General features: G+C 67.9%; 113 protein-coding genes and 1 pseudogene (1 of these 114 running past the window's edge). 50 read left to right on the top strand and 64 right to left on the bottom strand.

What is annotated here, in order from left to right; translation table 11 throughout:
- Window positions 1-95: pseudogene (locus tag NDI65_RS15630) on the top strand (IS5/IS1182 family transposase); the annotation flags it as partial.
- A gap of 2 nt (window positions 96-97) precedes the next feature.
- On the opposite strand, the gene NDI65_RS15625 reads toward NDI65_RS15630, so the two are convergent.
- The 3 genes from NDI65_RS15625 to NDI65_RS15615 form a co-directional block, all read right to left on the bottom strand.
- The gene (locus NDI65_RS15625) at window positions 98-844 is read right to left on the bottom strand and encodes a hypothetical protein (RefSeq protein ID WP_310893827.1); all 747 of its coding nucleotides are present in this window, start codon (window positions 842-844) and stop codon (window positions 98-100) included.
- A 133-nt stretch (window positions 845-977) separates the two neighbouring features.
- On the bottom strand, window positions 978-1283 hold the full coding sequence (locus tag NDI65_RS15620; RefSeq protein WP_310893826.1) for a repressor phrH2: 306 nt from the start codon (window positions 1281-1283) through the stop codon (window positions 978-980).
- Window positions 1284-1315: 32 nt separating this feature from the next.
- Complete coding sequence (locus NDI65_RS15615) at window positions 1316-1582, bottom strand: PhiH1 repressor (protein ID WP_310893825.1); 267 nt, start codon at window positions 1580-1582, stop codon at window positions 1316-1318.
- Window positions 1583-2279: 697 nt separating this feature from the next.
- Between NDI65_RS15615 and NDI65_RS15610 the strand changes: the two genes are divergently transcribed.
- The 3 genes from NDI65_RS15610 to NDI65_RS15600 all read left to right on the top strand — a co-directional run bounded on the left by NDI65_RS15610 (window position 2280) and on the right by NDI65_RS15600 (window position 4001).
- Complete coding sequence (locus NDI65_RS15610; protein WP_181950714.1) at window positions 2280-2450, top strand: hypothetical protein; 171 nt, start codon at window positions 2280-2282, stop codon at window positions 2448-2450.
- Window positions 2447-3478, top strand: coding sequence for a tyrosine-type recombinase/integrase (locus tag NDI65_RS15605; RefSeq protein WP_049967980.1), 1032 nt, complete (start codon window positions 2447-2449; stop codon window positions 3476-3478). Before NDI65_RS15610 ends, NDI65_RS15605 begins: the two co-directional genes overlap by 4 nt.
- Before the next feature lie 331 nt (window positions 3479-3809).
- A complete protein-coding gene (locus tag NDI65_RS15600; protein WP_089779721.1) occupies window positions 3810-4001 on the top strand; it encodes a hypothetical protein in 192 nt (63 codons plus the stop codon).
- A gap of 83 nt (window positions 4002-4084) precedes the next feature.
- On the opposite strand, the gene coxB is transcribed toward NDI65_RS15600, so the two are convergent.
- Window positions 4085-4855 (bottom strand): cytochrome c oxidase subunit II, encoded by a 771-nt coding sequence (gene coxB / locus NDI65_RS15595; protein ID WP_089779723.1) that lies wholly within the window; start codon window positions 4853-4855, stop codon window positions 4085-4087.
- Window positions 4856-5042: 187 nt separating this feature from the next.
- Here coxB and NDI65_RS15590 point away from each other — a divergent pair, with 187 nt between their 5' ends.
- Window positions 5043-7319: a DUF6789 family protein gene (locus NDI65_RS15590; protein WP_089779725.1), complete on the top strand. Its 2277-nt coding sequence runs from the start codon at window positions 5043-5045 to the stop codon at window positions 7317-7319.
- Window positions 7316-7828, top strand: a complete 513-nt coding sequence (locus NDI65_RS15585) for a hypothetical protein (RefSeq protein ID WP_089779727.1) — start codon at window positions 7316-7318, stop codon at window positions 7826-7828. The genes NDI65_RS15590 and NDI65_RS15585 overlap by 4 nt, the downstream gene beginning before the upstream one ends.
- A 38-nt stretch (window positions 7829-7866) precedes the next feature.
- Here NDI65_RS15585 and NDI65_RS15580 read toward each other — a convergent pair whose 3' ends face one another.
- Window positions 7867-8676: a heme-copper oxidase subunit III gene (locus NDI65_RS15580; protein ID WP_089779729.1), complete on the bottom strand. Its 810-nt coding sequence runs from the start codon at window positions 8674-8676 to the stop codon at window positions 7867-7869.
- Between the two features lie 66 nt (window positions 8677-8742).
- Window positions 8743-10338, bottom strand: a complete 1596-nt coding sequence (locus NDI65_RS15575) for a fused MFS/spermidine synthase (RefSeq protein ID WP_089779731.1) — start codon at window positions 10336-10338, stop codon at window positions 8743-8745.
- Between the two features lie 104 nt (window positions 10339-10442).
- On the opposite strand from NDI65_RS15575, the gene NDI65_RS15570 reads away from it, so the two are divergent.
- Window positions 10443-11159 (top strand): hypothetical protein, encoded by a 717-nt coding sequence (locus NDI65_RS15570; protein ID WP_089779733.1) that lies wholly within the window; start codon window positions 10443-10445, stop codon window positions 11157-11159.
- A gap of 50 nt (window positions 11160-11209) precedes the next feature.
- Here NDI65_RS15570 and NDI65_RS15565 read toward each other — a convergent pair whose 3' ends face one another.
- From NDI65_RS15565 to NDI65_RS15555, 3 genes are all read right to left on the bottom strand, one after another.
- Window positions 11210-11812: an L-threonylcarbamoyladenylate synthase gene (locus tag NDI65_RS15565; protein WP_089779735.1), complete on the bottom strand. Its 603-nt coding sequence runs from the start codon at window positions 11810-11812 to the stop codon at window positions 11210-11212.
- Between the two features lie 125 nt (window positions 11813-11937).
- Window positions 11938-12444: a redoxin domain-containing protein gene (locus NDI65_RS15560; RefSeq protein ID WP_089779737.1), complete on the bottom strand. Its 507-nt coding sequence runs from the start codon at window positions 12442-12444 to the stop codon at window positions 11938-11940.
- The gene (locus NDI65_RS15555; RefSeq protein WP_089779739.1) at window positions 12444-12707 is read right to left on the bottom strand and encodes a glutathione S-transferase N-terminal domain-containing protein; all 264 of its coding nucleotides are present in this window, start codon (window positions 12705-12707) and stop codon (window positions 12444-12446) included. Before NDI65_RS15555 ends, NDI65_RS15560 begins: the two co-directional genes overlap by 1 nt.
- A 160-nt stretch (window positions 12708-12867) precedes the next feature.
- Between NDI65_RS15555 and NDI65_RS15550 the strand changes: the two genes are divergently transcribed.
- Complete coding sequence (locus NDI65_RS15550) at window positions 12868-14268, top strand: hemolysin family protein (protein ID WP_089779741.1); 1401 nt, start codon at window positions 12868-12870, stop codon at window positions 14266-14268.
- Window positions 14269-14341: 73 nt separating this feature from the next.
- On the opposite strand, the gene NDI65_RS15545 is transcribed toward NDI65_RS15550, so the two are convergent.
- From NDI65_RS15545 to NDI65_RS15535, 3 genes are read right to left on the bottom strand one after another with little or no spacing between them, the layout of a single operon-like run.
- A complete protein-coding gene (locus NDI65_RS15545; protein WP_089779743.1) occupies window positions 14342-14617 on the bottom strand; it encodes a hypothetical protein in 276 nt (91 codons plus the stop codon).
- Window positions 14614-15813, bottom strand: a complete 1200-nt coding sequence (locus NDI65_RS15540; RefSeq protein ID WP_089779745.1) for an inorganic phosphate transporter — start codon at window positions 15811-15813, stop codon at window positions 14614-14616. The genes NDI65_RS15545 and NDI65_RS15540 overlap by 4 nt, the downstream gene beginning before the upstream one ends.
- Before the next feature lie 46 nt (window positions 15814-15859).
- Window positions 15860-16027 (bottom strand): hypothetical protein, encoded by a 168-nt coding sequence (locus NDI65_RS15535; protein WP_167321013.1) that lies wholly within the window; start codon window positions 16025-16027, stop codon window positions 15860-15862.
- A gap of 96 nt (window positions 16028-16123) precedes the next feature.
- Between NDI65_RS15535 and NDI65_RS15530 the strand changes: the two genes are divergently transcribed.
- Window positions 16124-17086, top strand: coding sequence for a winged helix-turn-helix domain-containing protein (locus tag NDI65_RS15530; protein WP_089779750.1), 963 nt, complete (start codon window positions 16124-16126; stop codon window positions 17084-17086).
- A gap of 207 nt (window positions 17087-17293) precedes the next feature.
- Here the strand turns inward: NDI65_RS15530 and NDI65_RS15525 are convergent, their stop codons facing one another.
- The gene (locus NDI65_RS15525) at window positions 17294-17812 is read right to left on the bottom strand and encodes a metallophosphoesterase (protein ID WP_089779752.1); all 519 of its coding nucleotides are present in this window, start codon (window positions 17810-17812) and stop codon (window positions 17294-17296) included.
- Between the two features lie 165 nt (window positions 17813-17977).
- On the opposite strand from NDI65_RS15525, the gene NDI65_RS15520 reads away from it, so the two are divergent.
- The gene (locus tag NDI65_RS15520) at window positions 17978-18922 is read left to right on the top strand and encodes a cation diffusion facilitator family transporter (RefSeq protein ID WP_089779754.1); all 945 of its coding nucleotides are present in this window, start codon (window positions 17978-17980) and stop codon (window positions 18920-18922) included.
- A gap of 60 nt (window positions 18923-18982) precedes the next feature.
- Here the strand turns inward: NDI65_RS15520 and NDI65_RS15515 are convergent, their stop codons facing one another.
- On the bottom strand, window positions 18983-20008 hold the full coding sequence (locus tag NDI65_RS15515) for a GntG family PLP-dependent aldolase (RefSeq protein WP_310893824.1): 1026 nt from the start codon (window positions 20006-20008) through the stop codon (window positions 18983-18985).
- Between the two features lie 116 nt (window positions 20009-20124).
- On the opposite strand from NDI65_RS15515, the gene NDI65_RS15510 reads away from it, so the two are divergent.
- Together NDI65_RS15510 and NDI65_RS15505 are read left to right on the top strand one after the other, a co-directional pair.
- Window positions 20125-21207, top strand: coding sequence for an aminopeptidase (locus tag NDI65_RS15510; RefSeq protein ID WP_089779758.1), 1083 nt, complete (start codon window positions 20125-20127; stop codon window positions 21205-21207).
- 279 nt (window positions 21208-21486) lie between these two features.
- Window positions 21487-21639 (top strand): hypothetical protein, encoded by a 153-nt coding sequence (locus NDI65_RS15505; RefSeq protein ID WP_167321014.1) that lies wholly within the window; start codon window positions 21487-21489, stop codon window positions 21637-21639.
- 5 nt (window positions 21640-21644) lie between these two features.
- On the opposite strand, the gene lrp is transcribed toward NDI65_RS15505, so the two are convergent.
- Window positions 21645-22103, bottom strand: coding sequence for an HTH-type transcriptional regulator Lrp (lrp, locus tag NDI65_RS15500; protein WP_089779760.1), 459 nt, complete (start codon window positions 22101-22103; stop codon window positions 21645-21647).
- Window positions 22104-22229: 126 nt separating this feature from the next.
- Between lrp and glnA the strand changes: the two genes are divergently transcribed.
- A complete protein-coding gene (gene glnA, locus NDI65_RS15495) occupies window positions 22230-23600 on the top strand; it encodes a type I glutamate--ammonia ligase (RefSeq protein ID WP_089779763.1) in 1371 nt (456 codons plus the stop codon).
- 142 nt (window positions 23601-23742) lie between these two features.
- Window positions 23743-24705 carry an alpha/beta hydrolase gene (locus NDI65_RS15490; RefSeq protein ID WP_089779765.1) on the top strand — a complete coding sequence of 321 codons (963 nt, stop codon included), beginning with the start codon at window positions 23743-23745 and terminating at the stop codon, window positions 24703-24705.
- A 28-nt stretch (window positions 24706-24733) separates the two neighbouring features.
- Here the strand turns inward: NDI65_RS15490 and NDI65_RS15485 are convergent, their stop codons facing one another.
- The 3 genes from NDI65_RS15485 to NDI65_RS15475 all read right to left on the bottom strand — a co-directional run bounded on the left by NDI65_RS15485 (window position 24734) and on the right by NDI65_RS15475 (window position 28278).
- Complete coding sequence (locus tag NDI65_RS15485; RefSeq protein ID WP_310893823.1) at window positions 24734-25696, bottom strand: phosphatase PAP2 family protein; 963 nt, start codon at window positions 25694-25696, stop codon at window positions 24734-24736.
- A 1-nt stretch (window position 25697) separates the two neighbouring features.
- The gene (locus NDI65_RS15480) at window positions 25698-27035 is read right to left on the bottom strand and encodes a YihY/virulence factor BrkB family protein (protein ID WP_089779769.1); all 1338 of its coding nucleotides are present in this window, start codon (window positions 27033-27035) and stop codon (window positions 25698-25700) included.
- A 112-nt stretch (window positions 27036-27147) separates the two neighbouring features.
- Complete coding sequence (locus tag NDI65_RS15475; RefSeq protein WP_089779771.1) at window positions 27148-28278, bottom strand: tRNA (guanine(26)-N(2))-dimethyltransferase; 1131 nt, start codon at window positions 28276-28278, stop codon at window positions 27148-27150.
- Between the two features lie 120 nt (window positions 28279-28398).
- On the opposite strand from NDI65_RS15475, the gene NDI65_RS15470 reads away from it, so the two are divergent.
- From NDI65_RS15470 to NDI65_RS15435, 8 genes are all read left to right on the top strand, one after another.
- Window positions 28399-28743: an SWIM zinc finger family protein gene (locus NDI65_RS15470; RefSeq protein ID WP_089779959.1), complete on the top strand. Its 345-nt coding sequence runs from the start codon at window positions 28399-28401 to the stop codon at window positions 28741-28743.
- A 95-nt stretch (window positions 28744-28838) separates the two neighbouring features.
- A complete protein-coding gene (locus NDI65_RS15465; protein WP_089779774.1) occupies window positions 28839-29669 on the top strand; it encodes a hypothetical protein in 831 nt (276 codons plus the stop codon).
- Window positions 29670-29729: 60 nt separating this feature from the next.
- Window positions 29730-30581, top strand: a complete 852-nt coding sequence (prs, locus tag NDI65_RS15460) for a ribose-phosphate diphosphokinase (protein ID WP_089779776.1) — start codon at window positions 29730-29732, stop codon at window positions 30579-30581.
- A gap of 54 nt (window positions 30582-30635) precedes the next feature.
- Window positions 30636-30866, top strand: coding sequence for a hypothetical protein (locus tag NDI65_RS15455; protein WP_089779778.1), 231 nt, complete (start codon window positions 30636-30638; stop codon window positions 30864-30866).
- Window positions 30867-31502 carry a uracil-DNA glycosylase family protein gene (locus NDI65_RS15450; RefSeq protein ID WP_089779780.1) on the top strand — a complete coding sequence of 212 codons (636 nt, stop codon included), beginning with the start codon at window positions 30867-30869 and terminating at the stop codon, window positions 31500-31502.
- Between the two features lie 297 nt (window positions 31503-31799).
- Window positions 31800-32216 (top strand): HIT family protein, encoded by a 417-nt coding sequence (locus NDI65_RS15445; protein WP_089779782.1) that lies wholly within the window; start codon window positions 31800-31802, stop codon window positions 32214-32216.
- Window positions 32217-32303: 87 nt separating this feature from the next.
- Window positions 32304-33119 carry a hypothetical protein gene (locus tag NDI65_RS15440; RefSeq protein WP_089779784.1) on the top strand — a complete coding sequence of 272 codons (816 nt, stop codon included), beginning with the start codon at window positions 32304-32306 and terminating at the stop codon, window positions 33117-33119.
- Between the two features lie 108 nt (window positions 33120-33227).
- Complete coding sequence (locus tag NDI65_RS15435) at window positions 33228-33971, top strand: ParA family protein (RefSeq protein ID WP_310893822.1); 744 nt, start codon at window positions 33228-33230, stop codon at window positions 33969-33971.
- 113 nt (window positions 33972-34084) lie between these two features.
- Here NDI65_RS15435 and NDI65_RS15430 read toward each other — a convergent pair whose 3' ends face one another.
- Window positions 34085-34606, bottom strand: coding sequence for a hypothetical protein (locus NDI65_RS15430; RefSeq protein ID WP_310893821.1), 522 nt, complete (start codon window positions 34604-34606; stop codon window positions 34085-34087).
- 162 nt (window positions 34607-34768) lie between these two features.
- Here NDI65_RS15430 and NDI65_RS15425 point away from each other — a divergent pair, with 162 nt between their 5' ends.
- Window positions 34769-35635: a transcription initiation factor IIB family protein gene (locus NDI65_RS15425; protein WP_310893820.1), complete on the top strand. Its 867-nt coding sequence runs from the start codon at window positions 34769-34771 to the stop codon at window positions 35633-35635.
- 107 nt (window positions 35636-35742) lie between these two features.
- Here the strand turns inward: NDI65_RS15425 and NDI65_RS15420 are convergent, their stop codons facing one another.
- The 7 genes from NDI65_RS15420 to NDI65_RS15390 form a co-directional block, all read right to left on the bottom strand.
- The gene (locus NDI65_RS15420) at window positions 35743-36405 is read right to left on the bottom strand and encodes a P-loop NTPase (protein ID WP_310893819.1); all 663 of its coding nucleotides are present in this window, start codon (window positions 36403-36405) and stop codon (window positions 35743-35745) included.
- Window positions 36402-37301, bottom strand: coding sequence for a hypothetical protein (locus NDI65_RS15415; RefSeq protein WP_310893818.1), 900 nt, complete (start codon window positions 37299-37301; stop codon window positions 36402-36404). Before NDI65_RS15415 ends, NDI65_RS15420 begins: the two co-directional genes overlap by 4 nt.
- Before the next feature lie 71 nt (window positions 37302-37372).
- Window positions 37373-38302, bottom strand: a complete 930-nt coding sequence (locus NDI65_RS15410; RefSeq protein WP_310893817.1) for a hypothetical protein — start codon at window positions 38300-38302, stop codon at window positions 37373-37375.
- Window positions 38299-38637 (bottom strand): hypothetical protein, encoded by a 339-nt coding sequence (locus NDI65_RS15405; protein WP_310893816.1) that lies wholly within the window; start codon window positions 38635-38637, stop codon window positions 38299-38301. Before NDI65_RS15405 ends, NDI65_RS15410 begins: the two co-directional genes overlap by 4 nt.
- Window positions 38638-38763: 126 nt before the next feature.
- Window positions 38764-39066, bottom strand: coding sequence for a hypothetical protein (locus NDI65_RS15400; protein WP_310893815.1), 303 nt, complete (start codon window positions 39064-39066; stop codon window positions 38764-38766).
- 91 nt (window positions 39067-39157) lie between these two features.
- Complete coding sequence (locus NDI65_RS15395) at window positions 39158-42679, bottom strand: LAGLIDADG family homing endonuclease (protein ID WP_089779791.1); 3522 nt, start codon at window positions 42677-42679, stop codon at window positions 39158-39160.
- A gap of 53 nt (window positions 42680-42732) precedes the next feature.
- Complete coding sequence (locus tag NDI65_RS15390; protein ID WP_089779793.1) at window positions 42733-43338, bottom strand: conditioned medium-induced protein 4; 606 nt, start codon at window positions 43336-43338, stop codon at window positions 42733-42735.
- Window positions 43339-43499: 161 nt separating this feature from the next.
- Here NDI65_RS15390 and NDI65_RS15385 point away from each other — a divergent pair, with 161 nt between their 5' ends.
- The 4 genes from NDI65_RS15385 to NDI65_RS15370 all read left to right on the top strand — a co-directional run bounded on the left by NDI65_RS15385 (window position 43500) and on the right by NDI65_RS15370 (window position 47673).
- The gene (locus NDI65_RS15385; RefSeq protein WP_310893814.1) at window positions 43500-44078 is read left to right on the top strand and encodes a biotin transporter BioY; all 579 of its coding nucleotides are present in this window, start codon (window positions 43500-43502) and stop codon (window positions 44076-44078) included.
- Window positions 44079-44780: an ABC transporter ATP-binding protein gene (locus NDI65_RS15380; protein WP_089779797.1), complete on the top strand. Its 702-nt coding sequence runs from the start codon at window positions 44079-44081 to the stop codon at window positions 44778-44780.
- The gene (locus NDI65_RS15375) at window positions 44774-45478 is read left to right on the top strand and encodes an energy-coupling factor transporter transmembrane component T (RefSeq protein WP_089779799.1); all 705 of its coding nucleotides are present in this window, start codon (window positions 44774-44776) and stop codon (window positions 45476-45478) included. Before NDI65_RS15380 ends, NDI65_RS15375 begins: the two co-directional genes overlap by 7 nt.
- Before the next feature lie 77 nt (window positions 45479-45555).
- The gene (locus NDI65_RS15370; RefSeq protein WP_089779801.1) at window positions 45556-47673 is read left to right on the top strand and encodes a (Fe-S)-binding protein; all 2118 of its coding nucleotides are present in this window, start codon (window positions 45556-45558) and stop codon (window positions 47671-47673) included.
- Window positions 47674-47701: 28 nt separating this feature from the next.
- On the opposite strand, the gene NDI65_RS15365 is transcribed toward NDI65_RS15370, so the two are convergent.
- From NDI65_RS15365 to alaS, 9 genes are all read right to left on the bottom strand, one after another.
- The gene (locus NDI65_RS15365) at window positions 47702-48664 is read right to left on the bottom strand and encodes an L-lactate dehydrogenase (protein WP_089779803.1); all 963 of its coding nucleotides are present in this window, start codon (window positions 48662-48664) and stop codon (window positions 47702-47704) included.
- A 202-nt stretch (window positions 48665-48866) separates the two neighbouring features.
- Entirely contained in the window at window positions 48867-49319 is a 453-nt protein-coding gene (locus tag NDI65_RS15360) for a ferritin-like domain-containing protein (protein ID WP_008576810.1), read from the bottom strand.
- Between the two features lie 121 nt (window positions 49320-49440).
- On the bottom strand, window positions 49441-49815 hold the full coding sequence (locus NDI65_RS15355) for a VOC family protein (protein WP_089779804.1): 375 nt from the start codon (window positions 49813-49815) through the stop codon (window positions 49441-49443).
- A 44-nt stretch (window positions 49816-49859) separates the two neighbouring features.
- Complete coding sequence (locus NDI65_RS15350; RefSeq protein WP_089779806.1) at window positions 49860-50183, bottom strand: ferredoxin family protein; 324 nt, start codon at window positions 50181-50183, stop codon at window positions 49860-49862.
- Between the two features lie 114 nt (window positions 50184-50297).
- On the bottom strand, window positions 50298-50588 hold the full coding sequence (locus NDI65_RS15345; protein WP_089779808.1) for a hypothetical protein: 291 nt from the start codon (window positions 50586-50588) through the stop codon (window positions 50298-50300).
- A gap of 108 nt (window positions 50589-50696) precedes the next feature.
- A complete protein-coding gene (locus NDI65_RS15340; protein WP_310893813.1) occupies window positions 50697-51860 on the bottom strand; it encodes an acyl-CoA dehydrogenase family protein in 1164 nt (387 codons plus the stop codon).
- 128 nt (window positions 51861-51988) lie between these two features.
- Window positions 51989-52702, bottom strand: coding sequence for a type 1 glutamine amidotransferase (locus NDI65_RS15335; protein WP_089779812.1), 714 nt, complete (start codon window positions 52700-52702; stop codon window positions 51989-51991).
- A 114-nt stretch (window positions 52703-52816) separates the two neighbouring features.
- Entirely contained in the window at window positions 52817-53593 is a 777-nt protein-coding gene (locus NDI65_RS15330; RefSeq protein WP_089779814.1) for an alpha/beta hydrolase, read from the bottom strand.
- Between the two features lie 92 nt (window positions 53594-53685).
- Complete coding sequence (alaS, locus tag NDI65_RS15325) at window positions 53686-56454, bottom strand: alanine--tRNA ligase (RefSeq protein ID WP_310893812.1); 2769 nt, start codon at window positions 56452-56454, stop codon at window positions 53686-53688.
- Between the two features lie 122 nt (window positions 56455-56576).
- On the opposite strand from alaS, the gene NDI65_RS15320 reads away from it, so the two are divergent.
- Together NDI65_RS15320 and NDI65_RS15315 are read left to right on the top strand one after the other, a co-directional pair.
- Window positions 56577-57062, top strand: coding sequence for a TspO/MBR family protein (locus NDI65_RS15320; RefSeq protein WP_089777269.1), 486 nt, complete (start codon window positions 56577-56579; stop codon window positions 57060-57062).
- 147 nt (window positions 57063-57209) lie between these two features.
- The gene (locus NDI65_RS15315; RefSeq protein ID WP_193310922.1) at window positions 57210-59516 is read left to right on the top strand and encodes a GAF domain-containing protein; all 2307 of its coding nucleotides are present in this window, start codon (window positions 57210-57212) and stop codon (window positions 59514-59516) included.
- Window positions 59517-59596: 80 nt separating this feature from the next.
- Here the strand turns inward: NDI65_RS15315 and NDI65_RS15310 are convergent, their stop codons facing one another.
- The gene (locus NDI65_RS15310) at window positions 59597-60580 is read right to left on the bottom strand and encodes a replication factor C small subunit (RefSeq protein ID WP_089777267.1); all 984 of its coding nucleotides are present in this window, start codon (window positions 60578-60580) and stop codon (window positions 59597-59599) included.
- Between the two features lie 105 nt (window positions 60581-60685).
- Here NDI65_RS15310 and samp2 point away from each other — a divergent pair, with 105 nt between their 5' ends.
- The 3 genes from samp2 to NDI65_RS15295 all read left to right on the top strand — a co-directional run bounded on the left by samp2 (window position 60686) and on the right by NDI65_RS15295 (window position 61786).
- A complete protein-coding gene (gene samp2, locus NDI65_RS15305) occupies window positions 60686-60886 on the top strand; it encodes a ubiquitin-like modifier protein SAMP2 (protein WP_004973827.1) in 201 nt (66 codons plus the stop codon).
- Between the two features lie 7 nt (window positions 60887-60893).
- A complete protein-coding gene (locus tag NDI65_RS15300; RefSeq protein WP_089777266.1) occupies window positions 60894-61316 on the top strand; it encodes a GNAT family N-acetyltransferase in 423 nt (140 codons plus the stop codon).
- An 89-nt stretch (window positions 61317-61405) separates the two neighbouring features.
- Window positions 61406-61786, top strand: coding sequence for a helix-turn-helix transcriptional regulator (locus tag NDI65_RS15295; protein ID WP_089777265.1), 381 nt, complete (start codon window positions 61406-61408; stop codon window positions 61784-61786).
- A gap of 11 nt (window positions 61787-61797) precedes the next feature.
- Here the strand turns inward: NDI65_RS15295 and NDI65_RS15290 are convergent, their stop codons facing one another.
- The 3 genes from NDI65_RS15290 to larB form a co-directional block, all read right to left on the bottom strand.
- The gene (locus tag NDI65_RS15290; protein ID WP_089777264.1) at window positions 61798-63171 is read right to left on the bottom strand and encodes a phosphoglucomutase/phosphomannomutase family protein; all 1374 of its coding nucleotides are present in this window, start codon (window positions 63169-63171) and stop codon (window positions 61798-61800) included.
- Window positions 63172-63308: 137 nt separating this feature from the next.
- A complete protein-coding gene (locus tag NDI65_RS15285) occupies window positions 63309-63548 on the bottom strand; it encodes a GIY-YIG nuclease family protein (RefSeq protein ID WP_089777263.1) in 240 nt (79 codons plus the stop codon).
- A gap of 391 nt (window positions 63549-63939) precedes the next feature.
- Window positions 63940-64701, bottom strand: a complete 762-nt coding sequence (gene larB / locus NDI65_RS15280) for a nickel pincer cofactor biosynthesis protein LarB (protein WP_089777262.1) — start codon at window positions 64699-64701, stop codon at window positions 63940-63942.
- A 184-nt stretch (window positions 64702-64885) separates the two neighbouring features.
- Here larB and NDI65_RS15275 point away from each other — a divergent pair, with 184 nt between their 5' ends.
- Window positions 64886-65053, top strand: a complete 168-nt coding sequence (locus NDI65_RS15275) for a DUF1931 family protein (RefSeq protein ID WP_004045310.1) — start codon at window positions 64886-64888, stop codon at window positions 65051-65053.
- Between the two features lie 166 nt (window positions 65054-65219).
- Here the strand turns inward: NDI65_RS15275 and rpiA are convergent, their stop codons facing one another.
- From rpiA to NDI65_RS15255, 4 genes are all read right to left on the bottom strand, one after another.
- The gene (gene rpiA / locus NDI65_RS15270; protein ID WP_089777261.1) at window positions 65220-65912 is read right to left on the bottom strand and encodes a ribose-5-phosphate isomerase RpiA; all 693 of its coding nucleotides are present in this window, start codon (window positions 65910-65912) and stop codon (window positions 65220-65222) included.
- A gap of 49 nt (window positions 65913-65961) precedes the next feature.
- A complete protein-coding gene (locus NDI65_RS15265) occupies window positions 65962-67086 on the bottom strand; it encodes an ORC1-type DNA replication protein (RefSeq protein WP_089777260.1) in 1125 nt (374 codons plus the stop codon).
- Between the two features lie 559 nt (window positions 67087-67645).
- Entirely contained in the window at window positions 67646-67915 is a 270-nt protein-coding gene (locus NDI65_RS15260) for a hypothetical protein (RefSeq protein ID WP_089777258.1), read from the bottom strand.
- Between the two features lie 54 nt (window positions 67916-67969).
- Window positions 67970-69964, bottom strand: coding sequence for an endonuclease MutS2 (locus tag NDI65_RS15255; RefSeq protein ID WP_310893811.1), 1995 nt, complete (start codon window positions 69962-69964; stop codon window positions 67970-67972).
- A 178-nt stretch (window positions 69965-70142) separates the two neighbouring features.
- Here NDI65_RS15255 and larE point away from each other — a divergent pair, with 178 nt between their 5' ends.
- Window positions 70143-71024, top strand: coding sequence for an ATP-dependent sacrificial sulfur transferase LarE (gene larE / locus NDI65_RS15250; RefSeq protein ID WP_089777256.1), 882 nt, complete (start codon window positions 70143-70145; stop codon window positions 71022-71024).
- A 65-nt stretch (window positions 71025-71089) separates the two neighbouring features.
- Here larE and NDI65_RS15245 read toward each other — a convergent pair whose 3' ends face one another.
- Complete coding sequence (locus NDI65_RS15245) at window positions 71090-71728, bottom strand: histidine phosphatase family protein (protein WP_089777255.1); 639 nt, start codon at window positions 71726-71728, stop codon at window positions 71090-71092.
- A gap of 74 nt (window positions 71729-71802) precedes the next feature.
- Between NDI65_RS15245 and NDI65_RS15240 the strand changes: the two genes are divergently transcribed.
- On the top strand, window positions 71803-72285 hold the full coding sequence (locus NDI65_RS15240) for an SRPBCC domain-containing protein (protein ID WP_089777254.1): 483 nt from the start codon (window positions 71803-71805) through the stop codon (window positions 72283-72285).
- A 28-nt stretch (window positions 72286-72313) separates the two neighbouring features.
- Here the strand turns inward: NDI65_RS15240 and NDI65_RS15235 are convergent, their stop codons facing one another.
- Window positions 72314-72637, bottom strand: a complete 324-nt coding sequence (locus NDI65_RS15235) for a hypothetical protein (protein WP_089777253.1) — start codon at window positions 72635-72637, stop codon at window positions 72314-72316.
- 110 nt (window positions 72638-72747) lie between these two features.
- The gene (locus NDI65_RS15230; RefSeq protein ID WP_089777252.1) at window positions 72748-74145 is read right to left on the bottom strand and encodes a twin-arginine translocase subunit TatC; all 1398 of its coding nucleotides are present in this window, start codon (window positions 74143-74145) and stop codon (window positions 72748-72750) included.
- A 130-nt stretch (window positions 74146-74275) separates the two neighbouring features.
- On the opposite strand from NDI65_RS15230, the gene tatCt reads away from it, so the two are divergent.
- The 4 genes from tatCt to NDI65_RS15210 all read left to right on the top strand — a co-directional run bounded on the left by tatCt (window position 74276) and on the right by NDI65_RS15210 (window position 77661).
- Complete coding sequence (gene tatCt / locus NDI65_RS15225; RefSeq protein WP_089777251.1) at window positions 74276-76432, top strand: Sec-independent protein translocase protein TatCt; 2157 nt, start codon at window positions 74276-74278, stop codon at window positions 76430-76432.
- A gap of 110 nt (window positions 76433-76542) precedes the next feature.
- Window positions 76543-76719 carry a ribbon-helix-helix domain-containing protein gene (locus tag NDI65_RS15220; protein ID WP_007275542.1) on the top strand — a complete coding sequence of 59 codons (177 nt, stop codon included), beginning with the start codon at window positions 76543-76545 and terminating at the stop codon, window positions 76717-76719.
- Window positions 76712-77428, top strand: a complete 717-nt coding sequence (locus NDI65_RS15215) for a queuosine precursor transporter (RefSeq protein WP_089777250.1) — start codon at window positions 76712-76714, stop codon at window positions 77426-77428. Before NDI65_RS15220 ends, NDI65_RS15215 begins: the two co-directional genes overlap by 8 nt.
- 56 nt (window positions 77429-77484) lie before the next feature.
- Window positions 77485-77661 carry a hypothetical protein gene (locus NDI65_RS15210; protein ID WP_167344097.1) on the top strand — a complete coding sequence of 59 codons (177 nt, stop codon included), beginning with the start codon at window positions 77485-77487 and terminating at the stop codon, window positions 77659-77661.
- A gap of 72 nt (window positions 77662-77733) precedes the next feature.
- Here NDI65_RS15210 and NDI65_RS15205 read toward each other — a convergent pair whose 3' ends face one another.
- The 3 genes from NDI65_RS15205 to NDI65_RS15195 all read right to left on the bottom strand — a co-directional run bounded on the left by NDI65_RS15205 (window position 77734) and on the right by NDI65_RS15195 (window position 79618).
- Window positions 77734-78135, bottom strand: a complete 402-nt coding sequence (locus NDI65_RS15205) for a hypothetical protein (RefSeq protein ID WP_089777249.1) — start codon at window positions 78133-78135, stop codon at window positions 77734-77736.
- A gap of 128 nt (window positions 78136-78263) precedes the next feature.
- Window positions 78264-79037 (bottom strand): 23S rRNA (uridine(2552)-2'-O)-methyltransferase, encoded by a 774-nt coding sequence (locus NDI65_RS15200; protein ID WP_089777248.1) that lies wholly within the window; start codon window positions 79035-79037, stop codon window positions 78264-78266.
- 107 nt (window positions 79038-79144) lie between these two features.
- Entirely contained in the window at window positions 79145-79618 is a 474-nt protein-coding gene (locus NDI65_RS15195) for a low molecular weight phosphatase family protein (RefSeq protein ID WP_310893810.1), read from the bottom strand.
- A gap of 292 nt (window positions 79619-79910) precedes the next feature.
- Here NDI65_RS15195 and NDI65_RS15190 point away from each other — a divergent pair, with 292 nt between their 5' ends.
- The gene (locus tag NDI65_RS15190; RefSeq protein WP_310893809.1) at window positions 79911-80654 is read left to right on the top strand and encodes a DNA polymerase sliding clamp; all 744 of its coding nucleotides are present in this window, start codon (window positions 79911-79913) and stop codon (window positions 80652-80654) included.
- Window positions 80655-80787: 133 nt separating this feature from the next.
- Here the strand turns inward: NDI65_RS15190 and NDI65_RS15185 are convergent, their stop codons facing one another.
- Together NDI65_RS15185 and NDI65_RS15180 are read right to left on the bottom strand one after the other, a co-directional pair.
- Window positions 80788-82146, bottom strand: a complete 1359-nt coding sequence (locus NDI65_RS15185; RefSeq protein ID WP_310893808.1) for an MFS transporter — start codon at window positions 82144-82146, stop codon at window positions 80788-80790.
- Between the two features lie 75 nt (window positions 82147-82221).
- Window positions 82222-82815, bottom strand: a complete 594-nt coding sequence (locus NDI65_RS15180; protein WP_089777245.1) for a hypothetical protein — start codon at window positions 82813-82815, stop codon at window positions 82222-82224.
- A 159-nt stretch (window positions 82816-82974) separates the two neighbouring features.
- On the opposite strand from NDI65_RS15180, the gene NDI65_RS15175 reads away from it, so the two are divergent.
- Window positions 82975-84081: a DNA primase gene (locus tag NDI65_RS15175; RefSeq protein ID WP_310893832.1), complete on the top strand. Its 1107-nt coding sequence runs from the start codon at window positions 82975-82977 to the stop codon at window positions 84079-84081.
- A 109-nt stretch (window positions 84082-84190) separates the two neighbouring features.
- On the opposite strand, the gene NDI65_RS15170 is transcribed toward NDI65_RS15175, so the two are convergent.
- Entirely contained in the window at window positions 84191-84394 is a 204-nt protein-coding gene (locus tag NDI65_RS15170) for a hypothetical protein (RefSeq protein WP_004065604.1), read from the bottom strand.
- A 219-nt stretch (window positions 84395-84613) separates the two neighbouring features.
- Between NDI65_RS15170 and NDI65_RS15165 the strand changes: the two genes are divergently transcribed.
- Window positions 84614-85261 carry an SWIM zinc finger family protein gene (locus tag NDI65_RS15165; RefSeq protein WP_089777314.1) on the top strand — a complete coding sequence of 216 codons (648 nt, stop codon included), beginning with the start codon at window positions 84614-84616 and terminating at the stop codon, window positions 85259-85261.
- 43 nt (window positions 85262-85304) lie between these two features.
- Here NDI65_RS15165 and hjc read toward each other — a convergent pair whose 3' ends face one another.
- Window positions 85305-85727: a Holliday junction resolvase Hjc gene (gene hjc, locus NDI65_RS15160; protein WP_089777244.1), complete on the bottom strand. Its 423-nt coding sequence runs from the start codon at window positions 85725-85727 to the stop codon at window positions 85305-85307.
- A gap of 83 nt (window positions 85728-85810) precedes the next feature.
- Window positions 85811-86599, bottom strand: a complete 789-nt coding sequence (locus tag NDI65_RS15155) for a helix-turn-helix domain-containing protein (protein WP_089777243.1) — start codon at window positions 86597-86599, stop codon at window positions 85811-85813.
- Window positions 86600-86720: 121 nt separating this feature from the next.
- On the opposite strand from NDI65_RS15155, the gene NDI65_RS15150 reads away from it, so the two are divergent.
- The gene (locus tag NDI65_RS15150; RefSeq protein WP_089777313.1) at window positions 86721-87053 is read left to right on the top strand and encodes an SMR family transporter; all 333 of its coding nucleotides are present in this window, start codon (window positions 86721-86723) and stop codon (window positions 87051-87053) included.
- A gap of 60 nt (window positions 87054-87113) precedes the next feature.
- Window positions 87114-87797 (top strand): hypothetical protein, encoded by a 684-nt coding sequence (locus NDI65_RS15145; RefSeq protein ID WP_089777242.1) that lies wholly within the window; start codon window positions 87114-87116, stop codon window positions 87795-87797.
- Window positions 87798-87831: 34 nt separating this feature from the next.
- On the opposite strand, the gene NDI65_RS15140 is transcribed toward NDI65_RS15145, so the two are convergent.
- Window positions 87832-89118 carry an adenosylhomocysteinase gene (locus NDI65_RS15140; protein ID WP_089777241.1) on the bottom strand — a complete coding sequence of 429 codons (1287 nt, stop codon included), beginning with the start codon at window positions 89116-89118 and terminating at the stop codon, window positions 87832-87834.
- A 97-nt stretch (window positions 89119-89215) separates the two neighbouring features.
- Here NDI65_RS15140 and NDI65_RS15135 point away from each other — a divergent pair, with 97 nt between their 5' ends.
- On the top strand, window positions 89216-89527 hold the full coding sequence (locus NDI65_RS15135; protein WP_007275558.1) for a helix-turn-helix transcriptional regulator: 312 nt from the start codon (window positions 89216-89218) through the stop codon (window positions 89525-89527).
- A 67-nt stretch (window positions 89528-89594) separates the two neighbouring features.
- On the opposite strand, the gene NDI65_RS15130 is transcribed toward NDI65_RS15135, so the two are convergent.
- Window positions 89595-90887: an amidohydrolase gene (locus NDI65_RS15130; RefSeq protein WP_310893807.1), complete on the bottom strand. Its 1293-nt coding sequence runs from the start codon at window positions 90885-90887 to the stop codon at window positions 89595-89597.
- Between the two features lie 163 nt (window positions 90888-91050).
- On the opposite strand from NDI65_RS15130, the gene NDI65_RS15125 reads away from it, so the two are divergent.
- Both NDI65_RS15125 and NDI65_RS15120 read left to right on the top strand, forming a co-directional pair.
- Window positions 91051-91395, top strand: a complete 345-nt coding sequence (locus tag NDI65_RS15125) for a hypothetical protein (RefSeq protein ID WP_089777239.1) — start codon at window positions 91051-91053, stop codon at window positions 91393-91395.
- A complete protein-coding gene (locus NDI65_RS15120; protein ID WP_089777238.1) occupies window positions 91392-91904 on the top strand; it encodes a winged helix-turn-helix transcriptional regulator in 513 nt (170 codons plus the stop codon). The genes NDI65_RS15125 and NDI65_RS15120 overlap by 4 nt, the downstream gene beginning before the upstream one ends.
- A gap of 32 nt (window positions 91905-91936) precedes the next feature.
- Here NDI65_RS15120 and NDI65_RS15115 read toward each other — a convergent pair whose 3' ends face one another.
- Entirely contained in the window at window positions 91937-93031 is a 1095-nt protein-coding gene (locus NDI65_RS15115) for a peptidase (RefSeq protein WP_089777237.1), read from the bottom strand.
- Between the two features lie 78 nt (window positions 93032-93109).
- Here NDI65_RS15115 and hisG point away from each other — a divergent pair, with 78 nt between their 5' ends.
- Entirely contained in the window at window positions 93110-93955 is an 846-nt protein-coding gene (gene hisG / locus NDI65_RS15110; protein ID WP_089777236.1) for an ATP phosphoribosyltransferase, read from the top strand.
- A gap of 15 nt (window positions 93956-93970) precedes the next feature.
- Here the strand turns inward: hisG and NDI65_RS15105 are convergent, their stop codons facing one another.
- The 4 genes from NDI65_RS15105 to NDI65_RS15090 form a co-directional block, all read right to left on the bottom strand.
- Window positions 93971-94939 (bottom strand): CPBP family intramembrane glutamic endopeptidase, encoded by a 969-nt coding sequence (locus tag NDI65_RS15105; RefSeq protein ID WP_089777235.1) that lies wholly within the window; start codon window positions 94937-94939, stop codon window positions 93971-93973.
- A gap of 18 nt (window positions 94940-94957) precedes the next feature.
- Complete coding sequence (locus tag NDI65_RS15100) at window positions 94958-95335, bottom strand: hypothetical protein (protein WP_089777234.1); 378 nt, start codon at window positions 95333-95335, stop codon at window positions 94958-94960.
- 78 nt (window positions 95336-95413) lie between these two features.
- Entirely contained in the window at window positions 95414-95983 is a 570-nt protein-coding gene (locus NDI65_RS15095; RefSeq protein WP_148413751.1) for a TATA-box-binding protein, read from the bottom strand.
- A gap of 58 nt (window positions 95984-96041) precedes the next feature.
- Window positions 96042-96353, bottom strand: a complete 312-nt coding sequence (locus tag NDI65_RS15090; RefSeq protein ID WP_089777233.1) for a DUF5658 family protein — start codon at window positions 96351-96353, stop codon at window positions 96042-96044.
- Between the two features lie 133 nt (window positions 96354-96486).
- Between NDI65_RS15090 and NDI65_RS15085 the strand changes: the two genes are divergently transcribed.
- On the top strand, window positions 96487-97443 hold the full coding sequence (locus NDI65_RS15085) for a methyltransferase domain-containing protein (RefSeq protein WP_310893831.1): 957 nt from the start codon (window positions 96487-96489) through the stop codon (window positions 97441-97443).
- A gap of 96 nt (window positions 97444-97539) precedes the next feature.
- A complete protein-coding gene (locus tag NDI65_RS15080) occupies window positions 97540-97749 on the top strand; it encodes a hypothetical protein (RefSeq protein ID WP_089777232.1) in 210 nt (69 codons plus the stop codon).
- A gap of 703 nt (window positions 97750-98452) precedes the next feature.
- Here NDI65_RS15080 and NDI65_RS15075 read toward each other — a convergent pair.
- From NDI65_RS15075 to NDI65_RS15065, 3 genes are all read right to left on the bottom strand, one after another.
- A complete protein-coding gene (locus NDI65_RS15075) occupies window positions 98453-98635 on the bottom strand; it encodes a hypothetical protein (RefSeq protein ID WP_139043097.1) in 183 nt (60 codons plus the stop codon).
- A gap of 128 nt (window positions 98636-98763) precedes the next feature.
- Window positions 98764-99369, bottom strand: a complete 606-nt coding sequence (locus tag NDI65_RS15070; protein ID WP_089777231.1) for a protein sorting system archaetidylserine decarboxylase — start codon at window positions 99367-99369, stop codon at window positions 98764-98766.
- Window positions 99370-100324 carry the 3' portion of an AAA family ATPase gene (locus NDI65_RS15065; protein WP_089777230.1) on the bottom strand. 71 nt of this gene lie beyond the right edge of the window, so the window shows 955 of its 1026 coding nt (coding positions 72-1026); its start codon lies beyond the right edge, outside the window — the gene reads right to left on this strand; the stop codon is at window positions 99370-99372. It lies immediately after the preceding gene.

The raw sequence follows: 100324 nt of genomic DNA, 5'->3' as shown, positions 1-100324 counted from the left end.
CAGCCGTGCGTGCGCGAAGCTGGCACCTGGAGCTCCGTGAAATGGTGCTCAAATGCACCGTCTACAATCTTCGCCGGAGCGTGAGATATCCATGAAATCAAGCGCCGTATACCGATCCTACAGAGCAAATTAGATGGTTTAGTGCTTCATTCCGTGTGATTCCTAGACCGTATACCTGGCTAACGCCTTCTTGAAGTAGTACTTGAGCTGTGTTCGACATAGTAGAACCCGTGACTACAACATCATCCACTATTATGGCCTGATCGACATCCTCAAAGTTAACTGATGATGTTTGGCGAATCCCAATCTTACCCTGGATATTACTAATTCTCTCATCTAGACTATCCGTACTCTTTTGAGATGGATAATCTTCGGCTTTTTCAGTAACATCTGCTGATGGAATCATTGTCTTAGATGACAGCTCCTCTGCAATCTGCTTCATATGATTATCCCCACCTTCTCCAGAAGGGGGGTACACAATGAGATCTGCATGGCTCAATTCGTCGAACTTGTCAATTCCATATTTAAGAATATTCGACATTTTTGTCACATGTTTCCCACCCTTGGCCTCGTAAATCTGGTCCGAAAACTTCGATATGTCCCCGACGACCCCCGAATTGGTTCGATCTTCGTCTGGGAGGTATATCGTAACTGTGTGAATCTGTTCTAACCCTTCAGTTTGGTTATCTTCCCGAGTACAAGAGGAACATCTTCCAGTTATTCCAGCATAATGTTCCGAGATTGCACTCCCACAGTCATTACATTGGAAGAACGGTATAACTATAGTCGAACCATCTATCGTGGTTGTCAAGGCCGCATCTCGATTTAGAGTATAATTCGACATACTATAAGATGTCACCAGAAGCATATATTTATGGCGGGAGCAGAGTGAAAGTGAACCACATTGTAGCAAACCTCCGGTATTTAATCCATACGTAATTTATTCTGAAACTAGTAGAGAAATTCCGAGATGAATACTATACAAACCCTGTCCAGTAATCTGGGCGTACTTTATCTGGCGGCCTCGGCTTCGGATCCGGTCGAATCAGTCCGGCGTTCACCTTTCCTTCGAGGTACAGTTGCCCCCACCCAGTAATCTCAAACATATCGGCATCCCTCTCGTCGATGAACGGCGACGCCAGCCCAGCGTGACACAGTACGCGACACCGTTCTCGAATTTGGTGAAGCGTCGTCTCGCGGCCGATCTCCCAATGGATCGTCTCCGGGGAACCCCAGCCGTGCTCGAGAAGATACTCGAGAATCCGGTCATCCCAGATGGTCATCCAGTCACCTGACTTCCGCATCTCAGATTGAGTCACGCGGACGCAGAGCCCTCTTCACCATTCTCGCCGTTCAGTTCTTCTGCATCAAGGTCGCCCTCGAGATACTCCTCACCAATTGGCGTGATGACGTAGACGCCATTCCCGAGGTGCTGAAGCATTCCTTTCTCATTGAGCCTCTTGAGACGCCGAGTGATTTGCGACCGGGAGACCTGAAAGTAGCCGCTATCCCTCAGTACTGACGCACTTGCTGAATCGTGCTCGACCGCCCACTCAAGAATTCGATCGTCCCATATCGTCATCCAAGATGCAGACTTTCTCATTGGTTGTAGATGTGTCCTTACTGGGTGTATGTGTCCGGTTATGTACTTAATCACTCTCTAAGAAAGGATAGGAACAATCCGTGCATTTATACACAATAGGTGTGTGGTGTTGAGTACGGAGCGATGTGACGAGCTGTTGGCTGTTGATGATTTCGTAGGCCCCGACGATGGTGGTACCAGCACCTTCGTCGGGAAGCTCCGTCATCCACTATGACGGAAACCAAAGTCGCGGGTGTTACCACCCGCATAGCGACCGATGCAGTACAGTTTGATAAGAGCGACGAGTGCCCGTGTGCAGTCTGCCACGTCCGCGCGGCAGTCGGTGTCGATGCCGAGACTCGCCTGAGCGTCTGCCGGAAGTGCGCGGCGCTGGAGGTCAAGAGATGAGCCGCCCCGCGCACAGGCGGCCCTGCCGCGCGTGTGACAGACTCCGCGGTCTCGACGACGACGGTCATTGTTCTGAATGCCGCCGCATCGAACGTCAGCTCGTGGCCGACGGCGGGCAAGCCGATTCTACTCGTCCTGCGTTCATCGATCCGCTGACCGAGTGGGTCGAGTGTCATTTCTGCGGGCGAGTTCTGGAGCCGACGGAGTGCGACGGCTTCGATCTCTCGACCGAAGACGAGTATTATCCGCGAATGGTTCCGGTCTGCCCCGAACACAGCGGAGGGTGCAGATGACGTACTACCCGACGTGTGCGGTCTGTCGGATGGAAGTCGACCCGTCTGAGGACTACGTCTCTGTCGAAGCGGAGTACAGATTCACAGCCGACCGGAACGATGTCGACGACTACTACCTGCACCAGCGATGCGCCATGTCCATCTTCGATGGATGGGGTGAGCCATGAACGGACCTTCGGAACTCAAGCCCCGTGAGGCCGTTCGTCGGTATCTTGACCGTCGCGGGACGGAACTCTCGGAGTCGAGCATCAAGACCTACAAGTATCGTCTGAAACTCTGGGTCGAATGGTGTGAAGACCGGAATATCGAGCGCGTCTCTGACCTGAACGGATGGACGTTCGAGCAGTTCGAGGCCTTTCGCGCAGGTCAGGGAATCGCCTCACCCACTCTCCACGGCGAGATGGAGACGCTACTCGGGTTCATCGAGTACCTCGAACGCATCGAGGCGGTCGAGGACGGTCTCTCGAAGAAGGTCCACGTACCGAGTGTCCCGATGTCGGAGCGGTCGCGAGACACGATGTTGGTTCCCGACGACGCGCTTCGATTGCTTCGGTACTACCGGTCACACAGTAGCGTCCGCGGGACTCGATTCCACGCGGTTCTCGAACTCGCGTGGCACACGGGCGCTCGTCTTGGTGCCCTTCGTGGGCTCGATCTGCGCGACTACTACCCCGATGAGCAGTACGTCGAGTTCGTCCACCGGCCGGAGTCCGAGACGCCGCTGAAGAATCAGATGAATGGCGAACGTACGGTTTCGCTCTTGCCGGAGGTCGTCGAGTCGCTGAACACCTACATCGAGAAGTTCCGGCCGGACGGTCACGACGACTTCGGTCGCTCTCCGCTGTTCGTGACGCATCACGGGACTCGTATCTCGAAGAACGGTTTTCGGGGATGGATGTATCAGGCGACCCAGCCGTGTGTCGCTGGTCCGTGCCCGCACGAGTACGAGAAAGATTCCTGCGAGTTCGCGGGGTCATACACTCAGGGTAGCAAGTGTCCGTCTTCTCGATCACCGCACCACATTCGGACGGGTTCGATTACGTGGCACAGAGATCGCGGGTTCCCTGCGGAGGTGACCGCGGAGCGCGTGAATGCGTCTCAGGAGGTTATTGAACAGCATTACGACAAAGCGTCCCAGCGCGAACGGATGGAGCTGCGCCGCCGTCCTCACCTGGACAAACTCCGGATTGAATGAGTCATGAGTAGGAATATCTCAGTTCGACCGATAGAGGTAGTGGAGAGTCGGCTACTGTTGGGTAAGGACAGCCCGGGCGGTCCCATTGGGCTTATAAACAAAGCGGCTCGTTTTGCCGCTACTTTTCACCCCAACAGAGGAGTGTCTGGGCGTGAGTCTCGCGGCCTCGTCGGAGGTGGTGGCCACTGAGCGGCGCCCCCGGCGAGGTGGTCGCGCCGACTCGGCGCGAATTGCCGCGCGAAAGTCGCACTCTGCCTACTGCTGGTCGTCCTAATCGGGGTGGTTGGCGGCGAGAACACTTTTGCGCCGAGCGGGAATCCTCTCGATTACGGTGTCAATTCAACCGCTCGACGTTCTCGGCGGACTCATGTTCGTCGTGGGAGTACTGCTCATCGCGGGCGTCGTTGCGCCCGGTACCGCCACCAGCCAGCGGCTCGAAACCGGCGCGATGCTCATGGTGCTGGGAACTGCCGCCGTGGCGGGTCCGCGAGCGTACCGCAAGGCGCTCGACAGGACGGGATAACGGGTTCGTCCGAGAGCGTTACCCGACGGGCGGGCGAACCGCGGCGTCGCTCGTCGCCGACGCGGGTGCCGCGGTGATGTTCGTCACGACGCCGTCGCCGTCGAGTTGTTCGTCGAGTTGTTCGTCGCCGATACAGCCGTCGCGGAGCCGTTCGGGGAGGTCTTCGCGTCGACCCACGCGTCGTACTCCGACTGGGTCATCACGACGACCTGTCCGTTCATCCTGCTGTGGCCCGTCCCGCAGAGTTCGGCGCAGTAGAGGTCGTACTCGCCGGTCTCGGTCGCGCGGGTCCGAGCGACCTGCTCTTGACCGGGGAAGATGTCCTGTTTGACGCCGAGGTCGGGGACGTATATCGAGTGGATGACGTCCTCGGACTCCATCACGAGACGCACGTCCCTGTCCTGGGGGACGACGAGGCGGTTCTGCGTGGTGATGTTCTCCTCGGGATAGCGGAACTCCCATCCCCACTGGTACGCGACGACTTCGACCTCCATATCGGCGGCGTCGTCGCCCGACTCGGCGGCGACAGCGGGCGTGAGATAGGGGTTCGTGAGGACGTAGTAGCCGGAGATGCCGACGAAGACGAGGATGACCGCCGTCGCCACGGTCCACGTAATCTCCAGTGCGGGGTCGTCGGTGGTGGGCTTCGGATCGTCGTTGTCGCGGAAGCGGTAGATGGCGTAGAAGAGGACCAACTCGACGAACAGGGTGAGCGGGAGGGCGACGTAGAGCAGTTGCGTGTTGAGTTCGTCGATCGCCGCGCGGTTGAGAGACTGCGCGGCGACGGGGGTCGCGACCAGACCGAGAGCCACCGCAACGAGTGCGAGTTTGACGAGCGACCGGAGGCGACTCATTACGTCGGCTACCACGCGGAGGGCCAAATAGGTTAGTCACCGCCGTCAGTTGGTTTTTCCCGACAGTTCGGTTTGTCGCACCGACGGGAGTCGTGCAACCTAGTTTTATTTCCGGACACAGTAAACGCCACGTAATGGCAATCATCCCGGGTCCCTCCATCGACGTCACGGGCGGTGAGTCGACCCGATGACGAACAGAGCCCTCGTCGAAGTGACCGCGCTCGCGCTCGTCGTGTTCTCGGTGGCGGTGTTGTGGGTTCGGCTCCGACGCGAGAAGACCGTCGAGAGCGACGGCGGCGCGACCGTCCAAGAGAGCATCAGTGCGGAGCTCGGCCGGTTCCAAAGACAGCTGTTCCGCATCTTGACGACGACGGACCACCGAGAAATCGGCATCCTCTACGTCCTCTTCGGGACGCTCGCGGGCGTCTGGGGCGGTATCGACGCGATGATGCTCCGGACGGAGCTTCTGACCCCGCCCGCGGACATCTGGACGCCGGAGACGTACAACGCGCTGTTTACGACCCACGGGTTGACGATGCTCATCTTCTTCGTCCTCCCCGTGTTCTTCGGCATCGCCAACTACTTCATCCCGCTTCTGGTCGGCGCGGACGACATGGCGTTCCCCCGGGTCAACGCCATCGGCTTTTGGCTCCTCCCGCCCGCGCTGTTGCTCGTCCGGATGGGGCTGTTCGTCCAGGTCGGCGGGCAGTTGCTCGGCCTGTTCTTCCCGGAGGAGGCGATTCGGTTCTTCCTCAGCCTCCGGGAGGTCGGCGTCGGGTGGACGCTCTACGCGCCGCTTTCGGTACAGAGCCAGAACCCGCAGCTCGACCTGTTGATTCTCGGCCTGCACCTCAGCGGCGTCTCGACGACCGTCGGGGCCATCAACTTCATCGTGACCATCGTCCACGAGCGCGCCGACGACGTGACGTGGGCGAACCTCGACATCTTCTCGTGGAACATCCTCGTGACGAGCGGGCTGGCGCTGTTCGCGTTCCCGCTTCTCGGCAGCGCGCTCGTCATGCTCCTCCTCGACCGCAACTTCGGGACGACGTTTTTCGCCGTCGAAGGCGGCGGTGCGATCCTCTGGCAGCACCTGTTTTGGTTCTGGGGCCACCCGGAGGTCTACATCCTGTTCCTTCCCGCGACGGGACTCATGAGTACGATTCTCCCGAAGTTCGTCGGTCGGAAGCTCTTCGGGTACCGATTCATCGTCTACTCGACGCTCGGCCTCGGCGTCCTCTCGTTCGGGGTCTGGGCGCACCACATGTTCGTCACGGGCGTCGACCCGCGCATCAAGGCGTCGTTCATGGCCGTCTCCATCGCCATCGCCGTCCCCAGCGCCATCAAGGTCTTCAACTGGCTGGCGACGATGTGGGAGGGCGACATCCGGATGAGCGCCCCCTTCATGCTCTGTGCCGGGAGCATCTCGACGTTCATCATCGGCGGCGTCACCGGCGTGTTTCTGGCGGTCATCCCCGTCGACATCCTCTACCACGGCACGTACTACGTGGTCGGCCACTTCCACCTCATCGTCGTCGGCATCATCCCGTTCATGATGGTCGCCGCGAGCTACTACTGGTATCCGCTCATGACCGGTCGCTGGTACGACACGCGGCTGGCGAAGTTCCAGGCCGTGCTCATGATCGTCGGGTCGCTCGTGACCTTCGTGACGCTCCTCATCATCGGCGGGTTGGGACTGCCGCGACGCCACGCGATTTACCCCCACGAGTACCAGTTCGCGAACCAGATCGCGACCGTCGGCGCGTACGTCATCGGGCTGAGCGTCCTGCTGTGGCTCTACAACGTCGTGGTCTCGTACTGGCGGGGCGCGCCGGTCGAGACGACGGACCCGTGGGACCTCAAGTCGACGGGGCAGTTCACGAAGGAGTGGGAGTGGTTCGAGTCCCGGATGGTCACGCGGTACGGACTGTCGCCGGCCGCGCCGTCGTCGGTGCGGCGGTCGTTCGACCCCTCCGCCGAACCGGACGGGTTGGCCGGCGGCGTCGGCTCAGTCATCCAGGACGTGTCGCGGAAGGCCTCGGTGGCCGCTGTCGGGGGCGTCGTCGGCACGCTCCTCATGACCGGCGGGCTCGGGACGGCGGTGCTCATCGGCGTGCTCGACCCGGCCTCGTTCGGTGAAATCGCGGAGCTCGTCGGGCTCCCGGCGACCCCGGCCCTCGGCTCCGTCCTCTTTCTCGTCGGCGGGACGGTCACGTGGCCGCTTCTCTTCCTCGCCTTCCGCGAGTTCCTCCCCGGGCGGCTGCTCTTCGAGCGCGGACTGGTGTTCTCGACGCTCATCTGGACCGGGTTCGTGGTGGCGTTCTACACCGGCCAGCAGGGACTCGGTCTCGTCGGCTACCTCGCGTTCGGCCTCGTCGCCCACTGGTCGTACGGCCTCGGACTGACCGTCACCTTCCAGTACCTGCGGTCGAGACAGCGGGCCGCGCTGGGAGGTGGAGAATGAGCCGGCGCGGCGATTCGGTGTTTTTCACCTACGTCGCGCCCTTCCTCGGCGTGTTACTCGTCGCCGTCGGTATCGCCGCGGCCGTCCCCGCCACGTACGACGTGATTCAAGACGACATCACGACCTGCGGAACGCCCACTATCGCGGTCGATTCACCCGAGGAGACCACGGCCCGATTCGGCGAGGACCCGCGGCCGAACCTGACGCGGTTCGCCTACGAGGACCTCTCTGAGGCCGAGCAGGAGGCGTTCAGGGACGCCCTCAACGACTCCGTCGGGGAGGCGCGCGTCGACGGCGAGTTCCGACACTACGACGAGTTTCTCAACGGGAGCTTCGTCACCTACGAGGGCGAGCGCCACTTCGTCACCGTCGTCGCCGAGAACCCCTGTTTCGTTGCCGCACCGCTCCAGCTACCGCTGGGCGTGTTCGCAATCGTCCTCGGCGTCATCGGCATCCTGACGCCGCCCGCGTATCGAACGCTGGTGTCGATCGAAGAGCGCGCGGAGTGAGAGAGCACGCGGAGGCGACGCCGTCTCCGCACCTCTCCTCACCCGAGTTCCGCGCCGACGTAGACGACGAGGACGAGGAGAATCCACACCGCGTCCACGAAGTGCCAGTAGAGGGCGACCGTCCGAATCGACGTGTCCCGCTCGGCCGTGAACTGTCCGCGGAGCGCGCGTCCGAAGACGAGACACAGGAGCACGACGCCGAGCGAGACGTGCAGGCCGTGGAGGCCCGTGAGGCCGAAAAAGGCGCTGGCGAACGCGCCGCTCGTGAGCGTAAAGCCCTCTTCGGCGACGAACTCGTAGTATTCGAGCGCCTGCCCGCCGAGGAAGACGACGCCGAGGGCGACGGTCGCCGCCATCCCGCCGAGGAAGCCGCGGCGGTTCCCGGCTTCGAGGGCGTGGTGGCCGTAGTGGAGCGTGACGCTGCTCACGACTAACAGGAGCGTGTTCACGAGGACGAGCGACCCGAGGAGGGAGGGGAGTTCGGTCGGGGGCCACGTGCCGACGCGAATGAAGCCGTAGTAGACGAACCCCGCGAGGAACGTCGCCACGTCGGAGACGAGAAACAGCGCCATACCGCTGACGTACGTCGATGCGCTGTCGCCCGTCGAATCGGCCCAGTCGGCGATGAACGCCTCGTAGGTCCACCCGGCGATGCCGCCGAGAAAGCCGAGGACGCCGAGGCCGACGAGGACGAGCGGAATCGCGGTCGGCACGAGCGCCGATCCCACGAGAAAGAGTCCGGCACCGGCGTACAGTCCGGCGGCACCGCCGGCGGTGACCAGCGGCCACCGACTCGTGTGTTCGTGTTCGCCGGTCGCCGACCCGACCGCGGCATCACTCGTTCCCATGCGAAAGCGGTGGGTTCCCGGTACTATAAACACCGGGACGACGGCGTCGTCAGGGGCGGGTCGGAGTTACGACCGAGGGGCGACGGCGAGCGCGGCGGCGGCGTCCGCTTCGCTCTCGTTCGTCTCGTTCGTGCGCTGGACGACGTATCGCTGGCCGACCATCGGGTCCAAGAGGCTGTCGACGGGCGCGCGGTCGTCGGTGAGAAGCGGCACGTCGTCGGTGGGTTCGTCGTTCCGGTAAGACGTGAGTTCGGCCGCGAGGTCGATGCCGATGTCGCGGCGCTGGTTGCGCGCCTGTAGCTCCGCGGCCGTCACGAGCGTCTCGTCTTTCGTCGCCACGACCTCGATGTTCTGGACGACGACGCTCCCCGCGGTGGGGAAGCTGTACACCTGCGGGTAGACCGACCGCATCGTCTTGTACTCCGCGCGGTAGAACTGCGAGGCCGGACCGCTCGGCGCGGAGATGAGGTTGGCGAACAGGACGCCGTCCTCGTCGAGGCGGTCCGAGGTGAGCTGCATGAACTCCCGTGTCGTCATCTGAAACGGAACCTTGTCCTTCCGGTAGGCGTCGAGGACGATGAGGTCGTACGTCCGGTTCGTCTCTCTGAGGTACTGCCGGCCGTCCATCGTGTGGACGTTGAGGCGGGGCGACTCCTCGACGCCGAAGTACTCCTCGGCGACGGAGACGACCTCGGGGTCGAGTTCGACCACGTCGACGGTCACGTTCGGGTACTTCTCCAAGAACACGCGCGGGCCGGTGAACCCGCCGCCGCCGACGAACAGCACGCGGTCGATGTCGTCGGACAACAGGAAGGGGACGTGGAAGTACGAGGTGTAGTCGAAGACGTGCCGCGTCGGGTCGTCGAGGTCCATCGCGCTGTGGGGCTGGCCGTCGAGGTAGAGCGTCCGCGTCCCGTCAGCGTCGGCGACGCGAAGCTCCTGATAGGCGGTCTGGGTGTGGTAGACGGTCGTGCCGCGGGAGTCGAGACCGATGCCGCCGGTCAGCGACGCGAGGACGAGGACGGCGGCGATACCGACGCTCCAGACCGCCTCGTCGCGGCCGATGTCCGGGCGGGCGAGCGCGAGCGCCGTCACGACCGAGACGAGTCCGAAGACGAGCCCGATGTTGGTGACGCTCAGAGAGGGGATGAGGAAGTACGTGGTGGCGAACGCGCCGATGATGCTGCCGACGGTGCCGACGGCGTAGACGTGGCCCGAGGCCGCGCCCACGTCGGACCGCCCGGAGAGTTCGGCCGCGTAGGGACTGATGAAGCCGAGGTAGTAGGTCGGCGGGCCGAACAGGAGCGTGATGGCGGGGAGCGACGCGAACCGGCTCGGGACGGGGAGTCCGGCGGTCGACTGGATGAACAGGTCGCCGAGGAGGATGACGCCCGCGATGTACGCCGCCGTGCCGATGAAGACGCGGACGAGCGCCCCGTGCGAGGCCCGTTCGGCCCGCTGGCCGCCGTGGTGGTAGCCGAGGCTCAGCGCCGCCAGAAAGACCCCGATGATGCTCCCCCACGTGTAGATACTGCTACCGAATTCGGGGGCGACCATCCGCCCGGCGAGAATCTCCAGACCCATGCTCGTGATTCCGGAGACGAACACGGCGAGTTCGGGCCGCGTCATCCGGAGCCACGAGGAGGAGGGCGTCGATGCCATGTCAGTCAACCAAGGGACGCGGCCGTATTAATGCACCCACGGCGACGACGGGCCGAGCGGTCGCGTCCAAACGCTCTTAGCCGATGACGGGGCCACGCCGGTCCGTGTCCTCCCTCGTCGCCGCGTCCGACCTCGCTCGCGCCGCATACTGCCCGCGACAGCTCTACTACGCCCGCCGCGACGGCGACAGAGCGCCGCCGCCCGCGGTCCGCGAGGTTCGCGCGCTCGCCTTCGAATATCCCGCCCTACTCGACGCCAACGACGACGAACTCGCGGCGCGGCCGATTTCGGTGTCGCCGTCGGCGTACCGCGAGAACCTCGTCCGACTCCGCGAGCGCGACGACTGGGACGCGCTCACCGACCCCGTCGCCCGCGACGAACTCCTCGCGGGCAAGGACTGCCGCGGCGTCGCGCACAAACTCGTCCGCTGTCCCGGCGGGGACGACGGCGAGGGCGAGGGCGAGGGCGACGACGACGACGACCAGCCGCCGATTCCCTCGCTTGTCTCGCCGGGAGAACCGCCCGAACGGGGGGTCTGGGAGCCCCAGCGCGTCAGGGCGGTCGCGCTGGCGAAGGCGCTCGCGTGGGAGCGCGAGGCGTCGATACCGCGGGCGCTGGTCGAGTACCCGGCGGTCGGCGTCGTCCGAACGGTCAGACTCACGACGGGGAACAAGGCGGCCTATCGGCGGACGCTCCGCGTCGCCCGCGACCTCGATTTCGTCCCGTCGCGGCTCCGGGACTCCGCGAAGTGCGAGTCGTGCGCCTACCGGGAGCGGTGCGGCGTGAAAACGTGGTCGCTGTCGTCGCTGCTCGGGCGGTGAGGTGGGTCGCGTCGCCGACGGCGGGGCGGCGAGACGGCGGCCGCCGCCCGCTACGCGTCGTCGGCGTGTTCGTCTAACCACGCCTCGATGTCGTCGGCCATCGCGCCGCGGCGGTGGACGACGCCGCGACCGGGGTCGACGACGGTGCTCTCGGTGCCGGGGGTCGTCCCCCCGTCGAGGACGACGGCGACGGCGTCCCGAATCTCGTCGGAGAGCTGTGAGGGGTGGGTGATGCTCCCGGTTCCGGAGCGGTTGGCGCTGGTCGCGGTGACGGGCGTCCCGGCCGCGCGGAAGAGGTCGAGCGCGAGTTCGTGGTCGGGGACGCGGACGCCGACGCGGTCCTTGCCGGCGACGAGCGCGTCCGGGAGGCTGTCGCGCCGCTCCACGACGACCGTCACCGGCCCGGGGAGGAACCGGCGCATAAAGGCCTCCTCGCGGGCGTCGGCGACGACGTGCTCCAGCGCGGCGTCCACGTCGGGGAAGCCGGCGGAAAGCGGGTTGTCTCGGTCGCGGCCCTTGATGTCGAAGACGCGTTCGACCGCGTCGGCGTTCGTCGCGTCCGCGCCCATGCCGTAGACCGTCTCGGTCGGGTAGACGACCGCCTCGCCGCGGCGGACGGCGTCGGCGGCACGCTGCACGTCGTCGTCGCTCATGAGAGAGCCGACGTGCAACGGGCGAAAAAGCGTGACGAAACGGCGATTCCGCGCGGGGACGGGAGCGCGGTCGGCGCGGCGGGGTCGAGAAACCGACCCGCGCGTCGTTTCGGAGACGAGTCCGGCTACAGGTCGTCGAGGGCGTCCTCGATACCCTCGTAGTCCGGGAAGTCCGGCCACTCGTCGGCGACCCAGCGGTACTGGACCGTTCGGTCCTCGTCGAGGAGGAACACGGCGGGGCGGTGTTCGGTGACGCCGGTCATCCCGTCGAGGTCGTGTTCGAGGTCGTAGTCGGCGGCGACGCCGGCCGCGGGGTCCGAGAACAGTCGGGCGTCCACGTCGCGCGCTTCGAGGAACGACTTGTGCTCGTACGGCGACGAGATGGAGACGCCGACCGCCTGCACGTCCTCCGGGACGCCGCGGTCGCGGAGCTCGTTCCAGACGTACGTTGCGGGGAACGCGCCCGCCATCGTGTGGAACACGAGGAGGACGGGCCCGTCGTCGGCGAGGTCCGAGAGCGAGGCGTCCTCCCAGAACTCCGCGTTGACGAGCGGGCGGGTGAAATCCGGGGCGGTGTCGCCCACGGACGGCGCGTCGTGGTCGAGCAGGGAGACGACGTCGAAGTCCGGCATCAGGCTCCCTCCCCGTAGGTGTGTTCGAGGTACTCGACGATGTTCGCCGACTCGGACATCGTGACGCCGGTGTTGTCGTCGACGATGGCCGGGACCGAGCGCTTGCCCGAGACGCGCTTGACGACGTTCCGGTCGGAGTGCATCGGCTCGACGAACCGCGACTGGTAGGCGAGGCCCTGCTCGTCGAGCGTGCGGACGACCCGCTCGCAGTACGGGCACGCCTGCAGTCGGTACAGCGTAATCGCCGGTTGCTCGTCGGACATGCGGGGTTGTTGGGAAGAGCGTCGCCTAAGCCCTTCGCTCGCGGGGATCCGCGCCGCAATATCGGTTCGGCGGGCGACTCGGCGAAGGCGACCGAGACGTCGAGCGAGGGGGTTCGAGGGCAACTCTTAATTCCGGTCCCGCGCAAGACAACGTAGTTACATGGGTTTGCCGCCGCTACAGTTACCACCAGCCACGACACTCGCGGCCGCACAGGTCTCGAACATTCCGCTGGACGACACGACGATAACGGTCCTCGGCGTAATCGGAATCATCGTCCTGATCGGTCTCTCGGCGTTCTTCTCCTCGTCAGAGATCGCGATGTTCTCGCTTGCAAAACACCGCGTCGACTCGATGGTCGAAGACGGTGTGCCGGGTGCCGAACGGGTGAAAGCGCTCAAGGACGACCCGCACCGGCTTCTCGTGACCATTCTGGTCGGAAACAACATCGCGAACATCGCGATGTCCTCGATATCGACCGGGCTACTCGTCTTCGTCGGCTTCCAACAGGGCGAGGCGGTCGCGATCGCGACGTTCGGGATAACGGCGGTCGTCCTGCTGTTCGGCGAGAGCGCGCCGAAGTCCTACGCGGTCGAAAACACCGAGTCGTGGTCCCTCCGCATCGCGCGGCCCCTGAAATACGCCGAACTGCTGTTGCTCCCGCTCGTCGTCTTCTTCGACTACCTGACCCGCGTCATCAACAAGGTCACCGGCGGACAGACCGCCATCGAGACGACCTACGTCACCCGCGACGAGATTCAGAACCTCATCGAGACCGGCGAGCGCGAGGGCGTCATCGAGGAGGAAGAACGCGAGATGCTCGACCGCATCTTCCGGTTCAACTCGACCATCGCGAAGGAGGTCATGACCCCGCGCCTCGACATGACCGCCGTCCCGAAGGACGCGACCATCGACGAGGCCATCGAGACGTGCGTGCAGGCCGACCACGAGCGGGTTCCCGTGTACGACGGCAACCTCGACAACATCATCGGCATCGTCAACATCCGGAACCTCGTCCGCGAGAAGTACTACGGCGAACGCGGCGTCGGCATCGCCGACATCGTCTCGCCGACGCTCCACGTCCCCGAGTCGAAGAACGTCGACGAGCTGATGGCCGAGATGCAGGACACGCGGATGCAGATGGTCGTCGTCATCGACGAGTTCGGGACCACGGAGGGGCTCATCACCCTCGAAGACATGGTCGAGGAAATCGTCGGCGACATCCTCGAAGGCGACGAGGAAGAGCCGTTCGAGGAGGTCAGCGAGAACACCTACCTCGTCCGCGGCGAGGTCAACATCGACGAGGTCAACGAGATGCTCGACATCGAACTCCCTGAGGGCGAGGAGTTCGAGACGCTCGCCGGCTTCATCTTCAACCGCGCCGGTCGCCTCGTCGAGGAGGGCGAAGAGATCAGCTACAACGACATCATCATCCGCATCGAGCAGGTCGACAACACGCGCATCATGAAAGCGCGCATCCAGACCAACACGGGCGTCGAAGCCGCCGACGGCGACGGCGACGAGAACGGCGACGAGGAAGCGGAAGTCGAACCCGACACCTAATCGGGACGGCACCCGGTCCGTCTCGGCGGCCGACCGCACGCGGAACTCGTTTTCGACCCGTCGTCCGCGGGACTCACCCGAGAAGCGTAAACGAGAGGAACACGAGCACCAGCGACGCCAGCGCGAGGAACACCAGCCCGGTCGCGTCGGCGGTGCCGTCGCCGAGCCGTCGTGCCCGTCCACGAAAGCGAATCGCCAGCGCGAACCCGCCGAGCCCGACGGTACCGAAGGCGAACCCGCGGAGCGAGATACCGGTCACGACCGCCATCGCGACGTGGTAGACGCCGAAGGCGGCCCAGAGCGCGGCGACGAGGGTGGCGAGCGCGACGCGGAGGCCACGAACGTTCACAGACCGAGTACGCTCGACACGAGCGTAAAGACGCCGTAGCCCAGCCCGAATGCGAGGGCGAGCGAGCCGACCCACGCGAGGACCGTGTACAGCATTTTCCGCCCGGAGACGCCCGACCCGCCGGCGGCGTAGCCGGAGCCGATGATGGCGCTGACGATAATCTCGTTGAACGAGACGGGGACGCCGAGGGCGACGGCGGTCTGGGCGATGGCGAACGAGGGAATCATCGCCGCGATGGAGCGCCGCGGCCCGAGCGAAGAGTAGTCCTGCGCGAGCGCCTTAATCATGCGCGGCGCGCCGGTCCACGACCCCGCGAGGAGGCCCAGTCCGCCGCCGACGAGGAGCGCCGGAAGCGGGACCGCGACCGCGTCGAGAAGGGGGACGAGCGGTCCGATTGCGAGGCCGACCTGACTGCCACCGGCCGAGAACGCCACGAGGCCGCCGAGGACGAGCAGGAACCGCCGCTGGCCCCGGGTCTTGTCGGTCGTCACCCACCGGCCGACTACGGCGGCCGCGGCGAGGGCGACGAGGAGTACGGCGGCGACGAACCAGACGGTCTCGCCGAGGCCGGCCACTCCGGTCAGTTCGACCGCGGCGGCCCGGGCGACCGAGGCCGACCCCGACGCGCCGCCGAGGCCGGCGAACTCCATGTTGGCGACGAGCAGCCCGACGATGCCGGCGAGCGCGGGGACGGTCCACCGCTCGGAGACGCCGTCGGCGCGGAGGAGGCGAGCGGTCGCGTACGACGCGCCGCCGCCGACGAAGGGCGTGAGCACCCACAGCGAGACGATCTGTTGGTACTTCGCCCACGCGGGGTCGCCGCCCATGGCGAGGCCGACGCCGACCACCGCGCCGGTGACCGTGAAGGCGGTGGCGATGGGGTAGCCGGCGAAGACGCCGAGCGCGACGAGCACCGCCGCGGTGAGCAGCGCGACGACCGCGGCCGCGGCGGTCAGCGTGACGCCGCCGATGAGTTCGGTGCCGACCGCGTTGGTGACGTTCGCTCCCTGCAGGAACGCCCCGGCGAAGCCGAGCAGGCCGACGATGAAACCCGCGCGCATCACCGAGATGGCGTTGGCTCCGACGGCGGGCGCGAACGGCGTCGACCCAGACGACCCCGCGCCGATGGCCCACGCCATGAACAGGCTGGCGAGCGCGGCGACGACGAACGTGGCGAGCGTCGCGGCGGCTACCACGGGGCGACCCCCCGGCGGTCGTCGGCGTCGGCTGTTGTCCCGTCCATCAGCGGCGGCGCGCCTCGTCGTACCCCTCGCTCAGTCCGAGAAGCGTCCGACGGACGAGGAGATACCCGAAGAAGACGAAGAGCAACAGCGCGACGAGCAGCCCGACGAACACGGGATTCCCCGCGAGAAAGTCGACGAGGCCGTCTACGACCAGAGGGTCGGTCATGTGGATGGGTTCGGCGGGCACGAGGTATAGCAATTTCGGCGACGCGTCGTGAAAGAATACGAACACTCATGGGAAGCGGCGAGTAACGCCGATTCGATGGCCGACCTCATCCCCTCCAGCCCGGGCGATTCGGACGACGACCGGGGTGACCGAGACCCGCGAGTCATCGGCCTCGACAGCGACGAGGCCGACGACCTGCTCGGAGCCATCTCCTCGTCGACCGCCCGGTCCGTCCTCGCGTCGCTCCACGAGTCGCCGGCGACGCCCTCCGACCTCGCAACCGAGGTCGACACGTCCCTCCAGAACGTCCAGTACCACCTCGGCAACCTCTCGGAAGCGGGCCTCATCGAAGTGGCGGACACGAGGTACTCCGAGAAGGGCCGCGAGATGAAGGTCTACACGCCCGCCGACCGGGCACTCGTCGTCGTCGCCGGACGCGAGGACGAGACGAAGGGGCTGAAGGGCGCGCTCACGCGCCTCATCGGCGGCGTCGGCGTCCTCGGCATCGGCGCGGCCGTCGTGAACCGACTCGCCCGAACCGGGTCGGTGCTCCCGTTCGGTTTCGGCGCCTCGGGCGGCGGCGCGGACGGCGCTGGCGGTTCCGAAGCCGGCCAGAGCGGCGGGGCGGGAAGCGGACTCAACGCGACCCATCAGGCCGATGCGGCCACCACGACCGCGGCGGCCGAGCCAACGTCGACCGCGACGCGGACGGCCACGGAGACGGCGACGACGACCGACGGCGGCGGGTTCGGCATCGCCGAGGTGACCACGACGTCGGATCCGACGGCGCAGACCGCGGAGGCGACCCGGACGGCGGTCGAGTCGACGCCGACGGTGACGGAGGCCGCGCGGACCGCGACGGAGACCGCGGCCGCGACGCCGACGCCGGTTCCGGACACGCCGGTCGCACAGACGGCCACGGAGACCGCGGCACAGCTCACGAGCGGGTCGAACGGGCTCGCGGGAGCAATCGGGTCGCTCTCGCCGGGGGCGCTGTTCTTCCTCGGCGGGCTGACCGTGCTTCTCGCGTGGGTCGCGGTGGGCGTACTGCGTGACTAAAACGGCTGTTTGAGCTTACGGTGCGTATTTGATACCGTCACCCGTAGGAGTGAGTACGAGGTCGCGCGTGGCCCCCAACGGCGACGGGACTGCCATCCGTGCCCCTGCCCCTCACCCCGTCGTCCGCGTGGCCTCGGACTACCCTCAACAGACCCGCTCGGGTCTGTTCCCGCTGATTCTTCCGGCCCTCCACCGGACCTCGCCCCGCTATTCGTCGGGGACGATGCGGAACGTCTCGAAGGTGTCGCCGTCGACCGTGACGAGTCGCCCGCGGAGTCCGCCGTCCGGCAGTTCCTCTAGTTCCGCGTGGGCCTTGCGGTTGCCCCGCGGTTGGGCGTGGCTCCCCGGATTGAGGAGCGGAATCGGCCCGGTGCCGTGGAAGCCCGGCCGGTGGCTGTGGCCGAAGATGACCGCGTCGGCGCCGCGCTCGCGGCCGAACATCGACAGCGCGGTGTTCCCGCCGCGGCGGGTGTGGGTCACCGCGAACTCGACGCCGCCGTAGGTGACGTTCCGCGCCGCGGGAACCCGGTCGCGTATCTCTGATCCGTCGTTGTTGCCGTACACCGCGAGGAAGCTGTCGGCTTCGTCGATGAACGCGTCGAGGACGGACTCGCGCATGAAGTCGCCCGCGTGGACGACGAGGTCGGCCTCGCGGACCGCGTCGAGGGTTCGGTTAGTCAGTCGATGACCGTCCGTGCTGTGGGTGTCGGAGACGACGACGAGCATGCGCCGGGCTAGGGGCCGGAGGGATTGAAACCTACCGACTGTTGCGTCGGGTCGGTCGGAGGCGGTCGGAGGCGGTCAGGACCGGTCGGGGACCGCCGCGGTCGGCGAGCGGTGTCCCGGTTCTGCGTCGGTAGCTCTATCCGGGCGGGGGGAGTGGCCCACGACATGGCAGGCAGTACGTCCGTCGTCGTCGCCGCGCTCTTCGCGAACGGAGCGATTGCGATTCTCAAGTTCCTCGGCTTCCTCGCGACCGGGAGTCCCTCCATGCTCTCCGAAACGTACCACTCCATCTCCGACACCGGCAACCAGGTGTTTCTCCTCATCGGCATCCGCGACAGCAAGCGCGGCGAGACGCAGTCCCATCCCTTCGGTCACGGGAAATCGCAGTTCTTCTACTCGTTTCTCGTCTCCGTGATGCTGTTCGGCATCGCCGGCTGGGAGTCGGCCAAACACGGCTACGACGCCCTGATGCACCCCGCCCACGGCGGGGGCGGCGAGGCGCTCGTCCTCGCCGGCTTCGAAATCGAGCCCGTGTGGGTCAACGTCGCCATCCTCCTCGGGGCGATCGCCTTCGAGAGCTACGCCTTCCTGAAGGCGCACGCCGAACTCCGCCGGCAGATAGAGGAGTACGAGTGGACCGGCCTCGTCGAGGCCTTCCGGCAGACGAGCGACGTGACGACGCTCACGGCGTTCACCGAGGACACCGTCGCGCTCACCGGCGCGGTGCTCGCGCTCGTCGGCATCGGCCTCACCGAGTTCACGGGCAACGAGATGTTCGACGCCGCCGCGGCGCTCCTCATCGGGATACTGCTCATGGGCTTCGCCATCGCGCTCGCGTGGGAGAACAAGCGCCTCCTCATCGGCGAGAGCGTCCCCGTGGACGAGGAACAGGCCCTCCGCGACATCGTGAAAAACGACCCGCGGGTCGTCCACGTCGACCACTTCCGCGCGAGCTACGTCGGCCCGGAGAAACTGCTCGTCGCCCTCGACGTGAGCTTCGACCCCGAACTCGACACCGAAGAGTTGGACGACCACATCACCGAAATCGAGTCCGAACTCAGGGCGGCCGACGACCGGGTCCACTTCGTCTACATCGAACCCGAGTTGTAATCCGAACGAACCGAGTGGGCCGCCACCAACCGACCGCGACTCACAGCGGCCTCTCTCGACCTACCGCGACTCCACCGCGTCGGCGACGAGTTCGACCGCGTTCTCCACGTCCTCGCGCGCGACGTTCAGATTCGTCGTAAAGCGAGTGTGATACTCGCCGAACGTGCCGCCGAGAACGTCTACGTCCTCGCACAGTTCGACGAACTCGTCGGCCGTCAGCCCCGCGCCCTCGGAGTCGACGACGACGATGTTCGTGTCGGGCGTCGGCACCGACAGGCCGGAGACGGCGTCGAGACCCTCGGCGAGGACGCGGGCGTTCGCGTGGTCGTCGGCGAGGCGGTCGACGTTGTCGAGCGCGACGAGCCCCGGCGCGGCGATGAGACCGGCCTGCCGCATGCCGCCGCCGAACTGCTTTCTGACGCGGACGGCCTCCTCGATGAACGCCTCGGAACCGGCGAGCATCGAGCCGACGGGCGCGCCGAGTCCCTTCGAGAGACAGAACATCACCGTGTCGACGCGCTCGACCATCGCCGTCGGGTCCTCGTCGAGGGCGACGCAGGCGTTGAACAGGCGCGCGCCGTCGAGGTGGACCGGAATCCCGAGGTCGCGGGCGGCGTCGGCCGCGGCGTCGACGTCGGCTTTCGGGACCGCGACGCCGCCGCGGGCGTTGTGGGTGTTTTCGAGGCAGAGGACGCCCGTGCCGGCGACGTGAAGCGACTCCTCGCGGGCGTGGTCGCGGACCTGTTCGGGCGTCGGCGCGGCGCGCTCGCCGGCGTCGTAGGCGCGGACCTGCAGGCCCGAAAGCTGGGCGAAGCCGCCGACCTCCCACTTGTAGACGTGCGCCTTCTCGTCAACGAGCGCCTCTTGGCCGGGGTCGGCGTGGACGCGGGCGGCGATTTGGTTGCCCATCGTCCCCGACGGCACGAACAGCGCGGCCTCCTTTCCGACCAGCTCGGCGGCGCGCGCTTCGAGTTCGTTCACGGTCGGGTCGTCGCCGTACACGTCGTCGCCGACGGCGGCGTCGCGGGCGGCCTCGCGCATCTCGTCGGACGGGAGCGTGACGGTGTCGCTTCGGAGGTCTATCATGCGCGGAGAGACCGCGCCGACGGAGAAATAAACGATGGTCCGCGGGGCGTTTCCCCGCGGTGTCGCAATATTTGCGCTTCGAAAGGTGTTTGCCCCGGGGACACACACGACGCGGTATGGACCCGCGCATCCGCGAGCACGCACAGACCATCGTCGACCACTCCACGAGCGTCGAGGCCGGCGACAACGTCGTCGTCTCCGCGCCCGCGGTGGCCGAGGACCTCGTCACGGCCGTCCACGAACTCCTCGGCGACCGCGGCGCGAACGTCGTCGCGATGGACGCGAACCCGCGGTTCACCCGCGCGTTCCTCCGCGCCGGCGACGACGACTACGAGACGCCCGCGCACGTGCTGGCGCTCTACGAGGAGACGGACGTCATCATCCGCGTCCGCGGCGAGACGAACGCGACCGAACAGAGCGACGTGCCGCCGGAGACGAACGCCGCGTACAAGCGCGCCTACAAGCCCGTGCAGGGCGAGATGCTCTCGAAGCGCTGGTGTCTCACCCAGTTCCCCGCGAAGGGGAGCGCCCAGCTCGCGGGCATGAGCACCGAGGCCTACGAGAACTTCGTCTACGACGCCGTCACCCTCGACTGGGACGCGCAGGGCGAACTCCAACAGCAGTTGGTCGACATCCTCAACGACGGCGACGAGGTCCGCATCACGTCGGGCGACGAGACCGACGTGACGATGAGCATCGCCGGCAACACCGCCATCAACGACACGGCCGAACACAACCTCCCCGGCGGCGAGGTGTTCACCGCGCCCGTGAAAGAGTCCGTGAACGGCGAGGTCTACTTCGACCTGCCGCTGTACCGGCAGGGCCGCGAGGTCTCCGGCGTCCGCGTCCGCTTCGAGGACGGCGAGGTCGTCGACTACTCCGCCGAGGGGAACGAGGAGGTCTTAGACGGCGTGTTCGACACCGACGAGGGCGCGCGCTACCTCGGCGAGCTCGGCATCGGCATGAACCGCAGCATCGACCAGTTCACCTACAACATGCTGTTCGACGAGAAGATGGGCGACACCGTCCACATGGCCGTCGGATCGGCGTACCCCGAGACGGTCGGCGCGGAAAACGAACTCAACGAGAGCGCCGAGCACGTCGATATGATCGTCGACATGTCCGAAGACTCGGTCATCGAAGTCGACGGTGAGGTCGTCCAGCGAAACGGCACGTTCGTCTTCGAAGACGAGTTCTGACCGGGTCGGCGGCTTCGCCCGTTAAGCGGACAACTCGCAACATTTCAGCTCCAGTTTATCGGGCGATGAATCGACCCGTGTCGTCGGGTTTTCCAGTCGAAACGGGAGCCTTCGAGCGGCCGTCGAAAACGGCGCGGAAACGCGGGCGGAACTCCGGCCGCATCGAGCGAAACTCGGAGTCTCCAGTCGAAGCGGTGCCCTTCCATCTATAGACGGGAGAGTGACAACTATACACACATGCCAGTAGATTTATTTCGACCAGTCGACGAACACGAACCGATGCCAGCGGTTCAGTGTCGAGAGTGTGGGCGCGACGTGGCGGTCCACGAGATAGAAACGGCGACCACGACGACGCCCGACGGTTTCGAGACGCGGTACCGGTGTCCCTACTGCGACTCCGAGATGCGCGACGTAAAAACGCGAATCGTCTGACGGCGTTACTGGTCGAGTTCGAGGTCGAACTGCTCGTTTTCGGAGACTGCGTTGAGCACGACCGACGTGTTGGACTCGCGGATGTCCGCGTCGGTGAGCAGTTTCTTGATCTGGGTGTTCATGCCGTCGGTGTCGCGGAACTTGCCGATAGCGATGATGTCGTAGTCGCCGGTGACCTCGTACACCGAAATCATCTGCTTTTCCGCGCGGAGGCGCTCGGTGATTTCGGGGAGCGCGGAGCCCTCGACTTTCAGTTGGATGACGGCGGTCACGTCGTAGCCGAGCGCGTCGTAGTTGACGCGGGGCGTGTAGCCCTCGATAACCCCCTCGTCTTCGAGGTCTCGCAGGTGATTCGAGACGGTCGTCACCGACACGTCGAGTTCTTCGGCGAGGCTTCGCAGGCTCGCTCGGCCGTCGCCGAGGAGCGCGTTGATGAGCTTCGCGTCGAGGTTTTCGTACGTCATTACATCTACACACCCTCCCGGGGCATTAGAATTTTACGAATATCCAATTCTGTGGCACACCGCGGGGAATTGCATTAAGCGGAAAGGTCTTTATAGTGCGGGTGTTCGAATCGCGTGTTCAGGAAAATGACGGAAGACAACGCACTCACCGACGGCGGCCTGAGCGACGAGGCACAGTCGGTCATCGACGAGATCGAAGAGAAGAATGTCGACTTCCTCCGACTGCAGTTCACCGACATTCTCGGAACGGTCAAGAACGTCTCCATTCCGGCCTCGCAGGCCGAGAAGGCGTTCACCGAGGGAATCTACTTCGACGGTTCCTCCATCGACGGCTTCGTGCGCATCCAGGAGTCCGACATGCGCCTCGAACCCGACCCGTCGACGTTCGCCGTCCTCCCGTGGCGGAAGAAGGAAAACAGCGCCGCCGGGCGTCTCATCTGTGACGTGTTCAACACGTCCACCGGCGAGCCCTTCAGCGGCGACCCGCGCGGCGTCCTCAAGCGCGCTATCGACCGCGCCGAGGAACTCGGCTATGACGTGAACGTCGCACCCGAACCGGAGTTCTTCCTGTTCGAAGAAGACGAGAACGGCCGCGCGACGACCGTCACGAACGACGCCGGCGGCTACTTCGACCTCGCGCCGAAGGACCTCGCGTCCGACGTGCGCCGCGACATCATCTACGGCCTCGAAAGCATGGGCTTCGACATCGAGGCCTCGCACCACGAGGTCGCCGAGGGCCAACACGAGATTAACTTCACGTACGACGACGCGCTGTCGACGGCCGACAACGTCGCAACCTTCCGGTCCGTCGTCCGCGCCATCGCGTCCGAACACGACCTCCACGCGACGTTCATGCCCAAGCCCATCCCGCGCATCAACGGCTCCGGGATGCACACCCACATCTCGCTGTTCCAGGACGGCGAGAACGCGTTCCACGACGGCGACGACGAGTTCGACCTGAGCGACACGGCAAAGAGCTTCGTCGCGGGTATCCTCGAACACGCGCCCGCAATCACGGCGGTCGCCGACCCGACGGTCAACTCCTACAAGCGCCTCGTCCCCGGCTACGAAGCGCCGGTCTACATCGCGTGGTCCGACCGCAACCGCTCGGCGCTCATCCGCAAGCCGGCCGCCCGCACGCCGGCCGCCTCGCGCATCGAGGCCCGCTTCCCCGACCCGTCCTGTAACCCGTACCTCGCGTTCGCCGCGCTCATCCACGCCGGTCTCGACGGCGTCGAGAAGGGTCTCGACTGCCCCGACCCGGTCCGCGAGAACATCTACGAGTTCGACGAGGAGAAGCGCGAAGAGTACGGCATCGAGACGCTCCCGAAGGACCTCGGCGGCGCCGTCGACGCCCTCGAAGAGGACGAAGTCATCCAGAACGCCCTGGGCGACCACGTCTTCGAGAAGTTCGTCGAAGCCAAGCGCTCCGAGTTCAAGGACTACCTCGTCGACGTCTCCCAGTGGGAGCTCGACCGGTACCTCGAAACGTTCTAACCGTCGCGCGCGCCCAACACGGACTATTTTTTGCCGCCGCCGAACCCGGTAGCTCGCGGACTATTCGCGAGTGCGCCGGTCCGGAGCAGGCACCACAGACAATAGTTAACACCGTGCACAGACTACGCTACCCAGTAGACGGATGGCGTCCACACGGAGAACCGACGGCCGGTCGCCCGATGCGGAAACCGCAGACGCGAAGCGCGAGTTCGGGACGGCCCAACGGGTCGCGTTCGAGGCGGAAGGAGTCTCGTTCGAGTCGCGGTACGTCGACCTCGACTCGCCGGCGTGCCGAGTCCACGTCGTCGACGCCGGCGAGCCGACCAACGAGCCGCCGCTGGTTTTCGTCCACGGCGTGATGAACTTCGGCGCGATGTTCGCCCCGCTGATGGGTCGGCTCGGCGGCGCGCGGATGCTCGCGCTCGACCGCCCCGGTTGGGGCCTGAGCGACGACTTCCGATACGACGCCGACACCCAGCGCCGGGTGGCAGTCGATGTCCTCGACGGGGTGCTCGACGCGCTCGACGTCGACCGCGTGGACGTCGTCGGACATTCGACGGGCGGCTACTGGGGACTCGCGTTCGCTCTCGCGCGCCCCGGCCGAGTCCGCCGACTCGTCGCCGTCGGCGGCGTTCCGGCGTTTCCCGGGACCAACCCGCCGATTCCGCTTCGGCTGTTCACGGTCCCGATTGTCGCCCGACTGCTCGTCCCGCGGGGACACCCGACCGAGGCGACAGTCGTCGAGCAACTGGCCGTCGTCGGAGAAGACCGGACGATTCGGCGATACCCCGAACTCGTCGCCGCGAGGGTCGCCCACGACCGCAACCCGCGGGCGTCGGCCGTCGGGGTCAGCGAACTTAAGTCGTTCATGACGCTCAGCGGCTGGCGTGCGGGCGCACGGCTGACGCCGTCCGAACTGCGGGCCGTCGAACGGCCGACGACGTTCGTCTGGGGTGACGAAGACTTCCTCGGCACGCCCGAAGACGTCCGAGAGACGATTGCGTCGATGACGGACTCGCGGCTCGAAACGCTCGCCGCCGGCCACATTCCGTGGCTCGGTCACCCCGACGCGTGCGCCGACGTCGTCGCCGCCGCTCGGGCGTAGCGCCGCCGAAGTCGGTCGGAGAAGGAACTCAGTCCGCGCGCCGCGCGTTCTCGCCGCCGCCGAATCGGAGTTGCAGACGTGGCGCGACGAGGATGAACGCGACCACCGCCGCGGTGGCGAGCACCGTCACCGGGACCGGCGCGGCGGCCGCGTCCACGCCGACCCAGAGGCCGCCCGCGACGAGGAACGCGACGAGCGCCACCGGCGGCGACAGCGTCGGCAGCGACTCGTGGTCGGCGAGTCGCGTCCAGCCGACGAGGCCGCCGAGCGACCCGCCGAGCGCCGCCGCGGCGTTTTCGGTGTGCCCGGAGAGGCCCGTGGCGAACACCACCGCGAGCGCGAGGACGCTGAGACCGGCCGCGATGGCGAACAGGCGCGCCGGGTCGAGGTGGCCGGCCGCGTCGGGGTCGTCCGCGGCGGCGACGAGGAAAATCGCCTTCAGGAAGCCGAGGCCGAGGAGGACGCCGACCGCGACGTCGACGCCGTAGTGGACGCCGAGGAAGAGACGCGAGAGCGAGACGATGCCGACGACGACCGCCGCGGCGACGAGTCGGCGGCGGCGGTCCCACACGTCGAGAAGCGAGACCGCGGCCCCGTAGACGACAGTCGTCCCGAGGGCGTGGCCGCTCGGGAAGCCGAAGCCGTCGTCTGTCGTGAACGAGACGAACAGGTCCGAAAGCGGCGACGGCCACGCGGGCGCGCCGGCGACGGCCGCGGTCGGCGGTCTCGGTAGTGCGAAGCCGACTTTCAGCGCGGTGACGAGCGCCAGCGACCCGAGCGCGAGGCCGACGAAGGAGGCCGCGGTCCGCCGCGGGCGCGCCGTGATTCTGGGGCGACAGAGCCAGTACAGCGACGTGAACGCGACGAAGTAGAACCACTGGTCGCCGAGTTGGGTGACGAGGCCGAACAGGAAGACGAGCGCGTCCGGTGCCTGCGCAAGGGCGTTTTCGCCGAACCCGCGGGTCTGAAGCGAAAGCGCGAACCGGAACATCTCAGCCGCGGCGTTCGCGGACCGCGTCGATGGCGCGCCCGGGGACGCCGAGGGCGCTCAGGCCGATGCCGAAGATGACGAACAGGACGTAGAGCCCGAGCGTCGACAGGAAGATGATGAGCATGGCGACGACCGCGATGAGGTCCGACTGGAGATAGTAGAACGCGCCGAGCGTGAGGACCACGCCGTAGCCGAGCACGAGATAGGGACCCCAGCCGCGGGCCTTCCCGCGGCGCATCCGGCGGCGGACGTAGCGCTTCAACTCGGCTTCGAGCTTGGGCTTTTCGACCGTCCGGTCGGTCACGTCGTCCTCGAACGCGTCGAGGTCGGCCCGGAGTTCCTCGACCTGCGATTCCAGCTCCTCGATGTCGGGAGCGCCGCGCGGGGAGACGGACGCGCCGGTCTCCGCGTCGCCGGCGTCGTCCGTCCGCGGCCCATCGGTGTCACCTCGGTCGTCGCTCATATCCGTACGAGCGTCATGTCGGCCTCCCGTATGTTGTACCTGCCGGTCCACTCCGGGCGGTCCCCCCGGCGGGTCACGCGGTTCCGCGGGCGGGGCGTCGCCGCCGACCCCCGCGAGGACCGCGTTGACGACCGCGCCCGAAAGCAGGATGAGCCCCGAGAAGTAGAACCACGTCACGAGCAACAGGAGCGTCCCGAGCGCGCCCGCGACCGACGCGCCGGCAACCGACGCGTAGACGCCGAAGCCGACCCCGAGGAGGGTCCAGCCGACGGCCGCGAAGACGGTCCCCGGCGCGACCTGCCGCGGCGAGAGGTCGGCGTCGGGGAAAACGTAGTACAGCGGGAAGAAGGCCGCACAGAGCGTGAGAAGCAGCAGAAGCGGCGAGAGCAGTCGGAGGAACGGAACGTCGAGGAGGCCGAGCAGCGCGGTCAGCACCGCGACGCCGATGGTGCCGACGCCGATGCTGGCGAGGGCGATAGCGCCGTCGCGGAGTTGGTCGACCAATCCCCCCGCCTCGGAGCCGTAGATGCGCGAGAAGGCGATGTCGAGGCCGCGAAAGAGCTTCAGCGCGCCCCAGACCGTCAGCGCGAGACTCACCGCTCCGACGCTTCCCTGTCCGGTGCGGTCCGTGAGGGCCTCCTCGACGAGGTCCTGCCCGGTCGGAACGAGATACCGCTCGACCAGCGTCTGGAGCTGCGCCTGCAGCTCCGCGCCGCCGATGGCGGTGGCGACGACGACGCCGAGGACGAGAAGCGGAATCAGCGAGACGAGCGCGTAGTACGAGATGCTGGCCGCGAGAAACGATATCTCCTTCTCCCGAATCGTGTCGACGACCGCCCGCGCGACGGGGACGACGGTTCGAATCGTGGCGCTCACGTATCCCGGAAACGACACGAGAGACAAAGAAGCTACCCGCCGAGACGGCGGGACGGGTCGGTTACGGCGGGGGTCGGCGGTCGCCGCTCAGATACGGGGGCAGGACTCGAAGTCAGGCTTCGGGGTCGAGCGCGGCGGTCGCCTCGCGTATCTCCGCGACCGTCGCGTCGGTCTTGAACGCGGTGCCGTGGTAGTGGGCGGGCGTGGCGTCGTAGCCGGCGTCGCGGAGCGTTTCGAGGAACGTCTCCATCTTCGAGGCCGAGCGGCCCCAGAGCTTACAGAGGCGGTGCTGGTCGAAGTGAGTCGGCGCGTCGAGTTCGACCGCGAGCGTGTCGAGGAGCTTGCGGGCGCGCTTCGCGGTGCCGAAGTCCTCGGTCACCTCGTCGCGGACGGCCTCGGCGAACGCCGGCTCGGAGACGGGGCCGAGCCAGATGGGACCGGCTTCGAGAATCCGGGTCGAGTCGCAGTTGGCGCACGACTCGGGCGGGTGGGCGATGAGCGAGCGCTCGGCCTCGCGGTGGAGGCAGTCCTCGCAGTGGTAGACGAAGCCGGTCGATTCGAGGAGTTCGTCGGCCTTCGTCGCCCGCTCGTCGAGTTCGAGATACGCCCGCGCGTAGTGGCGCGTCGCGTGCGAGAGAATCGGGACGGCGGCCTTGTCGTAGCGGGCGGCGGTGCGGACCATCGCGCCGAGGAGGGTGCGAAGCCCCATCTCGGGGTGGTAGTCGGTGTTCTGCGGGAGACAGCCGTACTTCCGGATGCCGCTTTTCTGGTGTGCGCCGCACAGCGGGGCGGTGTCGGTGGCGGTGACGCAGACGAGGTCGCGGGTGTTTGCGAACGCGGGGTCGGCGAAGGGCATCGGCGTGCCGAAGGGGTCGAGGTCGACCACGTCGAAGACGGAATCGTACATGAGGGCGTTGGCGTTGCGGTGGACCGCCTCGCCGCCGTTGCCGGCGCGGTCGAGGTTCGACTGGGCGAGTTCGACGGCGTCGGTGTCGAGGTCGGCGCAGGTCACGTCGTAGCCCTCGGCGGCGGCGCGGACGCCCCGGATGCCCGAGGCGGCCATCGCGTCGAGGTAGCTCTCGGCGCGGGGTTCGCGCTCGCGGAAGGCGCGGAGGACGGCCGCGGTGATGTCTCGGTTCAACTCCTGTGTGGGGTTGTAGAAGACATCGTCGCCGGTCCCCGCTGACGCCCCGTCGCGGGCGTCGGGAACCTCGATTTCGACGCCTCCCTCGCTCACGTGCATACCCGCAGTCGCCCGCGCGGGCGGAAACCGGTTGCGATGCGAGTGGGCGACGCGACTGCGGCGGTCGGTCCACCCCGCGGCATCGAATGCGTTTTCACCGCCACCGACGAAGTCGCCGGCGTGGACTCGGCCGACGACTGGCGAGCGGCCCTCGAAGCGGCCGGGCGGCTCTCGCCGAACATCGTGCAGGCCATCGTCGACGCCCACGGCGACCGGGGCGTCACGGCCATCGAGGCCGTCTCCGAGCGGCGGGTGAAGCGCTACCGCGATTTCGACGTGGTCGTCGGCTACGACGACGAGTACGTGGTCGAAGACCGGGGCTGTACCTGCAAGGACTCCCAGTACAACCTCGACCCCGACGAGGGCGAGCGCTGCTGGCACGTCCTCGCGGTCGACGTGGCCGAGGCGCTCGGCGAACTCGACCACCACGACATGTGGTACTCGGACGTGCGGGAGTTCCTGTAGTTTCGCTTCTCGGAACGCGCCCGTTCGGCCCGTCGCCGCGCCGCGGGAACGACCACAATCCTTTCCGAACCGCGCCGCGAACCTCGGCCCAACGGATGGCTGATTTCGACCTCTCTATCGACGAAAAGCGGGTGTACGCGGACAAGTCCGGCAAGCAGACGGCGTACGTCGCCGCGGGCGTCGGGGTCGTGACCGTCGACGTCTCCGACGACCTCGTCGGCGGCTTCCGCATCGACCGCCGGTGTACCGCGCGGGACGCCGCCGGGTCGCCCGGGGAAGTCGCCGTCGCCACCGACGAGGACGTGCTCCTCGTGCAGGGCGACGACTACCACGAACTCGACTTCGGCCCCGCGACGACGGTCGGCTTCCACCGAAATCGCGTCGTCGCCGCCGACGAGGACGGCCGCGTCGCCCGCTTCGACGAGTCAGGGTGGACTGACCTCGGCGCGGTCGAGTCGGTCCGTGCCCTCGACGGGAGCCTCGTCGCGGCCGACGACGGCGTCTACCGCATCGGCGACGACGACGGCCTCTCGCACGTCGGCCTCGGCGGCGTGAACGACGTGTCCGACCCCGCGGGCCGCCTCGGCGGGACCGAGGGAACCCCGCTCGCCGCGACCGACTCGGGGCTGTACGCGCTCGGAAACGGCTGGATGGACGCACTCGACGGGGCGTTTTCGGCGGTCGCGTCGATGCCGGACGGCCGCGCCCACGCGGTCGGCCCGGACGGCGTCGTCGCGCGCGACGAGGAGTCGGGGTCGTGGGACGACGCGCCGATTCCGCTGGACGAGACGGTCGTCGCGCTCGCTCACGACGCCCGCGCCGCCTACGCCGTCACCGACGCGGGGAGCTTCTGCGTCCGACTGACCGGGGGCGACTGGCGGACGCAGGTGCTCGGGTTGGACGCGGTCGGCGTCGCGGTTCGCTGACACGCGACGGGGCTGAACGCAACGAAAAGCGGTTTTACCCCCCACGAGAGACGAACGGGTATGCTCGTACCCGGCGCATCCTCGCAGGCACTCGCGGCCGCGCTCGCCGACGAACTCGGCGAGTCGCTCGCGGCCGTCGAGTACGACCGCTTCCCCGACGGCGAGACGCTGGCCGCGGTCCCCGGTTTCGACGCCGACGCCGCCACCATCGTCGCCAGCACCGCCAGCAACGACGCCTACGTCGAACTGCTCCAACTGCAGGACGCCGTCCGCGAGGCCGGCGCGTCGGCGGTCACGACGGTCATCCCGTACATGGGCTACGCCCGACAGGACAAGGCGTTCGAGGCCGGCCACCCGGTTTCGGCCCGCGCGGTCGCCCGCGCCGTCAGCACGACGACCGACCGCGTCGTGCTCGTCAACCCCCACGAGGACGCCGTCTCGGAGTTCTTCGACGCGCCCGTCGACATCGTCGACGCCGCCGGGCGACTCGCCGAGCCGCTCCCCGAACTCGACGCCCCGCTGTTTCTGTCGCCCGATTCGGGGGCCATCGGCATCGCAGAGACCGTCCGCGACGCCTACGGCGAGGGCCAGACCGACTACTTCGAGAAGGTGCGTCACTCCGGGACCGACGTGGAAATCACGCCGAGCGACGCCGACTTCGCGGGCCGCGACGTGGTCATCACCGACGACATCATCGCCACCGGGTCGACCATGAGCGAGGCCGTCGCCGTGCTCGCCGACGGCGGCGCGAAGCGCGTCTTCTGTGCGACCGTCCACCCGCTTCTGGCTCGCAACGCCCGCACGAAACTCGCCCGCGCCGGCATCGAGCGCGTCGTCGGCACCGACACCATCGAGCGCGACGTGAGCGAGGTGTCCGTCGCGCCCGCTCTCGCCGCCGAACTCGAACGCTAACGAACCACACAGTCTCTCGAAACGGTTTTGCCAGTCCCCGCATCTCGGGATAGTATGGGACGCTACGGAAACATCGACTACCCGCGGATGACCAAGACCGGCCTCGGACTGGGGCTCGCGCTGTTCCTGTTCGGCGCTATCGGCGCGAAAGTCGCCCTCGCCGTGAGCGGCGGTGCCATCCCCGGCTGGGAGCGCACGCTGTTTTTCGACGCCGAGTGGCTCGGCATCGCGATGGTCCTGTTCTCGCCGATTATCTTCGGCATCGTGCTCCCGCTGACGGAGTAGATGGCCGGCACCGACCCGCGGTTCCCCGACGACGACGAGACGCTCGTCCTCGAACCCGACTGCGCGCGCTGTCCGGCGCTCGTCGAGTGCCGAAACCGCATCTCGTGGGGGGTCGGTCCCGACGACGCGACGGTGATGGTCGTCGGTGAAGCGCCCGGCGCGGGCAACCCGGACGCCGACCGCTGGCGGGGCGGCAACTGGACCGGGATGTCCTACACGGCCCGGCACTCGGGCCGCCGCATCCGCGAGACGATGGCCGCCGTCGGCTACGAGTCGGGCGTCTTCTACACGAACGCGGTCAAGTGCTTCCCCTCGGACGGCGAGGGGTCGAACCGCGCGCCCACCGCCGCGGAAAAGGCGAACTGCCGCGACCACCTCGTTTCCGAACTCGAAGCCGTCGACCCCGACGTGGTGGTCCCGACCGGTCGCCACGCGACCGAAAGCGTCCTCGCGCTCGACGACGCCTCGCTGGACGGCTTTCTCGACACCGTCCTCGACCCCGTCGAGAGCGAGCGGTTCGGCTACACCGTGGTCCCGCTTTTGCACCCCTCGTACCGCGACGTGTGGCTGTCGCGTCTCGGCTACGAGTTAGACGAGTATCTGGAGACGCTGGCGGCGTTGCTGCCCGAGCGGTAACCCACCGATTATTGCGCAATTCAATAGACGTATTGCGCAATCTGAGATGGATTGCGCGCAATATCAACTAGTTCGCCGAGGGAACTGCGGGAGGTCGCGCAATCGAGGGTCGATTGCAGGTTCGATTGCGTGCAATTGCGTCTCGCACAGAAGCGTTACCCTCCCAATCGACGGGGAGACGGTCGGCGATTTCTCTCTACCGGCGCCGACGGCGAGACAGACGAACCGAGCAGCAGACGAGACGGCACGCACGAACCGGTCCGAACTTTCTTTTTCCCGCCAATCGACGTGCCACGTATGTCCGACTGCATCTTCTGCGCCATCGTCGACGGCGACATCCCCGGTCGAATCGTCCACGAGACCGAGCACACGCTTGCGTTCCTCGACGCCAACCCGCTCGCGCCCGGCCACACGCTCGTCGTGCCGAAGGAGCACCACGCCCGCCTCGACGAGGTGCCGGCCGACGCGGCGGCCGACCTCTTCGCCGCCGTGAACGACCTCGTCCCGCGCGTCGAGTCGGCGGTCGACGCCGACGCGACGAACGTCGGCATCAACGACGGCCCCGCCGCCGGGCAGGAGGTCGACCACGTCCACGTCCACATCGTCCCGCGGTTCGAGGGCGACGGCGGCAGTCCCATCCACGCCGTCGCGGGCGAGCGCCCCGACCTCTCCGACGAGGAACTGGACGACATCGAGGCGTCCATCTCGGGCTGAAGCGACCGTTCTCGTTCCCGTCAACCCCGCCTTTCCCCGTAAGTATCGATACGAACGCATATATGGCCGCCACAAGTACCGCCAGTCGTGACAGTCCTCCAATCGTTTCGAACGACCCTCCAAGTCGTCACCGAGACGCCCGTGCTCGTCGCGTTCGCCCTCGCGTTCGGGGCCATGAACGCGTTGAACAACGCCTCCGGCCTCGTCAGTGTGGTCGGGACGCTTCTGCTCCTGTTCGGCTCACCGGCGCTCATCGGTGCGTTCTACACCGTCATCGATGACGCGCGACCCGGTTCCGACACCGACCTGCGCGCGTCCACCGCGGCACAGCGCTACTACGTCAGCCTGCTCGGCGCGAGCGTCCTTTCCGGCCTCGTCATCGTGATCATCGCGATGGTCGTCGGCGGCGGCGTCGTCGGCTACATCGGCTTCGACCGGCTCAACGCGGTCCTGAACGGCTCCGCGACCCTCACGCTCGCCGAACTCGCCGCCGCCGGGGCGGCCTTCGTGGTCCTCGCGACGGTCATCTACGTCTTCACGTTCTTCGACACCGCCGTCGTCTTCGACGGGAAGACCGCGGGCGGGTCGCTCAGTCGAAGCGTGAACTTCGTCTTCGGAAACTTCCGGCGGGTCGTCGGCTACGCGGTCGTCGCGACCGTCGCCACCTCGGTCGTCGACCTGCCGGTGCTCTGGTTCGTCACCCTCGACGGGGCGACCACCGTCGCCGGCGCGGTGACGGCGTTCCAAGCGCCGATGTCCGGGGTCGATATCGCCGTCGTGGCCGTCGCCTCGACGGTCACCACGCTCGTCGGGCGGACCTACAAGGTCTGTTTCTACCGGGCCTGCGCGGATGACGCATGGGGTTCGGGGCCGGCGTCGGCCGACGGCGAGTGGTCGGCGTAGTCGCTCGCCCGTTCGTCCCAATCACCTCCACGAGCTGAATAGTATCTTCCAGCGACACCAACACCGGGCGACCGAAGCTATTAATCTGAGCACCCGACCAATCGCGGTATGTCGATTCCCACCACTATCGCGCTCGTCGGAGCCACCGGCGGCGCGGGGACGACCCGACTGACGCTCGAACTCGCCGCGGCGCTCGCGGACGACGGTCGCGACGTGGCCGTCCTCGACGCGGCGTTCGCCACGCAGGGACTCTCGGACTACGTCTCGGGGACGCTCGACCCCGACGCGACGGCGCTCGTCACCGACGACGCGGACGTGCCGCTCGAATCGGGACTGGTCGCGTTCGCCCCCGACGCCGAGGGGCGCGTGGCCGTCTGCCCGGCCGCGGCCCCGTTCGAGCGACTCGCGCGGGCGATGACGCCCGACGCCGCGCGGGCGTTCGAGGGGCGCATCGCCGAGGCCGCAGACGGCTTCGACCACGTCCTCGTCGACGCGCCGCTCCTCGCGTCGAACCAGACGGTCGCCGCCGCCGCGGCCTGCGACCGAGTCGCGCTCGTCGCGCCCGCCACGGACCGCGGTGCCGACGCCGTCGGTCGCCTCAGCGCGCGGGCCGCCGACATCGGCACCGACGTCGACGCCGTCGTCTCCACGTTCGGCGAACTCCGCGACGCGGACGTCGTCGTCCCCGAAACCGAGGCGGGCGGCATCGCCGACGCGCCGGCGTGCCGCGACGACGCCGAACTCGCGGCGGGCGTCGGCGCGGTCGCGGAGGTCCTCCTCGACGTCGAAATCGAATCCGCGGCCGCCACCGGCGGGGTCCTCGGCTCGGTCGGCGAGTACGTCCGTCGCTGAGCGCACGGGGCGTCGAACTCTTCCGGAACAGACAGTCGACTCGGCGAGCACCGCCGCTCGGGAGCGCAAAAACCGGGGGAGAGAACGGCCGAGAGAGAAAGGCGCGCCTCGCGTCAGAACTGCATATCGGTGACCGAGCTCATGGTCTCGGCCAGCGAATCGCGCTTGGCGACGGCCGCGTCGGTGCGGTCGGTCAGCGCGCCCTCGACGGCTTCGACGAGGGGGGCGACGGGGTCGTGCGTCTCGACGTACGTCGCGAGCGCGAACTCCGACGGCTCCGCGCCGGTGAGCGCGAGCGCGTCGGCCCGCGAGACTCGCCCGTCGACCCAATCGCGGACGATGCGTCGCGCCTCGGGCGCGAGGGGCGTCACGCCCGCCTCGCCGCAACGATGCAAGAGCTTCGCCGCCGTGACCGGAGCGACGCCCGCGTCGCGCGCGCACTCTCCGATTGACGTCCCCGACCCGTGTGCTTCGACAACCCGCTCCGCCGCTGCGGGCGCACAGGGGAGCGCGTCTGCGTGCGCCTCGAAGCGCTCGCGGAGGGAAACGTCGGTGTCGTCGACGGTCGGGACGCGGCTCAAACGCTGTTCAGTCGTCGTCGTCTCTAACGCGGCGGCGATATCCGACAACCCCATTGACCGGAGTTCCACGCCGTTCCGCCAAAAGCGTTCCCAATGAATATCGATATTGATAGCTAAACCTAACGGTAACCGGTAGGCTCTACTGCCCCGAACCGGGGTTCGGACCCCGATTTGTCCCGTGTTTAAATACCTCTTCGAGACCGATTTCCAATTGTGATGAGTGAAGCACGCTCCCCCCAGGGTTGCCCCGAATGCGACGGACACCTCGGTTTCGAAGCCGGCGAGACGGTCTGTACGGACTGCGGCCTCGTCGTCTCGGAGTACCGCATCGACCACGGTCCCGAGTGGCGCTCGTTCGCCGACGACGACCGCAACCCCGCCCGCACCGGCGCGCCGCTCACCCGGTCGCGCCACGACCGCGGCCTGTCGACCGAAATCGGCCGCTCGACGCGTATCAAGGGCCGCAAGCGCCGGCAGTTCGCCCGCATGCGCCGCCAGCACAACCGCGCCCGCATCTCGACCAAGCGCGAGCGCAATCAGGTGTACGCCTTCACCGAGATTCGCCGCGTGACGAGCGCGCTGTCGCTCCCGAACCACATCCGCGACCAGGCGTGTTCGCTGTTCGAGTCCGCCCAGAACGAAGACCTCCTGCGCGGTCGCTCGCTCGAAGGGTTCGCCGCGGCCTGCGTCTACGCCGCCTGTCGCGTCGCCGGCGTCTCCCGGAGCGTCGAGGAGGTCTGCGACGTGTCGAAGTCGACCGAGGCCGAGCACCAAGCGGCCTACGGCGCGCTCAACCGCGACCTCGGCCTCCCCGTCGCGCCCGCCGACCCGACCGAGTACCTGCCGCGGTTCGCGACCAAGCTCGACCTCGACAGCGACACCGAGCGCCGGGCGCGCGAGTACGTCGCCGACGCCCGCGACGAGGGACTCGTGGGCGGCAAGAACCCCTGCGGCGTCGCCGCCGCGTGCCTCTACACCGCCGCGTGCGACCGCGGGGAAGACTGCACGCAGGCCGAGGCCGCCGACGTGGCCGACGTGACGCCCGTGACGCTCCGCAAGACGTACGTGGCGCTCCGCGAGTGAACCCGACAGACGACGGCGACGCACTCCCGTAGACGGCGACGACGACGCGAGAACTGAGCTGAACTGACCTACTGTCGCACGAACGAACCGAAGACGAGACGACGCTTCTACCGACCGCTTACCCGGACCGCGTCCGCGAGCTCCCGAATCCGAGTACTGGGAAGGCTCTCCGGCGACGACGCGACGACCGGCTCGAACCGCTCGACCGCCTCGGAGAGCCGCGCGTCCGCGGGGACCTCCGTCGCCGGCGCGCCGAGCACGTCGGCGAAGGCGTCGAGCGGCACCGCGTCGACGACGCGGTTGACCGCGACGGCGGCGAGTCCACAGCCGAGTTCGCGCGCGAGTTCGCGGGTCCGAACCGCGTCGGCCAGCGCGTACCCCTTCGGCGACGCGACCACGACGCAGGCGTCGGCGACGGCGAGCGGAACGCCGGTATCGGCGCGCATCCCGGCGGGACAGTCCACGACCACGTCGCCGTGGGCCGCCTCGACCGCGCGAAGCGCGTCGTCGAGGAGGCGAACGTCGGCGGCGCGCGCGCCGGCGAGCGTCCGACCGCACGGGAGTATCGAGACCGGGCCACCCGAGCGGACGGCTTCGAGCGGGTCCGCCCGCCCCGCGAGCACGTCGTGGAGGTCGGGACCGGGCGCGTACGGGAGGTTCGCCATCCCGAGGTCCGCGTCGACGACGACCGCGCCGAGTTCCGCCGCGAGTTCGAACGACAGCGTCGACTTCCCGACGCCTCCCTTCCCGGAGACGACCGCGAGAATCACGCGAGCCTCCGGAGCGCGTCCGCGTCGGGGTCGGCGTCGGCCGCGCGGTCCGCGAGCGCCGTCGCCCGCGCCGCCAACCGGCGGAGGCGCGCTCGGTCCGCGTCGAGCGAGTCGAGCGCCTCGACGCCGGCGTCGGCCTCAGAGAGCGCGGCCGCGGCGTCCGCGACCGACGCGCCGTCCAGTCGCTCGGCGAGTTCGATGCGACGCTCGACCGTCGCGAGAGACGCCAACTGGACCGACTGCTCGGTCTCGTGCTCGCGCTCCTCGCGCGCCCCGACCGCCAACGACACGTCGGCGTCCGTCGGCCGTTCGGACCCCCCGGTGCGGGCGGAGGCGGCGGCGCGTTCGGGTTGCGAAACCGGGTCGAGTCGTTCGTCGCCGGACTCGGGGGTCGTCGTGTGAGTCGATTCGGGCGTTCCCACGTGAGGCAATTCGGGCGTCGCCGACGCAGGCGCTCCCGACTCTGCGACCGTCGGCGACGGGTCAGAAGAGACGGGAACCGCGTCGGCCGGCGGCCGCGCCGAACCGAGCGACCGAACCGCGTCCTCGGGCGTCGAATCGGCGGCCCGTTCCGACTCGTCGGCGCGGCCGAGAACCTCGATGTCGACCGCGCGCTCCGGAGAGCCGTCGACATCGGCGGGCGCGGCGTCGCGGTCGGCCGACGGCGACAGGGGAACGGCGTAGCCGAGCGCGAGCGTCGAACCCGCGGGAACGACGCCGTCGAAGCCCTCGTCGTCCCACCCGGTTTCGGGGACGCCGGCGCGGCGCGGCGGGAGCACCGGGCCGTCGAGACGATTGCGAAGCCTGACGCGGCGGTCGACCGGCGCGTCGTTGTCGACTCGGACCGAGACGAGGGCGACGCCGTCGGCCGCGGTCACGTCGATATCGGTGTGCATAGCGGGGGTGGCCGCGGCCTCGCATATAAATCAACGCCCGGAGCGACCGGGGCCGACCGACGCTCAGACTGTCAACACCGAACGACCGGCACGCCGAGCCAGTCCGCGGCGGCCTCGGCGTCCGAAAACCGGCCGCACGAGAGGACGACCGGCGCGGAGAGGTCGGCGAGGCGGACGGCGGCCAGCGCGCGGGCGACGGGGTCCGATTCGAGGGCGGCCGGCCCCGACGGCGAGTCGACCGCCGGCGTCGCCGTCGCCGGGAGCGACGCGAGGTCTCGAAGCGCCGCCTCGAACGCCTCGCCGAGTTCCGCCGCGAAGTGCGCCCGCGCCTCGCGGCGGCGGTTCTCGACCGCGTCTTCCAGTTTGAGTCGCACCTCCCGCCCGTCTCGTTCGGCTCTGACCGCGTGTTCGAGCGCCGAAAGTCGCTGTTCGGCCGCGACGCGCTCTGTCTCGACTTCCGAGAGTTCCGTCGCCGTCTCCACGAGCTCTTGGCGGGCCGCCGCGGCCGCCTCGTCGTCGCCGGCGTCGCGGTGGGCGTTCACCCGCCCGCGGAGGGCCGCGACGCGCTCTCTGAGTCGAGACTCGTCCTCACCGGCGGCGGCGACGCGACGTCGGGCGTCCCGGAGCGCGGCCGCCGAGGTGCCGACGCGGTCGCGTTCGTCCGCCTCCGACTCCTCGGCCGCACGGTCGCGGTGCTCGGCGAGTCTCGCTTCGAGTCGGGCGAGGTCGTCGGCGACGGGAGAGCGGCGGCCGCGCGACCGACCGACCGCTGCGAGGAGCCACCCGCGAGACGGAGACGACGCGGAGACGGGGACTCTGCCGAGTCTGTCGTGTCCGGGGCCGGGCGACGGGCAGTCGATTCGGAGCGGGCCCGTCGCGTCGGTCCCCCCGTCCGACCGTACCGCGGCGACGACGGCGTCGGCGTCGATGTCGACCGATTCGCCGGCGAGGTCGATTGCCGACCCTTCGTAGACGGACCCGTGAGGCAGTCGGAGCCTCATAGCTCGCGGCGCTTCATCTCCGCGGCCGACGGGTGGTCGGTGCCCGAGGCGAACTTGCTGTACGGCGTCGCCGGCGACTCGCGGTCCTCGTAGGCCGCCGCGGCCTCGCGGACCGCGTCGGGGACGGCCGCAAACTCGTTGAACGGCTCGGTTCGCTCGATTTGGACGGCTTCGCCGTGTTTCTCCCGAAGCCGAAGCGCGAGGAAGGCGGCCAACTCCGTCTCGTCGAACAGCGCGGCGCGACCCAGTCGTCGGACCACAACCCCCTCGTGGGTCCGACAGATGTTCCGAAGCGTCGTCCGCGCCGCCTGCGAGTAAGTCACGACCAACAGCACGCACGACCGGTCACGGAGCCGGGAGAAAAATCGTTCGACAGCGGCACCACGGGTCACCCGTCCGGCGGTTGTGCGGACGGTGACGCGTGGCACCGAACCCGAGTTCGAATCCCCGCGCGGTGCGTCTCAGACGCGCTCGACGGAGAACGTCACGTCGTCGGCGTCGCCGGTCGCCTCGTCGAGGAGGTCTCTGACCCGCGTCCGCGCGTCGGCGGCGTCGGCGGCGAGGACGACGAGCCCCTCAGCGCGGTCGTCGCCGACGGCCGTCCACGCGTCGAGCGTCCCGTCGCCGGCGTCGTCTTCGAACTCCGTCGCGAACGTCCGGAGGACGGTCACGACGCGCCGCTCGGTGCTGGCGAGGTCCGCGTCACCCGATTCGAGGTCGCGGATGGCGTCTTCGATGTTGCGGATGGCGGAGATTCGGTCCATCGGTCGTCTGTCCACTCAGCGCACGCTCCACTAAGTTCGTCGGTTCCGCGCGGGACCGGTCGCGGACGGCTTGAGAATCGAAGTCGGCGGCTCAGGTCGCGCGGTAGACGTCGCCGCGGGGCTCGTAGATGTCGCCTTTCATCTTGAGCTTGTCCAGCTGGTCGTTGACCGTCTTCTCGTCCATGTTCAGCTCGCTGTTGGCGCGTTCGAGGACCTCCTCGTGGGGCGCGCCCTCATCGTACTCCTCCTGCATGGTGCGGATGAGTTCGAGCAGGTTCTTGATGCGGTCGCGCTGGGTCTTCGAGCGACCCGTCTCGACGATGTCGGCGTCGAACTCGCCGGTCTCGGGGTCCATGCCGATGTCGCGCAGGCAGGACTCGACGATGCCCGTGACGCGCTCTGCGTCCTCGCGGGTCACCTTGTCCGAGAGGCGGACGCGGGCCGAGGCCTCGCCGAGCCGGACGAGCGCTTCGAGCTTCCGGGCGGTCACGGGGACGGGGGCGTCCTCGTCGGCGCCGCGAGCGCGGAAGTCGACGTAGAAGTCGCGGATGACCTGTTTCGCCTCGTCGGTCATCGTCGGGTAGCAGGTGCGCTTCGCGTAGGCGATGTACTTGCGAAGCAGTTCCGCGTCGATGGTGGGCGCGACCTCGTCGGTGACGGCGTCGACCTGCTGTTCGGTGAACTCGGAGTTGGCGACGTTCGTCCGCTGGGTGTTCAGCTCGCCCGCGTAGTTCGTCTTGAGGATGTGGTCCGCGAGCTTCGAGTCCTCGTCGGGGTCGGGGTCGTCCGTGACCGTGAAGATGAGGTCGAACCGGGAGATGAGCGCGGGTTCGAGGTCGATCTGCTCGCCGATTGGCTCGTACTGGTCGAAGCGGCCGTACTTCGGGTTCGCCGCGCCGAGGAGCGAACACCGCGACTTGAGCGTCGCGTTGATGCCGGCCTTCGAGACCGAAATCTGCTGTTGTTCGAGCCCCTCGTGCATCGCGGAACGGTCCTCGGGTCGCATCTTGTCCAGTTCGTCGACCGCCGCGATACCCTTGTCCGCGAGGACGAGCGCGCCGGCTTCGAGCGTCCACTGCTGGCCGTCGCCGAAGTCGTCGCGGACGGCGGCGGCGGTGAGACCCGCCGAAGACGAACCCTTTCCGGAGGTGTAGACCGAGCGAGGAGCGATGTGGCGGATGTACGATAACATCTGGGAGTTGTGCGAGACGAGCCCGTTAGAAACGTAGCTGTGGGTGCCTTCGACTTCGAGGTCGTACACCCACTCTTCGGCGGGTTCGACGCGCTCTATCGACTCGATGCGCTCCCAAGCGACGTTGCCGTCTACGAGCGACCGGAGCCCAGAGACGCGGTCCACGAGCGAGCGGCCCCCGTCAGCGACCGCTCGTGCTTCTTCGTCGTCTCGATTCTGTAGTGCGCCTTCGAACGCCGAGACGACGCGAGCGAGACTGCCACGACTCGGGTTACGGTCGCCTCGTTCGTAGTGCTGGTACGTCGAGCGCGGAAGGCCACACTCGGCCTGCGTGAGTCCGAGTGCCTCGCGGAGTTCACGAAGCTCTCCGCCGGCGGGAATCAAATCGGTGTTCGTGTTCCCGTTCGTTCCTCCGAACTCGGCGGTCGCGAGCGATTTCCGCTCGGTCACGAATCCGATTTCGTCGACGTACGTCTCGAAGTCGTCGCCGCTGATTCGGAGCCGGTAGCTCCCGTTGTGTCGCGGACGCAGTTGCGACCGGATACCAGCGGTGAGCAGGAGCGTCCGAACGTCTTCGAGGAGTTCGCGACTCATCGAGGCAACCGTTATCTCTCGTTGACTCGCCGAGACGTGACCTTCGCCTTCGATGAGCGCGCGGAGGAACGCCCGGCCGGTGTCCGCGCTCGCCGACATGAGCTGTTCCGGGATTCGCTGCTCGGCCGAGCCCGCTAGGAGCGTCGGGGAGAGATTTTCGAGGAAGCTAACGAGCTCCCCGGACCCACAGATGACCTCACGCGCGCTCTTTCCTTCGTGTGGGGTCCGCTCGAAGTAGTTGACGCCGAGACGGTCGAACGCGTCCGCCACGTCGTCGAGCACTTCGCGGTCGTTGTTCGTGACGGAGACGAACCCGGTCGCATCGTCACGCTGTTCGACGTACCCCTCAGCGACGATGTAGCCGACGAGCCGAGCGAGCCAAGGTTGCCACTCGTCCGGGAGGTCGAGTCGAATCGCGTTGTGCGATTTCGACCGCCGGAAGTCGACGTCGAGTTCGTCCCGACCCGTCGCCGGAAGCGAGCGCGGTGCCGCGAGGAATGCGCCTTCGGTTAGCTCGTCCGCCCTCACCGCGGTCGTCATCCCGTCGGTACGGGTGAACAACGGGTGGGACGGGGTGACCTCGATTTCGCGGCCGGTGTTCGTCTGGATACGGAGCATTCGGTCCGGGGCCTCTCGCTTCCAGACTTTCGTCGCCTGTCGCGGCGTGAGCGTTCCGTCGGGACCGAGCGATGGGACGGTGAAGTCCGCAGTGTCCCAAACCCCATCATCGATGGGTTTCGGGTCATCGAGGTTCGATTCGACCAACGCTCGAATCGGCACGTCTCTCCCGTCAGCGAGCGTCACACGAGTGTCGCCGTCGACACACTTCCCGGTACCGGGGTCCCCTATCAGCAGCATGTGCAGGTCGCCGCGAATCCGCGAGCCGTCGGGGAGGTGTTTCGTCACGCCCGAAAACAGCTGGAGAATCATGGCCATCTTCTCCTGTTCGTAGCCGTAGATGGCGGGCGCGACGGACTCGACCATCTTCTCGTAGATGGCCGGGTCGTTCGAGAGTTCGACGATTTCGGCCACGTCCTCGTCGGAGATCTCCATGTCCTCGAACTCCTCGTCCTCGATGGTGAGCGAGATGCCCTCCATGTAGTAGTCGAAGACGGGAGTCTTCTCGTTGCCCGAGGTCTGCTGTTCGATGTGGAGGACGCCGACGACGGTGACGTGGTCGCCGGCGGTGACCTTGCCGGTCACGTCGTCCGAGAGGTTGATGTCGATGTTCTGCGGCGTCTCGCCCCCGCGCAGGCCCTCGGGGGACTCCTGGACGCGCAGTTTCTGTGAGTCGACGAAGTTCGACTGGTCGAAGTCGATGCGGAACGGCCCCTGACGCTCGCATCCCTGGCACTCGTGGGGTTCCTGAAAGCCGCCGTCTCCCTGCGGGATGTAGCTCATCGTCCCGCAGCGCTGGCACTCGAAGGCGGCCTCCGTGATTTTCGGGCGCACGTCGGTCGCCTTCCGGACGATTCCCTGCACCGAGATGAGCGTCCCGATGTGGTCGTCGTTGACCCGGATGTTCCGGATGTCGACCGTCTCGGGGAGGTTGCGCATCCGGACGTGGGCCTGCCCGAGTTTCACGTCCGCGGGGAGGTCGAACAGGCGCAGAGCCTCTTCCGCGTACTCCTGGAACTGCCCGGGCTTCGTGATGTAGTCGTCTGCGAGCTCCGCGTCGAACCGATAGAGGTCGTCGTAATCGATGTACAGCGACCGCTTTTCCTTCGGGTACTGCTGTGCGAGCGTCCCGATCTCCTCTCGGTAGTAGTTTCGGTAGAACTCGATGAACCGCTCCGTCAGGTCTCGGTTCTGGGGGGCCTGCGCCATCGCACAGGGGTATGTCCCCAAGTGGTTAAGAACCTTCGTCGTCTGACCGACCGCTACAGTGACACGTCGGTCTCGATGTCTTCGGTCGCCTCGCGGAGGCCGTCGCGGCGGGCGTCCTCGGCCAGCCGATTCGAGAGGTCGTCGTCGGTCAACAGCTCCGCGAAGTCGTCGCGGAAGCGGTAGTTGGCCCGGCTCGAACGGATGTCAGCCTCGGCGACGGGGCGGCACTCGGAAACGACCTCGACGGGCACTTCAAGCGTCTCGGCGATGGTCTCGTCGTCCGCGCCGTCGACGAGCAGGCTGTCGAAGCGGTCGGCGTCGAACGGGAACTCGCGGTCGGCGTCGCGGACGAGGTGGAGGTCGAACCGGGCGGTGCGAACCGCCTCGGGCGACGCGTCGAGTTCGACCGCGAGGTCGGCGTCGGAGTCGCCGTCGAAGAAGCCGACGACGAGCGCGACGAGCGCGTCGTCGCCGAGGTCGGTGTCGAACGCGTAGCGCTCGCGCATCGTCGCCACGATGCCGCGGACGCGCTCGCGGACCGCTTCGGGGTCGTCCACGTCGGCGAGCGACCCGCGCGACTCGGACTGCTGTTCGGTCACGGTGTCCGACCCGGTCGCCTCGATGAAGATGTCGCGGAGCTCGGCGGTCTTTTCGTCCATACCCTGAGAATGGCACGTCCAGCGTCTTTAATGATGCTGACCCGAGCGCCGCCGAGCGCCGGAGAGACGACTCGAATCGCCCGACAAGCCGCGAACCGGCTCCCCGCCCGCGAACTCCGTAAACCGATAGGTTAAACTAGGTTTACGAGACAGCGACTGGCATGGCAACCGAACGCGAGTCTGTCGAACTCGTCGGCGACGAACTCGTCGGCAACATCGCCCGCGCCGCCCTGTTCGCGGCGCTCATGGGCGCGGGCAGTTACGTCTCGTTCCCGAACCCCGTCTCGCCGATTCCGGTGACGATGCAGGTGCTCGTCGTCTTCCTCGCGGGCATCTTCCTCGGTCCCGTCTGGGGCGGCGGCTCCATGGCGCTCTACCTCGTCGCGGGCGGCCTCGGCGCGCCGGTGTTCGCCGGCGGCTCCGCCGGATTCGCGCCGCTCGTCGGGCCGACCGCGGGCTACCTCTGGTCGTACCCGGTCGCCGCGGTCATCGTCGGCCTCGTCGTCCACGGCGGCGTCAGCGTCGGCGACTACCGCGTGAGCACCGCCCGGCTCGTCGGCGCGATGGTCGCCGGTACCGTCGTCGTCTACGCCTTCGGGACGCTCGGGTTCGCGTACGTCCAAAGCGTCGGCCTCGAATCCGCCTTCTGGACGGCCTCTGCCGCGTTCATCCCCGCCGAGGCGTTCAAAATCGCCGCCGCGGTCGGCATCGTCCGGTCCGACGCCATCGCCGCCCAGTAGATGATTCGCGTCGAGGGACTCGTCCACCGGTACGGCGACACGGTCGCGGTCGATGGCGTGGACCTCGCCATCGACGACGGCGAGTGCGTCGTCCTCGCGGGCGCGAACGGCTCCGGCAAGACCACGCTCGTCCGCCACTTCAACGGCCTGCTCGACCCCGACGAGGGGTCTGTGTCGGTCAACGGCCGGAACGTCTCGGACCACCTCGTCGCCGCCCGGACCGCCGTGGCGATGGTGTTCCAGCACCCCGAAGACCAACTGGTCGCGGCCACCGTCGGCGCTGACGTGGCGTTCGGCCCGGAGAACCTCGGCCTCGACCGCGACGAAATCGACCGCCGCGTCAGCGAGTCGCTGGCCGCGGTCAACCTCGACGGCCGGGGGGACGAGCGCGTCGACGCCCTCTCCGGCGGCGAGGTCGAACGCCTCGCCATCGCCGGCGCGCTGGCGATGCGCCCCGACCACCTCGTCTTGGACGAACCGTTCACCGGCCTCGACGAACCCGCCCGGCGCTCGGTGCTCGCCCGCCTCCGCGACCTCCGCGCCGAGGGTACGAGCCTCGTCGTCGTCACCCACGACCTGCGCGACGTGGCCGAGTTGGCCGACCGCGTGGTCGCCCTCGCCGACGGCGGGGTCGCCCTCGACGCCGCGCCCGACGAGGCCGCAGACCGCCTCCCCGACCTCGACGTTCGCCCGCCGTGTTGACCTACGAGCCGGGCGACAGCCTCGCCCACCGACTCGACCCGCGGACCAAGCTCGCGGTGCAGGTCGCCTTCGCGGCGGCCGGCTTCGCGCACACGACGCCCGCCGGACTCGTCGTTCTCGGCGTCGTCGCCGCGGGCTGTCTCCGCGCCGCCGACGCGTCCCCCGTCTCGGCCCTCCGCGACCTCCGCTATGCGATTCCGTTCCTCGCGCTCGGCCCGGTCGTCGAGGCCGCCCGCCTCGGCGCGCCGTGGTTCGACCCCGAGGCGGCCGTCGACCCCGCGCTCGCCAGCGTCCGCGTGTTGCTCGTCTTCTTCGTCGCGGCGGCGTACGTCAGGACGACGCCCGTCCGCGAGTCCCGCGCGGCGATTCAGCGGCTCGTGCCGGGTCGGTTCGGCGTCGCGCTCGGCGTCGGCGTCGCGCTCGTCTTCCGGTTTCTCCCCTTGGTCCGCCGCGACCTGCGTCGCGTCCGCGAGGCGCAGGCGGCCCGCCTCGGGAGCGAACGACGGCTGGACGAACGGCTCTCGCTCGTCGCCGCCGGCGGCCTCCGGCGGTCGTTCGCGCGGGCCGACGCGCTCGCGCTCGCCCTCCGCACGCGGTGTTTCGCGTGGAACCCGACGCTCCCCGAGATTCGGTTCGGCCGGCGCGACGCGCCCGGGCTCGTCCTCGCCGCCGCGCTCCTCGCGAGCGCCGCGCTCTGAACCGAGGACCCGCACAATCCGCCGACCGGCGTGCAGTGGGTGGCAAGATTTAACCCTCCGTTCTCCGGTGATTGATTATGGACTTTGCGGCACAGGCGGACGTTACGCGGGAGACGTTCTGGACGATTAGTCCGGTCGGCGAGGCGCTCTTCTACGGTCTCGCCGCCATCGCGTCGCTCGTGTTCCTCTACGGGGTGTACGAGCGGTTCGCCCGGTACGCGCGCGGCGGCGAGGACCCGTTCGACCGGCTGTCCGACCTCCCGGGGCGGACGGTTCGGGCGGCGAAGGTGGTGTTCTCCAACGAAAAGCAGTTCGAGCGCGACCGGTTCGCCGGCGTGATGCACGCGTTCATCATGTGGGGCTTTCTGACGCTCCTCATCGGGACGACCATCCTCGCCATCGACATCGACGTGTGGCGGCGGGTGACTGGCAGTTCCTTCTTCGTCGGCGACTTCTACCGCTCGTACTCGTTCGTCATGGACCTCATGGGTCTCGCGTTCGTCGTCGGCGTCGGGATGGCGCTGTGGCGGCGCTACGGGGTCCGACACCCCCGGCTGTGGGGCAAACACACCGGCTTCGAGGACGCCGCGTTCGTCTGGACGCTGTTTCTCCTCGGCGTCGGCGGCTACGTCCTCGAAGGCGTCCGCATCGTCGGCACCGACTTCCCCGACTTCGAGACGGTGAGCTTCGTCGGCTACTTCGTCGCCGTCGTGTTCGAGGCCGCGGGCATGGGGCAGGGCCTCGCGCAGACGCTCTACTGGTTCGGCTGGTGGTCCCACGCGCTCCTCGCCTTGGCGTTCGTCGCCGCCGTCCCCTACGCCAAGCCCCTGCACATGCTCACCTCCTTCGCCAACGTCGTCACCGCAGACGAGAAGGCCGGCAAGCGCCTGCCGGCGGTGCCCGCGGACACGCCGCCGGACGAAATCGGCTACGTCTCCGAGGACGACTTCTCGTGGAAGGCGATGCTCGACATGGACGCCTGCACGAAGTGCGGCCGCTGTACCGACGCCTGCCCGGCGAAGGCCTCCGGCCGCAACCTCGACCCGCGGGACGTGATTCTCGACCTGAAGACCTACCGCGAGTCGGTCGACGCCGGCGGCGACTCAATCGACATCGTCGCGGACGGCAGCACCTCCGTCGTCGACGCCGAGTCGATGGAGTCCTGTATGGCCTGCATGGCCTGCATGGACGCCTGCCCGGTCGATATCGAGCACCTGACGCACTTCACCGAGATGAACCGCCGGCTCACCGAGACGGGCCAACAGCAGGAGCCGGTCCAGGAGGCGATGATGAACATCTTCCAGAACGGCAACGCCTTCGGCGACCCCCAGCGCAAGCGGCCCGACTGGACCGACGACCTCGACTTCGAGGTGCCCGACGCCCGCGACGAATCGGTCGAGTTCCTCTGGTACGTCGGCGACTACCCCTCCTACGACGAGCGCAACCGCGCCGTCGCCCGCTCTTTGGCCCGCATCTTCGAGGAAGCCGGCGTCTCCTACGGCATCCTCTACGAGGACGAACAGCACGACGGCAACGACGTGCGCCGCGTCGGCGAGGAGGGCCTCTACGAGATGCTCGTCGAGGACAACGTCGCCGCGATGGCCGACTGCGAGTTCGACAAAATCGTCTGTACCGACCCCCACTCGTACAACACGTTCAAAAACGAGTACCCGGAGATGGACGACTCGTTCGACTACCCGGTGTACCACTACACTCAACTGGTCGAGCGCCTCGTCGGCGACGACCGCCTCGGCCTCGCGGGCGACGAACTCGCCGCCCAGACGGTGACGTACCACGACCCGTGTCACCTCGGCCGGTACAACGGCGAGTACGAAGCGCCCCGCGAAGTCATCCGCGCGACCGGCGTCGAACTCGCCGAGATGCCGCGCAACCGCGACCAGTCGTTCTGCTGCGGCGGCGGCGGCGGCGGCCTCTGGATGGACCACGACGAGGAGTCGAAGCCGTCCGAAGAGCGCCTGCGCGAGGCGCTCGACGACACGACCGGCGGCGTCGAGCGGTTCGTCGTCGCCTGCCCGATGTGCGCGACGATGTACGAAGACGGCCGCAAGACCGGCGACTACGAGGACGACATCGACGTCGTGGACATCTCCGAACTCGTCGTGGAGGCGCTCGACGCGAAGGCCGCCGCGACGACGGAAGCAGGCGCAGATACGACGCCCGCGTCGGCCGACTGAGTCGGTGACGCGGCCGGTTTCTTCGATTCTATTCTACGTCCAAGCGGTCGAGGGACTCGCGGATGACGCCCGCCGACTCCCGGAGCGCGGTCGTCTCGTCCGCCGAGAGGTCGAACTCGTGGACGTCGCGGACGCCGCCTTGGTTGACGGTACACGGGAGGCTCATGTAGACGTCGTCGATGCCGTGTTCGCCCGAGACGAGCGTCGAGACGGTGAGGATGGAGTTGTCGTCGCCGAGGATGCGTTCCGTGGTCGCGGCCACCGAGCGGGCGACGCCGTAGTTCGTCCGCTCCTTGCGCTCGATGATCTCGTAGGCGGCCTCGCGCACCTCCGCTTCGACGCGGGCTTTGAGCGCGTCGACGTCGTCGACGCCGTGGCTGGTGGCGTACGACCCGAACGGGATGCCGCCGAGGTTCGCCGAACTCCAGACGAGCACCTCGCTGTCGCCGTGCTCGCCGACGACGTAGGCGTGGACGTTCGCCGGGTCGAGGTCGAACTCGCGGCTGAGCGAGTGACGGAACCGCGACGTGTCGAGGACGGTCCCCGACCCGATGACGCGCTCGGCCGGCAGGTCCGACACCTTCCACGTGACGTACGACAGCACGTCGACGGGGTTGGTGACGATGAGCATGACGGCGTCGTCGTTCAGTCCCTCCGTAATCTGCGGAATCATGTCGGCGAAGATATCGGCGTTCCGCTCCATCAGGTCGAGGCGGGTCTCGTCCGGCTTCTGACTGGCCCCGGCGGTGACGATGACCACGTCGGCGTCCCAGCAGTCCTCGTAGTCGCCCGTCCGCACCCGGACCGGCGACGTGAAGTACGACCCGTGGTTGAGGTCCATCGCCTCGCCCGCGACGCGCTCCTCGTCAATATCGACGAGGATGATTTCGCCCACGAGACTGCTCTCCATCAGCGCGAACGCCGTGCTCGACCCGACTGCGCCCGCACCGCCGACGACCGCGACCGTACCTTTGCCGCGTTCAGTGCTCATACCGGCCGTTCGGGCGACGCCTTGATAAAAACAGAGCTCCGTTTCGAAGAACTGGGAGTACAACTCCCGTAACGGATGATAATTTGTGAGATACCGGTCGGTGGCGGGTCATTTTTTGAAATGAAGAATAATCGGAGTCGCCGAACCGTCGCACCGGTACCACGCCGACCGTCGCGGGTGCGGTCGCCCGCCGCCCGCGACGCTATTCGCGGTCGTACTCCTTCTTGAAGCCGCGGAACTCGGTCCGGTGGGCCTCCTCGTCGGCGAGGATGGTCACGGCGAGGTCCTCGGTGACTGGGTCGTTGGCCTCCTCCGCGGCGTCGATGAGCGCCCGGTAGGTCTCGATGGCGTCCTCCTCGGCCGTGAGGACGCCGTTGATGACGGCGAGCACGTCCGTGCTGTCCTCCGGGGGCTGGAGGTCGTGCTGGCGCGCCTCGAAGGACGCCGAACCCGGCGGCTTTTCGTCGAGCTGCTTCAGCCGGTTACCCAGCTGTTCGGCGTGGGTGAGTTCCTCCTGAATGTCGGTCTGGAGGGACTCCTTTATCTCCTCCGCCCGGACGCCGTCGAGGACGATGGAGTTCGTCATGTAGTTCATCACCGTCTCGATCTCGTCCTGATAGGCGCGCTTCAACAGCGCGGTCACGTCCTCAGACATAGCGACTTCGTATTGACGCTCTGGCAACAAATAGCTGTTCGCCGCGGCGGGCCAAGCGGGTGGCCAACGCGTCGGCGTCGGGGAAAATCGGCGTGCGAGACGGGTCGGCGGCGCGGGGGAGTCAGTCTTCGAGCGCGACGAGTTCGACGACGTAACCGTCGGGGTCCTTCACGAACGCCGCGCGGGCGTTCGCCGGGTCGATGTCCACCGGCGGCTTGACGACCTCGGGCGACTGCGCTTCGACGATGTCCTCGAACGCGCGGTCGGCGTCGGCGACTTCGACCGCGACGTGGTCGATGCCGGCGGGTTCGACGCGGGCCGCCGAGGTCGGGTCGTACTTGAACTGCAGTTCCATGTCGGTGTCGTCGCTACCGACGTAGACGTTCCGGACGCCGTCGAGTTCGAACTCGTTCGTCTGTTCGAGGCCGAGGTCGGCGTAGAAGTCGAGCGTGGCGTCGATATCCGAGACGACGAGGGCGGTGTGGATGAGACCCATGGCCGACGCGACGCGGCCCGGAGAGATAACGTCTGGTCTTCGCGTCAGGCCTGCCGCGAGGCGTCCACGTCGATGGCGTCGACGGGACAGATGTCGACACAGAGCATGCAGTCGATACACTGGTCTTCGTTGGTCGGTTCGACCTTCCGCTCGCTCACCGGGTGGTCGGGCGTGTCGACCCACGTGAACACGTCGACGGGGCAGTTTTCGAGGCACGCGCCGTCCGCGAGACAGATGTCGTAGTCGACGGCGACGTGGGTGCCGTGGATGCCGAGTTTCGCCGGCGGGTCGACGGGTCCCCAGACGGCGACGCCGTTTTCCTCGCCCGCACGTTCCCGGTTCTGGTCGAAGTTCGAGTCGATAGCCATCGCCGGGCGTTGGCCGCACCGCGTACTAAAACGCCCGCATCGGCGACGCGAGAAATCGGGGACCGCGTCGGGGACGGCGAAAGGAAAGCAGCGAACTGGGCGTCGGGCGGGCGACTATACCCGCGCGGCCTCGATGTGTTCGAGGACGCGCGAGATGTGGTGGTCGTCCCGGGCGGGTGCCCGCTTCCGATAGGTGCGGAGGGCGTCTACGAGATAGTCGAGTTCGGCGCTGTCGAAATCTTCGTCGCCGGCCTCGACCCGCGCGAGCAGGCCGGGGGCCGGCGTCGGCTCTTCGTCTGCATCGACCGCCCGCTCGATGGCGTCGAGCAACGCGGCGTGGACGACCCACGTCTCTTCGCGAGACAGGTCGAGCGCCGTCGGACGGTCCTGGGCCGATGTGGTCATTGTGGGGCCTCTATCGTATCCTATGGGCGGGGAGATATAAATGTATGTGTACTGTTGTCATGCGTCACGCACGACCGCGAAAGCCACGGGGGCGTCCGCTCCCGAGTTCTAGTGGAATGCTTCGATTCCCGTCAGGTCCGCGCCGAGAACGAGCGTGTGGATGTCGTCGGTCCCCTCGTAGGTGTAGACGGTCTCGATGTTCTCCATGTGGCGCATCGGCGAGTAGTCGGTCGTGATGCCGTTGCCGCCGAGCATCTCGCGGGCCGTTCGGGTCACCTCGCGGGCGACGCGGACGTTGTGGCGTTTCGCCATCGACACCTGCTGGTGCCGCAGGTCGCCGCGCTCTTTGAGGTCGGCGAGGCGGTGGGCCATCAACTGCGCGTTCGTGATTTGGGTCGCCATCTCGGCGAGTTTGCCCTGCTGGAGCTGGAACCGCGCGATTGGGCCGCCGAACTGGTCGCGGTCCTTCGCGTACTGACGGGCGTCTTCGAAGGCGTCGCGTGCCGCGCCGACGACGCCCCACGCGATGCCGAACCGCGCCTGCGTGAGACACGAAAGCGGCCCCTTCATCCCCTCGACGCCCGGGAGGACGTCTTCCTCGGGGACCCGCACGTCGTCGAGGCCGATTTCGCCCGTGACCGACGCGCGCATCGAGAGCTTGTCCTCGATTTTGTTCGTCGTCACGCCGTCGCGGTCGGTCTCGACGAGGAACCCGCGGACCGGCGACCCCTCCGCCGACACGTCGCGCGCCCAGACGACCGCCACGTCGGCGATGGGCGAGTTCGTAATCCACGTCTTCGAGCCGTTGAGGACGTAGCCGTCGGCGTCGCGCTCGGCGCGGGTCTCCATCCCCGACGGGTCGGAGCCGTGTTGCGGTTCGGTCAGACCGAAACAGCCGACCGCTTCGCCCGACCCGAGTTTCGGGAGCCAGCGCTGTTTCTGCTCGTCGGAGCCGTAGGCGTGGATGGGGTAGATGACGAGCGACCCCTGGACGCTCGCCATCGACCGGAGGCCGGAGTCGCCGGCTTCGAGTTCCTGCATCAGGAGGCCGTAGGCGAGCTCCCCGAGACCGGGGAGGCCGTAGCCGTCGAGGTTGGGCGCGTAGAAGCCGAGTTCGCCCATCTTCGGAATGAGGTCGGTCGGGAACGTCCCGGCCTCGTAGTGCTCGCCGATGTCGGGTTTGACCTGCTCGTCGACGAAGCGCCGGGCCTCGTCGCGGACGAGTTTCTCTTCGCCGGTCAGGTCGCCCTCCAATTCCAGATAATCGAGCATGATGGTTTCTGCGCTCGGCGCGGTGAAAAGCGATTCGCTCGGTCGAGGTTCGCGGAGACGGACGGTCGAAAAGCCGGGCGGTCGTGATTCAGAGACGGCTCCGAAACCGCGAGACGGCAGTCGAGCCGTCAGGCCGCCGATTCGACCGAGCCCGCGTTCGCCCGGTTCACGTAGCCGACGAAGTTGTCGAACAGGCGCTTGGCCTCGCAGGCCGCGGCGTAGTTCTCCGGCGTGATGCCGTCGACGACCGACTGAATCCGCTCGTCGGGGAGGAACTCCTTCTGCCGGGCGATGGTCTCGGCGGTGTCGGTGTCGTACTCGGGGTGGAACTGGACGCCGAAGGCGTGGTTCCGGCGGAACGCGTGGACGCCGAACTCGTTTTCGGCGAGGAGGTCCGCGCCCGACGGGAGTTCGGCCACTCGGTCGCCGTGGGAGGTGAAGACGGTGAATCGCTCGCCGATGCCGGCGAGGATGTCGTCCTCGTCGTCGGCGCGGGTGCGTTCGATTTCGTTGTAGCCGAGTTCGAACTCGCCCATGTCCTCGACGGTGCCGCCGAGGGCCGCCGCGACGACCTGATGGCCGAAACAGACGCCCAAGAGAGGAACGCCGCGCTCGTCCGCGTCGGCGACCCACGACACGAGGCTTCGAATCCACGGCTCGTCCCAGTAGACCGACGACGACGAGCCGCTGATAACGACGCCGTCGTAGTCGAAGTGGTCTGGGAGACGGCCGTCGGTAACGTCGAACTCGACGAGGTCGGCGTCGAGTTCGCGCCTGAAGTTTCGTGACGTGCTCGAATCGCCGTGGGAGGCGTCCAAGAACGCGAGTCGCGGGCGAGTCATCGTGGAGAGACAATCGGCGGGGCTCTAAAGAAGTTGCGCCCGGACCGCTCACTGCCGGCATCTGCGAGGCGCGACGGCGGCCGCGACAGCGGGGCGAACGCGCCGGAACGACGCTCAGTCGTCGCCGACCGATTCGAGAAAGGAGACGAGCGCGTCGTTGACGAGCCGCGACCGCTCGACGGTGACGAGGTGCCGCGCGCCCGCGAACGACTCGAACTCGCCGCGCGGGAGTCCCTCGGCCAGCGCGCGGCCCCCCTCGACCGGCCAGACCGGGTCGTCGTCGCCGTGGAGGACGAGCGTCGGGACCGTCACCTCGTACAGCGGGCCGGCGTCGTAGTCGGCGACGGCGGCGGCCTGCGCGGCCCACGCCTCCGGGTCGGCGTCTTCGCGTCCGCGCCACGAGACGAGTTGGTCGACCACCTCGGGCTGTTCCGCGCGGAACGCCTCGGAGAGCGCCGGCGCGAGCGACTCGCGGAGCGCGGCCGGGTCGTCGGGCGCGGCAGAGAGCGGTTCGGGGTCGACTCCCTCCCCGGAGGCGGCGGTGCCGACGAGCGTGAGGCTCCGGGCGCGGTTCGTCGTCCGCGCGGCCTCCAGCGCGACCAGCCCGCCGAGGCCGAACCCGACGAGGTGGGCCTTCCGGACGTTCGCGTCCGCGAGGACGGCCACGAGGTCGGAGACGAGCGTCTCGACCGAGTACGGTCCCGCGGGGGCGTCGGAGCGTCCGGCCCCGCGGAGGTCGGTCACGAGGCTCTCGTAGGGGCCGGCGACGGCGGCGTGTTGCCAGCCCCACTGCCACGCGCCGTAGCCCGCGTCGCCGACGAAGGCGACCGTCTCGCCGTCGCCCTCGCTGTCGTAGTACAGTTCGACCCCGTCCGCGACTGCCGTGGGCATACCGGTGGCTCGGCGGGCGAGCGACTTAGGGCGTCCGTCTCGGGCGCGAAAAAGCGAAAACGAAGCGAACTCGCGGGAGCCGCGGGACCGACTCAGGCGTTCAGGACCGTCCGGAGCACGTCGGGGGCCTCGTCGAGCGCGTCGTCGAGCGCGTCCACGTCGGGGCCGCCGCCCTGCGCGAAGTCCGCGGGGCCGCCGCCGCCGCCGCCGACCTTGCCGGCGAGTTCGCCGACGACCTGCCCGGCGTTGATACCCACGTCGTCGGGGACGCCGACGACGAACTGGGCGCTCCCGCCCGCGGCGGAGCCGAGGACGGCGACCTTGCCCTCCTCGACCAGCGCGTTGGCGGTCGCGCGGAGTTCGTCGGCGTCGCCGTCGAGCCGCTGGACGACGACGGGCGTGCCGTCGATGTCGATTTCGTCCGCGCCGGCCGCGGCGCGCGCCTCGGCGAGCTCCGTCTTCAGGCGGTCGATGGTCTTGCCGCGCTCCTTCCACTCGGTGAAGAAGCGCTCGGCCGTCTCGGGCACGTCCGCGGGGTTCACGTCGAGCACGTCGGCCGCGCCGTACAGCGCGTCCTCGGTGCGCTGGGTGGCCTCGATGGCCGCGTCGCCCGCCGCGAAGGCGACGCGCTCGACGCCGTCTTGGACGGGCTCCGTCGTCAGCACCTTGATGGCCCCGATGTCGCCGGTGCGCTTGACGTGGGTACCGCCGCAGGCCTGCACGTCGGTGCCGACGTGGATGAGGCGAATCTGCTCGCCCGGCGGGATGCCGCCCTGATAGAGGTCGAAGCCGTACTTCTTCTCGGCGTCGCGGCGGTCCGGCCACTCCTGTTTGACCGGGATGTTCTGCATCACGATTTCGTTGGCGACGCGCTCTATCTGCTTTACCTCTTCGCGGGTGATGCGCTCGTAGTGGGTCACGTCGAGCCGCGAGCGGTCGACGCCCTTCGACGCGCCGGCCTGCCGGATGTGGTCGCCGAGGACCGTCCGGATGGCGTGGCCGATAACGTGGGTCGCCGTGTGGTGGCGCATGAGCCGACGGCGGCGCTCGGCGTCGAGCTGGCCGCGGACGAACTCGCCCTTACCGGGGTCCTCGTCGGTGCGGTGGAGCACCACGTCGCCCACGATCTGCACGTCGGTCACCTCGACGGTCGTGTCGTCGGTGGCGAGCGAGCCGTGGTCGGCGGGCTGTCCGCCGCCTTCGGGGTAGAACATCGTCTGGTCGAGGACCACGTCGTAGCCCTCCTCGCGCTCGAACACGTCGAGGACGACGGCCTCGAACTCGGTGCGCTCCTGGTCGTCGTAGTAGAGCTTGTCCGTCGCCGGGAGGTCCCCGAGGCGGTCGTCGCGCTCCTCGGCGTCCTCCTCGCCGTCGACCTGCTCGTGGCGGTCGGCGACGAGCGAGTAGAAGTCGTCGGGGATGTCGACGGTCGCGCCGCGCTCCTCGGCGATTTCCTGCACCATGTCGGGCTGGATGCCGTGGGAGTCGTACAGCTCGATGAGTTCGTCGACCGGGATGGGTTCGTCCTTGTCGGCGTAGTCGTCGGCGAGCTGTTGGACCTTGCGGGAGCCGCGTTCGAGCGTCTTTCTGTACTTGCGCTCCTCACTGCGGACGATGTCGCGGATGGTGTCGCGGTTCTGGTAGTCCAGCCGCTCGGCCTGCATGTCCACGAGCTCGTCGAGCGGGGCGTCGACGCCGAGGTTGTCCACGAGGCGCTTCGTGCGTCGGAGGACCATGCGGGCGAGGTAGCCCGTCCCGACGTTCGAGGGGACGATGCCGTCGCCGAACATGTACGCGAGCGTGCGGCAGTGGTCCGCGATGGCGTAGATGTCTTCGAGCGGGCGGAGCAACGCGGTGAGTTCGGCCTCGTCGACGCCGAGTTCGCCCGCGACGCCGGCGCGCGCGGTGGCGAGGTCGTCGATTTCGTCGATGTCGAGGTGGCCAGAGAGCTTCGCCGCGCGGTGGATGAGTTCCTCCTCCTCTTCGGTGTGCTCGATGCCGACGTTGTCCTTCAGGAACTCTATCATGTCGGGGTAGACGGCCTCGTACACCGTCGGCGTCCCCTGTGACACCCACGTCCACCGTTCGAGCCCGTAGCCGGTGTCGACGATGTAGGTGTCCATCGGCGAGTAGGTGTTGCCGTCCTTGAGTTCGTACTCGCCTTCGGGGTCCTGCTTCATCGACATGAAAACGAGGGTGGCGAGTTCCGCGCCGCGGTAGAGGACTTCGAAGGCGGGACCGGCGTTGCCGCCGCCGACCCACGGGTCCTCGATGTAGGTGATTTCGGAGATGTCCGCGCCGAGCGACTCGAAGAACTCGTCGCAGAGGCGGACCGTCTCGTCCTTCCAGTAGACTTCGCCCGAGTAGGCGTACTTGTCACCCGCCTCTTCGCGGGCGTTGAACGCGTGGTGCGCCATCATCTCGAAGGCCATCGTGTGGCGACCGGTCTTGCCCACGTTGTCGATGTCCTGCATCCGGATGCAAGGCTGGGAGACAGTCAGCGGGTTGGCCGGCGGCGGCGTCTCGCCGGACGTGACGAGCGGCTGGAAGTCGTAGATAGATGCCTGCGTCAAGAGCACGTCGTCGCGCCAGCGGTTCGCGGCGACCGGGTAGGGGTCGATGCGCTCGTGGTCGTGTTCCTCGAAGAAAGAGAGGAACTTCTCGCGCATCTCTTCGAGAGTGTACTCCTCGTCGAAGCCGGGGTTGTCGATGAAGGTGTAGTCGTCGGCGGGCGGTTCACCGCAGGTCTCGCGGTCGGGGTCTCGTGTCCAGAAGTGGACGCCCGTCACGGGGCACTGCTTCCGGTAGAAGCCCTCCTCCTCGAAGTAGTCGAGGCGGTACTCCGCTTCGAGTTCGCTCATTGCCAAACTCTGGTCTACCGTCGGGTAAAACAGTTCCGGGAAATGGACGCAGACGCCCGATTCCCCACAATTTCGCCCGCACGGGCCGCGTCGTTCTTTTCCCTCCCGAGCGTACGAGGGGTATGGAACTCGCTTCACTCCGGCGGCGGCCCGCGGTCGAACTGCTCGCGTGGGTCGTCCTCGCGCAACTCGCCGGCGCGCTCGGGAGCGTCTTCACCGTCACCGCCGTGGGGTCGTGGTACGCGACGCTCGCTCGCCCGTGGTTCGCCCCCCCGAACTGGGTGTTCGGCCCGGTCTGGGTGACGCTTTTCACCCTGATGGGCGTCGCCGCGTGGCTCGTCTCCCGGCGCGACCACCCCCGCCGCGAGCGCGCGCTCGCCGTCTTCGTCGGTCACCTCGTCGTCAATGTCGCGTGGTCCGCGGCGTTCTTCGGCCTGCAGTCGCCCGCGGCGGGTCTCGCCGTCATCGTCGTCCTCCTCGCGGCGATTCTGGCGACGATGCGCGAGTTCGTCGCCGTCGACCGACGGGCCGCCGCCCTCCTCGTCCCCTATCTCCTGTGGACGTGCTTTGCCGCCGCGCTCAACTACGGTTTCTGGTCGCTAAACTGAGTAATCAGACGGCAGGGTCGTGTCTCACGGCCGATTCAAACGGCTCGCGGCGTGTTCTTGCTTATTGGGAACATGCCGCAACGATTATAGTTCTCGTTGCCGTTCGATAGGAGGACTGCTGTGCACGCGAGGGACCCAACGGTTTTCGTGGACGACGACTCCGACGATATCGACCTCGGCGACGGGGTCACGGTGGCGTCACCGAGTGACGAGAGCGCCCCGAGCGACGCGGCGTGCGTCGTCGTCACGGGCCCGGACGCGGAGGTTCCCTGCGACGTGCCGACGGTGCTGTACACCGACGCGCCGCCCGAGGACGTCGAGCGGCCCGAGCGATTCGACGCCTACGTCAGCCGCGGCGACCGCGCGGCGCTCGAATCGCAGGTCCGCTGGCTGCTCGCGTCCGCCGACGACGCGGGCTCGGGGCGGGACGCCGAGCGGGCGGTGGAGCCGAGGAACGACCCCGAGTGGGACCGCCTCAAACGGCTCTACGAGGGGACGACGGAGCTCATCGCCGCCGAGACGGTCGAGGAACTGTACGAACGCGCCATCGGACTCACCGAGGACATCCTCGAATTCGACAACACCTCGTTTTTCCGCCACGACGGCGAGGGGTTCTACGTCGTCGCCAACAACGACGACATGGCCGGACTGGGCCCGATACCCAGCGACATGGGCCTGCTCGGGGAGACGCACCGAACCAAACGCTCGTTTCTCGTGGACGACGTGCGCGACCACCCGGAAGCCGACCCCAACGACTCCGCCTATCGCTCGGCGGTGAGCGTCCCCGCGGGCGACGACGGGGTGTTCCAAGCCATCTCCAACGAGGTCGGCGCGTACGACGAGACCGACCTCACGCTGGCCGAACTCCTCGTATCCTACGTCTCCGAGACGAGGAGCCGCATCGAGTCCGAAGCCGCCCTCAGAAAGAGCCGCGAGCAGATAGAGCGACTCCACCGAGGGGCCACCGAACTGGCCGCGGCGACGAGCCTCGACGAACTGTTCGAGCAGACCGTCGAAATCACCGACGACATCCTTGAGTTCGACATCAGCTACGTGGGCGTCGTCGAGGACGGCTACATCGTCCCGGCGGCCATCTCGTCGGACGCGCCGGCCGACGGCGCGGAGCGCGTCCCGCTCGACGACGGCGGCATCGCGGCCGAGGTGTTCCTGTCTGGGACCACGGACATCACGGACGACGTGCGCGACCACCCCGAGGCGCGGCCGGTCAAGCGGATGTACCGCGCCGTCCTGAGCGTTCCAATCGGCGACATCGGCGTCTTTCAGGCGACCGCGTTCACGCCCGCCGCGTTCGACGAGCGGGACGCCGAACTGACCGAACTCCTCATGGCGCACGTCGTGGTCACCGCCGAGCGCATCCGCGCCGAGTCGCGGCTCAGAGACGAGCGCGACCGCTCGACGGCGCTGTTCGAACACGTCTCCGACGCCGCCGTCGCCTACGACGTGGAAGCCGGCGCGGTCACCGTTCGCGACGTGAACCGGGCGTTCCAGTCGGCGTTCGGCTACGACGCCGCCGACGTGGTCGGAAGCGACCTCCTCGGGCGAATCGTCCCGCCGGAGCCGGACCCGGACCCGGTGCCGGAGCCGGGGGCCGACGAGACCATCCCCGAACTCCTCGTCGCCGCCGGCGAGAGCTACCGCGGCGAGGTCCGCCGCCGAACCGACGACGGCGTCCGCGAGTTCATCCTGAACGTCGTCCCGCTGTCGCCCGGCGAGGAGCGCGGGGCGGGGTACGCCATCTACACCGACATCACGGAGCGGAAGACCCGCGAAAGCGAGCTAGAGCGACAGAACGAACGGCTCGAAGAGTTCGCGAACATCGTGAGCCACGACCTGCGGAACCCGCTTTCGGTCGCCCGCGGAAACCTCGACCTCGCCCGCGAGACCGGCGAGGAGACGCGGTTCGACACCGCCGAGCGGGCGCTCGAACAGATGGAACAGCTCATCGACGACCTGCTGTCGCTCGCCCGCCGCGGCCAACTGGTCGACGAGACCGAGCGGGTCGACCTCGGGGCGGTCGCCCGGCAGGCGTGGGCGACGACCGAGACCGCCGACGCCGAGTTGGTCACCTGCCAGTCGGTCGTCGTCGACGCCGACGAGGACCGCCTCGTCGAACTGCTGGCGAACCTGTTTCGGAACGCCGTGGAACATGGTTCCACGGGCAACCAGACTGCGTCTGGTGACGCCGTCGAACACGGCGGTCGCGACGTGCGCGTCGAGGTCGGCGGCGTCGACGGCGGCTTCTACGTCGAAGACGACGGCCCGGGCATCGAGCCCGAGCGCCGCGACGAGGTGTTCGAACCGGGCGAGACGACCGGCGACGACGGCATCGGCTACGGCCTCGCCATCGTCGAATCCATCGCCGAGGCCCACGGCTGGTCGGCTGTCGTGACCTCCGGGACCGCGGGCGGCGCGCGCTTCGAGTTCCGGGCGTGACGGGCGAGTGAAAACGAGCGGAGAGACCGGAGACGACCGGGGACCGCGGCGGTCGGCGCGGCCGGTTCAGTGTACCGAGTTCAGTTCTGCGAGAGCGCGAGCGACGCGAGGAGCGCTTCGAGTTGGACCTGCTCGTTCGCCCCCTCGGAGATGCGGTAGTCGGCCTCGCCGATGCGCTCCATGAGGCGGACGGCCTCGCGCTCGTCGAGGTCGAACTCCCAGACCGAGCGGTGGAGCTGGTCGATGATGTCGCCGCCGGCCATCCCGGTGTCGACGATGAGCGTCTCCAACTGCTTGCGCGCGGCCGTGAACTCGCCGTCGATGGCGTCCCGGACCATCTTCTCGATGTCCTCGGGGCGGGCGGTCGAGGTAATCATGTAGACGGCCTCCTCGTCGACGACCTCGCCGGTCGTCGCGGCGGCCTGCAGGGAGTTGATGGCGCGTCGCATGTCGCCGCCGGCGGCGTAGACGAGCGCGTCGAGACCGTCCTCGGTGACCTCGATGTCCTCGGCCGCGGCGATGTCGCGGACCTGTTCGGCGACGGCGTCGTCGCCGAGCGGGGAAAATCGGAACACCGCGCAGCGCGACTGGATGGGGTCGATAATCTTCGAGGAGTAGTTACACGAGAGGATGAAGCGCGTGTTGTCGGAGAACTGCTCCATCGTCCGGCGGAGCGCCGACTGCGCGTCGTTCGTCAGCGAGTCGGCCTCGTCGAGGAAGATGACGCGGTAGTCGTGGCCGCCGAACGACGAGCGCGCGAAGTTCTTGATGCGGTCGCGGACCACGTCGATGCCGCGCTCGTCGGAGGCGTTGAGTTCGAGGAAGTTGCCGCGCCAGTCGTCGCCGTAGATGGCGCGGGCGATGGCCGTCGCGGAGGTGGTCTTGCCGACGCCCGCCGGCCCCGCGAACAGGAGGTGCGGCAGATCGTCGCGCTCGATGTAGCTGCGCAGGCGCTCGACGATGTCGTCCTGTCCGTAGACGTCGTCGAACGTCTGCGGTCGGTACTTCTCGATCCAGATTTCACGACCCGCCGGGGCGTCGCCCGACTCCGCGGCCTCGCTCATATCCGTTCTACCGACCGCCCCGCACATAAACCGTGCGAGACGGAGAGCGCCCTCGGCCGACGCCGAGCCGACGGACTGAAACCCGCGCCCGACCCACGAGCGACCATGAACGTGACCGTCGAGGTCGTCGGCGAGGAGACCAGCGAGGTCGCCGTCGGCGACGGCGGGACCTACGCGGACCTCGTGCGGGCGGTGGACCTCAGCCCCCACGAGGTGACCGTCCTCGTCGACGGCCGCCCCGTCCCCGAAGACCAGCCCGTCGAGGTCGACCGCGTGAAGGTGCTCCGCCTCATCAAAGGCGGGTAGTCGGCGCATGGACGACACCGAGAGAGACCGTGCGGCCGACGGAGTCGACGACGCCACCACAGTCCGCGAGGGCGACCCCGACGAACTGGTGGCCGTGATGCGCGTGTTCGACGCCGGGCTTTTGGAAGCCGACGCGGGCAAGGTCCGCGACCGACTGGCCGCCGGCGACTGCCTCGTCGCCGAGGCGTCAGGTCGGGTCGTCGGCGCGCTGGTGCTCGACGGCGACTACGTCGACGCCGTGGCCGCCTCGCCGAGTCGTCGCGGTCGGGGCGTCGGAACCGAACTCGTCCGGGCGGCGCTCGACCGTCGGGGCCGACTCGTCGCCGACTTCGACGGGGGCGTCAGGCCGTTCTACGAGTCGTTCGGATTCGATATCGAGGAGCGGGACGGCGGGGAAGGACGGTTTCGCGGCGTCCTGCGCGACGAGTGACGGCCGCGCCGCCGACTCCGGAAGATGATAATAGTTAACAACCGACACAGATTTACCCGCCGGTCGTCAAGGGCTAGGGAGTCAAGCCCATGGCAAAGCGAGACCGGAGCGACCGTATCCTGACCGATTGGGACCGCGTTTTCGATGCGCTCGCGGACCCGTCGCGCCGCTACGTGCTGGAGTATCTCAACGACCGGTCGGAGCCGGCGACGGTCTGGGACCTCGCGGTCGCCCTCGCGGTGCGGACGACCGACCTCCCGCCCGACGAGGTGGACATGCAGGTCGTCCAGCAGGCCGAGGTCGGCATCGTCCACATCCACCTGCCGAAGCTTCGGGCCGCGGACCTCGTCGAGTCGGCGGGCGACGGCGTCTCGCTGACCGAGCACGCGGAGACGCTCCCGCTTTTCACGCCGGCGTACCGCGGGGTCGTCAGGCCGGTCGGCGACGAAGAAGAGAGACGAGAGCTCTGAGGGCGGTCCGCTCAGACGAGCGGTTCGACGAGTTCGCGGCCGGCGTCGAGGAGCGACGACACCGCGTCTTCGCTCCCGGCTTCCGCGTAGACGCGCATCTTCGGCTCCGTCCCCGAGGGGCGGACGAGGAGCCACGAGCCGTCTTCTAAGAGGAGTTTGAAGCCGTCGAGCGTGACGACCTTGGCGATGTCGCGGCCGGCGACCGTCTCGGGGAGCACGTCCTCAAGGTCGTCGATGACGCGCGCCTTCTCGGAGTCGGGGCAGGCGACGCTTATCTTGTCGGCGACGATTTCGCCGTGTTCGGCCTCGATGCGGTCGAGGCGGGCGTCGAAGTCCTCCTCGGCGGTCGCGGCGGCCGCGAGCAGGCCCATGAGGACGCCGTCCTTCTCGCGGACGTGCCCGCGGACGGAGAAGCCGCCGGACTCCTCGCCGCCCATGAGCGCGTCGTGCTCGCGCATGCCGTCGGCGACCCACTTGAAGCCGACCGCGGTCTCGAACACCTCCTCGCCGTGGGCTTCGGCGATGCGGTCGATGAGGAACGTGGTCGAGACGGTCCGGATGGCCGGCCCGGAGTCGGATTCGAGCAGGTAGTCGTAGACGGCGGCGAAAAAGAGGTTCTCGTCGAGGACGCCCCGGTCGGGCGTGGCGATGGCGATTCGGTCGGCGTCGCCGTCGTTGGCGACCCCGAGGTCCGCGTCGTGTTCGGCCATCGCCTCGGCGAGGCCTTCGAGGTTATCCGCGGAGGGCTCCGGCGAGATGCCGCCGAAGTCGGCGTCGCGTTCACAGCGCAGGCGGACGACCTCCGCGCCGGCGGCTTCGAGGAGCGCGTCGGTGACGCCGCGACCGCTGCCGTGCATGGCGTCGTAGACGACCGTGAGACCCGAGAGGTCGTCGCCGACGAGGTCCATCGCGTGGTCGGCGTGCGGGGAGACCACGTCCACGCGCTCGACGGTGCCGCGCTCGGACTCGGGCAGGAGGTCCGGTTCGGCGAGTCGCTCGGCGACCGCGTCGGTCACGTCGGGGAGCGCCGGCGCGCCGTCCGAGGGGATGAACTTCACGCCGTTGTACTCCGGCGGGTTGTGCGAGGCCGTGACCATGAGCGCCCCCGAGAGGCCGCGCTCGGCGATGGCGTAGGCGACGAGCGGGGTCGGACAGTCCCGCTCCGGCAGGAGCACGTCGAAGCCGTTGCCGGCGACGACCTCCGCGAGCGACTCCGCGAAGCCGGGGGAGGTCTCGCGGGCGTCGTAGCCGACGAGCACCGGCGCGGTGAACCCCTCGTCGGCGAGGTAGTCCGCGACCGCCTGTCCGACGACGCGGACCCGGTCGTCGGTGAAGGTGTCCAGCGTGGCGCGCCACCCGTCGGTCCCGAATGAGATTTCGTCCATACGCGAACCACTCCGCGGCGGGGCAAAAAACTACGTTACGAACCAAATAGAGTCGGGCCGTGCGGCGGCGGCGACCCGGTGGGAACACGCCGACCGCGACGCGACCGCGACGCGACTCCGACGCGGTCCCGACTCGCTCACGACTCGACGAGTCGCAGTTTCTCCCGGCGACGGAGCTGTTTGATCTCGTACTCGCGGGACATCGCCGCCGACTTCGAGTCGAACTCCTCGACGTGGACGAGTTCGACCGGGGTCCGGCCGCGGGTGTACTTCGCTCCCTCGCCGGCGTCGTGTTCGGCGACGCGTCGCTCCACGTCGGTCGTGTATCCGGTGTACAGCGAGCCGTCGCTACACTCGATGACGTAGACGAAGTGCACGAGAGAATGGTTCAGGGGCGCGGGTATGAACCCTGCGCCCGACCTCGCGCACGGGGAGTTGGCTTCGCGTGGTGGTCTTTTGTCGCTTCAGTGGTCATGCGGTGCGGGCACGCTGTCGAGCGACCTCCGCGATACCCGCGTTCGCCGAGCAGTTGGGACAGGCGAGAACCTGACCGTCCTTGTCGGCGAACACGCGTGCGAAGCGCTCGGAGACGTGTGACCCGCAGTGGTCACAGACTGGCATTGTTGCGGTCCGGCAGCCACCAAGCCGGTGTATGCCACACGGTACCCCACCCATATGAGGGCTTCGCGCGTGTGCGTACGCACGCGAAATCGCGCACGACCACGAGGGGCACAAGTAGTCGACGACGAGGGAACAGACAGCGCCCGGTCAGGCGTCGTCGCCGCGGGCGTCGGCGACCGCGCGGGCGATGAGTCCGGCCTGCGCGCCGGCGATGTAGCCGGCGTCGACGTTCACCGCGGAGAGGACGGTACACGACTGGAGCATCCCGAGGACGGCCGCCTCGCCGTCGCCGCCGTGGCCGTAGCCCGTCGAGACGGGCAGGCCGATGACCGGCGTGTCGACGAGGCCGGCGACGACCGTGGGGAGCGCGCCCTCGCGGCCGGCGGCGACGACGACCACGTCGGCCTCGCGGAGCGTGTCGAGGTTGTCGAGCACGCGGCCGAGGTGGGCGACGCCCACGTCCTCGATTCGCTCGACGGCCGCGCCCATCTCGCGGAGGACGGCGGCCGCCTCGCCCGCGGCCTCGGCGTCGGAGGTGCCGCCGGTGGCGATGGCGACGGTCGCGTCGAGGTCGGGGCGCTCGAACTCCGGGGCGGCCGCGACGACCGTCTTCGCCCGGGCGTCGCGGTCGATGTCGGCGTCCGGGAGGGCGTCGGCGACGGCCTCGGCGTGGGCGGTGTCGGCCCGAGTGACGAGCGCCCGGCCGCTGGTCTCGACCGCCGCGACGGCAAGCGTGGCCGTCTCGTCCGGCGTTTTTCCCTCCGCGAGAATCGCTTCGGGGACGCCGCGCCGGGTCTCTCTGGCGGCGTCGAACCGTCCGGCGTCTGTCGTCGCGTACCCGGAGAGTCGTACCTCGGCCTCGGCGGGCGAGAGCGAACCGTCCGCGACCGCCTCCAAGATGTCGCGCATGCCCGCACGTTGGCCCGAGGCGTACTCATACCCGTCGTTCCGCCCTCGCGGGGGCAAAGCATATATAAGTGGAGATTGTTCCCGAGAAATCCGTCCTCATAGAAGCGCCATAACCCCCAAATCCGGCGGTATTAACGTCCAATATAGGAAAGTTTATTAAAGGAGAATCGGTAGAACATTCTGTATGGCAGACCTCATTGTCAAGGCAGCCGTCAAGGAAGCGCTCAAGGACAAGAACGTGGCCTCGGACTTCTACGACGCTCTCGACGAGGAAGTCAAGGAGCTTCTCGAAGACGCTGCTCGCCGCGCTGAGCAGAACGACCGTAAGACGGTCCAGCCCCGCGACCTGTAAACTCGGTCTTTAGACCTCTCGTTCTTTTATCGCCGCCCGACGAGCGCCGGCTGTGCCCCCCGAAGGAAGTCGACTCGCCCCGCGAGTCGAGCCGGTCGAAGGCGTCCGTTCGAGCGCCGGACCACTCGGTCAGTCCCAGACCCGTTCGAGCGCCGGACCAACCGAGTCAGAACTCGGTCACGTCGACGCCGTCGTCGGTGCCGACGTAGACCGCGTCCGCGAGGCCGACGAAGATGCCGTGTTCGACCGCACCGGGGAGCGACGCGAGGGCGGCCGCGAGCGACTCGGGGTCCGAAATCGTCCCGAACTCGCAGTCGAGAACGAGGTTCCCGTTGTCGGTGACGACGGGGCCGTCCTTGCGCTCTGCTCGGCGGAGCGCCGCCTCGCCGCCGAGGTCCGAGACGCCCGCCGCGACGGTCGTCCGCGCCGACGGAAGCACCTCGATGGGCACGGCGTGTGAGAGCGTCTCAGCGGTCTTCGAGGGGTCCGCGATGACGAGGAATCGGTCGGCGAAGGCGTCGACCACCTTCTCGCGGGCGTGGGCCGCGCCGCCGCCCTTGACGAGCGCGCCGTCGGTCGTCGCCACCTGGTCGGCCCCGTCGATAGCGAGGTCGATGGCGTCCACCTCGTCGAGGTCGGCGACGGGGATGCCGCACTCGCGGGCGAGTTCGCGGGCCGCGAAGGAGGTCGGGACGCCCCGAACGTCAAGGCCGTCGGCGACGCGGTCGCCGATGGCGCGGATGGCGAAGGCGGTGGTGCTGCCGGTGCCGAGGCCGACGACGGTCCCGTCTTCGACCGCTTCGACCGCCGCCGCCGCGGCGCGGCGCTTCTGCGCGTCGGTTCCGCCGGTAGTCTTCATGGCTCAGTCGACTCGGTCGGCGAGTAAAAATGGTCCTGAACGCGGCGCGTCAGAGCCGGTCTAAGACCGCGTCCGCGTCGTAGGCGAGCGAGATGGCGCGGGTGCGGCCGCGTCCCTCGATTTCGGTGTAGCGCGCCTCGATGACGCCCAGTTGGTCCAGTTTGTTCACGAGCTCGGAGTAGCGCGTGTAGCCGAGGTCGGTCTCCTCGTTGAACGCGTCGTACACCGCGCCGGCGCGCTCGCCGTCGTACTCGGCGACGACCCGGACGAGTTCGCGCTCGGGGTCCGAAAGCCCTTGCAGACACCGCGAGAGGTGGACGTACTTCGACTTGTCGTAGGCCGCTTCCACGTCCTCCATGTCGACCGTGCGGGAGGCGCGCATCTCGGCGTGGAGCCCGGCGCGACGGAGCAGGTCGATGCCGACCCGGAGGTCGCCGCTGTCGGCGGTGAACTCCGCGACCTGGTCGAGTTCGGGCGCGCCGATGACGTCCTCGTGGAAACCGCGTTTCGACCGGCCGCGGAGGATATCGACGATTTCGTCCACGTCGTAGCGGGGGAAAAACACCTCCTCGGGCCGGAAGACGCTCTGGACGCGCCCGTCGAGTTCGTCGATGACGTCGAGCGAGAGGTCCGACGAGATGATGATGACGCCGATGCGCGCGCCGGAGTGCGCCTCGTGGGCGCGTAACAGCGAGTAGAGCGTGTCGGACGCCTCGTTCTCGTAGAACAGGTAGTTCACGTCGTCGAGCGCGACGACGAGCACCTCGTCGTCCTCGACGAGGCGGTCGGTTATCTGGCCGAACAGCTTCTTGAACGAGATGCCCGACGACGGGGGTTCGTACTCGAAGATGTGCTCGAAGACGCGCGAGAACACCGCGTAGCGGGTCGAGTCGACCTGGCAGTTCACCCGGACGGTCCGGACGCCCGACTGCGTGCCCAACTCGCCGAACAGTTTCTGGACCGCGGTGGTCTTGCCCGTCCCCGGCGGCCCGCGCACCATCGTGTTCAGGGGGCGAGAGCCGCGGACCGCGGGCCGAAGCGCGTACTTCAGGCTCCGCAGTTGGCTCTCGCGGTGGTTGAACGTCTCCGGAACGTGGTCGATTTCGAAGACGTGTTCGTCGCGGAACACCGTCTCGTCCCACGACAGCATCCCCTCTTCGGGGTCCTCCCTCATCGAGTAAAGTACCACGCGCGGGGGACTTAATCGTTTACCGCGGCGGCGTCCGACGGGGGGCGGACGGACGCGTTGTCTCGACGCGTCCCGGACGCGTTCAACCGCCAACCACCGGAACCGAGCCACAATAGTTAATTTTCCAACAATGGATGCGCAGTCATGGCAACTCGCATACAACTCGCCGCGCTGCTCGTCTCGCTTGCGCTCGTCGGGGGCGGCGTGCTCGGGTTCGGTTTCGTCGCTGACGAAGACTACAGCTATCGATACGAGGGGCAACTGTCGGAGACGCCGGAGACGGTTCCCCCGCTGTACAGCGAACTCTCGCAGTCGGAACAGCGGGCCGTGGACCGCGCCCTCGCCGGCGAGGTGCTTCGGTTCGAAGACGACCCCGGGAACCTCCCGGGACTCGTCGAGCGCGACGGCACCTACCACGCGTTCGAGTTCGACGCGACCATCGACTACACCGCCCCGACGACAGCGGTTCATTCGTCGCCGTACTGTTCGGCGCGGTCGGCGTCGTCGCCACGGTCCGGTGGGAGGTCGCGAGCCGGTACGTCACTTACTGAAGGAGCCGAACGATTCGGTAGCCGATGGCGACGAGCAGAATCAGCCCGACCGCGCCGATACCGAGCACGACCGGCGAATCGGCGGTCTGCGAGAACGCACCCAGCGCCGGGAGCACGAAGGCGGACAGCACGAGGAACCCGCCGAACACCAGAAACAGCAGGTACACCGCGGTCCCGAGCACGTCCCAGATGGCGTTTTTCGTGGCGTGGTAGACGAGGTCGTACTGCTGTCGTTCCTCGGGGGAGAGCGAATCGGAGGGCACGGGCGGAGTTGTCGGCGAGTCAAGATAAATCGTGCGTCGCCGCGGGCGAGGGCGTCAGTCGAACTTCTCCAGCAGTCGTCCGTAGAAACTCGTCTCGTTCTCGCCGGCCAGTTTCTCCACGATGAGCTCCGGGGTCGAACGCGCGAGGTGGTCCTTCACGGGCGAGCGGTTGACGACGAGTTCGCCGTCTTCCAGCCCGACCGCCTCGATGCCGTCGACCGCGACCGACACGTCCGCCGCCTCTCGGATGCCGCCGGCGAGGTGCGAGACGAACACCGCGGCCGCGCCCTGTTCGGCGAGTTCTTCGAGGATGCCGGCGATGATTTTGGCCGACGCGCCGGGTTCGGTGATGCTCTCCAGTTCGTCCACGAGGACGAGTCGGTCGGCCGCGCCGTCGGTGAGCGCGGCGAAGTCGCGGAGCGTGCTCTCGAACGCGCCGGCGTCGAGCGTTCCCTGCGACTTGGCGTAGTAGTGGAGTTCGGAAAACCGCGAGAGCCGGACCGACTCGGCGGGCACGGGAAGCCCCATGTGCGCGAGGACGACGACGAGCCCCACGAGGTCGAGCGTCGAGGTCTTGCCCCCGCTGTTGACGCCCGACAGGAGCGTGACGCCCGACACCTCGTAGTCCACCGGGTCGACGTCCGCGAAGTCCACGTCGAGGAGGGGCGAGCGGCCGGCCTCGATGGCGAACGACCCGGCTCCGTCGTTTCCGGCCGCGCCGGTGAACTCGGGGAAGACGCAGTCGAAGTCGCGGGCGAACCGCGAGACGGCGAGGCGCACGTCGAGTTCGAGCGCGTCGCGGACCAGCGTCTCGACGGGGTCGCGCAGGTCGCCGAGGTCGGCGGCGAGGTCGGCTTTCAGCTTCGCGGCGCGGCGGTCGCGGGCGGCCTTCAGTTCGGTTCGGAGGCGGCCGACCGCCTCCTCGTCGTGGCCGAGCGGGAACGACGGGTCCTCGGGGAAGACGCGCTCCGTGAGGTCGGCCTCGCCGGGGCGGAGCGACAGCGACTCGACGAGGTGGTCGCGGGCGGCGGCCAGCGCCTCGTCGAACTCGTCTTCGAGTTCGCGCGACAGCAGGGAGTCGACGCGCGCGCCCTGCTCGACGAGAGACAGGAAATCTGTCCCTTCGATGGTCACGTCGCGCTCTCGAATCGCGTCGCGGAGGCGGTCGTTGGCGACCGATTCGGCGGTCGAGACGGCGGTGTCGAGGTCGTCGACCGCGTTCGAGAGGCGTTCGAGTTCGTCGTCGCCGAGGACGGTCCCGTCTTCGGCCAGTCGGGAGAGCGCGTCGCGGAGGGCGGCGAGGTCACAGGGCGGGTCGAGACCGGCGGTTTCGTGGACCGCGGCGGCCGCCTCCAGGGCCTCGCGGTTCGCGGCGAAGAAGGCGAGCAGTCGCTCGGGGACGACCTCGTCGGTCCGCTCGGCGGCGTCGGGGAGCACGCGCACGTCGCCGTCGACGTCGATGCCGGCGAACGACTCGTCCAGCACGACCACCGTCGAGTACGACCGCGCGAGTTCGGCGATGTCGCGGCCGTTCTCGACGACCTCGATGGAGAGTTCGGGGAACGCCTCCTTGGCGGCGGCGTAGCGCTCCGCGTCGGCGGTGGCGAGACAGCGCTCGCGGACGCGACGCGGTTTCGGGTCCGCGAGGGGTTCGACGCCCGACAGCGCCGCGAGCACGTCGGGGTCGGGGTCGAGGTCGGTCGCGTCGGCGGCGAACGCCCGGACCTCCTCGATGCGCGAGGCCGACCCGGTGGGAAACAGCGTCTCCAGTCGCTTCTCGGCGTACGTCGTGACTGTCCGCGCCTGCAGGAGACCGAGCGCGTCGCGGTAGAGTTCCGAGGCGCGGTCGGTGGCGAGGAAGCCGCCGGGGTCGCCGTGGTCGCGGCGAATCGCCCCGCGGGCGATGGCCGCCGCCCGGCCCTCCGTGAGCCCCGGTGCCCGCGCGAGCGCCGCCACGTCGCCGTCGGTGAGCGCTCGCTCGGCGTCGTCGAGTTCCGCGAGCGCGGCGGCGGTCTTCTCGCCGACGCCCGGGATGGTCTCGAAGTCCATTCGGCCGGACCTATCGCGGCATAGGACAAAAAGTCGCGGGGTGGTGACCGCGGGACGTCGCGCGGGTCGCGCCCGCAGAGAGAGCGTCTGTCGCGGCCGGTTCGCCGACTCGTGGGGCCTTCGCGGTCGTTCGCGCCGGGGGCGAGGGGCTTTTGCCCGTCGGCCGGGAAGGGAGGCCATGAGCGAGCGAGACGTCGCGGCGAAGGCCGACGCAGTACGCGAGGCGCTCGCGGAGCGCGAGAGCGTCCTCATCGCCTTTTCGGGCGGCGTGGATTCCAGCGTGGTCGCGGCACTCGCCCACGACGCGCTCGGCGAGAACGCGATCGCCTGCACCGCGAAGAGCGAGACCCTGCCGGACGCCGAGTTGGACGACGCGAAGCGCGTCGCCGAGGAGATCGGCATCGAACACCTGACCGTCGAGTTCTCCGAACTGGACAACCCCGACTTCGTCGCCAACGACGACGACCGGTGTTACCACTGCCGGACGATGCGCCTCGGCCGGATGTACGAGGCCGCCCGCGACCGCGGCATCGAGGCCGTCTGCGACGGGACGAACGCCTCGGACCCCGGCGAGGGCCACCGCCCCGGCCTCCGCGCCGTCGAGGAGTTGGAGGTGCTGTCGCCGCTTCTCGCCCACGACATCACGAAAGAGGAGGTCCGCGCCATCGCCGACGACTACGACCTGTCGGTCGCCGACAAGCCCTCGATGGCCTGTCTCTCCTCGCGGATTCCGACCGGGCTCGAAGTCACCGAGGAACGGCTCTCGCGGGTCGAGCGCGCCGAGACGATTCTCCGGACGTGGGGCTTCGAGCAGTTCCGCGTCCGCGACCACGACGGCCTCGCCCGCATCGAAGTCGCGCCGGAGGAACTCGACCGCGCCCTCGACGCCGACTTCGTCCGCGCCGCCCGCGACCACCTGAAGGACGCCGGCTTCGACCACGTCACGCTCGACCTCCACGGCTACCGGACCGGGAGCGTCAGCCCCGCCGCCGAGGGGAACGCCGACGACGACCTCCTCGTGGACGACGTGTTCGCGCAGGACTACCCGATGCGGAAGTAAGCGGAACGCGAGGGAGCGAGAAAGCGCGAGCGCCGCGACCGCCCCGAAAACCGACCGCAGAACGCTTACGTCGTCAGAAATCGCGTCTCGTTCTCGGCGACGACGTGGACGAGCGGTTCGTCGCCGTCGTCGCTCAGTTCGACTTCGAACTCGCAGATACCGCCGTTGTCGAGCGGTTGCGACAGCATCGACTCGACGATGTCGAGTCCCTTCACCTCGCCGAGCGACAGCCGAATCGGCGCGCCGTGGCTGACGACGAGCACCGTCTCGTCGGGGGCGAGCGAGTCGGCGAGGCCCTCGCGGGCGTTGAGGACGCGCCGGCGGACCTCGACGAGGCTCTCGCCGCTCGGGGGGCGTTCGCGGGCGGCGGGCGTCCCGACCGCCGAGAGGGAGTACTGCGGGTACCGGTCCGTGAGTTCGTCGAATTCGAGCCCCTGAAACGACCCCACGTCGCGCTCGCGCCACGCCGAGTCGAGGACGGGTTCGACGCCGAGTTCGCGGGCGACGGGGCGGGCGGTCTCTTGGGCGCGTTCGATGTCGGAGGAGACGAGGCGGTCGACCTCGTAGGTGTCCGCGACGTGGCGCGCGAGGGCGTCGGCCTGCGCGCGGCCGCGCTCGGTGAGCGACACAGGGGCCCACCCCTGTACGCGCCCGGCGCGGTTCCACGTCGTCTCGCCGTGTCTGGCGAGAAGGAGGGTTGCCATACGTCCGTCTCTCTCCTCACCGGCAATGAACGTTCCGCGCGAGATTCACGGTCTCGGCGCGCCAACTGTTAGGTATGGCACACGAACTCGCCACGAGTATCGAGATAGACGCGCCGCCCGAACGGGTGTGGGAGACCCTCGTCGATTTCGACCGCTACCCCGAGTGGAACCCGTTCATGCGAATCGCCGGGCGGCCGAACGAGGGCGCGACGCTCACCGTCCACCTGCGACCGCCGGGCGGCCGCGAGTCGGTGTTCGAACCCGACGTGGTCCACTGTGAGAAGTACCGCGAACTGCGCTGGCTGGGCCACCTCGTCTCTCCGGGGCTGTTCGACGGCGAACACCGGTTCCGCCTCGAACCGCTCGACGGCGGCGAGCGCACGCGCTTCGAGCAGTCCGAGACGTTCTCGGGCGTCCTCGCCGGACTCCTGTTGCGGTTCGTCGGCGAGCGGACCCGGGCGGGGTTCGTCGCCATGAACGAGGGACTGAAGACGCGCGTCGAGGGCATGGTCGCGGCCGAGAAGCGGGAGGCGACGGAGTCGACGGACACGGCGTGATTCCCCGCGGTCTCGGGGATTCGGCGCGTTACAGCGACTCGCCGCAGAAACGGCAGGTGTCCCTCCCTGACTCCTCCAACGAGTGGCAGTTCGGACAGGTGACGGTCTCGGTGCGGACGGAAGGGACGCCGTTCGGCGACGCCGACTGACCGGCCGCGCGGCGACCAACCCCGGGTTCGTCGCGCCCGAGGTTGAGGTACAGCGCCAAGCCGAGAACCCCGCCGACGAACACCGAGAAACCCCAGAGGAAGGCGTTGTGCGAACTGTGCCTGGTCGCGTCGATGCCGGCCCAGACGCTCACGACGAACCAGAGCGGGAGGGCGACCACCGACAGGGCGGCGAGGTCGGCCATCATATAGATATTCTAACCATTCTAAGATAGGTCTTCTGAACGGTCGGCGGTCGGCGGAAACGAGGAGGAGCGAACCGGCCGGGAGAGAAACGAGAGAAACGAGAAGCCGGTCAGTTCCCGGTCCAGCGCAGGGCCGCGAGCGTCCCCTCGAACAGGACGATCATCGTCGCGCCGATGATGATGGGGGCCATCCCGGTCGGATCGGGGCTGACGAGGAACGCGAGGCCGAGGAACGCGCCCCAGAACAGCAGGCGGCGGTCTTCGAGCCACCGCCGGGTGACGAGGTTCATCATGATGGCCAGTTCCACGAACAGCGGAATCTGGAAGACGACCGCCATGTAGCCCATCAGAATGAGGATGAGGTTGAACGTCTCTTTGAGACCGAACGCGACGACCGCGGTCCCCTCGGTGTAGGAGGTGAAGTACGCGAAGATGGCCGGGAGCACCACGAAGTGCGCGAAGAGGACGCCGACGAGCGCGAGGATGAGGCTCGTCGGGACGGCCGCGAGGTAGTATCTGCGCTCTTTCGGATAGAGGCCGGGGCGCATGAACAGGTACGTCTCGTAGACGAACACGGGGAGGCCGATGACGGTCCCGGCGAGGCCGGCGACCTTCAGTTTGGTGAGGATGAGTTCGAGCGGGCCGTAGAGTCGCGGCCGGCGGTCGACGATGGTCTCCGCGCCGGGGATGTGGGAGTTCCAGAGGAAGTTGATAACGTCGGTCGCGCTCGGGATGTGGACGCCGAAGGCGGCCTGCGTGTCGACCAGCGCGTTGAGGATGTCCGCGCCGGGGAACAGCACGAGCGTAATCGCGCCCGCGACGCCGAGGACGACCGCCAACCGGCGAATCATCTCCTCGATGTGCGCGGTCAGCGGCATCTCCTGGTCGCTTTCGGGGGCCTCGCCGACGAGCCCGCCGACGTCCTCGTCGTCGAAGTCGTCCTCGGCGGGCGCGGGCGACGGGGCCACGCCGCTCACCTCGTCCTCGCCCGAGAGAGCGGGACTCGCACCGTCGGGCGCGGGGTCCGGGCCGGCGGCGTCGGCCGGCCCCTCGCGCGAATCGTCGTACGTCCCCTCGGGGACGTGCGAGGTGTGTTCATCGTCGGCGAGGAGACGAGGCTCGTCGGTGTCGTCAGTGTCGTCGGCGTCGTCGCTGTCGTCCGAGTCGTCAGTGTCGTCGGCGTCGTCGCTGTCGTCAGTGTCGTCCGAGTCGTCGGCGTCGTCCGAGTCGTCGGCGTCGTCCGAGTCGTCGGCGTCGTCAGTGTCGTCCGAGTCGTCAGCGTCGTCGCTGTCGTCGGTTCCGTCGGTATCGCCGTCCGTCTCGTCGGGAGCGTCGTCGCCCTCGCCGTCGTCGGACCCGTCGGTAACGGTCTCGTCTCGCGGGGTGACTCGACCGTAAACCGGACCGTCGGACGACGAAGACGCGTCGTCGGCGTCGTCGGCGTCGTCCGAGGCGTCCGTCTCGTCGTCGGCCGCAGAGAGCCCTGCGTCGCGCTCCTCGTCCGCCATTCAGGTGTCCTACGCTTCCGGCCAGTTATAGGTCTTTTCGCATCGCGCCGAGGAGGTGCGTCGAGAGGGTCGAACTCACGCCCGCGGTGAAAAAGATTGATAACCGCCAGACTGCTTTCGCCACGTACGTATGTCCAGCGCCCTCGACGAGGACACCCAACAGACCATCGCGGCGGGCCGCGAGACCGCCGGTGCGATGCTCCGCGCGGCGCAAAAAGACCTCCAGAAGGTCTTCATCGTCTTCCTCGTCGGGTTCCTCGGCACGTTCTACGCGCTCCGACTCTACGTCTGGGGGTTCTTCCGGGGCGTGACCAAAGCGCAGATGGACGCCAGCGTCGCCGGCGACGTCAGCATCATCGCCCAGACCCCCTTCGACGTGATTCTCTTGCAGGCCAAAATCGGCCTCGTCGTGGGGGTGCTCTTCGCGGTCCCGCCGTTCATCTACGTCTCTCGGGACGCGCTGAAAGCCCGAGGCGCGTGGCCCAAATCGCCCGTCGCGCCGTGGAAACTCGCGCTCATCGGACTGACGATGGTCGTGCTGTTCGCCGCGGGCGTCGCCTACGGCTACTTCGTCTTCTTCCCGTTCACGTTCGCGTTCCTCGCCCAGAACGCGATTTCCGCCGGCTTCACCCCGAGCTACTCCATCGTGAAGTGGGCGCAGTTCATCTTCCTGCTCACGCTCTCGTTCGGCCTCGCGAGCCAGCTCCCGCTCGCGATGACCGGCCTCTCGTACGCCGAAATCGTCCCCTACGAACTGTTCCGCGACAAGTGGCGGCACGCCGTCGTCGGCATCTTCGCCTTCGGCGCGCTGTTCACGCCGCCGGACCCGTTCACCCAAATCATGTGGGCGGTGCCCGTCATCTCGCTGTACGCGTTCAGCCTCTATCTCGCCCGCGTGGTCGTCACGGCCAAGCGGGGGAGCGAGAAGATGGACGTCAAGGCGACGGCGGCCCACCACTGGAACCTCCTCGCGGGCGTCGGCGTCGTCGGCGGCCTCCTCGTCTACGCCTTCTACGAGTACGGCGGCGTCGAACTCGCGAACGCCGGCCTCGCCGCGGTCGGCAGCGACTACGTGTTCCTCGTCCCCGGGTCGCAACTCTCGCTAGGCGCGTTCGTCGCCGCCGGCGTCGTCGTCGGCCTCGTGTTCGGGCTCGCGTACCTCGTCTACCGCGACATCGAACGACTCGAACGGACCGAAGTCGGCGTCGGCGACCCATCGAAGCTCGACCTCTCGGCGCTCGACGTGGCTGGCGTCCGCGCCGCGCCGCCGGAGGTCTTCGCCGACCGCGACGAAGACGAGATTATGAGCCTCGCGTCGGCCGCCATCGACGACGGCGACAAGGCCAAAGCGCAGGCCCTCATCGACCGATTCGACGAGGCCGAAGCGGACCGCGAGGCCGAGGCGGCCGACGCCGAAGACGAGCCGGGCGCACTCGAAGACCGGACGACCCGCGCGGGCGGCGCGTTCTTCTCCGAACTGACCGAGGGCGAGACCGACGAGGACGACATCGGCGGCTACTACACCGACATCGCGTTCATCGTCGATTCGCTCACCTCGCGGGCGTTCTGGGTCGTCGGCTGGTTCATGCTCGTCCTCGCGGTGACGTTCGGCTGGCTCTACACCGGCGGTATCAGGGACGTCTACGACGACTTCCTCGGGCGACTGCCCGCGGCCGTGCGGCCCGAGGAAGTGCTCAACGTCGTCGCGCTCCACCCGATGGAGGCGCTCATCTTCGAGGTGAAGTTCTCGACGATTCTGGCCGTGCTGGCGACGCTCCCGCTCGTCGCGTACTTCGCGTGGCCCGCGCTCCGCGAGCGCAACATCATCCGCCAGCGCCGCCGGACCGTCTTCCTGTGGACCGGCGCGCTCGCCGGCGGCCTCCTCGGCGGCTTCGCCCTCGGCTACAGCTACGTCGCGCCGACGGTCATCACGTTCCTCGTCGAGGACGCGCTCGCGGCGAACATGATAATCTCCTACCGCATCACCAACTTCTTCTGGCTCATCTTCTTCACCACCGCGGGCATCGGCCTCCTCGCCGACGTGCCCATCCTGATGGTGCTTCTCAACACCGCCGGCGTCAGCTACCGGATGATGCGGAAGCGCTGGCGCGAGGTCACGGTGTTCATACTCGCCATCTCGGCGGTGTTCACCCCCGCGAGCATCACGACGATGTTCATGGTGACGCTCCCGCTGATGGCCGCCTACGGCGTCGGCCTCGGCGTCCTGTTCGTGCTGACCGTCGGCGGCCGGCGCGACCTCTCGCCCGCCCGCGGCGCGGCGGAGTGAGCGCGGGCCGACCGCGACCGACTCGTCAATTCGCCAACCCGAAGACGCGCCGAACACCGCCGTTACGGCCGTTGAAAAGGCGTTAAGTATTCTCACGAGAATCGCGGAGTATGGCCAAGATAAGCGTCGAGATACCCGACGAACTGCTCGCTGACCTAGACGAGCACGTCGGCGACGACGGGAAGTTCGTGAACCGGAGCGATGCGGTTCGGGCGTCCATCCGGAAGACGCTCGACATCCTCGACGAAATCGACGACCGACACAACCGCCTCGTCGAAGATGAGTGAGGGGCGCTCGGCCGTCGGACAGGTCGCCCTCGTCGGGCTGTTCGTCACCGCGCTGACGACGGCGCAGTTGACGGCGTCGAAACTGCTCTCGATTCCCCTGCCGTCGGCGGTGGGCGAACTCCCGTTCGTCGGCGCGGCCATCCTCATGCCGGGGGCGGCGCTGGCGTACGCGCTCACCTTCTTCGCGTCCGACTGCTACTCCGAACTGTACGGCCGCCGGGCGGCGCAAATCATGGTGAACGTCGGCTTCGCCATGAACTTCGTCCTCCTCGGCCTCGTCTGGAGCACCATCGCCGCGCCCGCCGCCAACCCCGAGTTCGCCGCGCAGTTCGCCACGGTGCTGTCGTCGGGGACGAACATCGTCGCCGGGAGCCTGCTCGCGTACCTCGTGAGTCAGAACTGGGACGTCATCGTCTTCCACGGCATCCGCGACCTGACCGACGGCTCGTTCCTCTGGCTCCGCAACATCGTCTCGACGGCGACGAGTCAGGCCATCGACACGGTCATCTTCGTCGGCGTCGGGTTCTACGCCGCGCCGACGGTCCTCGGCATCGGAGACGTGCTCCCGTGGAACGTCCTTATCGGCCTCGCCGTCGGCCAGTACCTCCTGAAACTCCTCATCGCAATCGTGGACACGCCGTTCGTCTACGGGACCGTCGCGCTCCTCCGCGACGACGAGTCCTCGACCGACGGCTGGGTCGCGGACTGAGACGCCGCTCGAACCGACGGACGGCTTATCTCTTTTGGTAACATACCACACGATGTATGGTCGACGAGCACCGCCACAGGCTCACCGAACGGGACGGGATGGAGATGGGAGTCCGCTGTCCGAACTGCGGGACCTACACGTCGTTCGGTGACATCCTCGCCACCGGGGCCTGTCGCGGCGGGTGGAAGGGGTGTCGTACGGGGCTTCGACTCGAACTCGTGGTCGTTGAGTGAAGCGGGGTGACGGGACGGCGGACCGTCAGAACGTCGAGACAGCGGGGCGACGGGTCGAACGGGGGACCTGACTCAGGCGGCCCCGTCGGCGTCCGGCGACTCGTTCAGGTAGAGGTACGCCGCCGCGACGCTGAACACGGCCTCGCCGCCCTTCGAGAGCATCGCCATCTCGCTGACTCGCCCGCTCATGACGACCCACGCCACGATTTGGGCGAGCGCGAACGCGATGGCGACGAGGTAGAACTCGCGCCGCCAGAACTTGCTCAGGTAGACGGCGATGCCCGCGAGGAAGCCGACGCCGGCGAGGACGAACAGTATCGCCTGCGTCTGGTTGAGCTGGAGCAACATGGGAGCCATCGACAGGTGAACGTACGTCGAGGCCAGCGCCCCGAGGATGGCGACGTACGGGACGATTCCCGACGGGAGGCCGGTGAACAACGGTTGGGACTCGGCGGTCGTCGTGTCTGCTGACATGGGTGACTCACGAACAGAGTCGTGTCAACCGATAATAATGGTTGCCCGAAGTTAGACACAAATTGCGCGGAGAACGGGTCGGCGGCGGGGTGGCGCGCGGGCGCGAGAGACGCGCGACGTCGGCGCGCTCAGTCGTCTATCGGTTCGGCGAAGGCGAACCGCGGCTTCACGTCGGTGACGCGGACCGTCGGGGTGTCGCCCGCCTCGGTACCGGAGACGAACAGCGTGAAGTCCTCGACCTTGGCGATGCCGTCGCCCTCGCTTCCCACGTCGACGATTTCCACGTCGAGTTCGTCGCCCTTCCGGACCGGGGCGGTGAGGAAGTGCTTGCCGACGAGGTACTGCTCGGAGGAGCTATCGCGGGAGGCGTCGGGGCGCATCGACCGGACGTACTGGAACTCCCGCTCCATGTCGGCGCGGAGGTCCGCGACGTCCGGGCCGTCGAACACCTTCACGGCGAAGTCGCCGCCGGTCGCCAACAGCTCCTGTGCGACCTCGAACGCCTGCCGGGCGAGGTAGACCGAGCGGGCGTGGTCCAGCGAGTACTCGCCGGTCATGTTCGGTGCCATGTCGGAGACGACGGCGTCGGCCCCGCGCTCGCCGATGACGGCCGTCAGTTCCTCCTTCGTCTCGTCTTCGGTCATGTCGCCGCGAATCGTCTGGACGTTGTCGCGGTCGATACCGCGGATTCGCTGGAGGTCGACGCCGACGACCTTGCCGTGGTCGCCGACCTTCTCGGAGGCGACCTGCAGCCAGCCGCCGGGGGCGGCACCGAGGTCGACGACGGTGTTGCCGGGGCCGAACAGGCCCGCGTCCCCGTCGAGTTGTTTCAGCTTGTAGGCCGAGCGGGCGCGGTAGCCCTCCTGTTTGGCCTTGTTGTAGTAGTGGTCCTTGCGCGCCATAGTCTTGCCACCAGTAGCGTATCAGGCCGTATACCGGCTTCGGCTTGCGCCGTGGAGCGTGCGGAACAGTCTCACATCCCGTGGCGTCGGCGTCGAGGCGGCCGGGTTCAGTCGTCGCCCGCGAGTTCGTCGAACAGCGCCGAGACGCGCTCCTCGATGTCGTCGCGAATCGCCCGGACCGCATCGAGGTCCTTCCCGTCAGGGTCGTCGAGGTTCCAGTCGCGGGCGTCGCCGCGCCACGTCATGGGACAGATGCCCTCGGCCGAACAGCCCATCGTGACGACGATATCCACGCCCAGAATCTCCTCTTGGTCGATTGCGCGGGGCGTCTCGTCGGCGAGGTCGAACCCCTCCTCGCCCATGACCGCGACGACCTCGTCGTGGACGTGGTCGGCGGGGTCGGTGCCGCCGGTGACGACCTCGATGCGGTCGCCGACGCCGCGCTCGTCGCGCTCCCGGCGGGCGAAGGCCGTCGCCATCTGGCTCCGGCCGGCGTTCTGGACGCAGACGAAGGCGACGCGGGTCGCGGTCGCGTCGGCGTCGGCGTCGGCGTCTACATCGACATCGGCGGCGTCGGTCATCGCTCGGCACCTCGTCGGCGGGCGGCTGGCTTCGTCTCGTCGTGCGCCATAACCGGGAGTTGCACAATCAGCTATTTGAGTGCTTTGGAGCCTGTGTCCGCTGAAATCAGGAGATTAGCTTAATATCCAATCTGTGACAACAACACGCATGGGGAGCCAAGGGGAACGGTGGGGAGCCGAGGGGACGGTGGTGTGCTCGCGGGAGCGCGCACGCGGGAGAGCGTGCGAACATCATATTGCGGTGAGTCCAAATCAGGAGTATTTTTAAGACCGCTGTCGTACGACGGCACATATGTTCAAGGCCATCGTGAGCGCCGCGACGCTCCGGGACGCGCTCGACTCCGTGAGCGTCCTCGTCGACGAGTGTAAGATTCGACTCAACGAGGAGAATCTCTCCATCCGCGCCGTCGACCCCGCGAACGTCGGCATGGTGGACCTCACGCTCGACGCGGCGGCGTTCGAATCCTACGAAGCCGACGGCGGCGTCATCGGCGTCAACCTCTCGCGCCTCGAAGAGGTCGCCGGTATGGCGGGCTCGGGCGACCTCATCCACCTCACGCTCGACGAGGAGACGCGCAAGCTCAACATCCGCATCGACGGGCTGTCGTACACGCTCGCGCTCATCGACCCCGACTCGATTCGCCAGGAACCCGACATCCCGGACCTCGACCTCGCCGCGAACATCGTCCTCGAAGGGACGCACCTCGACCGCGGTATCAAGGCGGCCGACATGGTCTCGGACCACATCCGCCTCCGCGTCGACGGCGCCGAAGAGACGTTCCACATCGAGGCCGAGGGCGACACCGACGACGTGGACCTGTCGCTCCCCCCGGCGGACCTCATCAGCATCGAAGCGGGCGCGGCCGACTCGCTGTTCTCGCTCGACTACTTGAAGGACATGAACAAGGCGATTCCGACCGACGCCGAGGTCACCGTCGAACTCGGCGAGGAGTTCCCGGTCAAGCTTCACTACCAGATCGCAGAGGGGATGGGAACCATCACGTACATGCTCGCCCCGCGCATCCAGAGCGACTGAGCGGACGTTTCGGCGGCCGCGGCGGCCGCGTCGTTTTCGGACCATCCGAGCCGTCCCACTCGTTTCTCTCGATTCGCACCCGCCAGCGACCGCGTCGGCGCGGGCGTGGGCGGCGGGCGGCGCGAACCGAATCTCAGGAGGGTTCAGTCCGCGGACCTCGCGCCACGGACACGAGGACGTAGACCACGGGCACGATGAGCACGGCCCCGACGACGAACGGCGACCAGTACGCGAAGACGTACAGCGCCGCCATCGACGGCGGACCGAGCGTCCGGCCGAGGCTCCCCGCGCCCTGCGTGACGCCGAAGGCGTTGCCCTGCTGGTCCGCCGACGCCGACGTGGACACGAGCGTCGAAAGCGAGACGTTCAACATCCCGTTGCCGAACGACAGGAGCGCCCCGACGAGGAGGAGCGCCACGAGTTCGCGGGTGAGCCACGGCGGGCCGCCGACCGCGGGGAGAAACGCCCCGATGTCGGGCGAAAACGGGAGCAACGCGAGCGAGGCCAGGAGGCCGACCGCGCCGACGACCGCCAGTTTCTCCTCCGAGTACCGCCGGGCGAGGCGGCCGACGACGACCCCCTGATTCAGCGTGCCGAGCAGGCCGATGTAGGTCAGAAACAGCGCCGTCTCGGTCTCGCCGTAGCCGTACACGTCGGCCGCGAAGGGGATGAACATGACCTGAATCCCCGAGAAGGCGACCGAGACGACGAAAAACGAGACGACGAGTCCCCGGAGGTCGTCGTCGGCGAGGGCGGCGCGGAACTGCGAGACGAGCGTCGTCGCGGGCGTGCCGGCGGGCGCGCGGGTCCGCTCGGGTTCGCGCAGGAAGACGAACGCGAAGCCGAGGCTCACGAGGCTCAGCGCCGCCGCGGTGAAACTCGGCAGCGAGAAGCGCGTCGCGGGCACGAACGGCGGGAACAGGTCGCGGGCGAGCGCGACCACCGGGTCGGAGGCCATCAGGCCGCCGATGGCCGGCCCGAAGATGAACCCGAGGCTGAACGACGCGCCGACGAGGCCGAGCGCGCCGGCCCGCCGCGCCGGCGGCGTGATGTCGGCGATGTACGCCTGCGCCGTGGCGATGTTGCCGCCCATCGCGCCCGCGAGCATCCGCGAGGCGAACAGCGTCGCCACCGCGAGCGCCGTCCCGAACAGCAGGTCGATTTCGCCGGCGACGCCGAAGACGGTCCACGCGAGGACGCTCCCGACGAGCGACAGCATGATGACCGGCCGGCGGCCCCGCCGGTCGGAGATGCGACCGAGGACGGGCGCGAAGAGGAACTGCATGAGCGAGTACGACGCCGCGAGGAGCCCGATGTACACGTCGCTGACGCCGAAGCTCCGGACGTAGAACGGCAGGATGGGGATGACGACGCCGAACCCGAGGAGGTCGATGAAGACGACGGCGACGACGACCGCGAGGGCGCGGCGCGTCCCCCGCGACTCCTCGGGGACCTCGGCGTCGGCAGAGACGGCGGACTCGGGTGCACTCACGACACCACAGACGTTCGAGAAGCGCCTAACGGTTGCGCCGATTGCGCCGAGTCGACGCGGGACTGAGGCCGGCGCTCAGGAGCGGTATCTGTCGATGACGCGCTTGGCCGAGACGGCTTTCTCCTTCCAGCCGTAGCCCGCGTCGTAGACGTGGCGCTTCTTCTCGACGAGTTCGGCGGGCGTCGCCTCCTCGAAGCCGCCGCGGTCCCACGCGCCGGTGTCGCGGAGCCAGTTGACGACGTTCTCGCGCGTCTCGGGCCACGACAGGCCGACCATCTCGTACCACGCGATCATGGCGAAGACGGCGTTGTCGTGACAGCCGGGGACGCTCCCGTACTGGTGGAGCGTCCGCATCGGCTCCCGGGTCGGCTCCGAGACCTCCTCTCGGAACTCCTCGGCGGTGAGGAGCCGAAGGACGCCCGAGTTCGCTTCCGACACCCGCTCGTCGCGCTTGAGTCGGCGGAGCGCGGCCTGCCGGAGCGGTCCCCACTCGCCCGGCGCTTCGCGGCGGAGCGTCTCCTCGTCGCACGGGCCGCCCGCGAGGACGGAGACGATGTCGACGTAGGCCCGCTCGACTTCGACCCACGGCGTCCCCTCGAAGCGACAGTCGGCGTCGTGGAGACTGGTCGTGGCGCGGCAGTCCGGACACGGGTAGTCGAAGTGCGGCACGTGAGAGCCTGAGGAAGTGGTCGGTAATAGGTTGTGTGATGCGCCGTCGCCGGCGTCCCGCCGCGAGAACCGACCGCGGTGGCGGCCGCGTGGCCCGCGCCCGCCACCGCCGAATCCGTCGCGTTTATCGGTGGGCACCCGGAACGTGGCGGTATGCGGATGCGCCCGCTCCACGCCCGATACCCGTTTTTCGCCGCGGCCAGAGAGGCGGTCGAATCGGCCGACGTCGCCATCGCGACGCTCGTCGCCGAGGACGCCCCGGCCGTCGAGCGCGGCGTCGAGCGCGTCGAGCGCGCCCTCATGGAGGGCACCGTCGAACCCGACCCCGACGAGGCCTACGCGTGGGACACCCAGACGGAACTGCTCTCGTACCCCATCTCGCGCATCGTCGTCTCGCTCGTCGAGACGCCCGCGGCGGTGGACAAGTACGCCCGCGCCGAGGCCGACACGGCCTACGAGCGAATGCTCGCCGACTTCGACGCCGGCGACGACGACGTCCACGGCGAGGCCCGCGCGAGCCTCGACGACTTCCTCCGCGAGTTCGACCTCGACGGCGCGGTGCGGGCCGAATCGACCCGGAACCGGAACAGCCGCCGCGCGCCCGACCACTACTGGGTCGACGTAGGGCCGTACCTCGCCTACTCCGACACCGACTGGGGCGCGGAGTGGCGGCTCGTCAACCGCTCGCTGGCCGACGGCGCGGTCCGCGTCACCCGCGAGGAACTCTCGGAACTGCTCCGCGAGGCGGTCCGCCGCCGGGTCGCCGAGGGGCTTCCCTTCACCGTCCGCGGCAGCGACGCGGGCGACCGACTCGCCGACGCGCTCAAGCCCCACGTCGAGCGCCTGCGAAACCTGCTTTCGGACCGCGGCGCGGTCAACGTCGTCTACGTCGACTCGGTCGACCCCGACCACTTCCCGCCCTGCGTCGAGGCGCTGTTGGCGCGGGCGCAGGACGGCGAGTCGCTCCCGAACGAGGCGGCGTTCGCGCTCGCGGCGTTCCTCGTCGGCGTCGGCCTCGAACCCGAGGCGGTCGGGGGCGTCGTCGGCGACGCGAACGCCGAGGAACTCGAAAAGCGGGCGACCGTCCTCGCGGACTCAAGCGGGTCGCAGTACGCGCCGCCGACCTGCGAGACGATGCAGGCGTACGACCTCTGTGTGAACCGCGACGACCGCTGTGACACAATCAAGCATCCGATGAAGTACTTCGAGACGGCGACGAACGACGCGGACGCGGACGCGGCCGCCGCGGACGAAGTCGCCGACTGACGGGGAGACGGGAGGCGTTTCTACGAGCCGTCAGCCGACTGACGAGCGCCGCCGCTGCGCGTCGAACGCCGTTTCGCGGCGACCGCATCGCCGAAACCGACCGACAGGATTAGGAAGAACGCGACAGCCAAACGCCGATACCAGCCATCACGAGGACGAACGCCGTGATGGCGCCGACGAGTGCGAGCCCGCCGGTGGAGACGAGTCCACTCTGGTTGTAGGTCGCACCGATGCCGACGATGAGGGCGATAAACACCCCGACCGCGACGATGGAGACGGCAATCTTCCGCCGCATCTCCGCTTCGATAGCCATGCGACGACGTATCCGCGGCCGTTCTAAAAGGTCTTCGATGGGCGGATGCCCGACGAGAGCCACTCACGCGCCCGATTTTCCACGCGAAACGAGGGTTTAGGTCGTTCGAGAACCTACTTGCAGGTGACGGAAACCGACCTCGAACAGCCGCTGGTAAGGTCGGACTCCCGCACCACCATGACGCACATCGCACACACACCCGCGTCGACTCGCCGCCCGGTGCGCCGCAAGACCACGCTCCCGTCCGACGGGTTGGCCGGGCGCGCCCGCCGCGCCCGCGTCGAACCGATGGCCGTCCGGCCGCTCCGCGACGGGCGCTACGTCGTCGAGACCGACGGCGGCACCTACGTCGTCGACGTGGAGGCACGCACCTGCACCTGCCCCGACAACGCCATCCGGCGCGCCCGCTGTAAGCACCTCCGGCGGGTCGCCATCGAAATCACCCGCGGCGAGGTCCCGCCGCCGGGCCGCCGGAGCGCCACCTGCGCCGTCTGCGGCGACGAGACGTTCGTCCCGATGGACGCGGCGGGGCCGCAGCTCTGTCCCGACCACGAACACCGCGCCGGCGACCTCGTCCACGACCGCGAGAGCGGGAGCCTCCTCGTCGTCACGCGGGCGCTCGGCACCCGCGCCGACGAGACGCCGACCGAGACGGGGAAACTCGTCTCGGCGTACGAGAGCAACCGCGACTACGGCGACCACGAACCGGCCTTCGAGGCCGTGTATCTGGACTCGCTGCCGGTGAACGCCGGCCTCGCCGACCTCGGCGAACTGCACGCCTACCGGTTCCCCGCCTCGCGACTCAGCCGCGTCGAACGCGGCTTCGTCGGCGCTCGAACGCTCGGCGAGCGACTCGCTCGGGCGTGAGGAGAGAAGAACGAAGTGAAAAACGAGACGCCGCGCCGCGGCCTCAGTCGCCGCCGAGTTTCGTCTGGGTCGGGCCGCCGGTGAAGGACTCGAAGTCTTCACCGTCCGCCAACGCCGTCTCCTTTTTCACGCGGTAGTTCCCGCCGTCGGTCACGTAGAGTTCGCTGGGATGAAAGAAGTACCAGTCCTCGCGGTCGAATCGGACGGCGATGCGGGCTTTCGCGCCGAAGTTCCGCGAGAAGTAGACGAGCGCTTCGACCTCCTCGCCGCTCAGGTAGATAGGGCGACCGCTGGAGGCCTTCGCCTCGATGGCGTAGAACACCTCGCCGTTGCCCGCGAGCACGTCTGGGAGTTCGCGCGTCGTCGCGCTCCCGGAGGCGGGCGCGCGCATGACCGCGAAGCCGGCCTCGTCGAGAGCGTTAACGAGTTCGCGCTCGCGTCGGTCTCCCTTTCTGTTCGAAGACATGGTCGGGAGTCGGCCGCGGGCGGTGATAAATGGGACGAACGGCGTCCGGGAGCGCGGTTAACCCGGCACGCCACGGCTCGGCGTCACTCGAAAAGCGGGACGGCGTCTCCCCACAGCCCCCCGAACTGGCGGTCGAACTCGGCGACGACGCCCGCGTCCGTCACCACGACGACGCCGAAGCGGTCGGCGGCTGACTGTGGATGCGGAATGTCCACCGACGCGACCGTCCCGTCGACGACGTCGAACGAGACAGGTAGGCTCGGCAGGCACCGGACTCGAACCGTCTGCGGCTTCGACGCCACGAGTTCCCGAAACTCGTCGGGGAGCGAGTCGAGCACGGGGTCGCTGAGGAGCAACGATACGTCGAGGTCGTCGCGAGCGCCCTCGAAGAACGCGTCGAACTCCGTGCGGAGCGTCTCCCACGAGGCCCGCTCGTACGGCGGACCGACCGCGGCCGAGACGGATTCCGTCGCCGACCGCACGTGTTCGTGCATCGCCGTCCGCATCTCGTCGCCGCCGAGGCGGCCGAGCCAGACGCTCCCGTCGGCCGGCGGCGTCGGCAGGAGGTTCGACCGGACCGCGTCGGCAACGTCGCGGTATCGCGTCCACTCCTCGCGCAGTTCCGCGGCGCGCTCGGCCAGCAGTCGCTCGACCGCCGCGGCCGGAGTGACGGCGACGTACCGCGTCGGCTGGGCCGACTGCGCGCGGACCAACCGGCGCGCCCGAAGCCCGTTGAGCACGTCGTAAACCCGACCGTTCGGGACGCCGCTCGCGTCCGAGATGGTCGCGGCCGTCGCGGCACCCGTGACGAGGAGCGTCCGGTACGCCTTCTCCTCGTAGTTCGACAGGCCGAGTTCCCCGAGTTCGGTCATAGGCGGGACTCCCTCGCCCACAAGTTAGTATTTTGATGTTTCTTGGGCGGCGGCGAGCAACGGACCGCAAGTGGCGGGGGATTGCAGAACGCTCATCCGGGTCGTGGCGGGACCGACGGGCATGAACCCGTACGTGTTACTCGCCGGCGCAATCGCGTCGGAGCTGGTCGGAACGACCGCGCTCAAACTGTCCGCGGGCTTTTCGAAGCCCGTGCCGAGCCTCGGCGTGGTGGCCGGCTACGGCCTCGCGTTCTACCTCGTCTCGCTGACGTTGGAAGAACTCCCCATCGGCGTGGTGTACGGGACGTGGGCCGCGCTGGGCATCGTCGGCGTCGCGGCCATCGGCGTCGTCGTGTTCGACGAACCGGTCGACCTGACGGGCGTCGTCGGCCTGCTTCTCATCCTCGCCGGAATCTACTGCGTCAACGTCCTCTCGGAGATGGCCGCGCACTGACGCCGGCGTCGAAGCGAACGCGCCACCAGAGCTATCTATCGGCTGACGGATACTGCCCGTATGAACCGGGAGAACCGCATCGCCGTCGTCCTCCTCGTCCTCGGGGTCGCCCTCCTCGCGAACCCGCTGTATCTCTATCCCGACGGCGTCTCCTACGAGAAGACGTACACCTACGAGGCGTCCGCGGTGGACTACCTGCCGCACACTTCGGACACGTTCTACCGGGTCAAATCGTGTGGGTGGAACCCCCTCCAGTCGGCGGAGTGCGTCCCCATCATCGACATGGCCCGCGGCGACCCGGTCGAAGTCGAGTTGGACCCGGACCGCGACGTCTACTCGGAGTTCTGGTCGTTCGACTACGTCCGGACCGACGGTCGATACTTCGAACCGAACGCGACGCTCGACGGGCGCACGCTCACGCTCTCGGTCGACCCGGTACCGACCGAGACGGTGAAGCGAAACCTCTCGGAGGACCTCGACGAGTCGCCGCGATACGTCCGCGAGGCCGTCCGAAACGGCACCAGCACCGTGACCGAAGAAGACGCGTACGAGGCGCGGTCGCACTACGTCGAGTCCGACGGCCGGTACTACGTCGTCGAGCCGGTCGAAAGCGAGCGCGCCCCGACCGGTTGGGGCTGGAAAGCGCCGTCCGACGCGGCCATCGACGCGATGCGACTCGCGGCGTGGATAGGCGGCGTCGCGTGCATCTGGCGAGCGGGTGAGTGGACCGAACGCGGTCGCTGACGGGTGTGAGAAACGAGAGAGTGTGTGAGACCGCTTACGTCCCGTGGGCCCAGCTACCCATGTACTTGCGCTGTTCGTCGGTCATCGAGTCGAACTCGATGCCCTCGGCTTCGAGCTTAATTTCGGCGACCTCGCGGTCCAGTTCGTCGGGCACGTCGTGGACGCCGGCGTCGTAGGCGTCGCCGTTCTCGACGAGTTCGCGGACGACGACGGCCTGCACGCCGAACGACTGGTCCATGACCTCGACCGGGTGGCCGAGCGCGATGGGCGACGCGAGGTTGACGAGGCGGCCCTCGGCGAGGACGTTCAGGCGGCGGCCGTCTTCGAGTTCGTAGGCGTCGACGCCGTCGCGGGCCTCGTACTCGTCGACCGCGAGGTCCGACAGCGCGTCGAGGTCGATTTCGATGTCGAAGTGCCCGGCGTTGGCGAGCAGGACGCCGTCTTTCATGTTCTCGAAGTCCTCGCGGGTGATGACGTCGCGGTTGCCGGTGGTCGTGATGAACACGTCGCCGACCTTCGCGGCCTCCTCCATCGGCATCACATCGTAGCCCTCCATGTGGGCTTCGAGCGCGCGGCGGGGGTCGACCTCGGTGACGATGACGTTCGCGTTCTGGCCGGACGCCTTCTTGGCGACGCCCTTGCCGCAGTAGCCGTAGCCGCCGACGACGACGTTCTTGCCGGCGTACGAGAGGTTCGTCGTCATGGCGATGGTCGCCAGAGACGACTCGCCCGTGCCGTGGACGTTGTCGAACAGGCGCTTCATCGGCGTGTCGTTGACGGCGAAGACGGGGTAGTTCAGTTCGCCGTCCTCGTCCATCGCGCGGAGGCGGTGGACGCCGGTCGTGGTCTCTTCGGCCCCGCCGACGATGGTGTCGATGAGTTCGGGGTACTCCTCGTGGATGGTAAAGACCATGTCCATGCCGTCGTCGACCGTGACGGTCGGCTCGTGGGCGATGACGGCGTCGATGGCCGCGTAGTAGCCCTCGTCGTCGACGCCGCGGACGGCGTAGGAGGTGATGTCGTCGTTGGCGTCGAGCGCCGCCGACACGTCGTCGTGGGTCGAAAGCGGGTTACAGCCGGTGATGGCGACTTCCGCGCCGCCGAGCGCCAGCAGTTCGACGAGGTTCGCCGTCTTCGCCTCGACGTGCATCGCCATGCCGACGACCTCGCCGGCGAGCGGCTGTTCCGACTCGAACTGCTCGCGGAGCTCCTGCAGGATGGGCATGTGCTGGAGCGCCCAGTCCATCTTGCGTCGTCCCTCGGTCCGGGCGGCCTCGACGTCGTCGAGGTGCTCGGAGACGGGAGCGTAGTGTTCGCTCATACCCGTGGGTTCGGAGAGGGGTCCGAAAACCCTACCGAAGGCGGTCGCGCCCCCGAATCTACAAGTGTCAACCGGGAGATTGTATCGCCGAGGGCCGATGCTCGTCATAGAAAACGGCAAGACGCTCGCCGAGCAGGAGTTGTTCGCCCTGATGAGCGCCCCCGCAGTCCCGGACCTCTTGCGCGTCGCCGACGAACCGCTGACGGTCAAGGAGCTGAGCTGTCGGGCCGACGTGCCGCTGTCGACGGCCTACAGAGAGGTCAAGCGGCTCCACGAGGCGGCGCTGTTCGAGAAGTCCATCATGGTCGACCACAGCGACGGGCGACACGTCGCGCAGTACCACCGGACGTTCGAGCGCATGGAGGTCAGCGTGACCGACGACGGACTGCGCATCGAACTGGCCGGGTAGCGAGGTCGGAAGGCGGTGTGGGCGGACCAGACGGGGGGTTCAGACGGCGGCAGGCCGGCGCGGCGATTCAGACGCGCTCGCGGAGCGACGCGATTGCCTCGCGGGCGCGGGCCATCGCGGCGTCCTCGTCGAGCGTCAGCACCTCGCGGTCCCGCATCAGCACCCGGCCGTCGCAGACCGTGTGGCGAACGTCGGAGCCGCGGGCGGCGTACGCGAGGTGGCTCACGAGGTCGTTGGCGGGCGCGAGATGCGGCGCGTCGAGGTCGACGACGGCGAGGTCGGCCGCGCCGCCGACTTCGAGCGCGCCGCCGGGGAGGTCGACGGCGGCGGCGGAGCCGGCGGTCGCCATCCGCACCACGTCCGGGGCGGCGACGGCGCTGGCGTCGTCCGCGGCGAGCTTGCCGAGCATCGCGGCGTCGCGCATCTCGTCGAACATGTCGAGGTCGTTGTTCGAGGCCGCGCCGTCGGTGCCGAGGCCGACCGTGACGCCCGCGTCGAGCAGTTTCTGGACGGGAGCCATGCCGGAGGCGAGTTTCATGTTCGACGCCGGGCAGTGGACGACGCCGGTGCCCGCGTCGGCGAGCAGGTCGATTTCCGCGTCGTCGACGTGGACGCCGTGGGCGAGGAAGTCGTCGCCGGTGAGCATCCCGAGTTCCTTCGCGTACGCGAGCGGGCGTTCGCCGCGCTCGTCGACGATGGGGTCGACCTCGTCGGTCGTCTCGTTGGCGTGGTAGTGGACCGGGATGCCCTCGTCGTGGGCGTCGGCGACGAACTCGCGGAGGTACTCCTCCGCGACCGTCGTCAGCGAGTGCGGCATCGCGGCGGTCCGAATCCGGCCGTCGGCCGCGCCGTCGAACTCGCGGGCCACGTCGAGGCTCTCGTCGATGTCGGCCCGCGCGTCCGCGTCGTCCTTGCCGAGCGTGACGACGCCGTGGCCGAGGCGGGCGCGGAGGCCGGCCTCCTCGACCGCGGCGGCGATTTCGGGGACGTGGAAGTACATGTCCGCGAACGCGGTGGTCCCCGACTTAATCATCTCCACGAGGCCGAGTTCCGCGCCGGCGCGCACGTCCTCGGGCGTGAGCGCGCCCTCGGCGGGCCAGATGTCCTCGCGGAGCCACGCGTCGAGCGGCTTGTCGTCGGCGTAGCCGCGCAGGAGCGTCATCGCCACGTGGCAGTGGGCGTTCACCAGACCGGGCGTGACGAGACAGCCCGCGGCGTCGAGCGTCTCGTCGGCGTCGGCGTCGAGGTCCGCGCCGATGTCGAGGATAGTCCCCTCGTCTCGGTCCACGAGGACGTCCGCGTCCTCGACCGTCGCGTCGGGGCGAAGCACCTGTCCGCCCGCGATTCGGAGCGTGTTCATGTCGCTCGTTCGGGTCGGCGGGGTGGTGAATCCACCGTCTCGCGGCCGCGGGGACCGAGCGGCCGTTTCGCCTCCGAGCGGGCCGAATACCGGCGGTAGTCCGATTCCCGAAAATCGAGAACGAGCACGCCCCCTTAGGGTCGGACCCCCAGTATCGGGGGACATGGAGCCCCCGTCGAACCTCGCGCTCGTTCCGGGGCACGTCCAAGGCAGTCCGTGGATGACCGCGGTCGTCGTCCTCGCGGGAGTCTCGTCGGTGACGCTGGCCGCGCTCGGCGTCGCCGTCTTCCTCCGGCGGCGGACGCGGTCGCACCTGCTCGTCGCGCTGGCGCTGTTGGCGTTCGCGTCGCGGGCGGCCGTCGCCGCGCTGACGCTCGGCGGCGTCCTCTCCGAGTTCGACCACCACGTCGTCGAACACTTCTTGGACCTCGTGATGGCCGGCCTCGTCCTCGCGGCCATCTACTACGCCCGGAGCATCGAGCGCGAGGCGGGGGTCAACGACCCATGAGTGAGACACGAACCCGCGTCGCCGACCACATCAAGCACAACCCGGGAGTCCACTTCAACGAGCTCGTTCGCGCGCTCGACCTCGCTCCCGGCCAGGTACAACACCACGTCCGCAGACTGCTCTCCGACGAGACGGTCCGCCGCTCCGAGTTCTACGGGCGGACGCACTACTTCCCCCCGGAGTTCGACGCGTGGGAGCGCGGCGCGCTCGCGCTCGTCCGCCGGGAGACCGCCCGCGACATCCTCGGCCACCTCCTCGAACACGGCGACGCCCGCCCCGACGACGTCGCCGACGACATCGGCGTCGCCCGGAGCACGCTGGAGTGGCACCTCGACCACCTCGTCGAACGCGACGTGGTCCGCAAGGACCGCGACCTGCACAACCGCGTGACGCTCGTCCTCACCCACCCCGAGCGGACGACCAGACTGTTGGACGACGTGTCGCCGTCGCTCCCCGAGCGGTTCGTCGACCGGTTCGACCGCCTGCTCGACCACCTCGTCGAAGGGTAGTCGCGGGTCCGCAAAGCGACGTTCCTACGGTTCTACGCCTCGCCCGCGCCGGAGCCGTCTCGGAGCCGTTCGATGCGCGACGCCAGCGACGGCTCGAACGAGAGACGCGACCCCGCGCGGCCGGTGTCGACCTCGTCCGCGGTCGCGTCGAGCGCGTCGGCGACGGCCGCGCGTCCGACCCGCTGTGCCGCCGCCTCGTCGGCCCGATAGATGAGCCGCTTGCTCGCGTACTCGCCGGTCACGAGAACGATCACGCCGATTCCGGCGGAGACCAAGAACGACAGCGCGAACCCGAGCGGCGACCACGCGAAGCCCCCGAAGACGAGTCCAGCCGCCGCGCCCACGGTGAACAGGCGAAGCTCGTAGACGTACCGAGCGACCCGCCCGGCGTCGACCGCGAGGTGCGCCGAAACCGTCTCGTCGTCGTAGCGGTCGAGCAGCGAGTCGGTGAGAAACAGCGTCTTCCGACCGAGCGGGCCGCGGACGAGGTGGTCCGAGCGGTGGCCGCCGCCGTCGAGGAGGCGAATCCGAGCGACCGAGAGACCGGCGCGGTCGCACAGGCGGTCGAGTCGCTCGCGCGTCGCGTCGTCTGGGACCGCCGTCGTCTGCGAGACGCTGACGAACGGTGTCGAAAACACGTATGCGGCGGCTACGAACGCGAGGAGGGTGAGCAGGCCGCTGGTCTCCAAGACCCGGAATTCGACTTGTAGCGCGGTCACCACGCAGAGGACGAGCGCCGCGATGAAGAGCTGATAGCGGAACATCTTCGCGGCGGCCGTTCCCGCACCTATATCGGCGTCTCGAACGCGCCTCGCCACGGGGAACGCGCCCAAGTACGAGACGGTCGCCACGACCGCGGCACCGGCAGCCACGAGCGCCCAGCCGAAAATCGCCCACGGCCAGTCGGTCGGGAGACCGACGGCCGCGAGGACCGCCCAGTCCGCGTTCGTCCACCAGACGAGGCCGACGAACAGGACGGCGGCGGAGAGCCAGTTGCTTCGCACGCGCCTTCTGAACCGCTGGACCGACGAATCGCGGCGCTCGTGGAGGCCGGCGCTGACGCGCGACCAACCGGCCCCGAGGAGGGAGACGCCGACGAGCGCGCCGGCGAACGTAAGGGGAGCCATGAAGTGACATTTGGAATACGTGTCAAAAACCGTTCCGGCTTGCGAAAGTCAATTACCTCCGGGACGTGACGGAGAGGTATGCGAATCGCCGTGCCCAACAAGGGCCGCCTGCACGAACCGACGATAGAACTCCTGGAGCGTGCGGGACTGCACCTCGACAACGGTGCCGAGCGCAAACTCTACGCCGGGACCGTCGACCCCGACGTGACCGTGCTGTTCGCCCGCGCCGCCGACATCCCCGAGTACGTCCGCGACGGGGCCGCCGAGGTCGGCATCACGGGCCTCGACCAAGTCCGCGAGTCGGGCCACGAACTCGAAGACCTGCTCGATTTGGAGTACGGCAAGTGTCGGCTCGTCCTCGCCGCGCCCGAGGACGGCGACATCGAGACCGTCGCCGACGTCTCGGGCAAGGTCGTCGCCACCGAGTTCCCGCACATCGCGCGAACTTACTTCGAGGAGGAGGGCATCGACGCCGAGGTCGTCGAGGTCACGGGCGCGACCGAACTGACGCCGCACGTCGAGATGGCCGACGCCATCATCGACATCACCTCGACCGGGACGACCCTGCGGGTGAACCGCCTCGCCGTCGTTGACGAGGTGCTGTCGTCGTCGGTTCGGCTGTTCGCCCGCCCCGACGTGGTCGACGACCCGAAGGTCCAGCAGTTGCTCATGGCGCTCGAATCCGTCCGCTCGGCGGAGGGCAAGCGCTACCTGATGATGAACGCGCCGCGCGAGAAACTCGACGACGTGAAGGAGGTCATCCCCGGCCTCGGCGGACCGACCGTGATGGACGTCGCCGGCGACTCGACCGTGGCCGTCCACGCCGTCGTGAACGAACGCGACGTGTTCGAGGTCGTCAGCGACCTGAAGAACGTCGGCGCGAGCGGCATCCTCGTGACCGAAATCGAGCGGTTGGTCGAGTAAGCGACGCGCCGATTTTCACTGTTTCCAGCGCAGGTCCGGCACCGTGACCGACGGGTCGAACCCGAGGTCGCCGCGGCGCGCTCGGACGTACGCCGCGATACAGACCGCCCCGAGCACTATCGCGCCGACGCCGAGCAGGCCGGCCTCGGGGCCGAACGCGCCGCCGGTAATCACGTCGGGGCCGCGTTCCGTCGTCTCGACGAGCGACGTGCCGAAGTCGAGGCCGCTGACCGCGAAGCCGAAGACGCCGCCCTGCACGAAGTTCCACGAGATGTGGATTCCCGTCGGGATGGCGAGGTCGCCGGTGAGCGCGTAGCCGAGGCCGAGCATGACGCCCGCGAGCGTGATGCTCGTCGTGCTGGCGAACCCCGCGTTCGGGTTGGTGTAGTGGGCGACGCCGAACACCGCCGACGAGACTGCGAGGCCGCCGGCGACTGCCACGTCCGGGTCGAACCGCCAGCGGAGCCCCTCTGCGACGTCGGTGAGAACGATTCCCCGGAGCAGGAGTTCCTCGGCGATGCCGACGACGACGAAGAACGCCAGAAGCGAGCCGACGCCGAGCAGTCGGTCGACGCCGAGCGGGGCGGGAGAGACCGAAATCCAGTCGGCCGCGACGCCGACGACGAAGACGGCGGTCATCAGACCGGTTCCGAGTGCGAGGCCGAACGCGAGGTCGACCGCCCACTCGCGGTCGAACCCGAGGCCGAGGTCCGCGATGGTTCGTCTGTCGACGTACCGCGCGACGACGAGCGCGGCGAGGCCGCTCGCCCCGACCGAGACGAGGGAGACGACGAGCGACACGAGTCGGCTGGACTCGGCGAGGCCGCCGAGCGCGGTCGAAAGCGAGAGTCCGACCACCAGTGAGACGACGACGAAGACGACGGGCGTCGCGAGCAGGCGGAACGGGGCGCGCGGCCGGCGTTCCGTGTCGTTCCAGAGGAGGCGACGGGGAGACACGGCGAGGGGTTCGACGGCCTCGGTCAAGAAAGTACGGCGGGAGCCTCAGATGGGCGCGGTCGTGAGGATTGCGGCGAGGCCGAACAGCACGCTGCCGAGGAGCACCGAGACGACGAAGTGGATGGTCACCACGTACGCCGACAGGCGGTTCGACCGGCCGTAGAGATACTTGACGAAGCCGAAATCGAGACCGATTGCGAGCGCGAGCGCGACGAAGGAGTTCCAGCCGAAGGAGGTGAAGACGACGGCGACGGCCGCCGGAACCGGCCCGACGGCGAACGCCTTCTTGAGTTCCACGTCGCCGAGGACGTTCCGCGCGGCGATGTGGGCGGTGAGAGAGAGGAACAGCGCGAACAGCGCGAACGTTCCGGCGACGGCCGTGACCGGCGCACCGGCGGCCGTCTGCAAGGTGAGCGCGTCCATACCGGCCCGTGGGACGCGACTGACTTAGGTTCGGTCGATTCGGTCCCGGTCGCGCGGCGCGGCCGGGCGACCGGCGCGTTAGAACGACCCGTTCAGGAGACCGAGTTCGGAGAGGCGCGAGATGATGACGTCGACCGCCGCCTCGGCGTCTTTCGGCTGTTTGCCGCCCGTGATGACGAGTTTGCCCGACCCGAAGAGGAGGGCGACGACGCTCGGTTCGTCGAGGCGATAGACGAGACCGGGGAACTGCTCCGGCTCGTACTCGATGTTTTCGAGCCCGAGACCGATGGCGATGGCGTTGAGGTTCAGGTTCTCGCCGAGGTCCGCGCTCGTGACGATGTTCTGAACGGTGATTTCGGGGTCGTCGTCGACGGGAATCTGAAGCTCGCGGAGCTTGTCGAAGACGATTTCGAGGCTCTCGTGGACGTCGTCAGTCGACTTCGCGCCGGTGCAGACGATTTTCCCGGACCGAAAGATGAGCGCCGCGGACTTCGGGTCCTGCGTGCGATAGACGAGTCCCGGAAACTGCTCGGGGTCGTAGTCGGCACCCTCGAGGTCCATCGCCACGCTCTGGAGGTCGAGCTCTTGGCCGATTCCCGTGGAGGCGACGACGTTTTCGATGTTGATTGTGTCCTTGGGGTCGGTCATACAACGATTTAAGTCACGTATTTAAGGGTTAAAAAGATTGGTGCGAGGGAATGACAGTTTACGTGCGGCGGCGAATAATCCGGACGTTTCGGACGGTGACGACCGCGCCGAGAACTGTCAGTGAGAATGGAACTGCGAGGCGAGCGACCGACGGTCTGAGCGCCCAGTAGGCGGCGAGGAACAGCGCGATTGAGACGAGTTTCAACGCCGCGAACGAGCCCGGACCGGGGTCGCCGCCGGAGATGCGTCGCACGATGGGGTTCCCTTCCTGCACGCCGGCCATCCTGACTCCGAGGACGGTCGTGACGTAGTCGCCGAGCCCGTAGGCCAGCGCCGCCGCGCCCCAGATGATGGCGTCGAGAGAGGCCATACGGGTGGATTCGGAGCGGTCGGTATAAGTCTCGCCGTCGTCGGGATGTCGCGGTCAGCGGCACGGCCGGTCGGTGGCCGGCGACGACCGATACCCTCATTTCCGCGGCCCGTCAGGTCCGAGCGTGTACGGACTGGAACTCGCCGGCGAGGAGGACGCCTTCGCCGCCCGCGAGGCCGAGGCGGCCGCGACGGGCGTGACGGTCGTCGCCCCCGGCCTCGCCACCGCCCGCGGCGTCGACCCAGAGCACGCGCGGCGACTCGCCTACACCCGTCGCGTCGTCGAACTGGTCGGGCGCTGCGACCCCGACGTCGACGCCGCCCGCGCCGTCGTCGCGGCCGCGAACGTCGACCGCGAGGGGACCGTCGCCGTCCGCGCCCGCGACGTCCGAGGGCTCACCGATATCAGCACGACCGACGCCGAGCGCGAACTCGGGTCGGCGCTCGTCGACCGCGGCTTCGGCGTCGACCTCGACGACCCCGACCACGAGCTTCGGGTCTACTTCTCCGAGGACGCCTGTCTCGTCGGCTGGACCGCCGTCGAGGCCGTCCGCGACTTCGCCGACCGGAAGCCGACCGACCGCCCGTTCTTCCAACCGGGGAGCATGGCCCCAGTGGACGCCCGCGCGTTCGTCAACATGGCCGGCGCGGAGCCCGGTGCCCGGATTTTGGACCCGATGTGTGGCACCGGCGGCGTCCTCCTCGAAGCCGGCCTCGTCGGTGCCGACGTGGTCGGCGTCGACGCCCAAGCGAAGATGGTCGGCGGCGCGCGGGAGAACCTGCGTCACTACGTTGGCTCCGGCGACGTGGTCCGCGGCGACGCCACCTCGCTCCCCTTCAACGACGACTCGATGGACGGCGCGGTGTTCGACGCCCCCTACGGCCGGCAGTCGAAAATCGCGCGACACTCGCTTTCGGACCTCGTCGGCGGCGCGCTGGCGGAGGTCCGCCGAGTCGCCCCCGAGTGCGTGATGGTCGCCGACCGGTCGTGGGCCGAGGAGGCCGAAGACGCCGGCTGGGAGGTCGAACGCGTGTTCGAGCGCCGCGTCCACCGGTCGCTGGTGCGGTACGTGCATCTGCTCCATCGGTAGTCGGAATCGGCGGCGACGTCGATAGGTTCGGCCGAGTCGGTGATTGTCCGGTCAATCGCTCGACAGGACTATCAGCCAGCGCGTCGAAGCGAATGCATGTTCCGGACAGTTCGAAAAGCGGTCTCCGAGGCGTACGACCCCGACCCGCGAGCGATGGTCATCGTCGCGATGGGGTCGTCGTTTCTGCTGTTTTCGCTCCTGTCGTATTCGGCCGGGTCGAGTCCGTACTACCTGTTCGCGCTCGTGGTGGCAGTCCTCTCGCTCGTCTGCTCGCTGGCGATGCTCGCGGTCGAGGCGCTCCGGTAGTCGTGGTGGACGAGGCCGCGACAGCTCTTCCTTCTGAAGCGTGAGGTCGCCGTCCGAGCCGACGCGCAACATCACGTACTCGTAGTCCTGAATCTGTCTATAGAATTTTGGTGTGATTTATTTCTAAGTCCAATTTTGGGACATAAAACCGATAAGGAGGCCGATGACTAATGCACCAAACCCGAGAGCGATAGTGCAACACCACGACGAATGTCGTAAAGTATTGCTTCAAGAGCACCAGCGAGTATCGCAAGGGGACCCAGAATAATTGGGAAGAAAAGGCTCTGTTGAAATCCTCAGTTATTGATAGTTTCTTGAGGTCGTGCTGAATAGAGCGCGCAAGTCGGTCACTCGACCTTGCTGGTCTTGATGTTAGGTATGGGGATTTTTATTATAACTCCCACAAGGGCTATCACCCAATAGAAGTCATATTGCTAACACATGAAATTCATCTACATCGCTATCGCCGGAGCGGTTCTTGCACTAATATCGCTCCCACTCGGCCTCATGCTAATCATTGTGGGATTGTCGTTGCATTTCTTTCAAAAGTACAACTCTCGCCGCCTTGATGAAGCGGGTGAACGCTAGAAAACCACGAGGATAACTATGCACACCTACCTAACGGCTGTTTCGTCACTGGTCGCGTGAAACGAACATCAGAGTCTTGCTGAACTCACCCTCTATATTCAGCACGCGACATCTGTCAGGCCCTGAGGATTTCAACAGAGCCGAAGAAAAGAAAACCGAGCCCACCAACAATGGTACCGCCAACTACCAATACACGTTCAATTGTTGTCGCAAACGATTCTTCTAGCTCCTCATCTCTCTGGACATCATCTTCAGATTCTTTTTCCGACTTACTGGGTACAAGCGTATCGAGAGTCATTGTCAAATAGAATGTGAATGTTTGCTATGATATTAAGTGCCAAATTCCAGTATGTCACTTACTCACCCTATTTAATATCTTCCCAGTATTAATTGGAAACAACCACACGCTACTATTGCATATTCAGTTTAATTCCGCCGCGCCAACACCGTCTCGCCCGCCCGCACCGACTCGCCCTTCTCGACGACCACGTCGTCGGAGCCGTACTCCGGCGGCAACAGCACGTCCGCCCGGGAGCCGAAGTCGATGTGGCCGAGTTTCTGCCCGCGGACGAGTTCGTCGCCGGGGGCGACGTACGAGTGAATCCGGCGGGCGAACGCGCCAGCGATGAGCGACACTTCGTGGTCGCCCGCGTCGGTGTCGAGTTCGATATCGACGCGCTCGTTGCGGTCCGAGTCCTTCGAGAACGCCGGTTTGTGCGCGCCGGGGCGGTGGGTGACGGTTCGGACCGAACCGGAGACGGGCGCGCGGTTGACGTGCACGTCGGTGACGTTCATGAACACGCCCACGCGGACGCGGCCGTCCTCGACGCGAATCACTGAGACGCGCCCGTCGGCGGGGGCGACGACGCCCGGTTCGTCCGGTGGCGAGCGCTCGGGGTCGCGGAAGAACCAGAGGACGAACGCGCCCACAGCGAGGAGCGCGGCCCCGAGGGGCGGGAAGACGACCGCCGCGACCGCCGCGCCGACGAAGGCGGGGAGCGCGAACCGTCGGTAGCCGGGTGCGAACCGCATCTATGCCTCGCCGCGGACGTCCGCGCCCCAACTCGTGAGGAGGTGGGTGATGTGCAGGCGGTCGTCGATGCCCGTCGAGATGTCGAGGTCGACCTGCCCGGCGAGTTCGTGCAGGCGGGCGAGTTCGCCGTCGGCGAACCGTTCGGGGGTCGAGTCGGCGACGCGGAGGACGTCGCGGAGGAGCTCCTGTCCCTCGTAGCCCTCGTCGTCGAGAAGCGTCGTGAGCGTCTTGCGGGCGTCCTTGATATCGCCCTCGCGGGCGTTGATGAGGAGCGTCTTCAGCTCGTCGTCGAAGCCCACGTCGCCGAGGGCGGCGTGGACCGTGGACATGGTGACCTCGTCGGCCTCGGTGGCCGTCCGCTGGGCCGAGAGCACGGCCTTCCGGACGTTCCCGTTGGAGGCGTCGGCGAGGAACTGGAGGCCGCCGTCGTCGTAGTCGACGCCCTCCGCGTCGAGGATGGCCGCGAGGAGGGATTCGAGCGCCGCGTCGTCGGGTGCGGGCATGGGGACGGGGAAACACCGCGAGCGAATCGGCGGGATGAGCTTCGAGGGCTGGCGCGTGGTGATGACGAACTGCGTGGTCCGGTGGTGCTGTTCCATCACGCGGCGGAGCGCCTGCTGGAAGTCCTCGCGGATGGACTCGGCGTTGTCGAGGACGATGGTCTTGTACTCGCCGGACATCGGGGCGTAGCTGGCGGACTCCTTCAGCACGCGGTTTATCATGTCGCGTTTCGCCATGCGACTGCGGCCGTCGAGGAACTGCTCGAACCGCGGGTCGGCGCGAATCTGCTTTTTCGTCCGGTTGAAGAAGTCCGCGACGTTGAGTTCGATGAGGTCGTTTTCGGGGTCCGAATGCGCCTCACGGGCCAGCGCGCGGACGGCGGCGGTCTTGCCGACGCCCGGCGGGCCCTGCACGACGAGGTTCATCGGTTCGTCCACGGCGCGTCGGAGGCGG

This window comes from Haloferax sp. S2CR25 (genome assembly GCF_031624535.1).
GTDB lineage: Archaea > Halobacteriota > Halobacteria > Halobacteriales > Haloferacaceae > Haloferax > Haloferax massiliensis.
Note: the sequence above shows the minus strand (reverse complement) of the source record. Positions and strands in the feature narration are given on the sequence as shown.

Excerpts from the sequence above, each read along its gene's own strand:
- NDI65_RS15190 (WP_310893809.1), top strand. The coding sequence starts at position 79,911 with ATGTTCAAGGCCATCGTGAGCGCCGCGACGCTCCGGGACGCGCTCGAC.
- NDI65_RS15415 (WP_310893818.1), bottom strand. The coding sequence starts at position 37,301 with ATGCACACCGATATCGACGTGACCGCGGCCGACGGCGTCGCCCTCGTC.
- NDI65_RS15295 (WP_089777265.1), top strand. The coding sequence starts at position 61,406 with ATGGCAAAGCGAGACCGGAGCGACCGTATCCTGACCGATTGGGACCGC.
- prs (WP_089779776.1), top strand. The coding sequence starts at position 29,730 with ATGCTCGTACCCGGCGCATCCTCGCAGGCACTCGCGGCCGCGCTCGCC.
- NDI65_RS15330 (WP_089779814.1), bottom strand. The coding sequence starts at position 53,593 with ATGCCCACGGCAGTCGCGGACGGGGTCGAACTGTACTACGACAGCGAG.
- NDI65_RS15175 (WP_310893832.1), top strand. The coding sequence starts at position 82,975 with ATGCGCCCGCTCCACGCCCGATACCCGTTTTTCGCCGCGGCCAGAGAG.
- NDI65_RS15355 (WP_089779804.1), bottom strand. The coding sequence starts at position 49,815 with ATGGGTCTCATCCACACCGCCCTCGTCGTCTCGGATATCGACGCCACG.
- NDI65_RS15070 (WP_089777231.1), bottom strand. The coding sequence starts at position 99,369 with ATGCGGTTCGCACCCGGCTACCGACGGTTCGCGCTCCCCGCCTTCGTC.
- NDI65_RS15525 (WP_089779752.1), bottom strand. The coding sequence starts at position 17,812 with ATGCTCGTCGTCGTCTCCGACACCCACAGCACGGACGGTCATCGACTG.
- NDI65_RS15080 (WP_089777232.1), top strand. The coding sequence starts at position 97,540 with ATGTTCCGGACAGTTCGAAAAGCGGTCTCCGAGGCGTACGACCCCGAC.
- NDI65_RS15235 (WP_089777253.1), bottom strand. The coding sequence starts at position 72,637 with ATGGCCGACCTCGCCGCCCTGTCGGTGGTCGCCCTCCCGCTCTGGTTC.
- NDI65_RS15265 (WP_089777260.1), bottom strand. The coding sequence starts at position 67,086 with ATGAGGGAGGACCCCGAAGAGGGGATGCTGTCGTGGGACGAGACGGTG.
- glnA (WP_089779763.1), top strand. The coding sequence starts at position 22,230 with ATGACGGAAGACAACGCACTCACCGACGGCGGCCTGAGCGACGAGGCA.
- NDI65_RS15200 (WP_089777248.1), bottom strand. The coding sequence starts at position 79,037 with ATGGCGCGCAAGGACCACTACTACAACAAGGCCAAACAGGAGGGCTAC.
- NDI65_RS15475 (WP_089779771.1), bottom strand. The coding sequence starts at position 28,278 with ATGCACGTGAGCGAGGGAGGCGTCGAAATCGAGGTTCCCGACGCCCGC.
- rpiA (WP_089777261.1), bottom strand. The coding sequence starts at position 65,912 with ATGAAGACTACCGGCGGAACCGACGCGCAGAAGCGCCGCGCCGCGGCG.
- samp2 (WP_004973827.1), top strand. The coding sequence starts at position 60,686 with ATGAACGTGACCGTCGAGGTCGTCGGCGAGGAGACCAGCGAGGTCGCC.
- NDI65_RS15455 (WP_089779778.1), top strand. The coding sequence starts at position 30,636 with ATGGGACGCTACGGAAACATCGACTACCCGCGGATGACCAAGACCGGC.
- NDI65_RS15430 (WP_310893821.1), bottom strand. The coding sequence starts at position 34,606 with ATGGGGTTGTCGGATATCGCCGCCGCGTTAGAGACGACGACGACTGAA.
- NDI65_RS15150 (WP_089777313.1), top strand. The coding sequence starts at position 86,721 with ATGAACCCGTACGTGTTACTCGCCGGCGCAATCGCGTCGGAGCTGGTC.
- NDI65_RS15255 (WP_310893811.1), bottom strand. The coding sequence starts at position 69,964 with ATGGACTTCGAGACCATCCCGGGCGTCGGCGAGAAGACCGCCGCCGCG.
- NDI65_RS15560 (WP_089779737.1), bottom strand. The coding sequence starts at position 12,444 with ATGCCGGACTTCGACGTCGTCTCCCTGCTCGACCACGACGCGCCGTCC.
- NDI65_RS15220 (WP_007275542.1), top strand. The coding sequence starts at position 76,543 with ATGGCCAAGATAAGCGTCGAGATACCCGACGAACTGCTCGCTGACCTA.
- NDI65_RS15300 (WP_089777266.1), top strand. The coding sequence starts at position 60,894 with ATGGACGACACCGAGAGAGACCGTGCGGCCGACGGAGTCGACGACGCC.
- NDI65_RS15520 (WP_089779754.1), top strand. The coding sequence starts at position 17,978 with ATGGCAGGCAGTACGTCCGTCGTCGTCGCCGCGCTCTTCGCGAACGGA.
- NDI65_RS15115 (WP_089777237.1), bottom strand. The coding sequence starts at position 93,031 with ATGGCTCCCCTTACGTTCGCCGGCGCGCTCGTCGGCGTCTCCCTCCTC.
- NDI65_RS15135 (WP_007275558.1), top strand. The coding sequence starts at position 89,216 with ATGCTCGTCATAGAAAACGGCAAGACGCTCGCCGAGCAGGAGTTGTTC.
- NDI65_RS15585 (WP_089779727.1), top strand. The coding sequence starts at position 7,316 with ATGAGCCGGCGCGGCGATTCGGTGTTTTTCACCTACGTCGCGCCCTTC.
- NDI65_RS15195 (WP_310893810.1), bottom strand. The coding sequence starts at position 79,618 with ATGACCGACGCCGCCGATGTCGATGTAGACGCCGACGCCGACGCCGAC.
- NDI65_RS15380 (WP_089779797.1), top strand. The coding sequence starts at position 44,079 with ATGATTCGCGTCGAGGGACTCGTCCACCGGTACGGCGACACGGTCGCG.
- larB (WP_089777262.1), bottom strand. The coding sequence starts at position 64,701 with ATGCGCGACATCTTGGAGGCGGTCGCGGACGGTTCGCTCTCGCCCGCC.
- NDI65_RS15530 (WP_089779750.1), top strand. The coding sequence starts at position 16,124 with ATGGCCGACCTCATCCCCTCCAGCCCGGGCGATTCGGACGACGACCGG.
- NDI65_RS15465 (WP_089779774.1), top strand. The coding sequence starts at position 28,839 with ATGGCTGATTTCGACCTCTCTATCGACGAAAAGCGGGTGTACGCGGAC.
- NDI65_RS15610 (WP_181950714.1), top strand. The coding sequence starts at position 2,280 with ATGACGTACTACCCGACGTGTGCGGTCTGTCGGATGGAAGTCGACCCG.
- NDI65_RS15205 (WP_089777249.1), bottom strand. The coding sequence starts at position 78,135 with ATGTCAGCAGACACGACGACCGCCGAGTCCCAACCGTTGTTCACCGGC.
- NDI65_RS15370 (WP_089779801.1), top strand. The coding sequence starts at position 45,556 with ATGGACTTTGCGGCACAGGCGGACGTTACGCGGGAGACGTTCTGGACG.
- hjc (WP_089777244.1), bottom strand. The coding sequence starts at position 85,727 with ATGTCTTCGAACAGAAAGGGAGACCGACGCGAGCGCGAACTCGTTAAC.
- NDI65_RS15210 (WP_167344097.1), top strand. The coding sequence starts at position 77,485 with ATGGTCGACGAGCACCGCCACAGGCTCACCGAACGGGACGGGATGGAG.
- lrp (WP_089779760.1), bottom strand. The coding sequence starts at position 22,103 with ATGACGTACGAAAACCTCGACGCGAAGCTCATCAACGCGCTCCTCGGC.
- NDI65_RS15120 (WP_089777238.1), top strand. The coding sequence starts at position 91,392 with ATGAGTGAGACACGAACCCGCGTCGCCGACCACATCAAGCACAACCCG.
- NDI65_RS15445 (WP_089779782.1), top strand. The coding sequence starts at position 31,800 with ATGTCCGACTGCATCTTCTGCGCCATCGTCGACGGCGACATCCCCGGT.
- hisG (WP_089777236.1), top strand. The coding sequence starts at position 93,110 with ATGCGAATCGCCGTGCCCAACAAGGGCCGCCTGCACGAACCGACGATA.
- NDI65_RS15345 (WP_089779808.1), bottom strand. The coding sequence starts at position 50,588 with ATGACCACATCGGCCCAGGACCGTCCGACGGCGCTCGACCTGTCTCGC.
- NDI65_RS15240 (WP_089777254.1), top strand. The coding sequence starts at position 71,803 with ATGGCACACGAACTCGCCACGAGTATCGAGATAGACGCGCCGCCCGAA.
- NDI65_RS15535 (WP_167321013.1), bottom strand. The coding sequence starts at position 16,027 with ATGACCGACCCTCTGGTCGTAGACGGCCTCGTCGACTTTCTCGCGGGG.
- NDI65_RS15155 (WP_089777243.1), bottom strand. The coding sequence starts at position 86,599 with ATGACCGAACTCGGGGAACTCGGCCTGTCGAACTACGAGGAGAAGGCG.
- NDI65_RS15550 (WP_089779741.1), top strand. The coding sequence starts at position 12,868 with ATGGGTTTGCCGCCGCTACAGTTACCACCAGCCACGACACTCGCGGCC.
- NDI65_RS15245 (WP_089777255.1), bottom strand. The coding sequence starts at position 71,728 with ATGGCAACCCTCCTTCTCGCCAGACACGGCGAGACGACGTGGAACCGC.
- NDI65_RS15575 (WP_089779731.1), bottom strand. The coding sequence starts at position 10,338 with ATGGCATCGACGCCCTCCTCCTCGTGGCTCCGGATGACGCGGCCCGAA.
- NDI65_RS15095 (WP_148413751.1), bottom strand. The coding sequence starts at position 95,983 with ATGACCGACCCCAAGGACACAATCAACATCGAAAACGTCGTCGCCTCC.
- tatCt (WP_089777251.1), top strand. The coding sequence starts at position 74,276 with ATGTCCAGCGCCCTCGACGAGGACACCCAACAGACCATCGCGGCGGGC.
- NDI65_RS15100 (WP_089777234.1), bottom strand. The coding sequence starts at position 95,335 with ATGGACGCGCTCACCTTGCAGACGGCCGCCGGTGCGCCGGTCACGGCC.
- NDI65_RS15625 (WP_310893827.1), bottom strand. The coding sequence starts at position 844 with ATGTCGAATTATACTCTAAATCGAGATGCGGCCTTGACAACCACGATA.
- NDI65_RS15450 (WP_089779780.1), top strand. The coding sequence starts at position 30,867 with ATGGCCGGCACCGACCCGCGGTTCCCCGACGACGACGAGACGCTCGTC.
- NDI65_RS15130 (WP_310893807.1), bottom strand. The coding sequence starts at position 90,887 with ATGAACACGCTCCGAATCGCGGGCGGACAGGTGCTTCGCCCCGACGCG.
- NDI65_RS15390 (WP_089779793.1), bottom strand. The coding sequence starts at position 43,338 with ATGGACGAAAAGACCGCCGAGCTCCGCGACATCTTCATCGAGGCGACC.
- NDI65_RS15075 (WP_139043097.1), bottom strand. The coding sequence starts at position 98,635 with ATGACTCTCGATACGCTTGTACCCAGTAAGTCGGAAAAAGAATCTGAA.
- NDI65_RS15230 (WP_089777252.1), bottom strand. The coding sequence starts at position 74,145 with ATGGCGGACGAGGAGCGCGACGCAGGGCTCTCTGCGGCCGACGACGAG.
- NDI65_RS15395 (WP_089779791.1), bottom strand. The coding sequence starts at position 42,679 with ATGGCGCAGGCCCCCCAGAACCGAGACCTGACGGAGCGGTTCATCGAG.
- NDI65_RS15615 (WP_310893825.1), bottom strand. The coding sequence starts at position 1,582 with ATGACGATATGGGACGATCGAATTCTTGAGTGGGCGGTCGAGCACGAT.
- NDI65_RS15620 (WP_310893826.1), bottom strand. The coding sequence starts at position 1,283 with ATGACCATCTGGGATGACCGGATTCTCGAGTATCTTCTCGAGCACGGC.
- NDI65_RS15565 (WP_089779735.1), bottom strand. The coding sequence starts at position 11,812 with ATGAGCGACGACGACGTGCAGCGTGCCGCCGACGCCGTCCGCCGCGGC.
- NDI65_RS15435 (WP_310893822.1), top strand. The coding sequence starts at position 33,228 with ATGTCGATTCCCACCACTATCGCGCTCGTCGGAGCCACCGGCGGCGCG.
- NDI65_RS15335 (WP_089779812.1), bottom strand. The coding sequence starts at position 52,702 with ATGACTCGCCCGCGACTCGCGTTCTTGGACGCCTCCCACGGCGATTCG.
- NDI65_RS15425 (WP_310893820.1), top strand. The coding sequence starts at position 34,769 with ATGAGTGAAGCACGCTCCCCCCAGGGTTGCCCCGAATGCGACGGACAC.
- NDI65_RS15290 (WP_089777264.1), bottom strand. The coding sequence starts at position 63,171 with ATGGACGAAATCTCATTCGGGACCGACGGGTGGCGCGCCACGCTGGAC.
- NDI65_RS15555 (WP_089779739.1), bottom strand. The coding sequence starts at position 12,707 with ATGTCCGACGAGCAACCGGCGATTACGCTGTACCGACTGCAGGCGTGC.
- NDI65_RS15485 (WP_310893823.1), bottom strand. The coding sequence starts at position 25,696 with ATGTTCCGGTTCGCGCTTTCGCTTCAGACCCGCGGGTTCGGCGAAAAC.
- NDI65_RS15605 (WP_049967980.1), top strand. The coding sequence starts at position 2,447 with ATGAACGGACCTTCGGAACTCAAGCCCCGTGAGGCCGTTCGTCGGTAT.
- alaS (WP_310893812.1), bottom strand. The coding sequence starts at position 56,454 with ATGAGCGAACTCGAAGCGGAGTACCGCCTCGACTACTTCGAGGAGGAG.
- NDI65_RS15365 (WP_089779803.1), bottom strand. The coding sequence starts at position 48,664 with ATGAGCACTGAACGCGGCAAAGGTACGGTCGCGGTCGTCGGCGGTGCG.
- NDI65_RS15360 (WP_008576810.1), bottom strand. The coding sequence starts at position 49,319 with ATGTCTGAGGACGTGACCGCGCTGTTGAAGCGCGCCTATCAGGACGAG.
- NDI65_RS15275 (WP_004045310.1), top strand. The coding sequence starts at position 64,886 with ATGGCAGACCTCATTGTCAAGGCAGCCGTCAAGGAAGCGCTCAAGGAC.
- NDI65_RS15510 (WP_089779758.1), top strand. The coding sequence starts at position 20,125 with ATGGACCCGCGCATCCGCGAGCACGCACAGACCATCGTCGACCACTCC.
- NDI65_RS15410 (WP_310893817.1), bottom strand. The coding sequence starts at position 38,302 with ATGAGGCTCCGACTGCCTCACGGGTCCGTCTACGAAGGGTCGGCAATC.
- NDI65_RS15400 (WP_310893815.1), bottom strand. The coding sequence starts at position 39,066 with ATGGACCGAATCTCCGCCATCCGCAACATCGAAGACGCCATCCGCGAC.
- NDI65_RS15515 (WP_310893824.1), bottom strand. The coding sequence starts at position 20,008 with ATGATAGACCTCCGAAGCGACACCGTCACGCTCCCGTCCGACGAGATG.
- NDI65_RS15580 (WP_089779729.1), bottom strand. The coding sequence starts at position 8,676 with ATGGGAACGAGTGATGCCGCGGTCGGGTCGGCGACCGGCGAACACGAA.
- coxB (WP_089779723.1), bottom strand. The coding sequence starts at position 4,855 with ATGAGTCGCCTCCGGTCGCTCGTCAAACTCGCACTCGTTGCGGTGGCT.
- NDI65_RS15145 (WP_089777242.1), top strand. The coding sequence starts at position 87,114 with ATGAACCGGGAGAACCGCATCGCCGTCGTCCTCCTCGTCCTCGGGGTC.
- NDI65_RS15320 (WP_089777269.1), top strand. The coding sequence starts at position 56,577 with ATGGAACTCGCTTCACTCCGGCGGCGGCCCGCGGTCGAACTGCTCGCG.
- NDI65_RS15505 (WP_167321014.1), top strand. The coding sequence starts at position 21,487 with ATGCCAGCGGTTCAGTGTCGAGAGTGTGGGCGCGACGTGGCGGTCCAC.
- NDI65_RS15140 (WP_089777241.1), bottom strand. The coding sequence starts at position 89,118 with ATGAGCGAACACTACGCTCCCGTCTCCGAGCACCTCGACGACGTCGAG.
- NDI65_RS15125 (WP_089777239.1), top strand. The coding sequence starts at position 91,051 with ATGGAGCCCCCGTCGAACCTCGCGCTCGTTCCGGGGCACGTCCAAGGC.
- NDI65_RS15490 (WP_089779765.1), top strand. The coding sequence starts at position 23,743 with ATGGCGTCCACACGGAGAACCGACGGCCGGTCGCCCGATGCGGAAACC.
- NDI65_RS15385 (WP_310893814.1), top strand. The coding sequence starts at position 43,500 with ATGGCAACCGAACGCGAGTCTGTCGAACTCGTCGGCGACGAACTCGTC.
- larE (WP_089777256.1), top strand. The coding sequence starts at position 70,143 with ATGAGCGAGCGAGACGTCGCGGCGAAGGCCGACGCAGTACGCGAGGCG.
- NDI65_RS15170 (WP_004065604.1), bottom strand. The coding sequence starts at position 84,394 with ATGGCTATCGAAGCGGAGATGCGGCGGAAGATTGCCGTCTCCATCGTC.
- NDI65_RS15215 (WP_089777250.1), top strand. The coding sequence starts at position 76,712 with ATGAGTGAGGGGCGCTCGGCCGTCGGACAGGTCGCCCTCGTCGGGCTG.
- NDI65_RS15090 (WP_089777233.1), bottom strand. The coding sequence starts at position 96,353 with ATGGCCTCTCTCGACGCCATCATCTGGGGCGCGGCGGCGCTGGCCTAC.
- NDI65_RS15340 (WP_310893813.1), bottom strand. The coding sequence starts at position 51,860 with ATGCTCGATTATCTGGAATTGGAGGGCGACCTGACCGGCGAAGAGAAA.
- NDI65_RS15310 (WP_089777267.1), bottom strand. The coding sequence starts at position 60,580 with ATGAGCGAGGCCGCGGAGTCGGGCGACGCCCCGGCGGGTCGTGAAATC.
- NDI65_RS15350 (WP_089779806.1), bottom strand. The coding sequence starts at position 50,183 with ATGGCTATCGACTCGAACTTCGACCAGAACCGGGAACGTGCGGGCGAG.
- NDI65_RS15590 (WP_089779725.1), top strand. The coding sequence starts at position 5,043 with ATGACGAACAGAGCCCTCGTCGAAGTGACCGCGCTCGCGCTCGTCGTG.